General features: G+C 42.4%; 121 protein-coding genes and 1 riboswitch (2 of these 122 running past the window's edge). Of the genes, 92 read left to right on the plus strand and 29 right to left on the minus strand.

Annotated features, from left to right (window positions below; all coding sequences use genetic code 11):
* Window positions 1-98, plus strand: the 3' end of a protein-coding gene (locus ACTJJQ_RS09590) for a helix-turn-helix domain-containing protein (RefSeq protein ID WP_007497964.1). Its footprint begins 358 nt before the window's first position; only the last 98 of its 456 coding nucleotides appear in the window; its start codon lies off the left edge, out of view; it ends in the stop codon at window positions 96-98.
* Between the two features lie 51 nt (window positions 99-149).
* On the opposite strand, the gene ACTJJQ_RS09595 is transcribed toward ACTJJQ_RS09590, so the two are convergent.
* Window positions 150-497, minus strand: coding sequence for a helix-turn-helix domain-containing protein (locus ACTJJQ_RS09595; protein ID WP_017368336.1), 348 nt, complete (start codon window positions 495-497; stop codon window positions 150-152).
* A 206-nt stretch (window positions 498-703) separates the two neighbouring features.
* Between ACTJJQ_RS09595 and ACTJJQ_RS09600 the strand changes: the two genes are divergently transcribed.
* The 6 genes from ACTJJQ_RS09600 to ACTJJQ_RS09625 all read left to right on the plus strand — a co-directional run bounded on the left by ACTJJQ_RS09600 (window position 704) and on the right by ACTJJQ_RS09625 (window position 6428).
* Window positions 704-1693, plus strand: a complete 990-nt coding sequence (locus ACTJJQ_RS09600) for an asparaginase (protein WP_017358664.1) — start codon at window positions 704-706, stop codon at window positions 1691-1693.
* A gap of 28 nt (window positions 1694-1721) precedes the next feature.
* Window positions 1722-3143: an aspartate ammonia-lyase gene (gene aspA, locus ACTJJQ_RS09605; RefSeq protein ID WP_007497957.1), complete on the plus strand. Its 1422-nt coding sequence runs from the start codon at window positions 1722-1724 to the stop codon at window positions 3141-3143.
* A gap of 143 nt (window positions 3144-3286) precedes the next feature.
* Complete coding sequence (gene nhaC / locus ACTJJQ_RS09610) at window positions 3287-4693, plus strand: Na+/H+ antiporter NhaC (protein ID WP_017358666.1); 1407 nt, start codon at window positions 3287-3289, stop codon at window positions 4691-4693.
* Window positions 4694-4988: 295 nt separating this feature from the next.
* Window positions 4989-5414, plus strand: coding sequence for a YwqH-like family protein (locus ACTJJQ_RS09615; protein WP_017358667.1), 426 nt, complete (start codon window positions 4989-4991; stop codon window positions 5412-5414).
* A gap of 37 nt (window positions 5415-5451) precedes the next feature.
* The gene (locus ACTJJQ_RS09620; protein ID WP_008345634.1) at window positions 5452-5718 is read left to right on the plus strand and encodes a YwqI/YxiC family protein; all 267 of its coding nucleotides are present in this window, start codon (window positions 5452-5454) and stop codon (window positions 5716-5718) included.
* Window positions 5719-6002: 284 nt separating this feature from the next.
* On the plus strand, window positions 6003-6428 hold the full coding sequence (locus ACTJJQ_RS09625) for a YwqH-like family protein (protein WP_007497950.1): 426 nt from the start codon (window positions 6003-6005) through the stop codon (window positions 6426-6428).
* A gap of 47 nt (window positions 6429-6475) precedes the next feature.
* Here ACTJJQ_RS09625 and ACTJJQ_RS09630 read toward each other — a convergent pair whose 3' ends face one another.
* Window positions 6476-6673, minus strand: a complete 198-nt coding sequence (locus ACTJJQ_RS09630; RefSeq protein WP_025208222.1) for a hypothetical protein — start codon at window positions 6671-6673, stop codon at window positions 6476-6478.
* Between the two features lie 137 nt (window positions 6674-6810).
* Here ACTJJQ_RS09630 and ACTJJQ_RS09635 point away from each other — a divergent pair, with 137 nt between their 5' ends.
* The 8 genes from ACTJJQ_RS09635 to ACTJJQ_RS09670 all read left to right on the plus strand — a co-directional run bounded on the left by ACTJJQ_RS09635 (window position 6811) and on the right by ACTJJQ_RS09670 (window position 14819).
* Complete coding sequence (locus tag ACTJJQ_RS09635; protein WP_242731277.1) at window positions 6811-8769, plus strand: BglG family transcription antiterminator; 1959 nt, start codon at window positions 6811-6813, stop codon at window positions 8767-8769.
* An 89-nt stretch (window positions 8770-8858) separates the two neighbouring features.
* Window positions 8859-10169 carry a PTS sugar transporter subunit IIC gene (locus tag ACTJJQ_RS09640; RefSeq protein ID WP_024719533.1) on the plus strand — a complete coding sequence of 437 codons (1311 nt, stop codon included), beginning with the start codon at window positions 8859-8861 and terminating at the stop codon, window positions 10167-10169.
* Between the two features lie 14 nt (window positions 10170-10183).
* Entirely contained in the window at window positions 10184-11248 is a 1065-nt protein-coding gene (gene uxuA, locus ACTJJQ_RS09645; protein ID WP_251185135.1) for a mannonate dehydratase, read from the plus strand.
* Window positions 11245-12678, plus strand: a complete 1434-nt coding sequence (locus ACTJJQ_RS09650) for a glycoside hydrolase family 1 protein (protein WP_146270992.1) — start codon at window positions 11245-11247, stop codon at window positions 12676-12678. The genes uxuA and ACTJJQ_RS09650 overlap by 4 nt, the downstream gene beginning before the upstream one ends.
* 12 nt (window positions 12679-12690) lie before the next feature.
* The gene (locus ACTJJQ_RS09655) at window positions 12691-13014 is read left to right on the plus strand and encodes a PTS sugar transporter subunit IIB (RefSeq protein ID WP_146270990.1); all 324 of its coding nucleotides are present in this window, start codon (window positions 12691-12693) and stop codon (window positions 13012-13014) included.
* Window positions 13015-13033: 19 nt separating this feature from the next.
* On the plus strand, window positions 13034-13363 hold the full coding sequence (locus ACTJJQ_RS09660; protein ID WP_008345614.1) for a PTS lactose/cellobiose transporter subunit IIA: 330 nt from the start codon (window positions 13034-13036) through the stop codon (window positions 13361-13363).
* A gap of 65 nt (window positions 13364-13428) precedes the next feature.
* Window positions 13429-14283 (plus strand): polysaccharide deacetylase family protein, encoded by an 855-nt coding sequence (locus ACTJJQ_RS09665; protein ID WP_024719530.1) that lies wholly within the window; start codon window positions 13429-13431, stop codon window positions 14281-14283.
* Between the two features lie 170 nt (window positions 14284-14453).
* Window positions 14454-14819 carry a VOC family protein gene (locus ACTJJQ_RS09670; RefSeq protein ID WP_024719529.1) on the plus strand — a complete coding sequence of 122 codons (366 nt, stop codon included), beginning with the start codon at window positions 14454-14456 and terminating at the stop codon, window positions 14817-14819.
* A 69-nt stretch (window positions 14820-14888) separates the two neighbouring features.
* Here the strand turns inward: ACTJJQ_RS09670 and ribD are convergent, their stop codons facing one another.
* The 3 genes from ribD to ACTJJQ_RS09685 are packed head-to-tail and all read right to left on the minus strand — an operon-like array spanning window position 14889 to window position 17599.
* A complete protein-coding gene (gene ribD / locus ACTJJQ_RS09675) occupies window positions 14889-15980 on the minus strand; it encodes a bifunctional diaminohydroxyphosphoribosylaminopyrimidine deaminase/5-amino-6-(5-phosphoribosylamino)uracil reductase RibD (RefSeq protein ID WP_268361254.1) in 1092 nt (363 codons plus the stop codon).
* Window positions 15967-16728, minus strand: a complete 762-nt coding sequence (locus ACTJJQ_RS09680) for a GTP cyclohydrolase II (protein ID WP_008345606.1) — start codon at window positions 16726-16728, stop codon at window positions 15967-15969. Before ACTJJQ_RS09680 ends, ribD begins: the two co-directional genes overlap by 14 nt.
* Window positions 16706-17599: a VOC family protein gene (locus ACTJJQ_RS09685; protein ID WP_426579097.1), complete on the minus strand. Its 894-nt coding sequence runs from the start codon at window positions 17597-17599 to the stop codon at window positions 16706-16708. Before ACTJJQ_RS09685 ends, ACTJJQ_RS09680 begins: the two co-directional genes overlap by 23 nt.
* A gap of 178 nt (window positions 17600-17777) precedes the next feature.
* Here ACTJJQ_RS09685 and ACTJJQ_RS09690 point away from each other — a divergent pair, with 178 nt between their 5' ends.
* The 15 genes from ACTJJQ_RS09690 to cydC all read left to right on the plus strand — a co-directional run bounded on the left by ACTJJQ_RS09690 (window position 17778) and on the right by cydC (window position 34261).
* Window positions 17778-18110, plus strand: a complete 333-nt coding sequence (locus ACTJJQ_RS09690; RefSeq protein ID WP_007497926.1) for a winged helix-turn-helix transcriptional regulator — start codon at window positions 17778-17780, stop codon at window positions 18108-18110.
* A 370-nt stretch (window positions 18111-18480) separates the two neighbouring features.
* Window positions 18481-18939 (plus strand): NEAT domain-containing protein, encoded by a 459-nt coding sequence (locus ACTJJQ_RS09695; protein ID WP_007497924.1) that lies wholly within the window; start codon window positions 18481-18483, stop codon window positions 18937-18939.
* A 20-nt stretch (window positions 18940-18959) separates the two neighbouring features.
* Window positions 18960-19616, plus strand: a complete 657-nt coding sequence (gene isdC / locus ACTJJQ_RS09700) for a heme uptake protein IsdC (protein ID WP_110487238.1) — start codon at window positions 18960-18962, stop codon at window positions 19614-19616.
* A 19-nt stretch (window positions 19617-19635) separates the two neighbouring features.
* A complete protein-coding gene (locus ACTJJQ_RS09705; protein ID WP_440600151.1) occupies window positions 19636-21444 on the plus strand; it encodes an NEAT domain-containing protein in 1809 nt (602 codons plus the stop codon).
* A gap of 76 nt (window positions 21445-21520) precedes the next feature.
* Window positions 21521-22408, plus strand: coding sequence for a heme ABC transporter substrate-binding protein IsdE (gene isdE / locus ACTJJQ_RS09710; RefSeq protein WP_046344771.1), 888 nt, complete (start codon window positions 21521-21523; stop codon window positions 22406-22408).
* A gap of 33 nt (window positions 22409-22441) precedes the next feature.
* Window positions 22442-23428 (plus strand): FecCD family ABC transporter permease, encoded by a 987-nt coding sequence (locus ACTJJQ_RS09715; protein WP_017368325.1) that lies wholly within the window; start codon window positions 22442-22444, stop codon window positions 23426-23428.
* A complete protein-coding gene (locus ACTJJQ_RS09720) occupies window positions 23415-24185 on the plus strand; it encodes an ABC transporter ATP-binding protein (RefSeq protein ID WP_440600152.1) in 771 nt (256 codons plus the stop codon). Before ACTJJQ_RS09715 ends, ACTJJQ_RS09720 begins: the two co-directional genes overlap by 14 nt.
* A gap of 26 nt (window positions 24186-24211) precedes the next feature.
* Window positions 24212-24961, plus strand: a complete 750-nt coding sequence (gene srtB / locus ACTJJQ_RS09725; protein WP_058213457.1) for a class B sortase — start codon at window positions 24212-24214, stop codon at window positions 24959-24961.
* Window positions 24962-24979: 18 nt separating this feature from the next.
* Window positions 24980-25918 (plus strand): ABC transporter substrate-binding protein, encoded by a 939-nt coding sequence (locus ACTJJQ_RS09730; RefSeq protein WP_017358683.1) that lies wholly within the window; start codon window positions 24980-24982, stop codon window positions 25916-25918.
* The gene (locus ACTJJQ_RS09735; RefSeq protein WP_096882038.1) at window positions 25915-26928 is read left to right on the plus strand and encodes a FecCD family ABC transporter permease; all 1014 of its coding nucleotides are present in this window, start codon (window positions 25915-25917) and stop codon (window positions 26926-26928) included. The genes ACTJJQ_RS09730 and ACTJJQ_RS09735 overlap by 4 nt, the downstream gene beginning before the upstream one ends.
* 1 nt (window position 26929) lies before the next feature.
* Window positions 26930-28051 (plus strand): heme oxygenase, encoded by a 1122-nt coding sequence (gene isdG / locus ACTJJQ_RS09740; protein ID WP_116306471.1) that lies wholly within the window; start codon window positions 26930-26932, stop codon window positions 28049-28051.
* 329 nt (window positions 28052-28380) lie between these two features.
* Window positions 28381-29796 (plus strand): cytochrome ubiquinol oxidase subunit I, encoded by a 1416-nt coding sequence (locus ACTJJQ_RS09745; protein WP_144667542.1) that lies wholly within the window; start codon window positions 28381-28383, stop codon window positions 29794-29796.
* Window positions 29783-30799: a cytochrome d ubiquinol oxidase subunit II gene (gene cydB, locus ACTJJQ_RS09750; protein WP_039963052.1), complete on the plus strand. Its 1017-nt coding sequence runs from the start codon at window positions 29783-29785 to the stop codon at window positions 30797-30799. Before ACTJJQ_RS09745 ends, cydB begins: the two co-directional genes overlap by 14 nt.
* Window positions 30799-32535, plus strand: a complete 1737-nt coding sequence (gene cydD / locus ACTJJQ_RS09755; protein ID WP_035389917.1) for a thiol reductant ABC exporter subunit CydD — start codon at window positions 30799-30801, stop codon at window positions 32533-32535. The genes cydB and cydD overlap by 1 nt, the downstream gene beginning before the upstream one ends.
* Window positions 32525-34261: a thiol reductant ABC exporter subunit CydC gene (cydC, locus tag ACTJJQ_RS09760; protein WP_440600153.1), complete on the plus strand. Its 1737-nt coding sequence runs from the start codon at window positions 32525-32527 to the stop codon at window positions 34259-34261. The genes cydD and cydC overlap by 11 nt, the downstream gene beginning before the upstream one ends.
* A gap of 56 nt (window positions 34262-34317) precedes the next feature.
* Here the strand turns inward: cydC and ACTJJQ_RS09765 are convergent, their stop codons facing one another.
* Window positions 34318-35349 carry a pectate lyase family protein gene (locus ACTJJQ_RS09765; protein WP_138826679.1) on the minus strand — a complete coding sequence of 344 codons (1032 nt, stop codon included), beginning with the start codon at window positions 35347-35349 and terminating at the stop codon, window positions 34318-34320.
* Between the two features lie 489 nt (window positions 35350-35838).
* On the opposite strand from ACTJJQ_RS09765, the gene sigY reads away from it, so the two are divergent.
* From sigY to ACTJJQ_RS09830, 13 genes are all read left to right on the plus strand, one after another.
* The gene (sigY, locus tag ACTJJQ_RS09770; RefSeq protein ID WP_017358688.1) at window positions 35839-36369 is read left to right on the plus strand and encodes an RNA polymerase sigma factor SigY; all 531 of its coding nucleotides are present in this window, start codon (window positions 35839-35841) and stop codon (window positions 36367-36369) included.
* Entirely contained in the window at window positions 36369-36680 is a 312-nt protein-coding gene (locus tag ACTJJQ_RS09775) for a YxlC family protein (RefSeq protein WP_008345570.1), read from the plus strand. The genes sigY and ACTJJQ_RS09775 overlap by 1 nt, the downstream gene beginning before the upstream one ends.
* Complete coding sequence (locus tag ACTJJQ_RS09780) at window positions 36677-36889, plus strand: hypothetical protein (RefSeq protein WP_017368315.1); 213 nt, start codon at window positions 36677-36679, stop codon at window positions 36887-36889. The genes ACTJJQ_RS09775 and ACTJJQ_RS09780 overlap by 4 nt, the downstream gene beginning before the upstream one ends.
* 308 nt (window positions 36890-37197) lie before the next feature.
* The gene (gene gdhA, locus ACTJJQ_RS09785; protein WP_017358690.1) at window positions 37198-38568 is read left to right on the plus strand and encodes an NADP-specific glutamate dehydrogenase; all 1371 of its coding nucleotides are present in this window, start codon (window positions 37198-37200) and stop codon (window positions 38566-38568) included.
* A gap of 83 nt (window positions 38569-38651) precedes the next feature.
* Window positions 38652-38765 carry a hypothetical protein gene (locus ACTJJQ_RS09790; protein WP_008345567.1) on the plus strand — a complete coding sequence of 38 codons (114 nt, stop codon included), beginning with the start codon at window positions 38652-38654 and terminating at the stop codon, window positions 38763-38765.
* Window positions 38766-38876: 111 nt separating this feature from the next.
* A complete protein-coding gene (locus ACTJJQ_RS09795; protein WP_048002463.1) occupies window positions 38877-40259 on the plus strand; it encodes a hypothetical protein in 1383 nt (460 codons plus the stop codon).
* Between the two features lie 68 nt (window positions 40260-40327).
* A complete protein-coding gene (locus ACTJJQ_RS09800; protein ID WP_039963049.1) occupies window positions 40328-40942 on the plus strand; it encodes a class F sortase in 615 nt (204 codons plus the stop codon).
* Window positions 40943-41184: 242 nt separating this feature from the next.
* The gene (locus tag ACTJJQ_RS09805) at window positions 41185-43128 is read left to right on the plus strand and encodes a BglG family transcription antiterminator (RefSeq protein WP_440600154.1); all 1944 of its coding nucleotides are present in this window, start codon (window positions 41185-41187) and stop codon (window positions 43126-43128) included.
* A 121-nt stretch (window positions 43129-43249) separates the two neighbouring features.
* Window positions 43250-43555 carry a PTS sugar transporter subunit IIB gene (locus ACTJJQ_RS09810; protein ID WP_007497889.1) on the plus strand — a complete coding sequence of 102 codons (306 nt, stop codon included), beginning with the start codon at window positions 43250-43252 and terminating at the stop codon, window positions 43553-43555.
* Window positions 43556-43569: 14 nt separating this feature from the next.
* Window positions 43570-44919, plus strand: coding sequence for a PTS cellobiose transporter subunit IIC (celB, locus tag ACTJJQ_RS09815; RefSeq protein ID WP_007497888.1), 1350 nt, complete (start codon window positions 43570-43572; stop codon window positions 44917-44919).
* 26 nt (window positions 44920-44945) lie between these two features.
* Window positions 44946-45272, plus strand: coding sequence for a PTS lactose/cellobiose transporter subunit IIA (locus ACTJJQ_RS09820; RefSeq protein WP_008345561.1), 327 nt, complete (start codon window positions 44946-44948; stop codon window positions 45270-45272).
* Window positions 45269-46597, plus strand: a complete 1329-nt coding sequence (locus ACTJJQ_RS09825; protein WP_007497885.1) for a 6-phospho-beta-glucosidase — start codon at window positions 45269-45271, stop codon at window positions 46595-46597. The genes ACTJJQ_RS09820 and ACTJJQ_RS09825 overlap by 4 nt, the downstream gene beginning before the upstream one ends.
* Before the next feature lie 117 nt (window positions 46598-46714).
* On the plus strand, window positions 46715-47113 hold the full coding sequence (locus ACTJJQ_RS09830; RefSeq protein ID WP_440600155.1) for a hypothetical protein: 399 nt from the start codon (window positions 46715-46717) through the stop codon (window positions 47111-47113).
* A 324-nt stretch (window positions 47114-47437) separates the two neighbouring features.
* Here the strand turns inward: ACTJJQ_RS09830 and ACTJJQ_RS09835 are convergent, their stop codons facing one another.
* Complete coding sequence (locus ACTJJQ_RS09835) at window positions 47438-48529, minus strand: branched-chain amino acid aminotransferase (RefSeq protein WP_008345553.1); 1092 nt, start codon at window positions 48527-48529, stop codon at window positions 47438-47440.
* 359 nt (window positions 48530-48888) lie between these two features.
* Here ACTJJQ_RS09835 and ACTJJQ_RS09840 point away from each other — a divergent pair, with 359 nt between their 5' ends.
* The 5 genes from ACTJJQ_RS09840 to ACTJJQ_RS09860 all read left to right on the plus strand — a co-directional run bounded on the left by ACTJJQ_RS09840 (window position 48889) and on the right by ACTJJQ_RS09860 (window position 55142).
* On the plus strand, window positions 48889-50316 hold the full coding sequence (locus ACTJJQ_RS09840) for a right-handed parallel beta-helix repeat-containing protein (protein WP_440600156.1): 1428 nt from the start codon (window positions 48889-48891) through the stop codon (window positions 50314-50316).
* 117 nt (window positions 50317-50433) lie between these two features.
* Window positions 50434-50543, plus strand: a riboswitch (SAM riboswitch).
* 172 nt (window positions 50544-50715) lie between these two features.
* Window positions 50716-51834 (plus strand): sugar ABC transporter substrate-binding protein, encoded by a 1119-nt coding sequence (locus ACTJJQ_RS09845; RefSeq protein WP_144667562.1) that lies wholly within the window; start codon window positions 50716-50718, stop codon window positions 51832-51834.
* A gap of 71 nt (window positions 51835-51905) precedes the next feature.
* The gene (locus ACTJJQ_RS09850) at window positions 51906-53402 is read left to right on the plus strand and encodes a sugar ABC transporter ATP-binding protein (RefSeq protein ID WP_440600157.1); all 1497 of its coding nucleotides are present in this window, start codon (window positions 51906-51908) and stop codon (window positions 53400-53402) included.
* The gene (locus ACTJJQ_RS09855) at window positions 53399-54415 is read left to right on the plus strand and encodes an ABC transporter permease (RefSeq protein WP_440600158.1); all 1017 of its coding nucleotides are present in this window, start codon (window positions 53399-53401) and stop codon (window positions 54413-54415) included. Before ACTJJQ_RS09850 ends, ACTJJQ_RS09855 begins: the two co-directional genes overlap by 4 nt.
* 94 nt (window positions 54416-54509) lie before the next feature.
* On the plus strand, window positions 54510-55142 hold the full coding sequence (locus tag ACTJJQ_RS09860; protein ID WP_007497867.1) for a GTP pyrophosphokinase: 633 nt from the start codon (window positions 54510-54512) through the stop codon (window positions 55140-55142).
* Between the two features lie 51 nt (window positions 55143-55193).
* On the opposite strand, the gene ACTJJQ_RS09865 is transcribed toward ACTJJQ_RS09860, so the two are convergent.
* Together ACTJJQ_RS09865 and ACTJJQ_RS09870 are read right to left on the minus strand one after the other, a co-directional pair.
* Window positions 55194-55343 carry a hypothetical protein gene (locus ACTJJQ_RS09865; RefSeq protein WP_017368302.1) on the minus strand — a complete coding sequence of 50 codons (150 nt, stop codon included), beginning with the start codon at window positions 55341-55343 and terminating at the stop codon, window positions 55194-55196.
* A gap of 19 nt (window positions 55344-55362) precedes the next feature.
* Window positions 55363-56448, minus strand: coding sequence for a tetratricopeptide repeat protein (locus ACTJJQ_RS09870; RefSeq protein WP_058337081.1), 1086 nt, complete (start codon window positions 56446-56448; stop codon window positions 55363-55365).
* Window positions 56449-56976: 528 nt separating this feature from the next.
* Between ACTJJQ_RS09870 and ACTJJQ_RS09875 the strand changes: the two genes are divergently transcribed.
* The 3 genes from ACTJJQ_RS09875 (at window position 56977) to ACTJJQ_RS09885 (ending at window position 59181) form a co-directional block, all read left to right on the plus strand.
* Entirely contained in the window at window positions 56977-57741 is a 765-nt protein-coding gene (locus ACTJJQ_RS09875) for a transporter substrate-binding domain-containing protein (protein ID WP_007497862.1), read from the plus strand.
* A 70-nt stretch (window positions 57742-57811) separates the two neighbouring features.
* Window positions 57812-58456: an amino acid ABC transporter permease gene (locus ACTJJQ_RS09880; protein WP_007497860.1), complete on the plus strand. Its 645-nt coding sequence runs from the start codon at window positions 57812-57814 to the stop codon at window positions 58454-58456.
* Window positions 58453-59181, plus strand: coding sequence for an amino acid ABC transporter ATP-binding protein (locus ACTJJQ_RS09885; protein WP_025208197.1), 729 nt, complete (start codon window positions 58453-58455; stop codon window positions 59179-59181). Before ACTJJQ_RS09880 ends, ACTJJQ_RS09885 begins: the two co-directional genes overlap by 4 nt.
* 87 nt (window positions 59182-59268) lie before the next feature.
* Here ACTJJQ_RS09885 and ACTJJQ_RS09890 read toward each other — a convergent pair whose 3' ends face one another.
* The gene (locus tag ACTJJQ_RS09890; protein ID WP_008345541.1) at window positions 59269-59652 is read right to left on the minus strand and encodes a VOC family protein; all 384 of its coding nucleotides are present in this window, start codon (window positions 59650-59652) and stop codon (window positions 59269-59271) included.
* A gap of 117 nt (window positions 59653-59769) precedes the next feature.
* Between ACTJJQ_RS09890 and ACTJJQ_RS09895 the strand changes: the two genes are divergently transcribed.
* Window positions 59770-60951: a class I SAM-dependent rRNA methyltransferase gene (locus ACTJJQ_RS09895; protein WP_440600159.1), complete on the plus strand. Its 1182-nt coding sequence runs from the start codon at window positions 59770-59772 to the stop codon at window positions 60949-60951.
* A 37-nt stretch (window positions 60952-60988) separates the two neighbouring features.
* On the opposite strand, the gene ACTJJQ_RS09900 is transcribed toward ACTJJQ_RS09895, so the two are convergent.
* Together ACTJJQ_RS09900 and ACTJJQ_RS09905 are read right to left on the minus strand one after the other, a co-directional pair.
* Window positions 60989-61669 carry a CidB/LrgB family autolysis modulator gene (locus ACTJJQ_RS09900; protein ID WP_440600160.1) on the minus strand — a complete coding sequence of 227 codons (681 nt, stop codon included), beginning with the start codon at window positions 61667-61669 and terminating at the stop codon, window positions 60989-60991.
* Window positions 61663-62046 carry a CidA/LrgA family holin-like protein gene (locus tag ACTJJQ_RS09905; protein WP_008345527.1) on the minus strand — a complete coding sequence of 128 codons (384 nt, stop codon included), beginning with the start codon at window positions 62044-62046 and terminating at the stop codon, window positions 61663-61665. The genes ACTJJQ_RS09900 and ACTJJQ_RS09905 overlap by 7 nt, the downstream gene beginning before the upstream one ends.
* 165 nt (window positions 62047-62211) lie before the next feature.
* Here ACTJJQ_RS09905 and cidR point away from each other — a divergent pair, with 165 nt between their 5' ends.
* The 5 genes from cidR to ACTJJQ_RS09930 all read left to right on the plus strand — a co-directional run bounded on the left by cidR (window position 62212) and on the right by ACTJJQ_RS09930 (window position 65843).
* On the plus strand, window positions 62212-63099 hold the full coding sequence (gene cidR, locus ACTJJQ_RS09910; protein WP_008345526.1) for a cidABC operon transcriptional activator CidR: 888 nt from the start codon (window positions 62212-62214) through the stop codon (window positions 63097-63099).
* Window positions 63100-63116: 17 nt separating this feature from the next.
* Window positions 63117-63941 carry a hydroxyethylthiazole kinase gene (gene thiM, locus ACTJJQ_RS09915; protein WP_440600161.1) on the plus strand — a complete coding sequence of 275 codons (825 nt, stop codon included), beginning with the start codon at window positions 63117-63119 and terminating at the stop codon, window positions 63939-63941.
* Window positions 63928-64617 carry a thiamine phosphate synthase gene (gene thiE, locus ACTJJQ_RS09920; protein WP_277687504.1) on the plus strand — a complete coding sequence of 230 codons (690 nt, stop codon included), beginning with the start codon at window positions 63928-63930 and terminating at the stop codon, window positions 64615-64617. The genes thiM and thiE overlap by 14 nt, the downstream gene beginning before the upstream one ends.
* A gap of 113 nt (window positions 64618-64730) precedes the next feature.
* Window positions 64731-65105, plus strand: coding sequence for a nuclear transport factor 2 family protein (locus ACTJJQ_RS09925; RefSeq protein WP_008345523.1), 375 nt, complete (start codon window positions 64731-64733; stop codon window positions 65103-65105).
* A gap of 630 nt (window positions 65106-65735) precedes the next feature.
* A complete protein-coding gene (locus ACTJJQ_RS09930) occupies window positions 65736-65843 on the plus strand; it encodes an IS3 family transposase (protein ID WP_366966485.1) in 108 nt (35 codons plus the stop codon).
* A 7-nt stretch (window positions 65844-65850) separates the two neighbouring features.
* On the opposite strand, the gene ACTJJQ_RS09935 is transcribed toward ACTJJQ_RS09930, so the two are convergent.
* The 6 genes from ACTJJQ_RS09935 to ACTJJQ_RS09960 all read right to left on the minus strand — a co-directional run bounded on the left by ACTJJQ_RS09935 (window position 65851) and on the right by ACTJJQ_RS09960 (window position 70237).
* Window positions 65851-66189 (minus strand): DUF4288 domain-containing protein, encoded by a 339-nt coding sequence (locus tag ACTJJQ_RS09935; protein WP_017360152.1) that lies wholly within the window; start codon window positions 66187-66189, stop codon window positions 65851-65853.
* Between the two features lie 301 nt (window positions 66190-66490).
* Window positions 66491-68029 (minus strand): solute symporter family protein, encoded by a 1539-nt coding sequence (locus tag ACTJJQ_RS09940; RefSeq protein ID WP_282833292.1) that lies wholly within the window; start codon window positions 68027-68029, stop codon window positions 66491-66493.
* Window positions 68026-68340, minus strand: coding sequence for a DUF485 domain-containing protein (locus tag ACTJJQ_RS09945; protein ID WP_025208191.1), 315 nt, complete (start codon window positions 68338-68340; stop codon window positions 68026-68028). The genes ACTJJQ_RS09940 and ACTJJQ_RS09945 overlap by 4 nt, the downstream gene beginning before the upstream one ends.
* 107 nt (window positions 68341-68447) lie before the next feature.
* Window positions 68448-69116: a glycosyltransferase family protein gene (locus tag ACTJJQ_RS09950; RefSeq protein WP_035702484.1), complete on the minus strand. Its 669-nt coding sequence runs from the start codon at window positions 69114-69116 to the stop codon at window positions 68448-68450.
* Window positions 69109-69798 (minus strand): class I SAM-dependent methyltransferase, encoded by a 690-nt coding sequence (locus ACTJJQ_RS09955; protein WP_017368290.1) that lies wholly within the window; start codon window positions 69796-69798, stop codon window positions 69109-69111. The genes ACTJJQ_RS09950 and ACTJJQ_RS09955 overlap by 8 nt, the downstream gene beginning before the upstream one ends.
* Window positions 69799-70096: 298 nt before the next feature.
* A complete protein-coding gene (locus tag ACTJJQ_RS09960; protein ID WP_008345506.1) occupies window positions 70097-70237 on the minus strand; it encodes an anti-repressor SinI family protein in 141 nt (46 codons plus the stop codon).
* Between the two features lie 458 nt (window positions 70238-70695).
* On the opposite strand from ACTJJQ_RS09960, the gene ACTJJQ_RS09965 reads away from it, so the two are divergent.
* Together ACTJJQ_RS09965 and ACTJJQ_RS09970 are read left to right on the plus strand one after the other, a co-directional pair.
* Complete coding sequence (locus tag ACTJJQ_RS09965; protein WP_024719496.1) at window positions 70696-71079, plus strand: GtrA family protein; 384 nt, start codon at window positions 70696-70698, stop codon at window positions 71077-71079.
* Between the two features lie 26 nt (window positions 71080-71105).
* The gene (locus tag ACTJJQ_RS09970) at window positions 71106-71363 is read left to right on the plus strand and encodes a hypothetical protein (RefSeq protein WP_008345502.1); all 258 of its coding nucleotides are present in this window, start codon (window positions 71106-71108) and stop codon (window positions 71361-71363) included.
* Window positions 71364-71397: 34 nt separating this feature from the next.
* On the opposite strand, the gene ACTJJQ_RS09975 is transcribed toward ACTJJQ_RS09970, so the two are convergent.
* Entirely contained in the window at window positions 71398-72243 is an 846-nt protein-coding gene (locus ACTJJQ_RS09975) for an AraC family transcriptional regulator (RefSeq protein ID WP_008345501.1), read from the minus strand.
* A gap of 181 nt (window positions 72244-72424) precedes the next feature.
* Here ACTJJQ_RS09975 and ACTJJQ_RS09980 point away from each other — a divergent pair, with 181 nt between their 5' ends.
* From ACTJJQ_RS09980 to qoxD, 8 genes are all read left to right on the plus strand, one after another.
* The gene (locus ACTJJQ_RS09980) at window positions 72425-73603 is read left to right on the plus strand and encodes a galactokinase (protein WP_024719495.1); all 1179 of its coding nucleotides are present in this window, start codon (window positions 72425-72427) and stop codon (window positions 73601-73603) included.
* Complete coding sequence (gene galE / locus ACTJJQ_RS09985; RefSeq protein ID WP_024719494.1) at window positions 73603-74595, plus strand: UDP-glucose 4-epimerase GalE; 993 nt, start codon at window positions 73603-73605, stop codon at window positions 74593-74595. The genes ACTJJQ_RS09980 and galE overlap by 1 nt, the downstream gene beginning before the upstream one ends.
* A gap of 31 nt (window positions 74596-74626) precedes the next feature.
* Window positions 74627-76147 carry a UDP-glucose--hexose-1-phosphate uridylyltransferase gene (galT, locus tag ACTJJQ_RS09990; RefSeq protein ID WP_440600162.1) on the plus strand — a complete coding sequence of 507 codons (1521 nt, stop codon included), beginning with the start codon at window positions 74627-74629 and terminating at the stop codon, window positions 76145-76147.
* 7 nt (window positions 76148-76154) lie between these two features.
* Complete coding sequence (locus ACTJJQ_RS09995) at window positions 76155-77237, plus strand: M24 family metallopeptidase (RefSeq protein WP_440600163.1); 1083 nt, start codon at window positions 76155-76157, stop codon at window positions 77235-77237.
* A 513-nt stretch (window positions 77238-77750) separates the two neighbouring features.
* Window positions 77751-78707, plus strand: coding sequence for a cytochrome aa3 quinol oxidase subunit II (gene qoxA, locus ACTJJQ_RS10000; protein WP_089374137.1), 957 nt, complete (start codon window positions 77751-77753; stop codon window positions 78705-78707).
* A gap of 27 nt (window positions 78708-78734) precedes the next feature.
* The gene (qoxB, locus tag ACTJJQ_RS10005; protein ID WP_008345496.1) at window positions 78735-80693 is read left to right on the plus strand and encodes a cytochrome aa3 quinol oxidase subunit I; all 1959 of its coding nucleotides are present in this window, start codon (window positions 78735-78737) and stop codon (window positions 80691-80693) included.
* Window positions 80693-81310, plus strand: a complete 618-nt coding sequence (qoxC, locus tag ACTJJQ_RS10010; RefSeq protein ID WP_007497820.1) for a cytochrome aa3 quinol oxidase subunit III — start codon at window positions 80693-80695, stop codon at window positions 81308-81310. The genes qoxB and qoxC overlap by 1 nt, the downstream gene beginning before the upstream one ends.
* A 1-nt stretch (window position 81311) precedes the next feature.
* Entirely contained in the window at window positions 81312-81692 is a 381-nt protein-coding gene (gene qoxD, locus ACTJJQ_RS10015; protein WP_007497818.1) for a cytochrome aa3 quinol oxidase subunit IV, read from the plus strand.
* 77 nt (window positions 81693-81769) lie between these two features.
* On the opposite strand, the gene ACTJJQ_RS10020 is transcribed toward qoxD, so the two are convergent.
* Window positions 81770-82033: a spore morphogenesis/germination protein YwcE gene (locus ACTJJQ_RS10020; RefSeq protein ID WP_008345491.1), complete on the minus strand. Its 264-nt coding sequence runs from the start codon at window positions 82031-82033 to the stop codon at window positions 81770-81772.
* A gap of 477 nt (window positions 82034-82510) precedes the next feature.
* Here ACTJJQ_RS10020 and ACTJJQ_RS10025 point away from each other — a divergent pair, with 477 nt between their 5' ends.
* The 3 genes from ACTJJQ_RS10025 to ACTJJQ_RS10035 all read left to right on the plus strand — a co-directional run bounded on the left by ACTJJQ_RS10025 (window position 82511) and on the right by ACTJJQ_RS10035 (window position 85641).
* A complete protein-coding gene (locus ACTJJQ_RS10025) occupies window positions 82511-83722 on the plus strand; it encodes an FtsW/RodA/SpoVE family cell cycle protein (protein ID WP_008345489.1) in 1212 nt (403 codons plus the stop codon).
* Window positions 83723-83832: 110 nt separating this feature from the next.
* Window positions 83833-84582, plus strand: coding sequence for an oxygen-insensitive NADPH nitroreductase (gene nfsA / locus ACTJJQ_RS10030; protein ID WP_017368283.1), 750 nt, complete (start codon window positions 83833-83835; stop codon window positions 84580-84582).
* 54 nt (window positions 84583-84636) lie between these two features.
* Window positions 84637-85641 carry an LLM class flavin-dependent oxidoreductase gene (locus ACTJJQ_RS10035; protein ID WP_327872015.1) on the plus strand — a complete coding sequence of 335 codons (1005 nt, stop codon included), beginning with the start codon at window positions 84637-84639 and terminating at the stop codon, window positions 85639-85641.
* Window positions 85642-85652: 11 nt separating this feature from the next.
* Here the strand turns inward: ACTJJQ_RS10035 and ACTJJQ_RS10040 are convergent, their stop codons facing one another.
* Window positions 85653-85880 carry a hypothetical protein gene (locus ACTJJQ_RS10040; RefSeq protein WP_024719490.1) on the minus strand — a complete coding sequence of 76 codons (228 nt, stop codon included), beginning with the start codon at window positions 85878-85880 and terminating at the stop codon, window positions 85653-85655.
* Window positions 85881-85961: 81 nt separating this feature from the next.
* A complete protein-coding gene (locus ACTJJQ_RS10045) occupies window positions 85962-88385 on the minus strand; it encodes a S8 family serine peptidase (protein WP_440600164.1) in 2424 nt (807 codons plus the stop codon).
* A gap of 501 nt (window positions 88386-88886) precedes the next feature.
* On the opposite strand from ACTJJQ_RS10045, the gene ACTJJQ_RS10050 reads away from it, so the two are divergent.
* The 5 genes from ACTJJQ_RS10050 to ACTJJQ_RS10070 all read left to right on the plus strand — a co-directional run bounded on the left by ACTJJQ_RS10050 (window position 88887) and on the right by ACTJJQ_RS10070 (window position 93613).
* Window positions 88887-89165 carry a hypothetical protein gene (locus ACTJJQ_RS10050; protein ID WP_440600165.1) on the plus strand — a complete coding sequence of 93 codons (279 nt, stop codon included), beginning with the start codon at window positions 88887-88889 and terminating at the stop codon, window positions 89163-89165.
* A gap of 51 nt (window positions 89166-89216) precedes the next feature.
* Window positions 89217-90050, plus strand: coding sequence for a PRD domain-containing protein (locus tag ACTJJQ_RS10055; RefSeq protein ID WP_026050173.1), 834 nt, complete (start codon window positions 89217-89219; stop codon window positions 90048-90050).
* A gap of 255 nt (window positions 90051-90305) precedes the next feature.
* Window positions 90306-91694 carry a sucrose-specific PTS transporter subunit IIBC gene (locus ACTJJQ_RS10060; RefSeq protein ID WP_008345474.1) on the plus strand — a complete coding sequence of 463 codons (1389 nt, stop codon included), beginning with the start codon at window positions 90306-90308 and terminating at the stop codon, window positions 91692-91694.
* Window positions 91695-91713: 19 nt separating this feature from the next.
* The gene (locus ACTJJQ_RS10065; RefSeq protein WP_440600187.1) at window positions 91714-93171 is read left to right on the plus strand and encodes a sucrose-6-phosphate hydrolase; all 1458 of its coding nucleotides are present in this window, start codon (window positions 91714-91716) and stop codon (window positions 93169-93171) included.
* A 187-nt stretch (window positions 93172-93358) separates the two neighbouring features.
* Entirely contained in the window at window positions 93359-93613 is a 255-nt protein-coding gene (locus tag ACTJJQ_RS10070) for a hypothetical protein (protein WP_008359596.1), read from the plus strand.
* Between the two features lie 387 nt (window positions 93614-94000).
* Here the strand turns inward: ACTJJQ_RS10070 and ACTJJQ_RS10075 are convergent, their stop codons facing one another.
* The 3 genes from ACTJJQ_RS10075 to ACTJJQ_RS10085 all read right to left on the minus strand — a co-directional run bounded on the left by ACTJJQ_RS10075 (window position 94001) and on the right by ACTJJQ_RS10085 (window position 96980).
* Entirely contained in the window at window positions 94001-94855 is an 855-nt protein-coding gene (locus ACTJJQ_RS10075) for a hypothetical protein (protein ID WP_440600166.1), read from the minus strand.
* An 883-nt stretch (window positions 94856-95738) separates the two neighbouring features.
* Window positions 95739-96548, minus strand: coding sequence for a bifunctional hydroxymethylpyrimidine kinase/phosphomethylpyrimidine kinase (locus ACTJJQ_RS10080; protein WP_008343648.1), 810 nt, complete (start codon window positions 96546-96548; stop codon window positions 95739-95741).
* A 126-nt stretch (window positions 96549-96674) separates the two neighbouring features.
* On the minus strand, window positions 96675-96980 hold the full coding sequence (locus tag ACTJJQ_RS10085) for a general stress protein (RefSeq protein WP_017368274.1): 306 nt from the start codon (window positions 96978-96980) through the stop codon (window positions 96675-96677).
* Between the two features lie 127 nt (window positions 96981-97107).
* Here ACTJJQ_RS10085 and ACTJJQ_RS10090 point away from each other — a divergent pair, with 127 nt between their 5' ends.
* Both ACTJJQ_RS10090 and ACTJJQ_RS10095 read left to right on the plus strand, forming a co-directional pair.
* Window positions 97108-97935: a glycosyltransferase family 2 protein gene (locus ACTJJQ_RS10090; protein WP_007497795.1), complete on the plus strand. Its 828-nt coding sequence runs from the start codon at window positions 97108-97110 to the stop codon at window positions 97933-97935.
* On the plus strand, window positions 97932-98618 hold the full coding sequence (locus ACTJJQ_RS10095; RefSeq protein WP_017360124.1) for a uracil-DNA glycosylase: 687 nt from the start codon (window positions 97932-97934) through the stop codon (window positions 98616-98618). The genes ACTJJQ_RS10090 and ACTJJQ_RS10095 overlap by 4 nt, the downstream gene beginning before the upstream one ends.
* Before the next feature lie 26 nt (window positions 98619-98644).
* On the opposite strand, the gene ACTJJQ_RS10100 is transcribed toward ACTJJQ_RS10095, so the two are convergent.
* A complete protein-coding gene (locus tag ACTJJQ_RS10100; protein ID WP_440600167.1) occupies window positions 98645-100003 on the minus strand; it encodes an aldehyde dehydrogenase in 1359 nt (452 codons plus the stop codon).
* 172 nt (window positions 100004-100175) lie between these two features.
* On the opposite strand from ACTJJQ_RS10100, the gene ACTJJQ_RS10105 reads away from it, so the two are divergent.
* The 3 genes from ACTJJQ_RS10105 to ACTJJQ_RS10115 all read left to right on the plus strand — a co-directional run bounded on the left by ACTJJQ_RS10105 (window position 100176) and on the right by ACTJJQ_RS10115 (window position 102291).
* Window positions 100176-100508, plus strand: a complete 333-nt coding sequence (locus tag ACTJJQ_RS10105; RefSeq protein ID WP_008343634.1) for a YwdI family protein — start codon at window positions 100176-100178, stop codon at window positions 100506-100508.
* Between the two features lie 33 nt (window positions 100509-100541).
* Window positions 100542-101852, plus strand: a complete 1311-nt coding sequence (locus ACTJJQ_RS10110; protein ID WP_007497786.1) for a purine/pyrimidine permease — start codon at window positions 100542-100544, stop codon at window positions 101850-101852.
* A 67-nt stretch (window positions 101853-101919) separates the two neighbouring features.
* A complete protein-coding gene (locus ACTJJQ_RS10115) occupies window positions 101920-102291 on the plus strand; it encodes a DUF423 domain-containing protein (protein WP_003215282.1) in 372 nt (123 codons plus the stop codon).
* A 42-nt stretch (window positions 102292-102333) separates the two neighbouring features.
* Here ACTJJQ_RS10115 and ACTJJQ_RS10120 read toward each other — a convergent pair whose 3' ends face one another.
* The 3 genes from ACTJJQ_RS10120 to ACTJJQ_RS10130 form a co-directional block, all read right to left on the minus strand.
* Window positions 102334-102951, minus strand: a complete 618-nt coding sequence (locus ACTJJQ_RS10120) for a cupin domain-containing protein (protein WP_007497783.1) — start codon at window positions 102949-102951, stop codon at window positions 102334-102336.
* Window positions 102952-103082: 131 nt separating this feature from the next.
* Window positions 103083-103625: a spore coat protein GerQ gene (gene gerQ / locus ACTJJQ_RS10125; RefSeq protein ID WP_007497781.1), complete on the minus strand. Its 543-nt coding sequence runs from the start codon at window positions 103623-103625 to the stop codon at window positions 103083-103085.
* Window positions 103626-103848: 223 nt separating this feature from the next.
* Window positions 103849-104523, minus strand: a complete 675-nt coding sequence (locus ACTJJQ_RS10130) for a YIP1 family protein (protein ID WP_041091354.1) — start codon at window positions 104521-104523, stop codon at window positions 103849-103851.
* A gap of 175 nt (window positions 104524-104698) precedes the next feature.
* On the opposite strand from ACTJJQ_RS10130, the gene ACTJJQ_RS10135 reads away from it, so the two are divergent.
* The 12 genes from ACTJJQ_RS10135 to ACTJJQ_RS10190 form a co-directional block, all read left to right on the plus strand.
* Window positions 104699-105469 carry a glycosyltransferase family 2 protein gene (locus tag ACTJJQ_RS10135; RefSeq protein ID WP_041508123.1) on the plus strand — a complete coding sequence of 257 codons (771 nt, stop codon included), beginning with the start codon at window positions 104699-104701 and terminating at the stop codon, window positions 105467-105469.
* 6 nt (window positions 105470-105475) lie between these two features.
* Window positions 105476-106888, plus strand: coding sequence for a capsular polysaccharide export protein, LipB/KpsS family (locus tag ACTJJQ_RS10140; protein WP_440600168.1), 1413 nt, complete (start codon window positions 105476-105478; stop codon window positions 106886-106888).
* A 21-nt stretch (window positions 106889-106909) separates the two neighbouring features.
* On the plus strand, window positions 106910-108088 hold the full coding sequence (locus ACTJJQ_RS10145) for a DegT/DnrJ/EryC1/StrS family aminotransferase (RefSeq protein ID WP_041091357.1): 1179 nt from the start codon (window positions 106910-106912) through the stop codon (window positions 108086-108088).
* Complete coding sequence (locus tag ACTJJQ_RS10150; protein ID WP_440600169.1) at window positions 108085-108960, plus strand: N-acetyltransferase family protein; 876 nt, start codon at window positions 108085-108087, stop codon at window positions 108958-108960. The genes ACTJJQ_RS10145 and ACTJJQ_RS10150 overlap by 4 nt, the downstream gene beginning before the upstream one ends.
* 1 nt (window position 108961) lies before the next feature.
* Window positions 108962-110086: an N-acetylneuraminate synthase family protein gene (locus tag ACTJJQ_RS10155; protein ID WP_440600170.1), complete on the plus strand. Its 1125-nt coding sequence runs from the start codon at window positions 108962-108964 to the stop codon at window positions 110084-110086.
* The gene (locus ACTJJQ_RS10160) at window positions 110076-110816 is read left to right on the plus strand and encodes a cytidylyltransferase domain-containing protein (protein WP_017360114.1); all 741 of its coding nucleotides are present in this window, start codon (window positions 110076-110078) and stop codon (window positions 110814-110816) included. The genes ACTJJQ_RS10155 and ACTJJQ_RS10160 overlap by 11 nt, the downstream gene beginning before the upstream one ends.
* Window positions 110813-111841, plus strand: a complete 1029-nt coding sequence (locus ACTJJQ_RS10165) for a glycosyltransferase (RefSeq protein ID WP_440600171.1) — start codon at window positions 110813-110815, stop codon at window positions 111839-111841. Before ACTJJQ_RS10160 ends, ACTJJQ_RS10165 begins: the two co-directional genes overlap by 4 nt.
* A 2-nt stretch (window positions 111842-111843) precedes the next feature.
* Entirely contained in the window at window positions 111844-112584 is a 741-nt protein-coding gene (locus ACTJJQ_RS10170) for a sugar phosphate nucleotidyltransferase (protein WP_138279132.1), read from the plus strand.
* Window positions 112581-113546 carry a dTDP-glucose 4,6-dehydratase gene (gene rfbB, locus ACTJJQ_RS10175; protein ID WP_440600172.1) on the plus strand — a complete coding sequence of 322 codons (966 nt, stop codon included), beginning with the start codon at window positions 112581-112583 and terminating at the stop codon, window positions 113544-113546. Before ACTJJQ_RS10170 ends, rfbB begins: the two co-directional genes overlap by 4 nt.
* Window positions 113547-113549: 3 nt before the next feature.
* On the plus strand, window positions 113550-114404 hold the full coding sequence (gene rfbD, locus ACTJJQ_RS10180; protein WP_331832134.1) for a dTDP-4-dehydrorhamnose reductase: 855 nt from the start codon (window positions 113550-113552) through the stop codon (window positions 114402-114404).
* Window positions 114397-114852 (plus strand): dTDP-4-dehydrorhamnose 3,5-epimerase family protein, encoded by a 456-nt coding sequence (locus ACTJJQ_RS10185; RefSeq protein ID WP_301232149.1) that lies wholly within the window; start codon window positions 114397-114399, stop codon window positions 114850-114852. The genes rfbD and ACTJJQ_RS10185 overlap by 8 nt, the downstream gene beginning before the upstream one ends.
* A 92-nt stretch (window positions 114853-114944) precedes the next feature.
* Window positions 114945-115343, plus strand: the 5' portion of a protein-coding gene (locus ACTJJQ_RS10190) for an SDR family oxidoreductase (protein ID WP_286069845.1). 393 nt of this gene lie beyond the right edge of the window; 399 of the gene's 792 nt are visible here — the first part of the coding sequence; its start codon is at window positions 114945-114947; its stop codon lies beyond the right edge, outside the window.

Below are 115343 nucleotides of genomic sequence, written 5' to 3' on the forward strand. Positions count from 1 at the left end.
ATTACCGCATCTTAGATGATGAGAATTATCGCTATTATAGTTCCTTTAATAAAGAAGAAGCGAAGCGGCGGTTAGAGGAATTAAGTGAGCTGTCGTAAGCAGAAAAAGAGAGGTCCCTCTATGACAGGGACCTCTCTTTTTTGTGTTGTTTATACTTTCAGAGTGTTTTTCGCCCGAATAAAGGCAACAAGCTGTTTGATTTCTTCATCTGTTAGTGGAACGCCGTCTACATGGATGGTTCCTTCTTTTGCTTCCGTCAGCTCAATTTTGATATCAGAGATTTTGCGTTGTATCTCTGGCTCGTCCGTTCTACCAAGTAAAAAATCAATGGACGTATCATACAAATCAGCCAGCAGTTTCACTGCTTCAAGCGAAGGTCGTCGGTACCCAGATTCGTAACCGGCATAGGTGCTTTTGGCGATACCTAGGCGATCTGCCGTATGCTGGAGAGACCATTTTTTCTTTTTTCTAAGGGTGGTTAAACGATCGAGTATCATACATGAACGCTCCTTTATATACAACAACAGTATATCATATTTTGACAAAGAGTGTACGCGTTATGCGTAATAATTTCTTGATTAATTCGCGTTATGTGACTATAATGGCAATGAAGGTACGCGTAAAGCGTATATTATAGAATAGCACAAGCTGGCTTATAATATGTGTGACAAACGAAGTAATTTTACTGAAAGAGGTGGACCTGTTGAAGAAATTATTGCTTTTAACCACTGGTGGGACGATTGCATCTGTAGAAAGTGAAAATGGTTTAGCTCCAGGTGTTAAAGCTGAGGACCTTTTAAGCTATTTAAACGAAATTAATGCAGACTACACAATGGACACAAAGTCCCTAATGAGTATAGATAGTACCAATATGCAACCTGAATACTGGGTTGATATCGCAACAGCCATTTATGAAAATTATGACCAATATGACGGATTTGTCGTCACGCATGGAACAGACACAATGGCCTATACATCAGCAGCACTATCGTATATGCTGCAAAATCCTGATAAGCCAATTGTCATTACAGGGTCACAAATTCCAATTACGTTTAAGAAAACAGATGCGAAGAAAAACATTACAGATGCGATTCGTTTTGCATGTGACGGTGTTGGCGGCGTATACGTCGTATTTGATGGCAGAGTCATTCAAGGAACTCGCGCAATCAAACTAAGAACGAAAAGCTACGATGCATTTGAAAGTATTAACTACCCATATATTGCATCGATTGAAAATCATCAAATTGAATACAATAGCAAAGTAAAAAGATCATCAATGAAACCGCTTAAATTAGATGCATCCTTGAACACAGACGTTTGTTTATTAAAACTGCATCCAGGACTGAAGCCTGAGTTTTTAGATTCAATCAAAGGTTTGTACAAAGGGGTCGTCATTGAAAGCTACGGCAGCGGCGGAATTCCTTTCGAAGGAAGAAACCTTTTAGAAAAAATCAACGAATTGCTGGAAGAAGGCATTTCTGTTGTGATCACCACTCAGTGTCTCGAAGAAGGAGAAGACATGAGTGTGTATGAAGTAGGACGTAAAATCAATCAAGAACTGGTTGCTCGTTCAAGAAACATGAACACAGAAGCCATCGTGCCAAAGCTCATGTGGGCATTAGGTAAAACAACAGATCCACGAGAAGTGAAAAAGATTATGGAAACGCCAATCGCAGAAGATTTAGTGATTTAACTATTCTATAGAAAGCAGGTCATACGAGATGGTTCAAGCAACTTATCGTTACGAGAAGGATTTTCTAGGTGAAAAAGAAATTCCCGCAGACGTGTATTATGGTGTTCAAACGCTTCGTGCAAAAGAGAATTTCCCGATTACAGGATATCGCATGCATGAAGAACTCATTCGAGCATTTGCCATTGTCAAAAAAGCAGCAGCTCAAGCCAATATGGAAGTCGGACGTTTATATGAAGGAATTGGAAATGCGATCGTTCAAGCTTCAGATGAAGTGATTGAAGGCAAATTCCATGAATATTTCATCGTAGACCCGATTCAAGGCGGCGCAGGAACGTCTATGAATATGAATGCCAATGAGGTCATTGGAAACAGAGCCCTCGAGATCATGGGACATCAAAAGGGCGAATACATTCATTTAAGTCCAAACACACATGTGAACATGTCACAATCGACAAATGATTCGTTCCCAACGGCGATCCATATTGCAGTGCTCAAGCAGTTAGACATTTTACTTGAGACGATGCAGGCCATGCAGGACGTATTTCAAAAGAAAGCAAAAGAATTCGATCATGTCATCAAAATGGGGCGTACTCATTTACAAGACGCTGTTCCGATCCGTTTAGGACAAGAGTTTGAAGCATACAGCCGTGTGCTCAGCCGTGATATTAAACGAATCAACCAATCAAAACAGCATTTATATGAAGTAAATATGGGTGCGACAGCTGTTGGGACAGGCCTCAATGCAGATCCTCGCTACATCGAAATCGTAGTGAAGAAGCTTGCTGATATTTCTGGACTGCCATTAGTAGGCGCAGAGCACCTCGTCGATGCGACGCAAAATACAGATGCATACACAGAAGTATCTGCTGCCTTAAAAGTATGCATGATGAACATGTCTAAAATTGCGAATGACCTTCGCTTAATGGCATCTGGCCCACGTGCAGGTCTTGCTGAGATTGCATTGCCAGCCCGTCAGCCGGGATCATCCATTATGCCTGGGAAAGTCAATCCAGTCATGGCAGAGCTCATTAACCAAATCGCATTCCAGGTCATTGGGAACGACCACACCATCTGTCTTGCTTCTGAAGCAGGCCAGCTTGAGTTAAATGTGATGGAGCCTGTTCTGGTCTTTAACTTGCTTCAATCTATTAGTATAATGAATAACGGATTCCGCTCATTCACAGATCACTGTTTAGCGGACATCGAAGCAAATGAAAAACGTTTGAAAGAATATGTCGAAAAAAGTGCAGGTGTCATTACTGCGGTAAACCCTCACTTAGGCTATGAAGCCGCGGCTAGAATCGCAAGAGAAGCCATTTTAACAGGACAATCGATCAGAGATCTTTGCCTGCAAAATGATGTGTTAACAGAAGAAGAACTTGATATTATTTTGAATCCTTACGAGATGACAAAGCCTGGCATTGCGGGTGCAGAGCTCCTAGAGCGATGATAATATCAAAAATTTTATTTTATTAATATGTTGAATTGCCTGTGAAAAAGAGAAAAACAGGCAATTCACTTTCTTTCGAATTGACACACTTTTTTCACAATATTTTGAAAACGCTTAACGCACGCACAAAGGGAGGAAACAAAATGAAAACACCACGTCTACCGTCTATTTTAGAAGTCGTGTCTGTACTTGGCTTATTTTTAGCAATTGTTTTATCATTCACTCTTTACTTCAAATTAGATATTCAGCTAGCATTGTTCATCTCATGGTTTATGGTTATTGCTTTAGGAATTCGTTTAGGGCATTCGTACAAAGACCTTCAAAATGCGATCACAAAAGGGATATCGAATGGATTAGAGGCTGTTTTAATCTTAATTGCAGTAGGTGCACTTGTTGGTACATGGATTGCTGGCGGTGTTGTACCCACGTTAATTTATTACGGACTGGAATTTATTCATCCTAATATCTTCTTATTAGCTACACTGATTATCTGTTCTATTATGTCTGTTGCTACTGGTACGTCTTGGGGTACAGTTGGAACGGCAGGTATTGCGATGATTGCGATTGGTGAAGGATTGGGTATCCCATTACCGATCGTAGCTGGGGCTGTTTTATCTGGCGCTTATTTTGGTGATAAATTATCTCCTCTATCTGATAGTACTGTGCTCGCTTCCTCTCTTTCAAAAGTGGACGTGCTGGCGCATGTAAGAGCCATGATGGTTTTATCCATACCGGCCTTTGTTATTACGGCTATTATGTTTACAATTACTGGATTTATGTATGGTGGAAGAAATATTGATCAAGATAAAGTAGAGTTTTTGAAACAAGCATTGCAGGATACATTCACGATTAATATTTGGATGATCATTCCGGCAGTCATTGTTGTCCTATTACTTGTATTGAAAAAACCGTCAATGCCTGTTATCGCAATTGGTGCACTGCTTGGGGCAGTCTGGGCGATGGCATTCCAAGGAATGAACCCAGCTGATGCGCTTGGTACAGCTTATAACGGCTTCTCTATTAATTCAGATGTAGATTTCTTAAATACACTGTTGAACCGTGGCGGTATTGTCAATATGTTAGGATCTCTAGTGGTCATTATTCTTGGACTTGGTTTTGGTGGAGTTCTTGAATACTTAGGCGTGTTAAAAGTGATCGTCGCAACATTCGAGAAAAAATTGCACAATGCAGGAAATGTGACACTGTCTACACTTGTAGTAGCATTCTTTGCGAATATCTTTGGTTGTGCAATGTATGTCTCATTAATTCTTACACCAAAAATCATGGAAAAAAGCTATGACAAATTAAAATTAGACAGACGTGTGTTATCTAGAAACTCTGAGGTTGGTGGAACACTTACGTCTGGTATGGTTCCATGGTCAGATAACGGAATTTACATGGCAGGGATTCTAGGCGTCTCGACATTCTCTTATTTACCATTTATGTGGCTGAGCTTTGTTGCCATTGGTCTTGCCATCATCTACGGATATACAGGGAAATTCATTTGGTACGTGAAAAATCAACAAGACTCAGAAGAATCGGCATCATAAGCCACTGCAAAAGCCGCCCCTCCCCCGGGCGGCTTTTGTTTGTCCTAGGACCGTAAGACTATGTGTGTTTCCAGAAGGGTGGTTGTGTATTTTGACCCCCTATAAAAGAGGGCTTAAGGTGTGGTGTGAAGCAGATTGAAAGCATATTTATACCATAAAAAGGGCACAAATCCCTATTCAAACATGAGTCTTTGAACCTTATAATAACAATATTGGAAAAAGTGCGATTCACCATTACGCTCGTTTAGAGGGACTCTAAGCAGCGTTTTTATTTTTGACAGGAGGAGGAACCCATATGAGCTTATCGGATATGCTGTCTGCCCTTAACGGTGGCATTTCAAATAAAAAGGCAGAGATCGAAGAGAAAATTGCTCGACTCAAAAAGGCAAAAAGTAAGATTGAACGTGAACAAGATGCCGCAGAAACAGACCTAAAACAAATCAAGCAGCCAAAGCTTGGGGCCTCTTGGAAAGGGGAGCGGAGCCAAGATTTCAAATCAGAACGAAATGAAGCGCATGATGCGCTGCAAACGATCGTAAGCGATAAATATCCACGCTACGTGAGCCGAATCGAATTCAAAATCAGTACACTAGAAGCAGAGCAGGCTGCCTTATCCTTTGCCAGCTCTTTAGCTGGAGATGCCGCACGTTTGGCTGAAAAAGGAGAAGACGCAGTAGAAGACGCAAAACGCTTGATCTCAAAAGCATGGAGCAGCTTGTAAGCGAGCTTCATGCTGAACCAATCTGGAGGATATCATAATGGGACAAATTAAGTTAAACTACCAAACAGTGATGGATAAACTAGATGAAGTCTCCCAAGCAGTTGAAGCTTTAACAATGAAAAAAGCAGCAGATAAAGCTGGTGAAAACAGCCTTGAATTTGTAACCAAATGGACGGCACGTGAAGCAGAGGTGGGCGAAATGGTCTCAAGCTTTAAAGAAGCCTTAATCAAAAACGTTCAGGATACACGCTCAAATGTGAAGACGCTAAAAGAACAGGATGAAGCGATTGCGGCAAAATCATAAGCCCCAATCGTTTTATTGATAGCGTAGCTGAGTACGATGTAAAATATAGTCGTAAAGACTCATATATAATTCGGGATTTATGACCTTAGATTATTCCGTTTTTCTTCCAAACACCATGTTAAAAGGACACCTTTTCCCTATTTAAGCCTAAGGCTTTTCACCTTATACTATACTTAATGAAAGCGAACGATAGAAATGTCAGGACTGGAAAAAGCAGATGATCTGCCCGGTTTCAAAAACGCTGACGCCGTGCTTTCTTATGAGGTCTAATAGAGGTGGATGACATGAGTTTATCCGAGATGCTGCACCATCTGCATATGGGGATTGAAAACAAACGTGCAGAATTTGACGAAATGATCTCTCGGTTAAAGACAGCCAAAAGTAATATTCGAACAGAACAAGATCTTGCGCAGTCTGACATAAAGGAAATCAAGAAGCCTGCTCTAGATTCGTCATGGAAAGGTGAGAGAGGAACGGACTTTCACCGTCATCGGAAAGAAGCCTATCACGTGCTGCACGACATTGTGAACAATGAGTATGAAACCTATATTACGGAGATAGACCAAAAAATTATGCACTTTGAGTTAAAAAAAATGGAACTCGCTGTCGCTAGTAATTTTGCAGGAAGAGCCCAAGATGTGATGGAAAAAGGCGAGGATTTTGCAAAGGATGTCAAACATTTAATTGAACGGGGCTGGAAAGCTCTTTAATAAAATAAACGAAACAGCCGGCTGAACAAGCGGCTGTTTTTTTTGGTTTAGTCACATCCGCTGCTACCACCTGAATCACCACCGCAGGAGGCATCAGAAGCGTGATGTGTATACGAATCAGTATAGTTACTGGTTGTTGAACTGTGATGTGCAGAATGCCTAGAAGATGAACGCTTATCTTTTGGTGTAAACATGTGGGCGGTAATGGCGCCTAAAGAAGCTATGATGATGATGATAACAAACATGATGTATCCCTCCTCTTGTTTCATATTCATACGTTTGAGCCATAACAAAGTTCCCGGTCGGAAAGAAAAACTGGGCAAAGAGTTCTATTTTCGTTTATGATGATAGGCAAAAGTAATTGACCAAGGGAGGGGAGTCTATGTTATCTCTACGTCAGGAGGAGCTGTTGAGGCGGTTAATGCAGGCAGAGCAGGAGCTGACAGGTGAAGAAATTGCACGCCTGATAGGCGTCACATCACGAACAGTTCGAACAGATATGAAAGCGCTTAAATCAGTATTAGAAGTACACGGGGCAACACTTCATATGAAACGTGGAGCAGGGTATACATTGACTGTCGAAGATTATGGAGCATTTCGTACTTTTTTGAAAAACTCAATGAGAGAAAGAAATGAAAAAAAGAATCAAGTTATTCCAAATCAGCCGGAGGATCGTATCTCTTATTTATTGAGAAGGCTTTTATTGTCCGAAGACTATATGAAATTAGATGAATTGGCCGAGGAATTATTTGTGAGTGAATCTACTGTGAAAAATGACCTGAAAGCAGTCAAGCATCTATTTTCTTTACATGGACTTTCTGTTGCACACCGACCTAAATATGGACTGAGGCTGACTGGAGATGAAATGAAATTAAGGTATTGTCTAGCTGAGCATGTGTTTCAGCAGGAGCATCCGAACCCTGCCCTTTTACCTGAAGAAACGTATCAATTGATTCAAGATATGGTGCGTTCACGTACAAAGGCAAGCGGCCTTCATGTGTCAGAGATCGGTTTAAGCAACTTAGTGACACATATCGCCATTGCGTGCAAACGAATTGAAGAGAAAAAATTGGTGATGATGCCGGAAGGAGAACTCAAAGACATTCAAACACAGCCCGCTTTTCAAGTGGCGAGGCAAATGGCAGAAGATATGCGTCACGTGCTCGGTATAGATTTTCCATTATCTGAAATGGCCTATATTGCGATTCATTTAATGGGTGCAAAAATGATGGCGTATGGAGAAACGGGCCACACGCTATTTCACATGCTTGATGAAGAGCATTTCCGTTTAACTCACCAATTACTTGGTTATGTCGAAGAGCACATGTCACTTGATATTCAGACGGACAAGGAATTGATTGTGGGACTAAGTCTTCACCTGAGATCAGCGATTCATCGGTTCCGATATGATATGAACATCCGTAACCCCTATTTATCAGACATAAAAAGGCATTATCCGATTGCTTTTGAAGCAGGTGTCTATATGGGAAGATGGCTGAAGGAAAAAGAGAATGTAGAGATTCATGAAGATGAAATCGGATATTTGGCGCTGCATATTGGTGCTGCCATAGAGCGGACAAAAACTCAGACTGTGAGAAAAAAATGCTTGATTGTGTGCGCAACGGGTGTCGCGAGCAGTCAGCTTCTTCTTCATAAGCTGAAGGCCGCCTTTAGCGAAAGGCTAGAGATTGCTGGAACTGCAAGTGTCAGTGACCTTTTGTCGTATGACTTGAGAAGTATCGATTTGATCATTAGTACCATCCCGCTTCAGAACACACTACCTGTGCCAGTGATTGATGTACATACGATCCTCAGTGAAGACGATATGTTGAGGCTGAAACGATTTGTACAGGGGTCACAAGAAATGGGGGTCTTGCGATATATCAGTCCGAAGATGACTTTTTTTCAGCAAGATCTACAAACAAGGGAAGAGGTTCTTCAATTTTTCGTGAATGTATTGCAAGAACAAAACCGAATCCCGGATGATTTTGAACAGCTATTACTGGAAAGAGAGGAAGTGTCACCTACGTCGTTCGGTCATTTGGTCGCAATCCCTCACCCAATCAAACCGGCAACAGATGATACGTTTTGTGCGATCTGTACGTTGAGAAAACCAGTGTTGTGGGGCGACGATCGGGTACAGGTCGTCTGTTTGTTAAGTATACAGAAGACGTATCAGAAAGAATTGCAGTCACTTTATCAATTTCTTGTGCGTTTGACAGAGCAGAAGGAAGTGGTGGAGCAAATCATCAAAGCTGCTTCATTTGAAGAACTGACGGCGGCGCTGCACGTGTTGGAACAGCCAGATGAAAAAAAAGGATACCCATTTCCGCATCTGTGAGGAAAAAGATTGGATGTTAATGAAAGCGCTTTTAAAATAACATCAAAAAGGAGGATGATCACGAGTTTTTGTAAAGGGGGAGACGGATCATGAGCTTTAAAGAGAGAGCGGCCGACGTCATGGGACATGTCGCTTATCGTATTACAAATCAGAAATATATTATGGCGATTAAGCAAGCATTTGTCACATTAATGCCAATTATCATTACGGGGGCATTTGCTGTACTGGTCGCAAATATGATCATGAGCCCGGAAACAGGGCTTGCCCATTTTGAGATATTCAGGTTTTTAGCAGAGCTTCAGCCAATTATGAAGGCAATCAATTATGCCACGCTGAACTTTTTAACGATCGGGGCTGTGTTCCTTATCGGGATTGAGCTCGGGAAAATCAATGGACACAAATCATTGTTCCCAGGATTAATGGCATTGATTTCATTTATATCCGTTATTCCGACGACACTTCTTCTTGAAGTCGATGGATCAATGCGTGAGGTTGTCGATGTGCTGGCGAGGCAATTCTCCGATCCAAAAAGCTTATTTTTGGGTATGATCATTGCCATCGTCTCTGTAGAGATCTTTTGTAAGCTTACCGAGGTGAAGTGGCTGCAAATTAAGATGCCAGATTCTGTTCCATCAAATGTGGCGACATCTTTTTCTTCACTTTTCCCATCAATTATTACGATTACAATCATTAGTTCATTCGGGTTTGCGTTTCACCGTGTGACAGGCATTTATTTGCATGAAGCGGTGTATAACGTCGTGCAGCGTCCGCTTGAAAGTGTTGTGCAGGGACTGCCTGGTATTTTAACGTTAATGTTTGTGGCTCAATTTTTTTGGGTGATCGGTATTCATGGCAACCAAATGATTAAACCGATTCGCGAGCCGCTGTTATTAGGATCAATTGCAGTGAATATGACAGCATTTCAAGAGGGCAAAGAGATTCCAAATATTATCACGATGCCATTTTGGGATGTGTATATGAGCATTGGTGGTTCGGGTGTGACGATTGGTCTGTTGATCGCCATTTTTATAGCGGGTAGAAGGGAAGAGATGCGGAGCATTGCCAAGCTTTCATCAGGACCTGGACTGTTTAACATCAATGAACCAGTTATTTTCGGATTACCTGTCATGTTGAACCCTGTGATGGCAATTCCGTTTATCGTTACACCACTCGTGACAGGTACGATTGGCTATATCGCAACCGCTACAGGTTTTGCCGGGAAAGCGGTGGTGATGGTGCCGTGGACGACACCTCCGATTGTGAATGCTTGGCTGTCTACCGCTGGCAGTATGGGGGCTGTCATCACACAGCTCATCTGTATTGTTGTCGCTGTTTTCATCTATTTACCTTTTGTCCTCTTATCCAACCGGAAGCCAGAAGCAGCACCTGATTCAGAATAGAAGGAGGGCTCTGAATGAACATGCAATTTAGATGGTATGGCAAAGAAGATCCTGTCTCCCTTTCATATATTCGGCAAATTCCCGGCATGAAAGGGATTGTCAGTGCAGTCTATGATGTGCCGGCTGGTGATCTGTGGCCGGAGGAAAGTATTGCTCATTTAAAAGCGGAAATCGAACGTCACGATCTTGCTTTTGAAGTCGTAGAAAGTCTCCCGATCCATGAAGATATTAAGCTGGGAAAGCCTAGCCGGGATGTTTATATCGAGCATTATCAAGAAAATATCCGCAGATTAGCAAGGCATGGTGTGAAGGTCATTTGTTATAACTTCATGCCAGTCCTTGATTGGACACGAACACAGCTCGATTTCCCACTAGCTGATCAATCGACGACCCTTGTTTATTTTCAGCATCAGCTTGAACAGATGGATATAGAAAAAGATCGATTTTCCTTACCAGGATGGGATACGTCTTATACGCAGGAAGAAATGAGAAAGTTGATGGCTGCATACAGGGCATTGGGTGCAGAAGGGTTATTTGAGAACCTAGACTATTTCTTGGGAAATATCCTTCCAGTTGCAGCGGAAGAGAACATGAACATGGCACTGCATCCAGATGACCCTCCTTGGAACATATTTGGTCTGCCCCGCATTGTCAGTTGTGAAGAACAAATAGATCGTATCCTTCAGCTCGATGAACGCTCACAGCATGGACTGACCTTTTGTTCCGGTTCCCTAGGCTGTAATGCGAAAAATGATGTTCCTTCACTTGCGAGAAAGTATGCCAAAAAAGGGCGTATACACTTTGCTCATTTACGCAATGTCAATTTGTATGAAAACGGTGATTTTGAAGAGTCGGCACACCTGTCGTCAGCAGGCAGCCTCGATATGGGAGCGATTGTGAACGCATTGTTTAAGGAAGGATTTGCTGGCTATGTCCGGCCAGATCATGGACGAATGATCTTTGGTGAGACGGGCAGACCTGGCTATGGATTATACGACCGAGCACTTGGAGCTATGTATTTACAAGGGATGTGGGAAGGACTTCAAATTCACACGAAGAAAGGTCAGGTGGCAACATGAACAAAATCGACATACCCAATGACTTTATTCTAGGTGCTGCGGCTTCTGCTTGGCAGACGGAGGGTTGGAAAGGGAAGAAACCGCATCAGGATTCGTATATAGACCTTTGGTATAAGGAGGGGTATCACGTATGGCACGAAGGGTACGGACCAGCAGGAGCAACGAATTTTTACGAGCGCTATCCTGAAGATGTAGCCCTTATGAAGGAAATTGGGTTATCTCATTACCGGACATCGATCAATTGGTCGAGGTTTCTCATAGATTACGAGAATGGAATTGTAGATGAGACCTATGCTCGTTATATTGATGATTTCATCAATGAATTACTTGAAGCAGGTGTAGAGCCGATGTTTTGCTTAGAGCATTATGAGCTTCCTGCCGTTTTGCTTGAAAAGTACGGCGGTTGGTCATCTAAACATGTTGTCGAGCTGTTTGTTCTGTATGCAGAAAAGGTGTTTGAACGCTATGGAGACCGGGTCAAACATTGGTTTACCTTTAATGAACCAATTGTTGTTCAGACTCGTGTGTATCTAGATGCTATTCGTTATCCTTTCGAGCAAAATACGAAGAAATGGATGCAGTGGAACTATCATAAAGCCTTGGCGACATCAAAAGTGGTGAAGCTTTTTCAGGAAATGGGCTTGAAGGAATCAGCCGGTGCAAAAATTGGGGTCATTCTCAATCCAGAAGTGACGTATGCGAGATCGACTGCTCCGCATGATCAAGAAGCGGCCCGCATGTATGATTTGTTTTTTAATCGCGTGTTCTTAGATCCCTCCATTAAAGGCGAGTATCCAGAAGAACTGCTTGATGTGTTGAAAAAGCATGACATTCTTTTCGATGCAACGGAAGAAGAGCTTCAGCTCATTAAAGATCATACAGTCGATGTGGTCGGTCTTAATTTATACTATCCGCATCGCGTTAAGGCACCTAGCAAGGCTTGGAACGAAAATACACCGTTTCATCCATCTTATTATTACGATCTATTTGAGCTCCCAGGGAGAAAAATGAATCCATTCAGAGGCTGGGAAATCTATCCGAATATCGTCTATGATATGGGCATGAGAATAAAAGAAGAATACGGTAATATCGAGTGGTTTGTGGCTGAAAACGGTATGGGGGTCGAGCAGGAAGAGCGGTTTAAAAACGAAGACGGCATCATTGATGATCAGTACCGAATTTCATTTATCAGCCAGCATTTGAAAAAAGCCCTCCAAGCGAAAAAAGAAGGTTCAAACTGCAAGGGATATATGCTCTGGGCTTTTACGGATAATGTCTCGCCGATGAATGCATTCAAGAATCGCTACGGATTAGTAGAGATCCAACTGGAGAATGAACGGAATCGTCAGATGAAAGCGTCAGGGTACTGGTTCAAAACATTAATCCAAACGAGGAAATTAAGGGATGAACCAGATGTCATTTATCAATAGGAGTGATGGGATATGAAGCGAATCATTCTCGCTTGTGCAGCAGGAATGTCGACGTCGATTGTGGTATCTAAAATGAAGGCAGCCGCAGAAGGAAAAGGGCTGGATTATGAAATTTATGCGATACCTGAAGGGGCCATTGCGGATGAATTAGAAGAGCATGGGAACGATGTAAAGGTCATTTTGCTAGGACCGCAAGTTAGCTTTATGAGAAAGGCAGCAGAAAAAACAGCGGCACCTTATCATATACCTGTCGATGTGGTAAATGTAAGATTATATGGAACAGCGAATGGAGAAAAAATTCTAGAACATGCACTGAAACTAGCAAATGAATCTTGAGCAATCGGAGGAGAAGCAGATGACGGTATTAGAGGAAATGCAGGGAGCAGCCTTTCAAATCATTGCCCATGCAGGTGAGGCACGAAGCCATTATGTAGAAGCCATTCGTCTAGCAAGAGCGGATGACTTTGAAGCAGCACAGCAGTTGATTGAAAAAGGGGAGGAAGCGTTTCGAAGCATCCATGACCTGCACTTGTCGCTGATACAAAAAGAGGCGGCAGGGGAACAGCTTCCCTTTTCTTTACTGCTCATACATGCAGAAGACCAAATGCTCACAACAGAGACCATCCATCTGCTTGCCATTGAAATGATCGAAATGTGTAAAAAAATGAATACCCTGTCAAAATAGATATCAGTTATTAACCAATTTCTGTTATAATCATTCGGTAGATAAAGAGAAAGCAGGATTGGTGAATGAAAAAAACATGTATGTGGCTTGCAGTTGGTTTAGTCATGCTGCTCATTTCGGGCTGTATGGGTACGAAACAGCAAACAGAAGGAAACCAGCAAGCCATCAAAGAGGTAAAGGGTCAAGTACAAACGAAAGAAACAACAGAAACGCAGCAAATTGAAGCGGCAGAGATAGACAAACAAAACTGGATTCAGCAAAAGGAACCCGTTGCGCTTCCAATCTTGATGTATCACAGTATTTCCAGCGGTAATTCGTTACGTGTGCCAAAAAGCGAATTTGCGGCTCATATGAAATGGCTGAAAGACAACGGCTATGTCACGCTGTCGCCGAAAGAGGCATATCAAGTTCTCGCGACCAATTCGACACCAAGTGAAAAGTATGTTCTTATCACATTTGACGATGGATATACGGATAACTACACAAAGGCATTTCCGATTTTAAAAGAATATGGAATGAAAGCCACGATTTTTATGATCGAGCAGTCCATTGGCCGTCCGCATCATTTAACCGATGCTCAAATGGATGATATGATGGCGCATGGTATTTCAATAGAGAGTCACACCATTCATCATTTAGAACTCAATCGTTTAACACAGAAGCAGCAGGAAGAAGAATTAAAAGGATCGAAGGTATTCTTTGACCAGCGTTTTTCTCAACAAACAATCATGGTCAGCTATCCGGTCGGTCGCTATAACGAAGACACGCTGAAGCTGGCGAAGGAAGCAGGATATGAAATGGCTGTGACCACTGAACCAGGACATGCGAAAAAGGAACAAGGCATGATGTCCTTACACCGCCTGCGCATTTCACCGGGACTTTCACCCGAAAGCTTTGGCAGGCTGATAGAGGGAAATTGATCAATATTAGATCACAGATGTTTCACATGAAACATTTTACGACACGTTTCGTGGAGATGCTTTGTGGATCGACAACATCATCGGGCTTGAGTACACATCTAGGTATATTCTTCAGACGTGATCGTCACACATAATGTTTTTTAAATGATGTGAAAAGGGAGAGAGCAAAGATGTCAAATTTTCTTGGAATTGATCATGTCCAGTTAGCTGCCCCAAAGGGGAGTGAAGAGAAGGCACGTTTGTTTTTTGGGGAGATTCTAGGAATGAAGGAAATACCTAAGCCTGTTCACCTAGCAAAACGTGGCGGTGTTTGGTTTCAGTGTGGCAATCAACAGCTTCACATTGGCATTGAAGATCAGTTTCAAGCAGCGAAAAAGGCTCATCCAGCTTTTCAAGTAAAAAAATTATCAAATTTAAAAGAGACATTAATGAAACATCATATTCTTATAAAGGAAGATCAGCCGTTAGATGGAGCCATCAGGTTTTATGTAGATGATCCATTTGGAAATCGAATTGAATTTTTAGAGAGACTGTAGAAAATAAATCTTGTGAGAAACAATAAGGATGTCGAGAAAATCTCGACATCCTTATTTTATGAAAGTAGGTTATTGATAAACAGGATAACCCGTTATCTTTATATCTTTTCCGAGTGGTTCAAGAGAGAGTTGATCCAGTTCAATTGCATCACTCATGAGGCGTATGCCTTCGCCTCCGAAAAAAGAAGGAGAGAGTCGACCGCCAATGAGCTTGGGCGCCATGTAGATGACGAGTTTATCGACAAGCTGCTGTTCTAAAAATGAGGCATTGATTTGTCCGCCGCCTTCAATCATCAGGGAGGAGATATTTCTTTCTCCAAGCACTTGAAGTACTTCTTGTAAGGGCACTCGGATATCGCTATCCGTCATGATGACGCTGACGCCAGCTGCTTCTAAAGCGGCTCGTTTTTCTTCATTGGCTTGTTTTGTTGTAAAGATCCATGTTGGCGCCATTTGATCTGTGACCACCTTTGCTGTCAGCGGGATAGACAGCTTAGAGTCTAAGACAATTCGAATTGGATGATGACCGTTTGGAATCCGTGCTGTTAATGAAGGATCGTCGTGAATGACGGTTTGCGCACCGACCAAGATGGCATCGTTGATACTGCGAATGTGATGTGCATCATAACGGGACGTCTCTGATGTAATCCACTTGCTGTCAGACGTAGCAGATGCAATTTTTCCGTCTAACGTAATGCCTGCTTTGAGTGTCACGAAAGGCGTTTTTTTCGTAATAAAGTGATTAAATACTTCATTCATCAGAATGGATTCCTGTTCAAGTACGCCCGTGATAACTTGTATGCCAGCGTCTTGTAAAATGGCAATCCCGCGGCCAGCGACCAGCGGATTCGGATCAAGTGCCGCCACGACAACAGTTTCGACGCCAGCTTTCACAAGTGCTTCAGCGCATGGGCCTGTGCGGCCATGGTGGGAACAAGGCTCTAGTGTCACATAGATCGTGGCACCTTTTGCCTTATCTCCAGCCATTTTGAGCGCATGGATTTCTGCATGTGGTTCGCCGGCCTTCATATGCGCCCCGACCCCAACAATTTCATTTTCTCGCACAATCACAGCCCCGACGAGCGGATTGGGAGATGTCTGACCTTTCATTGCTTCGGCATTTTTAAGGGCTAGTTTCATATATCGCTCATGATGTGGCAATCGTACGCACCTCTTGATCCGCCTTCATATGGCCTGAGCGGTTAATTTTTGTCTGCAAGTATTTTTCATTGAACTCAGAGACATCACCCCAAAGAGGAATCCGTCCAGAAAGAGAAAGGCCTGCATGACTGATAGCATCGGTCTTTTTCGGATTATTGGTAATAAGTCTGACTGGCTTTGTACGCAACGTTTGAAGAACAGCAATCGCTTCTTCATATTGACGTGTATCATCTTCAAAGCCTAGTGCTTCGTTTGCTTCTACTGTATCGTAGCCGTTTTCTTGCAAGATGTAGGCCATGGCTTTACTGAAAAGACCGATCCCGCGTCCTTCATGGTTGGCTAAATAAAACAGTGCGCCTGCTCCATTGTCCTCAATCATCCGCATAGACTGTTTCAATTGGAACCCGCAATCGCAGCGTTTGCTTCCGAAAATATCGCCGGTGTGGCAGATGGAATGCATGCGGATCAGCGCTTCATCAGCATGTTCGAAATCTCCGTAAACAAGGACACTTGATTGCTGGTGATCTGCAAGCTCACGGGAGGAAAGGCTTTCGATTAAAGCTTCATCTGATAATGGTTCTTTCCCGTCATCTTTTAACCATGAATACCAGTTAAACATGACCGTTCTACCGTCTAAATTCACTGGCAGTTTAATAGGTCCAGTGATATATATAAATCCGTCTTCTTGCTGTACTCGTTTGATTTTATCTTTTAAAATGGCTGTTTTAACCTCTGTGTGTTTGTCCATATTCTGCACCTTCTTTTTTGTCTGTTTGTTCAATCTGTAAACGAACGAGAACGCCAAATGGATCAATAAATTCGTTACTTTTTCCTGTCGTGTTCATGTGAACGCCTGCTTTTGTCAGACGTTCGACGACGGATGTTCTATCGTCTTCTTTTGGGAAAACCAGTGTATAGCTTCTAATTCCTGAAAAACGTGGATCAATGGCTCCTTTTCTCCCGCGTCCCCATGCATTAAAGGCAAGGTGGTGATGATAGACGCCACCAGCAACGAATAAGCTGGCTGGGGGAGCCATTCGGATATGAAAACCGAGCGTGTTCACATAAAAGGAATCGGCTTCTTCTGGGTTGAGATGGAAATGCAAGTGTCCCATGACTGTACCAGCCGGGAGTCCTTCCCAGGTGGAATCAGCGGCTTCTTGCAGGAGACCATCTCCATCAAGCGGAGCATTTCCGCCACCTTTCACTTCTCCATGCTCACCTACCCATATGTCCTGAGGACGATCAGCATAAATCTCAACGCCGATGCCATCTGGATCACTTAAATAAATGGCTTCACTGAAAAAGTGATCGCTTGCTCCAATTAAAGGATAGCCTTTTTTGAGCACATGCGCCAGCCATGTGCCCAGGTTTTTTCTGGTAGGTAATAAAACCGCAAAATGATAAAGTCCTGGCTCATGATCCGGCTTCTCTTTCAGCTGCACATCTTCTTTCAGCACAAGGATTGGTTCCTTTGCGTTGCTGCCAAGCGTGACAGTAGAATCCGTCTGTTCTAATAAAGTAAAACCTAAAATGTCTGTATAAAAAGGCAAAGAACGCTCAAAGCTGGACACATGTAATTCTGTTACACCTAATCTTACCTGCTCTATTGTATTCAAAGCTCGGTCATCTCCTTCATGTTATATGCATCTGCATGTTCAATGGTTTATTGAAAATTGATAAAATGATTACCTTGTTACTTTTAGTAACTAAACTATATAATAGTTAGTGACTTATTTCAAGTAATTAATTATGTTATAATGAAAAAAAGTAGAGAAAAGCAGGAGGGAGTAAAGTATGGCTCAAGTAGATGGCTGCCCAATTACAGATGCCATGGAGATTTTAGGGAAGAAGTGGGTGATTCTGATCATCAATCAGCTTTTGACAGGGCCAAAACGTTTTTGTCAGCTAGAAAATGAAATGAACATCAGCGGACGGTTATTATCAGAAAGGCTGAAAGATTTAGAAGCTGAAGGCCTTGTTGAGAAAAAAGTATATCCCGACATTCCCGTGCGGATTGAATATGAACTAACAGAACAAGGAAAGAAAATTGAACCAGTCATACGGGAAATGTATGCTTGGTCTTTAGAGCGCAAAAATAGTGAAAAGGGTGAACATGTCCCTTCTTAATCGATTTCGATCAGTGTCCCTGATCGATTTTTTTTGTGATTTTCCAGAAATCTAAGTCAATAGTATGAAAAATGATGTTGACAATAATTTCATTCATCATATAATATCAAGGAGAAGAGGGTTCTTTTCCCTGTAATGGAATGGGGAGGTTATGCCATGGTATCATGAATGGGACAGATTACCTAAACCGTGTATCACTACATCATGTAGCAACAGACATCTTTGACTTGTCAAAAGCAAAGATTTATTTTTTGGTCTCTATTGATAATGATTATCATAATCATTTATGAGTGTGATTCATACGCTGATAAAGGTTATTTTTTTTATTGTCCATTGAGAATAATTATCAATATCAATTAGGAGGGTATATATGAAATCACTTCGTTCAGCATCACACGTCTTATTATTCTTTAGCTTTGTTCTATTGTTTGCTCTAGCCCCGGTTAGCTCTGCCTCAGCAGCAGGTTTAGCAGATGGTCAATATTCAGCACAATATGTGGTATGGAAAGCAGACAGTGATTCAACGTCAACAGCAAATACGTATTTTGAAAAACCAGCTAAGCTTGTTGTGAAGGACGGAAAAATCAAAGCGCAAGTCACGTTAACGAACAGCTCTTGGATTACAAGCTTTAAAACATTGGATCAAGGTGTCTACAAAGATGCGAAGGTGATCAGTACAAACACAGCTGCTAATAAGAGAACGGTAGAGTTCAATGTCAACAGCCTGACAGATGTTGTACCAGCAAAAGTGAGTGTGACTGTACCGGTCATTGGATATACAGGCAATTACGATATTCGCGTCAAGTTTGATGCAGCAACTGTTCAATAAAAAGGGAGGAAATTCATTTGATGAAAAAATGGATCAGGATGCCAGCCTTCATGGCTGCATTGCTGCTGGCACTTATACTGCCTTTTTCAAATGCACAGGCTGCCTCATTAAATGATGGTACATACTCCGTCAATTACACTGTGATGAAGGCCGAAGGAACTGCCGTTTCGATGGCAAATGATTACTGGCTGAAGCCGGCAAAAGTGATCGTGAAAAATGGCAAGCTGACTGTGCAAATGACCATTAAAAACAGCAGCTGGGTAACGGAATTTAAAGTGCCGGGAAATGGCGGCTATGTCGATACGACGGTTCTATCAACGAATAAGAAAGCCAATACAAGGCTTGTCCAATTCCAAGCACAGAGTTTGTCTAAACCAATCAAGTCAAAAATCCATGTCACAGTCAAATCGGCTGATTATGATCATGACTATACCATCCAACTGAAATTCGATGAAAGCAGCATCAAGTCACTTTCTTCTGACAGTTCAAAAGAAACAGCAGGTGCAGCAAAACATCAAGAATCATCAAAAGAAACAACCAAAACAACTGATTCATCCACCAAAACAAAACAAGAAGAAAATCCTCAAACTGGTGATACAAGCCAGATGGGATGGCTCCTTGTGCTTGTCTTATGTTCAGGCGGGTTTTTAGCGAGAAAGTGGATCATCAAGCATTAACGGAAGGAAGTGTCATCTTTTGAAACGTCTTTTTCATCTACAGACAGCTATTCTGCTCGTTTTATTCAGTTTGTTGACTGCGTTTCAGCTGCCTCAAGGAACGGCTCAGGCGGCATCATTGGTTGATGGTGAATATACGGCCGGATTCACCATTTTAAAAAATGGCAGCACTGAAGCATCCATGATGGATACGTATACAGAAAAGCCAGCTAAGCTCGTCATCGAAAATGGCAAGACGACTGCCTATTTGACGCTGAAGCAAAGCAAAGAAATCACAGATTTCAAGGTCGAACAAAATGGCTCTCTCGTCACCACTGAAACGGTCAGTGAAGATGAGACAGCGAATACGCGTGTGATCAAATTTGATGTAGCCGATGTATCAGCCAAATTAAATGGCTGGGTCAAAATTTACTGGGACTTAGGCGGCTTTATTTATGATGAGGCGTATGACGTACAGATCGCTTTCGACGAGAGCAGTCTCACACTTGTCACGCCTGCGAAGCCAGACGATAGTGAAACAACACCAGATGATCAAAACGGTACGACGCCAGGCGACAGTGAAACAACACCAGATGATCAAAGTGGTACGACACCAGGTGACAGCGAAACAAGGCCGGATGATCAAAACGGCACAACACCAGACGATCAGCCGGAAACGCCAGACAATAACAACGGCACAACACCAGTTGATTCACCGCAGAACCAATTAAAAGATGGTGTGTATCGTATCAACTACAGTGTGCTGAAGGGCGATGAGGATGAGGCATCTCGGATGAGCCAATACTTCTCACATCCAGCATCATTAACCGTTAAAAATGGAACGCAAACCGTTTCCTTTACGGTGAAGGACCATACGTCAGTTGATTCTTTGAAAATAGAGAAAAACGGTTCTTATCAAGAAGTGAAAAACGTGAGCACAGATCAAGCAAAGAACACAAGAGTGGTTTCATTTGAAGTTTCTGATCTGAAAAAAGCAGTTAACGGAAAAGTACACATTGTGGTAGCAGCCGCTCACTATGATCAAACGTACGATATTCGTTTTCAATTTGATTCAAAAAGTATCGTTCCACTGAAGGACGGCCAAATAGAGGAAGAAACACCGGCTACACCAGAAACACCAAAACCAAATAAACCAGCACCAGACACAACGAACGGCGGAACGAATCAAGAGACAGTTCAGTTAAAAGACGGGGTGTACAAGCTTCCTTTTTCAATGAAGAAAGCAGACAAAGATGAGCTTTCTCGCATGAACGATTACGTCGTGAGCCCTGCGACATTGGTGGTGAAAAATGGCCGCCATTTCGTTTCATACACTGTGAAGAACAGCTCAGCCATCACGTCGTTCCAAGTAGGAACCGGCGGTAAATTTGAAGAGACGCTAGTTGCAAAGGCTGATCAAAAAGCAGATACACGAGTGATTCAATATGAAGCAAAAAGTTTAAGCAGTGATCAGGCAGCACGCGTAAAAATTGACATTCCAGCTGCAAATTATCATGAGCAGTATGATGTCAAACTTGTTTATGATACGAAAGGCATCGCAAGTGGTGAAGGAAGCGGAATTGCGACGGTGATCGGAGACGATGAGAGCATCGGATTTGTAAAAAATCCAAATGATCACGATTCTCAACCAAGCCAGCTTGTGAATCTCGCCCCTGAGGAAACGGGTGCAGAGCAGATGACCTTTACACCATCAGATGACCAAACCAAATCTGAGACAGGTCAGCTGAACCCAAAAACAGGAGATACTTCACTTCTTTGGGTGTACATTCTTTTATTCGGCGGGTCACTATTCGTGCTCGTCAGAAAGTATCAAACTCGTACAAGATAAAGAATCTATTTTAAGTGAGGTGTGCCATTCATCTCGGCGCACCCACTCTCTTTTTTCGAAAGGAGGCTTTTGTTTTTTGAAGCATCGAATGTTATATACCCTGATTACTGCTCTATGTGTGTGCGTCCTCCTAGCAGGCTGCTCACAGTCAGCTGAAAGCTCAGCGAAAGGCAAAAAAAGCGCAGCATCAAGTGCCCGCATTGTGGCAACGACTGTAGCTGCTGCTGAGATCATGGATGCGCTAGAGGTGGATCTTGTCGGGGTGCCAACAAGTCAAAAATCCTTGCCGGCTCGATACAAAGGACTCCCAGAAGTCGGTAACCCAATGAGCCCGGACATGGAAATCATCCAATCACTTCAACCGACAGATGTCCTGTCTGTCACGACCCTTCAATATGATTTAGAAACGCCTTTTCAACAAGCTTCTGTCCCTGCGACATACCTTAACCTTGAGAGCCTGGACAAGATGGAGAACGCCATCACAAAGCTTGGAGAAAAATATGATAGAAAGACACAAGCGAAACGCATTGTGGATGATTTTGAACAAAAAAAGAAAGACATACAAGAGAGAACGAAGGGAAAGACGAAGCCATCCGTTCTCATTTTGCTTGGTGTACCAGGCAGTTATTTAGTGGCAACAGAGAATTCCTATATCGGTGATCTTGTGCGTATTGCAGGAGGAAAGAACATCGTAAAAGGTGAGAAAATGGAGTATTTGGCATCCAATACGGAGTATTTACAAAAAGCCAATCCAGATATCATTCTTCGAGCCGCACATGGGATGCCGGATGAAGTCGTCAAAATGTTTGATCAAGAATTTAAAACAAATGACATCTGGAAACATTTCCATGCGGTCAAACAAGACCGGGTGTACGACCTCGAAGAAAGCTTATTCGGGACAACAGGCAACTTAAAGGCAGCAGAGGCATTAGATGAATTGACTCGTATGTTGTACCCGTCATAAGCGGCGAATCTTAATGATAAAAGGACGTTCAAGATGAAAAAAACAGGGATTTTATTTCTGATAGTCAGTCTCTTACTAGCCGGCGTATTTATTTATTCCGCCATTACGGGGAGCATTCATGTTACACCGATTGAATTATTGGAAGGGCTTATGACCGGTCAACATGCACAGGTAGAAATCATTAAAGATTTAAGAATCCCCCGCATGCTCATTGCGATGTTTACAGGGGCGGCTTTATCTGTCTCCGGTGTCCTCTTGCAGTCTGTGATGAGGAATCCATTAGCAGATGCAGGTGTTATTGGTATTTCATCGGGAGCTAGCTTCTTTTCTTTAATGGCAATTACAGCGCTTCCTCAATTTTATTTCTACTCTCCTTTATTTTCAGTTTTAGGCGGGGCAATTGCCTGCTTCCTCGTATACGTGTTGTCTTGGAAAGGCGGCTTAAGCCCGATTCGAATGATTTTGGTGGGGATCGCCATCAATGCCATGTTTACAGGGATGGCAGAAGCGTTTGTGACCATTTGCAGCTATTTCAATATCACCATTAATCAGTCGGGACAGTCGAATCTCACGATGAAAACGTGGGGAGATGTCCGTTTAATCGGTGTCTATGGCCTCATTGGGCTTGTGGTTGCGCTTTTCTTTAGCAGATGGTGTAACTTGCTTGCCCTTCAAGATAAGACGGCGAAAAACTTAGGATTGCGTGTGACCAGAATGCGCCTTTTGATTTCAATCACGGCGGTGTTATTAGCAGCGGTGACTGCTGCGGTAGCGGGCGTGATTGCCTTTGTCGGCTTGCTCATTCCCCATATCTCTAGAAGGCTTGTCGGCTCTGACCACCGGGTACTGATTCCATTTTCTGCGTTAAGCGGGGCCTTGCTCATTTTGACGGCTGATACGCTCGGCAGAACGCTTGTGGCACCAAATGAAATCCCTGCTTCTACAATCATGGCTGTCATTGGCGGGCCGTTTCTGATCTTTTTATTAAGAAGGGGGGATCGTCTGCATGGACATTCGTGAGGTGTCGTTTTCCTATGATCGACATAGGGACATTGTTCAATCGGTCACCACGAAGATCGAAAAAGGGAAAATTACGACCATTATCGGTCCAAATGGCTCGGGCAAATCCACGCTGCTTTCTTTGATGGCACATAACAATTGTCCACATAAAGGACAGATTCATTTAGATGGACAAGAGCTGAATGCGTTCAAGCCAAGGGAACTCGCGAGAAAGCTGGCAGTCGTACATCAGCAAAATGAAGCGCCGCTCGATTTAACGATCGAACGAGTCGTGGCATTTGGGAGAACACCCTACCAGACGATGCGCGGCAGTGACAAGGAAGAGGATGAGAAAGCAATTGAGTGGGCACTGTCCTGTACAAAGCTGACGGATAAGCGAAAGGTGCCTCTCGCCTCATTGTCAGGTGGAGAACGGCAGCGTGTATGGATTGCCATGGCTTTAGCGCAAAAAACACCGATCCTTTTCTTAGATGAACCGACGACTTATTTGGATATGTATTATCAATTTGACATTCTGGAGCTCATTCGAGAGCTCAATGTCGAGCATGGATTAACCATCGTGATGGTCCTGCACGATATGAATCAGGCGATTCGCTATAGTGATGTCATCATCGCCATGAAAGATGGACAAATTATTTGCGAAGGACAGCCAAATGATGTGTTAACAGAAGAGATGGTGCGGCACATTTATCATGTGTCCGTCACAATTAAGCAGGATGCAGAAACAGGGATGTATATCGTGCCTGTAGGCATATAAGTTGTGCAAAAAGCAGGTGAGACAGTGTGAAACGAGGGAAAAGGATCGGGCAGCGAATGCTGACGATCGTCTGTTTAGGTGTTTTTCTATATAGCGGTACTGCCATTGGCTTGGAGCTCTTTGGCTATTATCAAAATCGTCAGGTGCTTGCAAAGGCTCAGACACTTTACACACACGAGGATGGAATGAAACAGCGAAAACCTGGAGAAATCCGTCAGTCATTTGATGATTTGCGAAAGGTGAATCAAGACATTGTCGGTTGGATTGATATGAAGGACACGATGATTCAGTATCCAATTGTTCAGTCAAACGATAATGCATTCTATTTAACTCGTAATTATGTAAAGGATGACACACGGGCAGGCAGTATCTTTATGGATTATCGTAATGACGTCTTGCATGAAAGTCCCAATACAGTGGTGTACGGTCACCGGATGAGGGATGGGTCTATGTTTGCTGGTCTCACAAACTATTTGAAAAAAGATTTCTTCCAAGATCATCGCACATTTCAGTACGATACGCTGTACCAAAGCTATGAAGCAGAGATTTTTGCTGTGTATGAGACGACAGTCGATTTCGATTATATTCAGACTGATTTTCAGGATCTTGGTGAATATGCGCACTACTTGCAAGCTGTGCGTAAGAAGTCCATCTATCAAACGAAAACAGACGTATCCACAGATGACTTGATTCTCACATTATCGACCTGTGATCACGTGCTGGCACCTAAAAACAAGCGTCTCGTGGTACAGGCGAAGCTAAAGAAAGTTTACTAGAAAAGGAGAGACAGACGGTTGAAATGTTTACATGTGATTTGGGCAGGACTCGTCGTCGTGCTTCTCCTCGGCGGATGCAGCCAGGCGGCGCCTGTCGAGAATGAGAGCAAGCAAGGTGCGCTCAACATTCAGGATTTTGCCGGCAGAACATTATCGTTTCATGAATCACCTGAACGGATCGTCTCGTTGTCAACTGGCGACATGAGCATCATTTATGCCTTAGGTGGCCAGGTTGTCGGCCGGCCAACTGCCGAATTGCCAGACAATCTACAAAAGGCAAAGTCCGTACAATCAATTGGCACAACCCATCAATTTGATGTCGAGCTGATCACGAGTTTAAAGCCCGATGTGGTGCTTGGGAATGAATCATTAAACAGCAAGGATATCTCTACTATAGAAGGAATTGGTTCACAGCTTCTTTTGACAAGTGCCAACTCAGTGAAGGATATCCAGCGTCAAGTTACTTTATTTGGTGATTTACTTGGAAAGCAGCAAAAGGCCAAAGCGCTCAATGCTCAAATCGATCAGCGGATCAAGCAAGTGAAGCAGCCTGAGAAAAAAGTAAAGACGCTCGTTGTGTATGGTGCGCCCGGCACATATATGGCGGCACTTCCGCAATCTTTAAGCGGTGATCTGCTGCGGATCGCTGGTGGGGCGAATATTGCTGAAAATGAACCAGCACTCGAAAAGTTTCCGCAATATGCACAAATCAATGCAGAAAAGGTAATCGAGGCCGATCCGGATCTCATTTTGCTGATGACACACAGCAATCCTGAAGATGTCAAAGCAGGCTTTATGAGTGAAATGAAGCAAAATGCGGCGTGGCACGATGTATCAGCTGTCAAAAATGGACACGTTGAGATTCTGCCAAGTGACCTATTTGGGACAAATCCAGGCGCAGAAGTCATCAGAGCGATCGATGAATTAGAGAAGAAATTGAAGCGATTGTCATCATGAAGATGAATGCAGAACTAGATTTTCAAAAAAGGCAGTCAAGACGAAAATGGCTGTTACCAGGATTGTTTTTCTCTTTATGTGTGGGCGTCTGTCTAGGACTTGCGGTAGGTTCTGTCCAATTGTCGCTGACGGATTTAATGGCTGTGTTCACGGGATCAGGTCTGCCTGTTCATGAAAAAATTGTCATGGATTTACGGCTGCCGCGTGTGCTCATTGGTTTTCTCGTTGGGGCCTGTCTCGCGGCATCAGGTGCGATTTTACAAGGAGTTGTCCGAAATCCACTTGCTGACCCTGGGATCATTGGTGTGACTGCGGGCGGCGGGTTAGCTGCTGTACTCAGCATGATTGTTCTCCCGCAATTCACGTATTTGCTTCCGGCAGCTGCTTTTCTGGGCGCCTTATTAGCAGCTCTTGTCGTGTATATGCTGTCATTTGATCAAGGGGTTTCCCCGCTTAAATTGATCTTGGCAGGTGTTGCCGTCAATGCCCTGCTTGGTGCGGTGATGAATGGGTTTATGGTGCTTTATAGTGAGCGTGTGCAGGCTGTTTTGCCTTTTCTATCAGGGGGGTTAAACGGACGGAGCTGGCATCATCTTAGCTTTGTGTCGCCATATGCGCTGGCTGGATTATGTCTTTGTTTTTTCGCCATTAAACCGTCCAATCTCCTTTTACTTGGCGATGAATCGGCTCAGCTATTGGGCCTTCGAGTAGAGCGGACTCGATTTTTTCTCATTGCGCTGGCCGCTCTTTTAGCTGGAGCGGCTGTCAGTGTCAGTGGTTTAATCGGATTTGTCGGGCTTGTTGTACCTCATTTTATCCGTCTTTTAATCGGAGATGATTACCGGTATTTGCTGCCGATTTCAATGCTTGGAGGGGGCGTGCTTGTGGTCTTTGCCGATACAGCAGCACGGGTCTGGTTTACACCGGTTGAATTGCCTGTAGGGATTTTGCTTGCCTGCATCGGTGCACCTTTCTTCCTCTATTTATTAAAAAAGAAAGGGAGGGGTTAAGATGGATGTCATTGCAATGGATGACGTGAGTCTCAGTCAAGGCGGCTTTCGGCTGTCTTCCATTTCAGCAGCTGTTCCTAAAGGGAGTGTAACCGGAATCATTGGCCCGAATGGGTCAGGTAAGTCGACTTTTATCAAAGCGGCTGCACGACTGACCTCAATCGAAAGCGGCATGATTTACATTCACGACATCCCGCAAAAAGAGATGACGGCACAGGAGATCGCCAAGGAGGTGGCGGTTCTCATGCAAACAAGAACCGCCATTCCATCGATGACAGTACGTGAGCTTGTCGCACTTGGACGCAGTCCGCACCGTTCCATCTGGAAAAAAAGCAGTACGTCAGATCATGAAGCGATTGAGTGGGCGCTTGATGTGACGAATAGCCGCACCAATGAAAACAGAATGCTTCATACATTGTCAGGCGGAGAAAGACAAAAGGCATATATTGCAATGGCACTGGCTCAGAAGACAGAAACCATCATTCTCGATGAGCCAACCACTTATTTAGACATTGCGCATCAGCTTGAATTACTGGAGCTACTCAAACAGCTGAATCAAACACATGGCATCACCATTTTAATGGTTCTCCATGACTTGCAGCAGGCCGCAAAATATTGTGACCGTCTCATTGCTATGAAGCGAGGTCAGGTGCATCAAATTGGCTCACCAAAAGAAGTGTTAACAGAAGACTTTTTCAAGGAGGTTTTTGGGATTCAGGCAGAGGTTCACTTAGACGGTGAGCATCCGCTCATTATCCCAATCGCCTCCATTCAACAACAAAAGGGAGATGAACCAAACATGATTATTGTAAACAACCAAGTAAGAGTAGAAAAAGGCAGTGCCGACCACCTTGTTAAACGGTTTAACAAGCAGGGACAAGTAGAATTTATGGAAGGCTTTTTAGGAATGGAAGTATGGGTCACTCAGCAGACAACTGATTACGATGAAGTGACCATTCACACCCGCTGGAATCGAAAAGAAGATTTTGTGAATTGGACAAAATCTCAGGCATTTGGTGATGCGCATGCTCATGGAAAGGCGAAACCTGAAGGCCTGTTAAAAAACAAAATTACGTACTATGAAGTGCAAGTCACAAGACCCGCTTTACAGAAAAAAGCCTAAATATTCAAAAGCGCTGCAGCGAAGAAGCAGCGCTATTTTTTTTGTGATGGTCTCTTTCCGTCACATATTTTTGACAAAGTATTCAAACAACTGACACAATCCTATCCAAATTTTAGGTAAAATTTACTTTATTTTTGAAGCGCATGGGTGTAAAGTACAGGTATAAATAACTAACCGAATGAAAATCAAGAGTAAAATTTCACCGAGTGAACTATATCAAATGGACTTTCGTTTGTGAATCATTGAACAAATAGTGAACTTTTTGTGAAATGATGAGCATAAATATCTCGAATCATTCGGCATGCGAAAGTAAGGGAGGATGTAAGGCTGTGAGTGAGCTGTTTTTAGCAAGATTTCAATTTGCCTCAACGACATTATTTCATTTTATTTTTGTTCCTATGTCTATAGGTTTGGTATTTATCGTTGCTTTGATGCAAACCCTTTATGTGGTGAAGAAAAAAGACATCTATAAAAAGATGGCAAAATTTTGGGGTCACCTTTTCTTAATTAACTTTGCAGTAGGTGTGGTGACAGGGATTCTGCAAGAATTCCAGTTTGGGATGAACTGGTCAGATTATTCAAGGTTTGTCGGTGATGTCTTTGGTGCACCGCTTGCCATTGAAGCGCTATTGGCCTTTTTCCTTGAATCGACCTTTATTGGTCTTTGGATATTCGGCTGGGACCGTCTACCGAAAAAAATTCATTTGTTATGTATTTGGCTCGTTTCTCTTGGTACGATCTTTTCGGCGTTTTGGATTTTACTCGCCAACTCATTTATGCAGGAGCCAGTTGGATTTGTGATTAAAAATGGCCGTGCAGAAATGAATGACTTTGGGGCGCTCGTGACAAATCCGCAACTTTGGGTAGAGTTCCCGCACGTTCTGTTTGGTGCATTGGCAACCGGTGCTTTCTTTATTGCGGGTGTTAGTGCCTATAAAATGATCAAAAAACAAGAAGTGACCTTTTTCAAAAAATCTTTCCAGATTGCCATGGTGCTTGCTTTCATTTCTGGCTTAGGTGTGGCGTTCTCTGGACATGATCAAGCGAAGCACTTAATGGAATCACAGCCGATGAAGATGGCAGCAAGTGAAGCCCTTTGGAAGGATAGTGGAGATCCAGCGGCTTGGACACTATTTGCCAATATTGATACAGATAAAAAAGAAAACTCTGCGGAGGTCAATATTCCGTTTGCTTTAAGTTACTTGGCTTACTCGAAGTTTAGTGGAGATGTGCCAGGCATGCTGACCCTTCAAAAAGAATATGAAGCAAAGTTTGGTCCTGGAGATTACATTCCTCCAGTCAAAACAACCTTCTGGAGCTTTAGAATCATGGTGGGTGCCGGCATGTTGATGATTTTTGCTAGTATGATTGGTTTGTATTTGAGCTTTAGAAAAAAACTAGAATCAAACAAATGGTATTTACGCTTCATGGTATGGATGATTGCGTTCCCGTTTATTGCAAACTCAGCGGGTTGGATCATGACGGAAATTGGGCGTCAGCCGTGGACAGTCTTTGGTATGATGACAACCGCACAATCCATTTCACCAAACGTATCGTACGGCATGTTGCTATTCTCAGTCATTAGCTTTACGACCATTTATCTGATTCTTGCCATCGTGCTTGCCTACTTATTCATTCGAGAAATTAAAAAAGGTGCACATTCTGAAGAGAATACAGATCAAAAGGATGAAACGGACCTGTCTACAGATCCATTTGATGGAGGCGCATATCATGGCATATCTTAACGAGATTTGGTTTATTCTTGTCGCAGTATTGTTTGTTGGATTTTTCTTCTTAGAAGGATTTGATTTTGGTGTCGGGATGTCCATGCAGCTGCTTGGAAAAGATGCACATGAGCGCCGCATTTTAATCAATACGATTGGCCCTTTCTGGGATGCGAATGAGGTCTGGCTGATTACAGCTGGCGGGGCTATTTTCGCCGCTTTTCCTCACTGGTACGCTACGATGTTCAGCGGATACTATATTCCGTTTACGGTTCTTTTATTAGCACTCATTGGGCGGGGGGTCGCCTTTGAATTTAGAGGGAAGGTCGAGAAGGCTTCATGGATCAAAACGTGGGACTGGGTGATCTTCTTTGGCAGCCTGCTTCCGCCATTTTTACTCGGCGTGCTATTCACAAGTATTTTACGAGGAATGCCCATTGATCAAAGCATGAATATGTACGCTGGATTTACAGACTTTGTGAATCTTTATTCAGTGATCGGCGGGGTAGCTGTGACGGTTCTTTGCCTCCTGCATGGATTGATTTTCGTCACACTCCGCACTGAGGGTGATTTAAGAAATCGTGCAAGAAAGCTCGGCCAGCGTGTTTTATTGATTGCACTACCAGTTCTTGTTCTATTTGTTGGTGTGTCTATTCTTGAAACAGACATTTATACCGTACGTCCGATCATCACAATCCCTTTAACTGTACTCATTGTGGTTTGTTATGTAGCGGCTCTATTCTTTATGAGAAAAGAGCGTGATGGCTGGACATTTTTATTCACAGGTGCAGGTATTATGGTGACCGTGACCATGCTTTTCACAGCATTATTCCCGCGTGTCATGATTAGTTCGATCAACCATGCATTCGACCTCACCATTCAAAACGCTGCATCAGGATCTTATTCACTGACGGTCATGACGATTGTTGCCATTTCTTTGCTGCCTTTTGTGCTTGGGTATCAAATCTGGAGCTACTATGTCTTCCGTAAACGTGTAAGCGGTAAGGAGCCAATGACCTACTAATGGATAAACGTTTGCTTCAACTAAAAGGAATGAGGGGGCTTCTTGCCCTCTTAGGTATTGTGTCAATCATCCAAGGAGCAAGTATTATTTTTCAAGCACAGTGGCTGGCACATGCCATAACAACGCTGTTTGACGGGAAGAGCCTCATGCAGGCAACACCTTATGTCTTGCTGTTTCTTGCTGCCTTTCTGGTGCGGCACGGTCTCACCTTGATGCGGGAGAAGGTCATGTTCACCTATTCTTCCCGAATTGGAGCAGACGTCAGAAAGCAGCTGTTGGACCAGCTGTTCCGTTTAGGGCCAGCTTTCACGAAGAAAAAAGGAACAGGAAAGCTTGTGACATTGGCGATGGAGGGCATTGCCCAATATCGTCAGTATTTACAGCTGTTTTTGCCGAAAATGGTGAACATGGCAGTTATTCCGGTGATGGTGCTTGTCTATGTTTGGACATTAGATGAAACATCTGCTGTCATTCTCATTGTCACGCTGCCAATTTTAATTGTTTTTATGATTTTGCTAGGACTTGTCGCTCAGCGTAAAGCGGCCAAACAATGGAGATCGTATGAGAAATTATCCAATCATTTTACTGATTCTCTCCGTGGCCTTGAAACGCTTCGCTACTTAGGGATTAGCAAAAAGCATTCTCGCAATATTGCAGAGGTCTCAAAGCGTTATCGAAAGGCGACGATGAGCACACTGAAAGTCGCCTTTCTTTCATCTTTTGCTCTCGATTTCTTTTCTATGCTGTCCATTGCGACTGTCGCTGTATTTCTCGGCTTGCGCTTAATTGAAGGAGATCTTTTGTTATTGCCCGCTTTGACCGCACTGATGCTTGCGCCAGAATATTTCTTGCCAGTACGTGAAGTAGGTAATGATTATCATGCGACGTTAAACGGTAAAGAAGCGAATGAGGCGATTCAAGTGATTTTAGAGGAAAAGGGCTTCCGAGAGCAGGAGACACAATCCGTGCAGCTGAACGAGTGGAATGAGCAATCTGAGCTCACACTGCAAGATGTCAGTGTCTTGCATGATGAGCATGCACCATATTCGATTCAGGATGTGGACCTCACTGTGAAAGGAAAGAAAAAAATTGGGATCATCGGTGCCAGTGGTTCGGGGAAATCGACGTTAACGGATGTTCTCGGCGGTTTTGTTGAACCGTCTGCAGGTGAAATCATCCTAAACGGAAAGCCGCTTGCTCATTTACAGCTGGCGGCATGGCAAAAAGAAGTTGTTTATATGCCGCAGCATCCTTATTTATTTCACATGACACTGAGAGAAAACATTCGTTTTTATGAACCGAATGCAACCGATGAAGACGTCGAAAGAGCGGTGGAAGAGGCAGGTTTGTCTCAGCTCGTAGCGGATCTCTCCAATGGACTGGATGAGGTCATTGGCGAACAGGGCAGAGGACTGAGCGGTGGACAAGCGCAGCGGATTGCCCTCGCTCGCACAGTGCTCGGCCAGCGATCCATTATGCTGTTAGATGAACCAACGGCTCATCTGGATATTGAGACAGAGTATGAATTGAAGAAAACAATGCTTCCATTGTTTGAAAATAAACTTGTGTTTTTAGCCACACACAGACTTCATTGGATGACGGATATGGATGAAATCATTGTGATGGATCATGGGACGATTGCAGAGATGGGGACTCATGAATCATTAATGAAAAGAAAAGGTGTGTACTATCAATTGGTACAGGAACAAATGGGGGCGGTCACACATGGTCAGTAAAGGCTGGTTTATACCTTATATCAAGGAGAATCAAAAGCTGTTTGCCTTGGTGCTTTTTTTAGGGGCGATTGCGGTGTTTTCTGCTTCTATGCTCATGTATACGTCAGGGTTCCTCATTTCAAAAGCTGCCACAAGACCTGAGAATATCTTGATGGTCTATGTCCCAATCGTGGCAGTACGTACCTTTGGTATTTCACGCTCAGCTGCTCGTTATGCAGAGAGACTGGCGAGCCATCAGCTCATTTTGACGATGATTGAAAAAATGCGGGTACGTCTTTATGACATGGCTGAACGAAGTGCCAAACAGACTAAGCTTGGAACAGGTGAAATGCTTGGGCTGTTATCAGAAGATGTGGAGAGATTACAGGATGCGTATTTAAAAACAATTTTTCCATCCATCGGTGCGCTGCTTTTATATGCCGCTTCGATTGGAGCACTTGGGCTTTTTTCATGGCCTTTTGCCGGATTGATGCTGCTTTATATGGCGCTGCTCGTATTTGTATTCCCATACATCACAGTACTTGTGAACCGGGCACGACAAATTCAAATGAAGAAAGGCAGAAATGAACTGTACAGCCATTTAACAGATGCCGTCATGGGCGTGAGTGACTGGTTGTTTAGCGGCAGACAGAACGATTTTGTTGAAGGCTATGAACGAAAAGAAGCAAAGCTATTAGCGCTCGAATCGGCAAAGCACCGGTTTATCCGTCTGCGCCAATTTTTAGCACAGCTAGTCATTGGAGGAGCAGTCGTCCTTGTCGTGTATTGGAGCGGCTCAGTCGTTCAGGCTGGTTCTATGCCGCACACGCTGATCGCAGCTTTTGTGCTTGTGCTGTTTCCATTAACAGAAGCCTTTCTTCCGCTGTCAGATGCAGCAGGCGATATTCCTGTTTATCAGCATGCCGTCAGCAGATTAAATCATTATGAAGAGCAGTCGTATGAAGGATTAGTGGAGAGGAAGGCAGCAGACGAGACACCCGTCTCTGATGGCGTTGAAGCGGTCTGTTTTGATCAAGTCACCTTCGGATATGAAGTAGATCAACATGTACTAAAGCATTTTTCGTTTTCCATGAAGCAAGGTGAATCGCTCGCTCTTTTAGGAAAAAGCGGTGCAGGCAAATCGACCATTTTAAAATTGTTAGAAGGGGCAGTCGTGCCAAATCAAGGGGTTGTCAGCATTCAGGGGAAACCGGTACAAAGCATTCAAGAGGAGATATCCTCTTATGTGTCTGTGCTCAATCAACAGCCCTATTTATTCGATACGTCTGTTTTAAACAACATTCGCTTAGGTTCTCCAGAAGCGACAGAAGAGCAAGTAAAAGAAGCCGCGCGGCAAGTGCAGCTGCACGATTACATTGAGTCTTTGCCAGAAGGTTATCACACAGGTGTACAAGAGACAGGGGTTCGTTTCTCTGGTGGAGAAAGGCAGCGTATGGCTCTAGCTCGGATTTTGCTGCAAAACACACCGATTGTTGTATTAGATGAGCCAACCGTCGGGCTTGATCCACGCACAGAGCGTGAATTGCTTGAAACGATCTTCCGCGTGTTAAAAGGAAAAACAGTCATTTGGATCACCCATCATCTCACTGGCTGTGAGGCATGTGACCGTATGATGTTTATTGAAGGTGGACGCATTGAGATGCAGGGGCAGCATCATGATTTGATGAAAGAAAACCTGCGTTATCAAAACCTGTATGAGATGGATCGTCCATTTTCGGTCGTGTAAAAAATGAATGACAAGAACGTTCGGACAGTAGATTTCTGCCCGAACGTTTTTTAAACTTAAGGATTTACTTTTCCTACACCCGCATTAGATACAACTTCTGATTTCACATTGTTCACGTTAAGCAAAGAGTAGTTATAAGGAGGGTTGTACGTACCTGTTGAAGACGTTGGCAGGCTACCTGTGCTGTTAATATAAGAGTTGTTGATGACATGCCAAGTACCAACTTTACTGCTGTCCCAGCTGCCGATGGCATTTTTCGTGTTTTCAAATACGTTGTGTTCAATTCTCATTTTCGCGCCCATACGTGAATTAATCGCTGTTGTTAGGATGTTTTTGTAATAGTTGTTATACACATGGCCTTCCCCGAAGCGCATAGACGGTACACGAGAGTTCAAGTTTTCAAAACGGTTGTTGTGGAATGTGATTTTTCTGTTGTAGTTATCGTTATCGGAGCTGCCCATCAGCATTGTTTTCCAGCTGTCATGGACATAGTTCCATGAGAACGTAATGTAATCGGAGTCATTTTTCACATCGAATAACCCATCATAGTCATCTTTCCCAGAGTTCAAAGTGTTGTAGAGTTCATTATGGTCGACCCATACGTTTTTAGAGCCACCTTCGATTCCGATGGCATCTTTATCACCGATTTTGCTGTGATGGATTTTGAGGTTGCGGATGATGACGTTATTGGCGCGCCATACTTTAATACCAATCCCGTTAAATTCGCCGTTTGTCCCTTTACCGACGATGGAGACATTGTTTGTATCTTTCACATCAATTTTATTGGCTGAAGTATTAGAAGGAGTAATCGTTCCGTCTACCACGATTTTCAATTTTTCATTTGTTCCTTTGCTTTTGAGGGCAGCTAATAGTTCATTTCCGGTTTTCACTGTCACCGTTTTACCGCCTTCGCCGCCTGTTGTACCGCCATTTAATGTGGAGAATCCTTGCTGATTAAAATTGGCCATAATCGAAGGGCTTTCTGGATATTTCGTTGCTGCTTTTGCCTCTCCATTTGGCGCAAATAATGAAGTCACGAGACCAACCGCTAACACACCAGCTAACATTGGAACTTTTTTCTTCAACATGAACATCTCCATTCTCTATTTCGTTTTAATGTAAACGTTTCCAAAATAAGCTGCGATTCAATCGCTCCTCCTTCCTTCGCCAGCATCGCCTCTTTCGGAATGTAGGAAGAGCATAGCACGCAAAAAGGTATCATCGGCTAAGAATTGAAACGAAGTATTCCACGATTTTCAAGGAAACTAAGGCAATGATTATTTCAATTTATCTACATGAGACAAGGATCATTGACGATAGGTATTGGGGTAACCTAGTGATTATGAAAAGGACGTTCCCCATTTGAAGGAAAATCAAGATGATTACAAAAGCGTCATTTTGTTAGAGGCAAAGAAATGTCATAATCATTACATAAGAAAAAAATGGATATCAAATAGATCCATGCGCTGAACAGCAGGTAGAAAAGGCTCCAATTTAAAAAAAGAAGGTCTATTTTAAACGATGCGATCACCGGTGTCGTCTAATCAATAAGAGAAAGAGAGGAAGGAGGGACGTGTTTGGAGCAGACCGAGGAGACTTTATGGATTAAGCGGGCAAAACAGGGGGATGATGCCGCATTTACCGCCCTTTATCGGCATCATTATTCGTTTCTTTACCGTTATTTGATGAAATTGACCCTTCAACAAGAGCTGACAGAGGAGATCATGCAAGAAACGATGCTCAAAGCGTACATGAAACTTTCTTCTTTTAGAGGAGATTCATTATTTTCAACATGGCTCATGTCCATTGCATCTAGACAATTTTTAGATCATCAAAAGAAAAGAAAACGTGAACATACGAGAGAAGGAAAGGCGAATCAAGAAGCCATCCGCCGGTTCAAATGGGATGTTCAGCAAAAAGGCCATACTTGGCATGACATGTGGGATGCTTTAAATGAGTTAAAGGCTCAGGAGAGAGCACCGATCCTTCTCCATTATTATTATGGCTTTACTTACCCTGAAATCGCTTCGATGCTCGGGGTGAGAGAAGGTACGGTGAAATCGAGGGTTCATCATGGGATCAAGAAAATTCGAAAGGAGTGGGACTGATGAAAGAAGATCGTTTCGCCGATCGTTTAAAAGAGGAACTGCAGGAGCTCGATGAACAAATCGAAGTAGAAAAGCCGAGTGAACAAGCTTTGATGTTGATGCTAAAGCAGGCAAAGGAAAAAGAGAAAAAACGTTTTAAACAAGAAGTGCTGGCGTACATCATCGTCAGTCTGACCATCATGACACTTTTTGCAGCTGCCATTACTCATTTGCCCATCATCTTCATTCTTCTCCAAGTGGTGAGCGTGCCGCTCTGTGTGGTTGTCGGCATCAAGGAATATCAACAGATTAAAGGAGGGTCTTCCTTATGAGTCAGACAGATATGATCATCTTATTGTGCGTATTGCCGTTACTGTTTGCACAAGGATTTCTCTTATTTATGGATGCCAAGAAAAGAGGACGTTATAAATGGTTCTGGGGCATCATTGGGTTAATCAACTTCCCATCTTCTTCTATTTTATATTGGCTGTGTGTTGTCTTACCTGATCGGAAAAGAGGAGAAAAGCTCAGAAAAGATTGAAAGACGTTGTAAAACTTTTGACCTTTTTTTTGAATGATCATCATCTAGAAAAAGTGAAAGTTTCATGAATGTGTCAAAGAAAGCGGGATGTTGAACGTCCAGTTCGTCATTTCTAGCACGATAGTCATTCTTTGAGCGGGTCATCTTCATGATGAAAGGTGATCCTGCTTGATCTATCTCATTTCGGCATCGTTTTCATCTGTTATCAATATTGATCAGTTTTTACAAATGGTGTTAAATTAATCTCAATATGCGTTAGAAAATCTAACAACCAAAGAGTGAGATATTGACAAGGAGGCAGATGAGACATGTTGACCTTAGATCGAGCAGCACAAACAGCACAAAGCTACATTCACCGTGTGCTAGAGGATGTAGAAAAACGTAATCCAGGCGAGGCGGAATTCCAGCAAGCCGTAAAAGAAATTCTGGAATCCCTCGTCCCGGTTTTTGCAAAACACCCAGAGTATGAAAAACAGGGGATCTTAGAACGCTTAATTGAGCCTGAGCGGCTTGTGATGTTTCGTGTACCGTGGGTAGACGATGAAGGCAAAGTACAGGTGAACAGAGGATTCAGGGTTCAATTTAATAGTGCCATCGGTCCTTATAAGGGGGGCATTCGGTTTCACCCATCGGTCAATGCAAGCATCATCAAGTTTTTAGGGTTTGAACAAATCTTTAAAAACGCACTGACAGGTTTGCCGATCGGCGGAGGAAAAGGTGGATCAGATTTTGACCCTAAAGGGAAATCTGATGGAGAAATCATGCGTTTTGTTCAAAGTTTTATGAGTGAACTCAGTCGTTATATTGGACCTGATCAAGATGTACCGGCAGGAGATATTGGTGTAGGTGCACGCGAAATTGGCTATATGTTCGGCCAGTACAAAAAAATGCGTGGTGCGTATGAAGCAGGTGTCCTGACAGGAAAAAGTCCTGGTTTTGGAGGCAGCTTAGCGAGAAAAGAAGCGACAGGCTATGGACTGGTGTACTTTATGGAAGAAATGTTAAAAGCCCACGGAATGCAATTTGAAGGGCGATCTGTTGTTGTGTCTGGGTCAGGAAATGTATCGATTTATGCGATGGAAAAAGTATTGGAATTAGGCGGAAAGGTTGTGGCTTGTAGTGATTCAAGCGGAGCCATTTACGATCCTCAAGGCATTTCACTTGAGACAGTGAAGCAGCTGAAGGAAGTCGACAACCAGCGAATTGGTGCCTACATAGACATTCACCCGCATGCTGAATTGATTGAAGATTGCGAACAAATTTGGTCTCTCCCTTGTGATATTGCGCTGCCATGTGCGACCCAAAATGAAATTTCAGAGTCGCAAGCACAGCAGCTAGTGGCAAACGGTGTCATCGCTGTAGGAGAAGGGGCCAATATGCCGTCCACACTTGGGGCCGTCAAAGTATTTGAACAACATGATATTTTGTTTGCACCAGCAAAAGCGGCAAATGCTGGCGGAGTGGGTGTTTCGGCGTTAGAAATGGCGCAAAACAGTGCGAGAATGTCTTGGACTTTTGAAGAAGTAGATGGTCAGTTGAAACAAATGATGCAGTCGATTTATCGTCAGTGTACCGAGACTGCTGAAGAATACGGACACTCTGGAAACTTAATGGTAGGCGCAAATATTGCAGGATTTCGCAAAGTGGCAGATGCCATGATCGCACAAGGCGTCATTTAACTCCTGCTCTCCCGCACCTGTTTATTTCATGACAAGATCGGGAATTGTCTTGTAAGAATGACAATAAGGAGGCGCGGGAGAAAATGAAAAAGTGGCTGAAACAAATTGTCAAATGGGCACCAGTGATTTATCCAGTGGTGAGGAAAATATACAAAGAACGAAAAGCATCCAAAAGTCGTAACGTATCAGCCGGGTAATCCGGCTTTTTTTTATGAAATGGATGAAACAAAAAAATATGCTGTGGGAATGATCCATTTCACTTCTCTCTCCGTTAAGTACATAACAAACGGAAAGAGGAGGCAAAACAGATGAAAATGAAAAAAGCATTTTTAACGATCCCGCTTAGTGCAGCATTATTATTACCAACTGCTCAAATGGCAAGTGCACACGAAGGACATATGCATGGGGATGCAAAAAAGTCGTCATCATCACAAGAGGTGTCAAATAAAGCAACGGATCTTCGCGCAGCGCTTGATCAGCTGTTCTCAGAGCATGCTTATTTAGCAGTGATCACGATGCAAAAAGGAATTGATGGCAGTAAAGATTTTGATCAAGCAGCAGCAGCGTTAAATGAAAACACGAATGATCTATCAGATGCGATCGCCTCTGTGTATGGAAAAAAAGCAGGGAAACAATTCAAAGAGATTTGGTCAAGCCATATCGGTTACTTTGTTGATTATGTACAAGCAACAGCGAAAAAAGATGAAGCAGGTAAAAAGAAAGCGGTCAAAGAGCTTGATCAATACCGCATGAAACAAGCTGATATGCTTGATAAAGCAACGGATGGAAGATTGAAAGCAAGTGAACTTGAAGAAGGTTTAAAAATGCACGTCAATGAACTGCTAAAAGCTTTTGACAGTTACACAGAAAAGGATTTTGATACAACCTATGAAACGGTCAGAAAATCCATTCATCATATGTTTGAAGTAGGTAAAGGCGTATCATGGGCGATTACAGATCAATTTCCTGGGAAATTTGATCAAAAATCAGTGGATACTCCAGCCGCAGATCTTCGTGAGGATTTAAACTACTTGTTCTCAGAGCATTTGGCACTCGCGGTAGTGGCTATGCAAAAAGGGAATGATGGCAGCAAGGACTTTGACCAAGCGGCAGCAGCGTTAAATGAAAACACGAATGATCTATCAGATGCGATCGCTTCTGTTTATGGAAAAGATGCAGGAAAACAATTTAAAACGATCTGGTCAAGTCATATCGGATATTTAGTTGATTATGTTAAAGCGGATGCATCAGGAGACGAGCAAGCAAAAGAGAAGGCTGTTAAAGATTTAGATGCTTACCGTATGAAACAAGCAAAATTTTTAGATCAAGCGACAGATGGACGCTTGAAGGCGGCTGACTTAGAAGCCGGGTTGAAAACCCATATTGATGAGCTCATCAAAACGTACACGTCTTATCACAATGGCGAATATGATCAGCTGTACCCGACTGTCAGAGAAGCATACGGCCATATGTTCATGGTTGGTCAAGATGTCGCATCAGCTATTGTCGATCAGCATCCTGAATTATTCAAATCCAACATGCCAAATGAGATGCCGAAAACAGGTATGGGAGGCACAGCCGGTCCATTAGGTATGTCATATGAAGCATTTGCTGGGATGATGGCAAGTCTCATCTTAGCCGGAGGTGCAGTGGGCGCGTTCTTCCTCATTCGCCGTAAACCATCAAATTAAACAATATCAAGACAAGAGGGAACGTGCACAATCGTGCCGTTCCTTTCTTCAAAAGGAGGTCGACTTGCGTGAAAAGATGGCTGTTTGGTATTCTTACGCTTCTCATCATCACGGGCTGCGCATCCCAATCAATAGATGAAAAGTCATCCTCTGAAACTGCATCATCTCCTGAGCCAATGACAGCAAAACAAGCCAAGAATCAATCTCATTCACACGACACGTTAAAAGATGAGCCATCGGGTATTGTTCCCGCTGACATCTCCATTCCAGCGATTGATGTCCAAGCAAAAGTGGAGAAAACGACTTTATCAAAGGATGGCAGTATGGGTGTTCCGCAAAATACAGATCACACAGCTTGGTTTGAAGATGGTCCGAAGCCTGGTGATAAAGGAAATGCTGTCATAAATGGTCATGTTGATAATAAATGGGGTCCAGCTGTTTTTTATCGACTAAAGGAGCTAAAAAAGGGAGACAAAGTCATTGTGACATCCTCGTCAGGGGAAAAGCGAACCTTTGAGGTTCTCAAGGTGAAAAGCTATCCGCGCGAAGAGAAACCAAATGCTTTTTTCGGGTACGCCTTTACACGGAATCTCAATTTCATCACATGTACGGGAACTTTTGATCATGCAGCCGGTACACATGAAAAAAGATTGGTTGTCTTTACACAACTGATTTCCTCATAAGAAAAAGGCGGATACACGGAGGTGTAACGCCTTTTTTTCATGATTTCCACAACAGCATCTTAGAAGAAGATTCATAGGTCATTAGATATGGTTGGATGTATAAATAGGGGCGTTTGTCATATAAATGAGTTGGCAATTTTTATTTCTTTTCAGTAGAATATGAGTAATGAAGAGAACTGTAAGCGTATACAACCTGTCCAAACAAGGCAGATTTTCCACCCTAAATGAAGGAGGCCGACCTAATGCTGAGTAAAAGACTGGCGCACATTTTAAGTCAGCTGATGGCAGCTGAGACTCCTCTCACGAGCGCTGCGCTTTCTGTCAGTTTACAAGTGACAAGCCGCACCATCCGAACAGACATCAAGGAACTGAATGAGCGTCTAGCCCCTTATCAAGCAGCTGTATCAGCTGTTAGGGGCGCTGGCTATGAGCTGTTGATCAACGATGAGAATGCCTTTCGCCGTTTTATGAAGGAAGAAGTCGAACAGGAAGAACCGCTTGCTGTTCTTCCAGAAGAGCGAGTTCGATTTATTTTGAAAAAGCTGCTTCTAGCGGAATCATATGTGAAGCTGGAAGACTTACAGGAGCAGCTGTTTATTAGTAAATCGACGATGAGTAATGACATGAAATGGGTCAAACGTAAGCTCGAACCCTTTGATCTGAAGCTGGAAGCAAAGCCGAATAAAGGCTGCCGGATTAAAGGATCTGAGATGAAAATCCGTTATTGCATGTCAGAATATTTATTCAATGAACGGCGTTCCTATCAAACCATGCTGAACACGGCGGTTACGATTTTGCCGAAACATGAGCTGGAATTGATTCAGAGAACCATGATTGATTATATCAACGAGGAAAAAATGAATCTATCAGACATTTGCATGAATAATTTAATTGTTCATATTGCTATTGCCTGTAAACGGATTAGACACGGAAACTATGTATCTGTGCTGCCTGAAGAAATCAACGAAATCCCAAGGGCAAAAGAATACAAGGTAGCCAAAAAAATGGTTGAGCGTCTTGAAGGGTTGCTGGATGTCTCATTCCCACAAGAGGAAATCGTTTATATCACCATTCATTTGCTAGGAACAGCCAAAATGGTACAGTCTTTTTCAACGGGCGGTCAAAAACAAATTGTGGATGATGACACGAGCCGTCTTGTTCAGCTGATGCTGAAAGCCATTGATCAAAAATTGCAGCTGGATTTAGCGGGAGATGCGGAATTGCTGATTGGCCTCAGTTTGCACTTAAAGCCAGCGATCAATCGGTGTAAGTATGGAATGAATTTAAGAAATCCAATGCTTGATGAGATCAAAGCGGGCTATCCAATTGCCTTTGAAGCAGGGATTGTGGCGAGCAGGGTCATTGAAGAAGAGACAGGTTTGTCCATTCATGAAAATGAGATCGGCTATATGGCACTTCATTTTGGTGCGGCCTTAGAGCGCAGGAAAATGGAGATACCACCGAAGCGATGCCTGATTGTCTGTGCGTCTGGTGCAGGGAGTGCAAGGCTACTTCAAGATCGTTTGCGGTCACAATTTGGGTCGAAGCTGACCATTTTAGGAACAGCAGAGCTTTATTCCCTTCCGCATGTCTCTTTACATGCATTGGATTTAATTATTACAACCATTCCCATTCATATGGATTTACCGATTCCTGTCATTCAAGTGAACACGATTTTAGGAGGCAGTGATTTTTTAAAAATAGAAGAAGCTTTGACAAGTGAAACAAGAGTGACATTAGCCACGCAATATATGAAAAAGGAATTGGTCTTTACAAAATGCGCCTTTCAAACAAAGGAAGAGGTCATACACTTTCTCACGCAAAAGGTCATTGACATGGGCTTAGCGCCAGCAGAACTTACACAATCTGTGATGGAAAGAGAAGAGTCTGCACCGACTTCATTTGGGCATTATACAGCGATTCCGCATCCGATGACCCCGCTGACAGAAGAGACGTTTTGGGCGATCTGTACATTAGAAAAACCGATCATTTGGGGAGAGAAAAAAGTTCAATTTGTGTGCTTGCTTTGTGTCGAAAAGGAGAACGCCAAAGACTTAAAAGGCATGTACCGTCTGCTTGGAGAGCTTGTCCATCATGTGAAATTTATTCAGCACCTCATCACCTGTGACACCTTTGAAGACATGCTGGATGTCATGGATAAAAAAGCGCCTTCGTACAAGAACTAATGGTGTGATATTAACTTTTTCCGCTTCCTAAAGGAAAAAGTATGGGTGTTTATGAAAGCGGTTTCATAATATGATGAATGTGTAAAGAAAAGCTTCATACTTCAAAAAGGGGGCGTTTACAATGAACATTTTATTAGTTTGTGCAGCAGGTATGTCAACAAGCTTACTTGTCACAAAAATGGAGAAAAGTGCACAAGAACAAGGAAAAGACTATCGTATTTGGGCAGTATCTGGAGATGCTGCAAAAAATCATATTGATCAAGCCGATGTGCTTTTATTAGGACCTCAAGTTCGTTATTTATTACCGCAAATGAAAAAACTCGGAGAAGACAAAGGAATTCCAGTAGACGTGATTAATACCGTGCATTATGGCGTATGTAATGGTGCTGAGGTTTTAAAATCTGCTGAACAGTTAGTGAACGGGTAAAGGGGGCGGAAGGGATGAATGGATTCAACCGATTTCTAGAAGAGAAGGTTATGCCGTTTGCAGGAAAGATTGCCGCTCAAAGACATTTACAAGCATTGCGTGACGGAATTGTTTTAACCATGCCTCTCATTATCGTCGGTTCACTGTTTCTCATTTTAGCCAACCTTCCGATTCCGGGATATAGCGATTTTATGGCAAGTGTCTTCGGAGCCGAATGGGCCACGAAACTATCCTATCCTGTGAATGCCACCTTTGACATTATGGCACTTGTTGCGACCTTTGGGATCGCATACAGGTTAGCTGAAAAGTATGCAGTCGATGCACTGTCATCTGGTGCAATTGCTGTCGCAGCTTTCCTCCTAGCCACACCTTATCAAGTACCGTTCACACCTGAAGGATCAACAGAAGCTATCCTAGTGAATGGCGGTATTCCCGTCACACTGATGGGCAGTAAAGGGCTATTCGTTGCCATGATTATTGCCATGCTTTCCACCGAAATTTACCGCTTTATTGTACAGCGGAATATCGTCATCAAAATGCCTGATGGTGTACCGCCAGCAGTTAGTAAATCGTTTATCGCACTTATTCCAGGTTTTGTGGTCATCACGCTGATCTGGGTCGCTAGGCTTCTGATTGAGATGACACCTTTTGAGAGTATTCATAATATCATCACGGTCTTAATCGGCACACCACTATCCATTCTTGGTGGAAGCTTAGGCGGAAGTATCGTTGCCATCGGTGTGCAAATGCTCCTCTGGGCATGTGGTATTCACGGAGCCACCATTGTCGGAGGAGTCATGGGTCCGATTTGGCTCGGTGCGATGGATGAAAACCGTCTTGCCTTCCAAGCAGGAGAAGTGCTGCCGAATATTTTCACAGCGCAGTTCTTTGAAATCTTTATCAATGTCGGCGGAAGCGGCGCAACGCTTGCTTTGGTACTGACCATGATCTTGCGTGCGAGAAGTAAACAAATGAAACAGCTTGGCCGTCTTGCGATTGGGCCAGCCATCTTTAACATCAACGAACCGATCATTTTTGGAATGCCGATTGTGATGAACCCAATGCTTCTCATTCCGTTTATCCTTACGCCAATTATGATGATCATCACCACATATATCGGAATGAGCACAGGACTTGTAGCAAAACCGGCAGGGATCGCTGTCCCGTGGACAATGCCGCCAATCATTTCAGGCTATCTCGCAACAGGCGGGAAAATCTCTGGCGCGGTCATGCAGCTGATTAACCTTGCCTTGTCATTTGCGCTATACTATCCATTCTTTAGAATGTGGGATAAGCAGAAATTGAAAGAAGAAAATGAGCTTGAAGCAAAAGCATCAACAGATGAAAATGTCGTCAGCATGTAATAGAGGGAACAAGGGGGATGCGGCCGATGGAAATGGAACAAATTGTGTTTCAACTCATCCTGCACGGTGGTAATGGCAGAAGCTCGGCCATGGAGGCCATTACATGTGCAAAGCAAGGCAATTTTGATGAGGCGAAGCAAAAATTGCAGGAAGCACAAGACGCGTTAAATGAGGCGCATCACGCACAGACAGAGCTGATCCAGGGAGAAATCAGAGGAGAGAAAACCGACGTCAGTCTCTTGATGATTCATGCACAGGATCATCTGATGAACGCTATGACCGTCAAGGAGCTTGCAGCTGAAATCATTGAGCTCCATGAAAAAATGAAGCAATTCGGAGGTGTCAATTCATGAAAGACGGAATCAAAATTGTCACAATAGGCGGAGGATCAAGCTATACGCCTGAGCTCGTCGAAGGGTTTATTAAACGATATCAAGAATTGCCTGTAAAGGAATTATGGCTTGTGGATATTGAAGCAGGTCAGGAAAAGTTGAACATCGTGGGTGCCCTTGCAAAACGTATGGTCGAAAAAGCGGGTTTGCCGATTGAAGTGCACCTCACCCTTGACCGCCGGGCAGCTCTGAAAGATGCGGACTTTGTCACGACACAATTCCGTGTAGGACTGCTCGAAGCCAGAGCAAAGGATGAGAGAATCCCGCTTAAATATGGCGTCATTGGACAGGAAACGAATGGTCCAGGCGGGTTATTTAAAGGTCTACGCACCATTCCAGTCATTCTAGACATCGTGAAGGATATGGAAGAGCTTTGCCCAGATGCCTGGCTGGTGAACTTTACAAATCCAGCAGGCATGGTCACAGAGGCGGTGTTACGCTACACGAATCTGAAAAAAGTAGTCGGTCTATGCAATGTGCCGATTGGAATCAAAATGGGCATTGCAAAAGCGCTGGATGTCGATGTCGAACGCATTGAAGTACAATTTGCAGGCCTCAATCACATGGTCTATGGCTTAGATGTGTATTTAGACGGGGTCAGCATTATGGATCAAGTACTCGATGAATTAGGAAATCCAAATAGCCAGTGGTCCATGAGGAATATTGAAGCGAAAAACTGGGAGCCTTCTTTCGTCAAAGGCTTAGGGGTCATTCCATGTCCGTATCATCGTTATTACTATAAAACGAAAGATATGCTGGAGGAAGAACAAAAAGCGGCTCAAGAAAAAGGAACAAGAGCAGAGGTTGTGCAGCAAGTCGAGCATGAACTATTTGAGTTATATAAAGACCCAGATTTATCGATTAAACCGCCGCAGCTCGAAAAAAGAGGCGGGGCTTATTACAGCGATGCAGCATGTAATTTGATCAGCTCCATCTATAATGATAAACATGACATTCAACCGGTAAATACAGTGAACAGAGGAGCGATTGCTAGCATTCCGGCCGAATCAGCGGTTGAAGTGAACTGTATCATTACAAAGGACGGACCAAAACCAATCGCGACAGGTGATCTGCCTGTGGCTGTGAGAGGACTCGTTCAACAAATCAAGTCTTTCGAGCGTGTGGCAGCTGAAGCAGCTGTGACAGGAGATTACGAGACAGCTCTTGTCGCCATGACCATCAATCCACTCGTTCCATCTGACGAAATTGCAAAGCAAATCTTAGATGAAATGCTTGAAGCGCACCGTGAATATTTACCGCAGTTCTTCAAATCAGTAAATGCGTAAAATAAAATGGCCCCTTTATGGGGTCATTTTTTATGATTTTTTCATATGGAAACCGGAGAAAGCAGTGTATGATAGAAAAAACAACATGTACTGCTTCAAAGAAAGGACGGTTAGAATATGGTGGCAATTGGTTTAATGCTTTACGGCTTTATCGTTCAACCTCTACTTAGTTACGGCACAGTGGTTTTGTTTTTGTATGGAATCATCGCTTCATTTATTGGCCTGATTCGGCATAGACAGGATGTGTGGATGTATGTTCTCCGCTTGCTCGTTTGTTTTACTATTCCAGTAACCAATCTGTTAATGTATTTCGCAACCATCGGTGGAGATGAAAGAGACTTTGATTTCCAGCCGATGCCGCCAGTTTATCATCTTGTTTTTATCCTAGAACTCATCATCGTCTTTTTACCAGAGATCTTTTTACTGATCGAGAGAAAGCGGAGTATCAAAGGGAAACAGTGGATATATGCAGGGGCCATTGTGGGGATATCGGTCTTGTTTTGGTGCACGATTTGATTGAAGGCAGACTGACATCTAAGTCTTTTTCTCCTTTTTGTTGCGTAACCTCTTTCGCCTCACTTTTACAAAAGTAATGGAAAGAACAAAGATAGAAATTCCGAGAAACTTAAATAGAAAACGGGTGAAGAACGGTGAATCATCGAAACCTGTAGCGATGATGATCGATCCGATGCAAATCCCAAAGAACGCTAGTAAATAAGTAAAAAACATATCATCACTCCTTAAGCGTGGAATAGATCCACATTTTCCATTATGAGGTAGATAAGGAGATAAAGAAACAAAAAAAGAACCCTTCATCAAATGAAAGGTTCTTTCGCTTGCTTATGCCTGCTTGACGACCGAATCGACTTCTACTGTCCAGCCGAAGATATCTGGCTGAGTTCCTTTTTGGATTCCAGTAATCGCTTCGTACAATTTCTTCGATACTTCGCCTGTTTGACCATTTTGAATGACGTATGGCTGATCGTGATAAATTAATTCACCGACAGGAGAAATGACGGCTGCCGTTCCTGTCCCGAAGATTTCTTCAAGTTCACCTGACTGATGTGCTTCGATTAACTCATCAATTGAAATTTTACGTTCTGTCACAGGGATTTCCCAATGCTTTAACAGCTCAAGCACAGAATTCCGTGTGATCCCTTCTAAAATGCTGCCGTTCAGTTCAGGCGTCACGATTTCTCCGTTGATTTTAAAGAAGATATTCATACTACCGACTTCTTCAATATACTTTTTCTCGATGCCATCAAGCCACAGGACTTGTGAAAATCCTTTCGTTTCAGCAACTTGCTGTGCTTTCAGGCTTGATGCATAGTTTCCAGCTGTTTTGGCATTTCCTGTTCCGCCTTTAACAGCGCGGACAAATTCGTTTTCCACCGCAATTTTGACCGGATGAATGCCTTCTTTATAATAAGAACCTACTGGAGATAAAATGATGATCAGCTTATAGGTGCTTGACGGTGCAACACCTAAATAGGGCTCAGTAGAAATAATGAATGGACGAATATACAAAGAAGTGCCCTCTGCATCAGGTACCCAATCCTTATCAATGCGAATGAGTTCATTTAAGCCTTCTAAAACCGTTTCTGTATCAATTTGCGGGATACATAGGCGGTCATTTGATCTGTTTAAGCGTTCCATATTTTTTTCGGGACGGAATAAGAGAATCTTTTGATCCTCAGACACATACGCCTTCAAGCCTTCAAAAACAGATTGGCCATAATGATAAACCATAGAAGCTGGATCCATTGGAATCGCCTGATAAGGGATAATTCTCGGATCATACCAGCCTTTATCAATTGAATAATCCATCACAAACATGTGGTCTGTGAAGATTTTTCCGAATTCAAGTTGATCAGATTGAGGTTTTGGTTTTTTTGTTGAACTAAGTTCAACGCGGATGGGTTGTTTTGGCATCGTAAATCTCCTTGCTGTTTGATTATTTGAAAATTCTAATAATATGAAATAATTATGATTCTATTCTATACCTTCACAAAATATTAGCAATAGGTTTTCTGGAATTCAGACAAGAAAAATCTGTTAAAGCGCTTTCCTCCTCTCTGTCGTGGTTTTACTGAAGTTTCCCCTTAGAAATAAAATCCAATTTCATTATTAACTGATTAATCTGACAATTTAAAAGCAATTTGTTTTCCTGTAAGATATTCTTTCAACCATACACCTTTTGACTAGTACATTGCAAGGGGCATTGCCATATTTTAATCCTCTTTTTTTTAACCGATAAAGGTAGAAGAGAGTGGAAGGGAGCAAACAACGAGATGAAACGAATGATATCAGGCGCCTTATTGATTTTATTGATGACCGCCATTAGTTTTGGCTGTCAAGCGATGACGGAGGAGGCTGGTGCGAAGCAAGGTACTGCCTATTACGTCGCAGCAAATGGGAACGACAAACATCCAGGGACAAAGCAAAAGCCTTTCCGTACGCTGAAAAAAGCGGCAAGTATCGCGAAAGCTGGGACAACAGTTTATATGAGAGGCGGTACATACAAAGAGAAATTGATTGTCCGCCATTCTGGAACAAAGAAAGCACCAGTTGTTTTTCAAGCGTATGAAAAAGAGAAGCCTGTCATAAGCGGAGCATCTCTTAAAGGAAATCAAACAGACGGTGGTCTTGTGAAGATTGATCAAAAAAGCTATATCACCCTGAAAGGTTTGACAGTCGGTCATATTAAAACGAATCAAGAAGATGTGACACCCATCGGTATATTCATCACAGGAAGCGGCAAAGGCGTCAAACTGCTTAACAACCGTGTGTACGACATTCAGACGACACATCAAAATGGGAATGCTCATGGCATTGCGGTCTATGGAACGAAAGCACCAGCAGCCATTGAAGACATCGAAATCAAAGGAAACACTGTGGAAAAGTTAAAGCTAGGTTTTAGTGAAGCCCTTGTGCTAAACGGAAACGTTAAAAAATTCCGTGTGACACATAATACAGTCCGGCATACGGACAATATCGGGATTGATTTAATTGGTTTTGAGAATGTCGCACCTTCTAAAAAGTATGATCAAGTGCGAAATGGTGTCGTATCTAGAAACAAAGTTTATGAGATTACGAGTGTTGGGAATCCAGCGTACGGCAAGGACATCTCCGCAGGAGGAATCTATGTGGATGGCGGGAAAGACATCGTGATTGATCATAACATCAGCCATCATAATGACCTTGGGATTGAGGTCACAAGTGAACATAAAGGGAAGATGGCCGAACGCATTCGCATTGAGCACAATCAAGTATATTTAAATCGTTATACAGGCATCTCCATCGGCGGCTATGACAAGAAGCGGGGCGGAACCACAAACACGACCATCTCCCATAACATTTTGTACAAAAATGACACAGCCGGCTTAGAAGGCGGTCAATTGCTCATGCAATATCAATCGGTGAACAATCGAATCACGAATAATATCATGACAGCCAGTGCTTCGCATTACTTAGTCGTGAATCTTTACGAAGTGAACAAGAAGAATACATTCCAAAAGAATGTCTACGATGACCGCAAAGGTGCAAAAGCCTCACAGTGGGTATGGCACGGGAAATGGCTGGAAGGCTACAAAACGTATCGCTCGAAAAGCGGTCAAGATAAAGGATCAGCACACCTCAATCCCCAATTTGTGAATGAGAAAAAATATGATTTCCGTCTTAAAGCATCATCACCTGCTAAGAAAATCATCGGCAGTTAAACAAGGTATTCGGTGCAAATGATCATTTTAGAAATTTTCAAAAAAGTCATTGACATTGATGAGACATCACATTAAAGTAAAGAAGACATTTCAACTAAAACAAATTTCATAACGGATCTCTTATCAAGAGAGGCAGAGGGACTGGCCCTATGACGCCCAGCAACCGTTTCTATTTAAGAAATTGGTGCTAATTCCTGCAAAGCTGTTACAGCTTTGACAGATAAGAGAGGAAGACTTCCCGATACATGTTTCATGCAACGGTGATCAAGCCTCTCTTTATAAAGAGAGGCTTTTTTGATCTCTTTTTTTAGAATCAAAAGACTGGGTTCACAGGCATATTTCCACTTCTTCACCTAGTTTTCCGATGTGAAAAATAAAACAACTTGAGGAGGAACAGCAATGAAACGTAAATATTGGACATCATCTCTTGTATTATTGACGGTCCTGACCGTGCTATTATCTGGTTGCGGTACGGGATCAAGCGCAGGCTCAAAGGCTAATGCAAATGAAAAGGTCTCCTTTGACAATGTCCCGAAGCGATTTGCAAAAGGACAGGGAGCAAAAATTAAAGTCATCCGTAAAATTGGCGGGGACGATCATACTGCTCAGTTTTTAGCAGGAACGAAGGCAGAAGGTGAAGCGCTAGGCTTTACAGTAGATGTCTACACGGCAAATGGTGATACGGCGAAGTTTCATGATGCCATTTCTCAAGCACTAGAAGAAAACTATGATGGCTTTATCATCTCTCATGGGGATGATGAGGCGACAGTCGCTGATGTGAAGAAGATCACAGCGAAAGGCATTCCAGTTGTGGCGTTTGATTCAAATCCGAAGCTGAAGGACATCAAAGGGGTCACAGTGACGTCTCAAGATGACGAGCAATTAGCGGAAAAATCATTAGATGCACTCGTGGCTGATTTTAAAGGAAAAGCAAATATTGCGTATCTTTGGGTAGACGGATTCCCTCCAATGGTGAGACGAAACAAGGTGTACCAAGAAACGCTCAAACAGCATACAGGAATCAAGGAACTTGACCGATTTGGCGTTGCGGCCTCTGATACATCAGTTCAAACACAAAATGCGGTTGCGGCTATGCTAAATAAATATCCAAAGGGGAAACTGGATGCGATTTTTGCCACGTGGGATGCATTTGCGATTGGTGCCGCAAGAGCTTTAAAAGAAGCAGGAAGAACCGAAGTGAAAATATACGGTATTGATGTGTCTAATGCCGATCTGCAAGAAATGACTGCGAAAGACAGCCCTTGGAAGTACACTGCCGCTGTCGATCCGAAGCTCATTGGCGCAATCGACGTAAGGATTCTTGCGAAGAAACTAGCTGGCGAGAAAACGCCATCTTCCTATGACCTTGAGGCCTCTCTCATTTCACAAAAGCAGCTTCAGGATGCAGGAAAGGCCATCAATATGGTCAATCTTGCAGATGAAGTAAAAGGATTCGGATCATCGACTGCTTTTGAAGAAGACTGGATGAAGACCTTGAAGAAGCATTATGCAAAATAAACAACGTGCACTCTCTTTCATAGAGGGTGTTTCGTTTTTCAATTGACGATCAGGAGAGAAGGAGGACACCTATGACAGCGCCGCTTGTTCATATGAAAAACATTTCGATTGAATTCCCAGGAGTCAAAGCGTTAGATCAAGCAAATTTCACATTAAAAAAAGGCACAGTCCATGCCCTGATTGGGGCGAACGGTGCTGGGAAGTCAACGTTAATGAAAGTTCTCTCTGGTGCTCATTCACATTTTGAAGGAACCATCCACATCAATGGCGAGGCGGCGACCATTCATACACCGAAGGATGCGGCCTCATACGGTGTGCAGACCGTCCATCAAGAAGTGGATACAGCTCTAGTGCCTTATTTAAGTGTTGGCGAAAATATGATGATTCATGAAATGGAGAAAAAAACCTTCGTCCGTTGGAAAGAGATTCACCGCAAGGCAGCACAGCTGTTACAAGAGATGGACATTGACATCTCGACGAAGCGTCTTGTGAGTGATTTGACACTGGCAGAAAAACAAATGGTGCTCATTGCCAAGGCTGTGTCGATCAAATGCAGCATTTTAATTTTAGATGAACCAACCGCTCCACTTAGTCATGCAGAAACAAGCAAGCTATTCTCAATGATTCATCAATTGAAAAAGAACGGCACAGGCATCATTTTTATCTCGCATCGCATGCCAGAAATTTTCAACATCTGTGATGAACTGACTGTGATGAAGAATGGAACCGATGTGGCGGCGCACCTCATTAAAGAAACCGATCCAAAGCAGGTCATTGAAGAAATGCTTGGCGCGCCATTAGAGGATCAATTCCCATCTCGTACAACGCTTGAGGATGCACCGATTGTGCTTGACGTGAAAGAGTTGCATGACCAGCATAAATTAAACAACATTCATCTTCATGTGAAAAAAGGAGAAATTCTCGGGATTGCAGGACTAGTCGGTGCTGGTAAAACAGAATTGTGCAAAGCCCTATTCGGCGCCTCAGAAAAAAAGTCAGGCACTGTGCAGCTGCATGGTCAAACCATTCATATCAAGTCGCCTCATCACGCTGTGAGAGCGGGTATTGCCCTTGTGCCTGAAGAACGGAGAAAAGAAGGGATTCTAACAGAAGAAACTGTTGGATGGAACGTAACAGCTGCAAGTCTACGTTCGTTTACACGGCCGTTCAGCTTCTTACATCGTTCTAAGGAACGGAAGGCAGCAGATGGAATCGTCAAGCGGCTTGGCGTCAAGACACCTTCTCTTGAAGCGAAGGTGAAGCATCTATCTGGTGGAAATCAGCAAAAGATTGCGATTGGAAAATGGTTGTTGGCTGAGGCGGATGTCTATCTCTTTGATGAACCAACCAAAGGTGTAGACGTTGGAGCAAAAAAGGACATTTTCTCTCTCATTGCAGAACTAGCTGAAAGAGGAAAAGCGGTTATTTATGCTTCAAGTGAGCTTTCAGAAATTGCAGGAATCGCCGACCGAGTATACGTCTTATATGATGGCAGCATTGCCCGGGAAATGACGGCACCAATGACTGAAGAAGAGCTTTTATATCATTCAACAGGAGGACAATCATGAGTGAACGACAAGTTTCAGCCCCAGTTCAACAAATCAAGAAACAGCGGCCATCCTTTCATCTGTTTGATTTCTTTTATCAATATGGCACCATCTTAACGATTGTCGTATTGATTGTTGTCTTTGCGGCGGCAGCCAATCCGGCATTTTTACAGTCAGGAAATATCATCAATATTTTACGATCGATCTCGATTGTAACCATCATTGCGGTAGGGCTGACGATCTCACTAGCAGTGAACGGCTTTGATTTATCTGTAGGCTCAGTTGCTACGTTATCAAATGCAATTGTGATCTCCATGTTTGTATGGTTCTCGCAAAACCCACTCATTGCGATCCTTTCTGCGCTGGCGGCTTCTCTTATTGTCGGTTTGCTGAATGCTTGGATGATTGTCAAAATGAAGATTCCAGATATGCTCATGACACTAGCCATGATGTTTATCATTCAAGGGCTGGCACAAACCTATACGAAAGGTGCGACCATTTCTGAAAATATGGTGCTGCCTGATGGCACTTTTTCAACTGGCACCATCCCGGCCTTTTTCAGCAAGATTGGGCAGGTACCCTATATCATTTTGATTATGGCGGCCATTGTGCTTTTTGCACATGTTTTTATGACTTACACAAAGCATGGGCGATTGATGTATATCATTGGTGGAAATAAAGAAGCCGCTCGATTATCTGGTATTCATGTGAACAAATACAAAATCGCAGCATATCTGTTGTCTGCCTTATTTGCGGCGATCGGTGGTATCGTGCTGGCATCAAGGGTGATGACAGCAGAAATTAACGCAGGAACGCCATATTTAATGGATGGGGTAGCTGCTGCTTTTATCGGGTTTTCAGTCATGGGAGCAGGTAAACCAAACGCATTCGGTACGTTTATTGGTGCGGTGCTCATCGGTATTTTGCAAAATGGACTTGTGATGATGTCTGTCCCGTATTATGCAATGGATATCGTGAAAGGATCTGTACTTGCACTGGCACTCGCGCTGACTTATTACAAACAACGGGGCTAAGATGTACTTTTTTAAAACCATTTGCGTTCTCTCTCCGTCTAGTAAACGGAAAGCAGTGTAACAGCTGTTTGCCAAAAGGAGATGACAAAAAGAAATGAATATGTCAGCAACTCATGTAGAAGATTTGAAAAGTGTCATGGAAGACTGGAAAAATGAATTATTAGTATATAAATTTGCATTAGATGAAATGGATACAAAGTTTTCGATTATTAGTCAGGAATATAATTTAATCCATGGACACAACCCAATAGAGCATACAAAATCACGGATCAAATCCTTTGAAAGCATCGTGAATAAACTAGCGAGAAAAGGATGTGACATCACCACACAATGTGCCAAGGAGTACATACATGATATCGCTGGTGTCCGCATCATCTGCTCGTTTATTCAAGATATCTATAACATTATTGATGTTCTGAGGCAAAGAGAGGATTTAAAGATCCTTGAAGTGAAAGATTACATTCAGCATCCGAAACCAAATGGCTATCGAAGTCTTCATTTAATTGTTGAGATTCCTGTTTACCTAACGAATCGTGTGGAGCATGTGAAGGTTGAAATTCAGGTGCGGACCATTGCGATGGATTTCTGGGCGAGTCTCGAACATAAAATCTATTATAAACTGCAAAACGATGTTCCTCATCAGCTCACCGATGAACTAAAGGAAGCGGCAGATATCGCTCACTACTTAGATGAAAAAATGCAAAATATCAAACGAGAAATTGATTAACCAATAAAAAAGAGTAGCTGTTTTGAATGACAGCTACTCTTTTCAGTCTTATTAAGGGTTGGTGCCTCGATCTCTCTTTTGAATGATCGTACCGTCATCTTGCGATTGTGCAGACGGGCTGCCTTTTTGTGTAGAAGTGCCAATCCAAACACCTGTGAACAAGAGCGCAAAAATCGCACTTGAGATCAGCCATTTTTTCATCATACATCACTCCATCTTCTTAACAAGTTTTGAATGACAATGCCTTGTTCTGAAAATACATCGCTTCTTTCGGAAGACCATTTTCAGTTAAGTAGGCGGCTACATCCTGACAGATAGCCTCAAGATCAACAAGGAAATTCATAGATTCTAATTGATCACAATAAGAAATGATCTGCTCAATCATGTTGTCTGGCTGGAGCATCAATGTTTCTAAAATGGATAATTTAAGTGAAATGTTTCGTTGTTTTAAATTTTCTGCTTTTTGAAGTGAAAGCTGTACATAATAGTGGAACAAACCAGGCTTTTTCAGCTTAAACAGCGCTTTCGTGTAGGCATACAAGGCCAGTAAATAGCCGCCTGGAGAAGAAGTTTCGAATGCCTCAATCAATAAAGCCTTTTCTAGGAGCGGTACAGCTTCACTGTATTCATTTCTTAGACTTTTAATAAAGGCTGCATTGCAATACGCGTGACCAAGTAAATCTGGATCCTCCATCTGTTCGAGTGAGTGAATCACCTGTCCAAACAAAGCTTCTGCCTCTTCATATTTCGATTGATCCGCATAATTCAGAGCAAGCATCATTTGACAGCTGATTGATTTTTTCACATAACATGGATCTGCGTCGTAAATAGACGAAGCCTTTTTTAAGTGGTGGATGGAGAGAAGTGTGGATCTTATATTATAGTATAGACATCCTGTTTTATAATGGAATTCTGCCTTTTCAATGTCATCATGTACGAGATCTAATTTATCCTCGGCCAATTTCAAATGGTGAAATGCTGTATCTTGATTCCCTCTGCGCATTTCATACATGCCTTTAAAGAAATAGAAATAGTAGCTGAGCATATCATCTGTACGAATCGCATTTTCATCCACAAAAAGACTGTGATCTAACGAAGCTGTATCTTCGACTAAATCTTTGAAACGATATTCTAAAAGTTGATAGTAGAGTAAGACGTCTTGATTCTCTTCCATTCGATCAAATGCTTGAAGAATCTCTTCTTTTAGCTGTATTGCTTCTTGTATGTCTCTTTTTTTCATCAAGACATACCAGTCATTTAGCATATTTGCTACATCAACGGATGACAAAACACCTGTTTCTGCCAATTGGTATCCTCCTTTCTTCACCTATTCATTTCTGCTGATTCTTATTTGTCTGAATCATCTTTCCATATTAAGTATCTTCTTATATTTTAAGCGGTCTATCTCAATTTGTAAAACATGTTTTTTGATGTAAATTCAACCAGTAGTGAAAAAAATAGGGAGTAACGATCGGATTGTATACGCTTACATTTTTTTAGGTAAAAAGAGGATATTGAAAAAATATATCAGGATATCAATAGAGGAAGAGAGACAGTGAAAGAGGGTTTTTTCATAGGTGAGAAAGAAGTGTTATTTATAAAGGAGTGTTCTCGGTTTTTTGTGAGATTATATCACATGAATATTGTGAAACATGCTTCTTTCAGAATAAAATGAGTTATTCGCAAAAAAGTAAAATTTAAAGAGACTATCGATCTAGAATTGTATGGATCTTTGGTATTGATAAAAAATATCACACAGTATAGCTTTAGCGTGGTATAGTAAGATTGTTGTTGCGAATATTTAGACAAAACTGACAATTGGGGGTCGTGTTTTATGAAGAAATCGATGTTATTGATCATGGGACTAATTGTTGTGCTCGTCATGGCAGCCTGTGGTTCAAAATCAGACAGCGGTTCGGGAGAAGGCAAAGGCACATATAAAATCGGGATAGATGTAACATATCCGCCATTTGAATTTGAAAAAGGCGGCAAAACGGTGGGAATAGACGTTGATTTAATTAACGCCATTGCGAAAGACCAAGACTTCAAAGTGAAGCTTGAAGCAATGGATTTCTCAGGGATTATTCCAGCGATGCAAGCAGGTCAGCTTGATGTTGGAATGGGTGGTATGAGTATTACAGATGAGCGTAAAAAGAAAGTGGATTTCTCAGATCCATACTTCGACGCTGGTCTGACAGTTGTTGTGAAAAAGGACAGCAGCATCAAATCGATTGATGATTTAAAGGGGAAAAAGCTAGCTGTTAAAAATGGGACAACAGGTGCAAAATTTGCAACAGATAACGCAGACAAATATGGGTATGAAGTAGTTCAATTCAATGACAGTCCATCTATGTTCCAAGAAGTATCTAACGGAAATGCAGATGCTTTAATTGAGGATTATCCTGTCATTACGTATGCGATCGCACAGCAAGACTTGAAATTGAAAACAGTTGGAGATCGCTTGAATGGCGACCAATACGGGATCTCAGTGATGAAGGGTAAAAACCAGGACTTATTGAAGAAAATCAATAAAGGGCTGGAAAACCTAAAGAAAAACGGTGAATATGACAAAATTATTGAGAAATATTTGAAGTCATAACACAAGCGAGGCGCGCTCAGAGCGCGCTTTCTTTATGTGTCAACCGTATGTGAATTAGGGAGGGAGAAACATGGATACGATTGTTAATGCATTTCCGTATTTAATGGATGGTTTGCAAACCACTTTATATATCTTTGTTGTTGCTATCATTTTAGGTTTTATCATCGGGTTGATTGTGGCGCTATTCCGCCTGTCACCATTTAAAATCTTGAACTTTATTTCACTCGTTTTTGTCAATGCCATTCGAGGTACGCCATTTATCGTACAGCTATTTTTCATTTATTTTGGGCTAAATACACTTGAATTCATTTCACTTGACCGAGTACCGGCAGGGATTATTACAGTAGCAATTAACGCAGGAGCTTATTTCTCAGAAATTATTCGTGCAGGGATTCAGTCCATTGATAAAGGACAAACAGAAGCCGCACGCTCTTTAGGATTCACAGGTGGACAAAACATGCGTTTTATCGTTCTTCCACAGGCATTCCGCCGTATGCTTCCAGCCATTACGAACCAAGCCATCATCAGTTTGAAGGACACCTCTCTCTTATCGATTATCGGTATTGCTGATATCATGCAGAGGGGACAAGTTCAAGCATCGGCTACATTTGATCCTTTGAATGTCTGGCTCATTGTCGGTGTCATTTATTTCGTGATCATTTATTTACTTTCTCTACTGGCTAGCTACGCAGAAAGGAGATTTGATGTGAAATGAGTATGATTACGGTGAAAAACTTGAAGAAATCCTTTGGTGATAACGAAGTCTTAAAGGATATTAATGCAGTCATCGAGGAAAAAGAGGTTGTATGTGTCATTGGTCCTTCAGGATCAGGGAAAAGCACATTTCTAAGATGTCTCAATAAATTAGAGGATATTACGGCTGGAGAAGTTGTTGTCCACGGACATACGATTACAGACCCAAAAGTGAATATCAATAAAGTACGACAAGAAGTTGGTATGGTGTTTCAGCACTTTAATTTATTTCCTCATAAAACCGTGTTAGAAAATATCACGATCGCACCGGTGAAAGTAAAAGGGATGGAGAAGAAAGCGGCAGTCGATAAAGCATTAGACTTGCTTGAAAAGGTCGGCTTGAAAGACAAGGCCAAAAGTTACCCTAACCAATTATCTGGTGGACAAAAACAGCGTGTTGCCATTGCAAGAGCCTTGGCGATGGACCCGAAAGTGCTCTTATTCGATGAGCCGACATCTGCTCTTGACCCTGAGGTCGTTGGGGATGTTTTAGCTGTTATGAAACAATTAGCAGTCGAAGGAATGACGATGATTGTCGTCACACATGAAATGGGCTTTGCAAGAGAAGTGGGAGACCGCGTGATCTTTATGGATGGCGGATATATCGTCGAAGAAGACAAACCAGAAGCACTCTTTGGAAACCCGCAGCATGAGCGTACCAAATCATTTCTTAGTAAGGTGCTATAAAAAAAGAGTAAGAGCAGGTATGCTCTTACTCTTTTTCTTTTGTGACGAGAATGAATATACCGATTCGCATGCATTTCCTAGGAAATATTATCGTTGGAAGAACTCAATCCACTCTTGGTCTGGCCCTCGGAAAAAGAAGTAGCAATAGCCATTGGGCAATGTTGTGATTTCTTCATCTATTAGCTCAATTTGCAGCTTTTGAATACGGTTGAATTCCGCGTGAATATTATCTGTTGTAAAGGCGAGATGGTGGACCTTTCCTTCAGATGGAAGGTCACTGCTATACCCTTGAATGAGTTCAATTTCCGTTTCTGCTTCGTCTTTAAAGCCAAGAAAGGCAAGTTCAATGACTCCGTTTGTATGAGTGATGCGATCCTTTAATTTCATGCCCACCACTTTTTCATAAAAATCAATGGACTGATCAATATTTGTCACCATAATCCCTGTATGATCTAAGCGTAATGTTGTCAAAAAAGAGCCTCCTCTATGTCGAGTTGATATTTTTCTCCTCATCTTATCATAATAGAAGTAACGTATACATTCATATGGTAGGATAGAGAGAGTCAATTTAGGATAAGGATGACACAAATGAAAAAAATCTCATTAAAACAAACATTTGCAGAACAAGTGAAAAAGGGATATCCGCTTATTTCAAAAGATGCTGTGTCGCGTGTGAACGGTGTACAGGAAGGCGAGCTCATTGAATGGGTAGATGAAAGAGGCTCTTTTTTAGGGAAAGGATATTATGGTGTGCAAAATAAAGGCATCGGTTGGGTACTTTCCTTTGACGCTAACGAAAAAATAGATCAGCCCTTTTTTGTTTCTAAACTTGAACAGGCATCCAAAAGCAGAACGCATCTATTTCGTGATGCACAGACGACAGCTTTCCGTGTGTTCAATGGGGAAGGGGATGGAATTGGTGGAATCACGATTGATTATTATGATGGATTCTATCTCATCCAATGGTATAGCGAAGGTGTTTATACATTAAAAGAAGATGTATTGGCTGCGATTGAGCAGGTGTACCCTGACTATAAAGGCATTTATGAAAAGAAACGATTTGATACGTCTGGACAATATATCGAAGATGACGATTTTGTAAAAGGGGAGAAAGGTGAATTTCCTCTTATCGTCAAAGAAAATGGGATGAACGTGGCGGTTTATCTAAATGATGGTGCGATGACAGGTATTTTCCTTGATCAGCGTCATGTGCGAAAAGCAATTCAAGATCGCTATGCAAAAGGAAAGACCGTCCTTAATACGTTCTCCTATACCGGCGCTTTCTCTGTAGCAGCAGCGCTTGGCGGGGCAAGCCGTACGACAAGTGTAGATGTTGCAAACCGCAGTTTGAAAAAAACATCTGAGCAGTTTGAAGTGAATGGCATTGATGTAGACGGGCAGGATATCAAAGTCATGGATGTCTTTAAATATTTCCCGTTTGCGGCGAAAAAAGGCTGGAGCTATGATGTTGTGATCTTGGACCCACCATCCTTTGCACGAACGAAGAAACACACATTCAGTGCAGCGAAGGATTATAAGAAACTATTAAAAGAAGCCATCCAGATCACAGCTGAGAACGGCGTCATTGTGGCGTCAACCAATAGCAGTGCATTTGGGATGAAAAAGTTTAAAGGATTTATTGCACAGGCCTTTAAAGAATCTGGGAAAACGTATCGTATTCTTGAGGAATATACACTTCCTGAGGACTTCCGTACAACGAAAAATTATCCTGAGGGGAACTATTTAAAGGTTGTCTTCATCCAAGCATAAGAAAAAGCCATTTTCCGATAAGGGGAAATGGCTTTTTCTATAGGGCAAACGACATCAGGATAGGCGCTGCACATAATGTAATAATGGCCGAAATGATCATGGACACACTTGAGATCGTGCCTGAGACCGAGCTCAGTTCAAAGGCCTTCGATGTGCCTGCACCATGTGCTCCTGTACCAAGCAGAACGCCCATTGCAATGTCATTATCAATGCGGAAATAACGGATAACCAATGGCCCAATGATTGAACCCAATAATGCTGTTAAAATGACGAAGACAGCCGTAACGGACGGCATCCCGCCAATCATTTCAGACACACTCATCGCCACGGGTGTTGTGACGGATCTTGGGACGAGGCTCTCGATCAGACTCGTGTCCAAATGAAACAATTTGGCGATAAACGCTGTTGATAAAATTGCAACGATAGAACCGCAAGCCACATTCAAAATAATTTCTACTGCATGCTTCTTCAGAATGTGAAAATACTTATATAAAGGAATGGCAAATGCCACAGTCGCAGGTTGAAGCATATTTGTCAGCCATTTTCCGCCTTGATTGTAAGCATCGTAAGGAATGTTCACGATTAACAGCAAGACCACAAGAACAACCGGTGTCACAAGTAAAGGGGAGACATAGACTTTCGGGTGACGTTTATAAACCGCTTTTGATCCGAGATAGATCAGAATGGTTAAGATCAAAAATAGTCCGCCAACTAACATAGCTTTTTTCGCTCCTTTCTTTTCGCAATCATCTGCGTCATCATGCCAGTCGAGAGCATGACCACAAAGGTACTAAGTAAAACCACAAGGACAATACTTGTGCCAGATTGAGAAAGTAATGTTCCGTAATCAATCACACCTACTGCTGAAGGGATAAAGAAGAGCAGCAGTTCTCCGAGCAGCCATACGGCGCCAAGTTCAATCCATTTTAATTTAATGATGTTAAAATGAAGTAATAAGAAAATGACAAGAATGCCTAAGATCGTGCCCGGAATTCTTAAATGCAAAAAGGCCGCCAGCACATTCATCAATTTCGCAAAAGCAAATAAAGCCATAATCTGAAGGGTAGCAATCAGCGACGTTTTGAGCAATTGCACTTTCTGTTCACTCCTTTTTCTATATAAATTGTTCACTGTTTCACAAAAACAACACAACGTTCTAATCGGTGAGCTTACTTTAAAGTGTACAGCACGTTCTGTTATAGGTAAAATACATATATCGAATAGTTAGTATTCCTTTTGTCTATAGAAAGGGTGAACCATGTGGACATCAGACATTTAACATATTTCTTAGAAGTGGCACGGTTAAAGAGTTTTACGAAAGCATCACAATCGCTCTATGTGTCGCAGCCGACCATTTCCAAGATGGTCAAAAACCTGGAGGATGAGCTGGGGGTGCAGTTGTTTTACCGTAATGGCAGACAGGTTGAAATGACAGATGCTGGACAAACCATGTATACACAGGCGAGTGAAATCACACAATCCTTTCAGAATTTAACGAGTGAATTAAATGATTTAATGAATGTGAAAAAAGGACATATCCGAATAGGACTGCCGCCCATGATTGGATCAAGCTTTTTCCCAAATGTGATGGGGGAATTCCGCCAGCAGTATCCAGATGTCACCTTTCAATTGGTGGAGCACGGCTCCATTAAAGTAGAGGAAGGGGTAGAGGATGGATCATTAGATATTGGTGTCATTGTTCTGCCTGCAAATGATAAAATTTTTCATACATACACCATCATTAAAGAGAATATGAAGCTTGTCACCCATCCATCACATCCGATGGCAGGACGTGATGAGGTTCATTTGGCTGATTTAAAGGAAGAGTCTTTTATTTTCTTTCGAGAAGATTTCGTTCTGCACAGCCGAATCTTAAATGAATGTATGAATGCGGGATTCAGGCCGAACGTTATTTATGAAACGTCACAATGGGATTTCATCAGTGAAATGGTTGCTGAGAACCTTGGAATCGGGCTTCTGCCTGAACGGATTTGCCGTGATCTAGATCCTGATAAAGTGAGGATCATATCCTTAAATCCGTCTATTCCGTGGCATTTGGGTGTCATTTGGCGAAAGGACCGCTACTTGTCCTTTGCTGCAAGAGAATGGTTAAAGCATACAAAATCCTATGTGTGGGATGCAGAGTAAAAGGGAGGACGATACAGATGAAATTAAGCTGCGTGTCTCATCTTTTGGAAAAGGTTCGAGCGGAAAATCCGCTTGTCCATAATATCACCAACCAAGTTGTGACGAACTTTACAGCGAATGGACTGCTCGCTTTAGGTGCTTCTCCAGTCATGGCAAATGCCAAAGAAGAAGTGGCAGAAATGGCGCAATTAGCGGATGCACTTGTGCTGAATATCGGCACACTAACAAAGGATACAGTGGAGGCAATGGTCATTGCTGGACAAGCGGCCAATGAAAAAGGTGTACCGGTTCTATTGGATCCTGTTGGTGTTGGTGCGACAATGTTTCGGACGAGTGCGGCGAAACAGCTGTTACAGCAAGTGGACATCACTGTTGTCAGAGGGAATGCTGCTGAAATAGCTCATTTAATTGGAGTGAATGGCTGGCAGTCAAAAGGGGTTGATGCAAAAGGGGCAAATGGAGATGTATCGTCTTTAGCAAAGCAGGCAGCAAAAGCCCTTCAAACCGTTGTGGCGATTACGGGAAAAGTGGATGTCGTGTCAGATGGAGAAGAGGTTCTATCTATTCATAATGGACACGAATGGTTAACCAAGGTGACAGGGACTGGCTGTTTACTCACCTCTGTCATAGGGGCATTTTGTGCAACAGGGGAACGGCCCATTCATACGTCGGCATCAGCTCTGCTGTTTTATGGTGTCGCTGCAGAAAAGGCAGCTCAGCAGACAGAAGAGAAAGGGCCAGGCACCTTTCAAATCGAATTGTTAAACGCGCTATCCAATACAAATGGTCAAGATGTGATCACGTTAGGGAAAATAGGGGGAGTTTTGCATGACGAAGGTTGATCAGCAGCTAATCAAACAGCAATTATCGGTTTATTTTATTATGGGAACAGCGAATACAAGCCGGCATCCGCTTGATGTGGTGAAAGAGGCCATTCAAGGCGGGATCACGATGTTTCAGTTTCGTGAAAAGGGTGAAGGTGCTCTGCAAGGTGAAGAAAAGAAAAAAATCGCTGAGCAGATTCAAGCACTTTGCCAAGAAGCGAATATTCCCTTTATCGTAAATGATGATGTACAGCTTGCAATAGATCTTGATGCAGATGGTGTCCATGTTGGGCAGGAAGATACACTTGCACAAGATGTACGGCAAAGAATCGGTAATAAAATATTAGGCGTGTCCACGCACAATCTAGATGAAGTGAGGCAAGCGATGAAGGACGGGGCAGACTACGTAGGGATGGGTCCAGTCTATCCTACAGAAACAAAAAAGGATGCACGCAGTGTCCAAGGTGTTTCTTTAATCAACGAAGTACGTCAACACGGTCTTCACATTCCTATTGTGGGCATCGGAGGGATCACGTATGAAAATGCGGCACCAGTCATCCAAGCGGGAGCCGATGGCATTAGCATCATCAGCGCCATTAGCCAAAGCGCTGATCCGAAAAAAGCTGCGGAAGAACTAACATCTCTTGTCGAGTCAGAGAAAGCAGCTCTTTCATCTGTAAAAGACATGGATTGACTCATCCATGTCTTTTCTTATCTGCGTGAAAAATAGACAGTAGAGATACAATTGTGTACAATCTAATTGTTCGATTGTTTTCGAAATGACAGGTAAATAAAGGAGAATGAATGATGGAAGTGCTCGATACGTATTTTCGCCGATATGATGAAGCGGGAAAAGGGCAAGAGCAAATGAACGAATTGCTGGCATTGTTTTCAGATGATGTCATGATTGTCTTAAATGGTGCTGAAAAGCCTGGCATCCAAGCGTTCACACAGTTTTTGAACACATTTTTCCACGTACATGAAGACATTAAGCATATGTGGGATGGCTGGGTGAAACGTGAAGATGGGAAGTATGAAACAAACTGGGCTGTTTGCGGAAAGTTAACAGACGGTCGTGTATATACAGCAGAAGGCATTGATATTGCGGAGCTGGATGATCAAGGAAAGATCGTTTATTTAGAAAACGTCCCGAAAAACCCAGAGTTATTCCAGCGATATTAAGAAGCCGGCAGAGCGGATATTATCCCCTCTAATTAGACAGTATGAGATAATAAGCAAGCATGAGGCTTGCTTATTATTAGATTTATTTATCCGTAAATAGCTTATCAATCAAACTTATAGCAACAAAACAAAATGGAAATGCAATGAAAATGTACAGAACATTTTTAGGTACAAACATATTGTAATAATAGAAAAATACACTCATAAATAAAATCATCACTGCATACTTGATCATACTCTTCACAACATTCCTCCTAATATATATCTACCAACCATTATTATCGCGCTTATCCCTCTTATCTAACTGTTTAGCAATTTGAGTTCCGATATCCAAATCATTTAATGAAATTGCGACAGCAACACCAATAGAGATTACTAATTTTTTAGCTTCCGCTTTACTTTTTTAATAATAAATGATTGTATAACACCTACACCACCCCTACAGCAAAACCAATCACTGCATTGAAAACTGCACCTGCAAACTTAACAGGCACACCGACCTTTATCTCTAATGATAGCAGCTTGAATTTCTTTCACTTCAAAAGAAGAAACAAATACATCTTTAGCAAATACAAAATCATCATTCTCTTCTAGTGTTGGCATCATTTATTCCCTCCACTATCTCTTTTTGTGCTGCTGTCAATTAATCATTCCATTCAATTCTATAATCACGATCGATTCCAGAAAAAATTAAACCAGTGTGCTCCGATAGAATACCGTCACACACTGGTAGCTTAGACTTCTTTTATTTGTCTAACGAATAAGCGTCAATCGCTTCTTTAGCAGATGTTTCTTGATCAAAAAGAAGATATCGGCTGTACACTTCGCTTAAATGCAGGGGACCTTCGTCTAAGTTTTCAACTAGCTCAAAGATATCTAGTACGGCTACTAGTTTTGTGGTTGTTTGTCCATGATCCCCATTTTCAAATGTCTCATCTGGAAAATGGTCTTTGACGATTTGTTTCACTTTTCGATTGTTTTTTGCTCTCACTAAAATGATTCGTTCCTCAAAGATTTTATCCGGTCTCACCTTTGGTGAGGAGCTAGATTCAAATAATAATTTTGCTGAGTACAATTTATGCATATGTTTCACTTCTTCCTTGTGGGGTGAATTTCCAGTATGTGTTTAAAATGATAACATAAGAATAACAAGAGAATTGAAGTCTATGGGGGTAATAGGGTTGAAAAGAATCATTGATAACAGAGGAGAAGTTCATGAAATTCTGCTGATCATCATCACATGCTGTTCGTTGATCACGTTGAGGAAATGTGACAAGTTAGAAAGATATAAAGAGAGATTAAAAGGCCAATTTATCCCATATTGAGTACAGTTTTGAAATAGCAAGAACACTGAAAAAGCCGGCAGAGCAGCCGGCTTTTTCTCATCAATCTGTATCCATATGCATGCCTGTGTGTGCTTTTACTTGAATTTCTGTAAAGGTGTCTTCATCTGCTTTTTCAGAGGAGAAAATGGTGCCTAAGTAAGCTGCAAGGAATCCGAGCGGGATCGAGATAATCCCAGGGTTCGATAGTGGGATAAGCGGCTCTCCTGTGAAAATTGCTGCCCCTGATGGGTCCCAGACGCTTGGGCTGAGTGACACGATCAGGAGTGCGCTCAGAAGACCTGTTAAGCTTCCTGCGATAGCACCTGTTGAGTTAAATCGTTTCCAAAAGACAGTGAAGATAATCAACGGTAAATTCGCACTTGCTGCCACTGCGAAGGCAAGAGATACAAGAAAAGCGACGTTTAAAGATTGCGCAAATAATGCAAGAATGATGGAAAGGATGGCCACGCCGATGGAAGCAAAGCGTGCCGCCTTCACCTGTTCACGTTCACTCGCTTTTCCTTTGCGGATAATCTGGCTATAAAAATCATGGGCAAAGGCAGACGCGGCGGATAAAACAAGACCGGTCACCACTGCCAAAATGGTCGCAAAGGCAATAGCGGAAACAAAGGCAAATAAAAAATCTCCCCCTAGGGCCTGTGCAAGCAGTGGTGCTGCCATGTTTCCTGCTGCATCGGCTGCCGTAATTGCATCTGTTCCGACAAAAGCAGCGGCACCGAAGCCGAGGAAAACCGTCATTAAATAAAAAATCCCGATAATCCACGTAGCGGATAGAACAGATTTACGCGCAGAAATGGCATCCTTTACTGTATAAAAACGGATCAAAATGTGCGGCAAACCTGCTGTTCCTAGCACAAGGGCAAGGTTCAGAGACAGGGTCTCTAAAGGCACATCATATTTATTTCCCGGGTGAAGAAAAGCTTCACCAAGCGGGGTCGCTGTTTTCATCTGCTCAAACATCTTCAGCAGGCTAAAATCAAACTTGGCAAACACAAGCAGCGAAATAATCAGCGTGCCCAGCATGAGAAGCACAGCTTTCGTGATCTGTACCCAGCTGGTTGCGATCATGCCGCCAAACACGACATAAATAGTCATCAAGACACCTACGATCAGCACCGCAATCCAGTAATCAATGCCAAGAAGCAGTTTGATTAATGCACCTGCCCCAACAAGCTGTGCAATCATATAAAAAGTTGAGACTGTGATTGTGTTAAATGCGGCTACCCCTCGAATGGCAGGACGCTTAAATCGTGCAGCAATCATATCAGCCATCGTATATTTTCCTAGATTTCGCAGTGGTTCAGCCACGACATAAAGGACGACAAGATACGCTACAAGAAAGCCAATACTATAGAAAAAGCCGTCAAATCCATTTAAGGCGATCATGCCGGCGATCCCTAAAAATGAAGCAGCAGACATATAGTCCCCGGCAATGGCAAGGCCGTTCTGAAACCCAGTCAGTCCGCCGCCTGCGGTGTAAAAATCACTCGCATTGCTTGTTTTTTTCGCAGCAAAATACGTGATGACCAATGTGAGACCTACGATCGCTATGAATAAAATAAAAGCGGTCATACTCATTCGTCATCACCTCTAGATTCAGTTTTTAAAGCGCTTACATATTTGTCGAACTGAGCTGCTTTTTTTGCATAAAGCCCACATAAAACCCATGTCATCACAAATTGCGTGAGGGCAAATAACCAAGCCCACGTGATCGCTCCAATTGCTGGCGTGTTCAAAAAGGTGAAGTAGGATGTAGCAACCGGAAGTGAAAAGTAAAAGAGAAAAAAGAAAATCGTCATCGGTACGATAAATCTGCGTTTTTCCTCAAGAAGTTTTCGAAAATCCTTTGAAGCGGCAACCTTCTTATAATGAACGTTTTTGTCTGCCATTGTTTCCTCCTTTGTACGAATTAGGGACAAGGTACTCCAATGCATATGAGACGATCTGGTTGTTTATGACAGTATATCATAAAAAAGGCACCCGAAAAGGGTGCTTTCTATCGATAATTTGCAAGAAATGTTTGTCTTGCTTTTTCATATGCTTCTGCATCAAAATGATCTCCGCATTTGTGAATACACCAGGGCTCTTCTTGCCTTGCAATACCGATCTCATATCCTTGCTGAGCGAATTCAAAAGACTGTGACACATCATAAAAATGAAACCCGTCTAAGAGGTCCTCACGCCACTTGATATCATATTGTGTTGCCATAAAAAGACCGTCAATAGCAGAAGCTTTGATATAACCTTGGGGCTCTGTCTGTGGATGACCAGATTCAAACGTCAGTAGCTGATAGGTGTCGTGCCGATATTCAATGACTTTCCCTCTGCAATCATGGCTCTCCCACCAGATTCCATTGTCTGGCACACTTTCTGCACCTATTACCCCAAGCATGCCAAGTGACGGATTCTGCAAGAAAAGTGGGATCAGCTCGAGAAGCATATGCTGTTTGACGATGAGTGTATCTTGATGAAGATAAATTTTAAACTGTGCAGGATGAGTGAGAGCTTCATTGTATCCAGAGGCCATACTTGATGCATGTCTAATAGGCAAAACCTCTACATGATACCCGTGCGGAGCAGGAAGTGAAGCGAGCTGCCGGAAGCAAGCTTGAAACATCGACTCATCATTTACACATAAAACAAATAAGATGGTGGGGCTACTCATTGAGTTGAACCGCCTCAACCACGTATTGATAGGCAGTCGCTGCCTCGTTAAAATCAAAACGGATGCCATGTTTTACGAGTAATTCATGTAGATCATTCATGACGCCCGTATAGGAAGGGTGTTGTACACGAATGGTTTCAAGCTCACGAACATGAAACCCGGCTGACTGAAAGAGGGCATGAATTTCGTGAAGGGTAAAGAAACGTAAATGTGTTTGATCCATTAATCCTGCATCTGTATAAGAAAATCTCCCAGCCAGTAATTCTAAAACCGTTGAAATATGACCAATATTCGGAATGGAAGACAAGATGACCCCTTCCTTTTTCAGAAAAGGTTTGACCTTTTTTAAAACGGCCCAAGGGTCCAATAGATGTTCAAGGACGTCTCCGAAAATGATGCAGTCAAATTGTTCATGTTGATAAGGCAGCGCCATCTGTTCAATATTGCCGCATAAAACATGATCCAGCGCTTTCTCAGCTTGCTTTGCCGCATCTTCAAAAGATTCAATTCCATATATGGTACGGTCTTGTTGTTTTAGGACTTTGCCAAGCTGGCCTGTGCCGCATCCGATATCCAAGATAGACGTCCATTCCTTACGAATACGATGGACAATCACAGGGTTCACACCGTGATAATATTGATCCTTCTTTTGATGATAATAAGATAGGGAATCTGAACTCACGCGCCACCCACCTTTCTTCTTTCTTGTGTCTCATGCTTAATATATGGGTGGGGAGCTTGGTTTTATAACGAAAATGGGCAATTTCCATGAATGACAGCTAAAAAGGGGTCATATAAAGAACAGGGAACGGACTGTCCTCCTAAAAATAGAAAGACAGAACCCCATTGAGTGGAAGGGATTGGTATGATGAGGTGTTCAATTATTGTAGCGTATCGTCATGAAAGGATGTTTAAAAGGTCAATTGACAGGTTAGAACTTTAGCCAAAGCAATCTGAAAGACAAAGGATAACGGCGTTGATTACGGTTTGTTTATCATCTTCTGATCACCGTTGGATGTTAAAAAAGCTTGTATTTCCTCGATGCCTAGTCCAATTTTTTTCGCTTCTTGAATCAAATAAACCCACTCTTCGTCAACTCTTCTTTTCACTTGCGTATCCATAATATCCTCCAGTTCAATAAGACATATTCATCTGCAACCAATGACTTGAACAAACCGTCTAGTAACTGTACGTGTATGTGAATGGAGTACAAAAATAGATTTTTGTCGAAAAATGATGACATTTAACCTATTTTGTAAAATCTATCACCTACCACGTTCCTAAAAAAATGACTAAAAAACCCATAAATATTGAATTCTTACTTCTCATAATAAACAATTGTAAAGTCAGTTAAAAGATTATAAATTAAAATAATGATAAAGACCTAAATCATTTGACTCATATAAACCAATAAGGTTGACATATGCCATCAGCGTGAACAAATTTCATCTTTGCAGGACGCACATATTGTGCGTTTGGGAAGTTCTTCTTAAGATGGTATTCTAAAAGAAACAGAATTCACCAAGAAGGAATGAAGAAAGACATGTATAGCCTTTTTCAAAAGTATCAAGAAGTTGTCATGTATCTGATCATGGGTGTGTGTACAACCATTGTCAACATAGTCAGCTTCTATTTATTCGTTGAGATGTTTTCTATGGATTACAAAACAGCAACGGTTGTTTCATGGGTGTTTGCTGTGCTCTTTGCTTATATCACCAATAAGAAGTATGTCTTCAAGCAAAAGGCTCGTGACACAAAAAGCCTGATGCGTGAGCTTTCTTCATTTTTTAGTGTCCGTCTCATGTCTCTAGGTGTAGATCTGGGGCTGATGATTTTATTTGTGAGCCAAATGGCGCTCAACGAAACCGTCGCAAAAATTCTTGTTAACTTTGTGATTGTCGTGGTCAATTATGTCGCCAGTAAATGGTTCGTCTTCAAGAAAACAAAAGAAGATGCGATTTAACACATGAAAAAGATAGGTGATGTGAAATGAGCAGCAGGCCAGACGAATTATATGATGCCATATATCAACAAACAGAAAAGCAGCATGAACAAGTGTTGAGGCTAGTCAAAGAAATGACCGCACATCCAGAAGCATTTTCTGAACAAGAAAAGGAAAAGATCAACCGAATGGACATTGCGCTTCAAACAGCGACGGACATTTTAGAAAATTTAATGACCCCTGATACGCAAATGACCATTGTTTTAAGACAAGGGAGAATTCGTGTTGACCTGACGAAAGCGTAAAAGAAGCAGCCAATTGAAAAGCGGCTGCTTTTTATTATGCATCGCTTGTTTCCCGGAGTTGCTTTGGAGACATGCCGATTTTCTTTCGAAAGACTTTATTCAAGTAATTCGCGTTTCGGTAGCCGCACTGTGTGGCGATTTCTTCAATCGAGTATTTCGTTGTTTTCAGTAACGTTTCCGCCTTTTCTAAACGAATATTGGTTAAATAATGAATCGGTGTGAAGCCAGTTGCCTTTTTGAATTCCCTCGTAAAATGACTTTTGGATAAACGTGCCGCAGCTGCCATATCGTCAGGCCCAATCTCCTCGTGAAAATGGTGGCTTGCAAATAAGGCCGCTTGGACGATGGGCTCAGGCCATTTCTCCATTTGTCCCTCAAGCTTTGGCAAATATGAATACAGTTCCATGACAAATTGATAAGCAAGGCTAGACCCCTCAAATGGATTGGTAATCCGTCTTTCACTGGCTTCATCATAAATCTTCTTTAGCAGGCGGATCGGTTTGGAATTCGGATGAAAACGCATGACCTGCTTTCCTTGATCGATAAATTGATCAAAGCAAAGGTCACAGGCTTCCCCATAAAGTGTTAAATAGAGAAATTCCCAATGTTCACTGTCTTCTGGAAAATAGTATTGATAAGCACTGGGGCTTTTCACCAGAAAGGCCTGTCCAGGCAATACTTTGAATCGTTTCTGTCCGATTTCAATCATGCCGTGTCCAGACAGTGTGAGCTGAAAGATGCACTTGCCCTGATCCTTCCGCTCTACGCCATTCCAGCTGTATAACGAAGATGATTGAACTTCCCAGCCAACAGACCAGATTTGGGCCGGCAATGTCACATCAGAATGGTGAAAACGAAATGCAAATGCTTCCTTCTTCAAATTGGAAACCCTCCTTCACAGCAAAAAACAACCTTTTTCTATTTTGAATCATGGTACACCTCATATCACATCGTACCATTCACAGCAAAAAAAGGGTATTTTTTAACGATTTTTTTACCATTGAACTTCAGCTGACGGGGCAACTAAAATAAGATTATCAGAAGAGAAAAGGGGAATGGATATGATCGACACATTACGAGCAGCATTTCACCAGCAATTTGGAGATCAGGAAGAACTCCGCTATTTTTTCGCCCCAGGCAGAGTCAATCTGATTGGTGAACACACAGATTATAATGGGGGCCATGTCTTTCCATGTGCACTCACCCTTGGTACATATGCTGCGGGAGCAAGACGATCAGATGGACGCGTCAGAATGTATTCCTTGAATTTTGAAGAAGAAGGTGTGAAAGAGTTCGACCTTTTTGAAATCGCTTTCTCAGAATCGGACGGCTGGGCGAACTATCCGAAGGGAGTATTCCAACAGTTTATCGAAGCAGGCATGGATGTGAAAGAAGGCTTTGATATTGTGTATGCCGGCAATATCCCAAATGGCGCAGGCCTGTCATCCTCTGCCTCTATTGAGCTCGTCACGGCTGTCTTGATCAATGAATGGTCGTCATTCGGTGTAACGCAAATCGACCTAGCCCTTCTTGCGCAGCGTGCTGAAAATGAGTTTATTGGCGTGAACTGCGGCATTATGGATCAATTTTCAATTAGTCTTGGAAAAGAAGGTCACGCTATTTTGCTCAATTGTGACACGCTTTCCTTTGAATACAGCCCATTTCGGCAAGAGGGTCTGGCACTTGTCATTGCCAATACAAATAAAAAACGAACACTTGCAGATTCCAAATACAATGAACGCCGTTCAGAATGTCAATCTGCTTTAAACGATCTTAGAAAAGAACGAGATATTGCGCATTTATGTGAGCTCACGGTGGATGAATTCGCTAAGCATGAACATTTGATACAAGATGAAACGTGTAGAAGACGTGCAAGACATGCCATTACGGAAAATGAGAGGACCATGAAAGCAGTAAATTTTCTGAAAGATGATAAAATGGAAGAACTAGGTGCACTCATGAAGGCATCTCACCTTTCTTTAAAGAATGATTATGAAGTCACTGGGCTTGAGCTAGATGCACTGGCTGAAGCCGCATGGCAACATCCAGGGGCGATTGGTTCTCGTATGACAGGTGCTGGCTTTGGGGGCTGTACCGTCAGCATTGTGAAAGAAGAGCTGCTGGACTCATTTATAGAAGAAACAGGTGCGATTTATCAAGAAAAAACAGGCATTCAAGCCTCTTTTTACACAGCTGGAATTGGAGGCGGCGCTAGAGAATTAACGAAGGAGGACATTTGATGGCAATTTTAGTATGTGGAGGAGCAGGTTTTATTGGCAGTCATGCGGTAGCGGCTCTTTTGGCTAAAGGAGAACAAGTGGTGATTGTGGATAATTTGCAGACAGGTCATAAAGAGGCAGTCGTAAAGGGTGCCGTATTAGAAGAGGGAGATTTAAGGGATCACGCTTTTTTAAGACGTGTTTTTCAAACACATGACATTGAAGCGGTCATGCACTTTGCGGCAGATTCACTTGTTGGAGAAAGTGTAACAGACCCGCTGAAGTACTATGACAACAACGTCGGAGGGGCAACGGCTTTACTTCAGGTGATGAATGAATTTGATGTGAAACGTATTGTATTCTCTTCAACTGCTGCGACATATGGTGAACCAAAGCGTGTACCGATCGTTGAAACGGATGAGACGAACCCAACAAATCCTTATGGGGAAACAAAGCTCGCGATTGAAAAAATGTTGAAGTGGTCTGAGCAGGCATATGGTATCGAATACGTTGTGCTTCGCTATTTTAATGTAGCCGGTGCTCATACAGAAGGGATTGTCGGTGAAGATCATCAGCCAGAAACGCATTTAATCCCAATTATTCTGCAAGTGGCATTAGGAAAACGTGATCAAATCATGATTTACGGTGATGATTATGAAACAGAGGATGGCACATGTATTAGAGACTACATTCATGTCATGGATTTAGTAGAGGCGCACATTCTGGCGGTTGAGCGTCTGCGTGAAGGAAAAGGAAGCGCGACGTACAACTTAGGGAACGGCACAGGCTTCTCTGTGAAGCAGGTCGTAGAAGCCGCAAGAGAAGTGACAGGTCATGCCATTCCAGCACAGGTGGCAGAAAGACGTGCGGGTGATCCAGCTAAGCTGATTGCTTCATCAGAAAAAGCGCTGAAAGAACTAGGATGGAAGCCGCAATATGCAGATCTCCACACCATCATTCAAAGTGCATGGGATTGGTTTCAGAAACATCCAGATGGCTATCAAAGTGAGTAACGTGTAGCAGGCAGGGGAGGAGACAAAGGGAATGGCGATTGATATTTTTGAAAAGCTAGAACAGCTGATTCAATATGGGGTTAATAAAGAGCTGATCTCACCACTAGATATGGATTATACAAGGAACCGGCTGCTAGAGGTGCTTGGTCTCGATGATGCTGAGGCAAGAACAGTCTCAGGAGACAGCGACCTTGAAGACATCTTAATGCCAATGCTCGATTGGGCAGTTGAAACAGGTCTTATTCCTGACGGGACAGATACGTATCGTGATTTATTAGATGCCAAAATCATGGGCTGCTTGGTGGCGCCTCCGAGTGTCATCTATGCGAAGTTTGAAGAGAAACGCAAGCATTACGGACCAAAGGCAGCGACAAGCTGGTTTTATGAAATGCAGCAGCATGCCCACTATATTCATACAGGCAGAATCGCCAAAAATGTGCAGTGGTTTACACCGACAGAAGATGGTGAGCTTGAGATCACGATTAATCTATCGAAACCGGAAAAGGACCCAAAAGCGATCGCTGAAGCCAAAAAGCTTAGTCAAAAGCAATATCCTCTTTGTCTCCTTTGTAAAGAAAACGTTGGGTTTGGGGGACGCATCAATCATCCAGCAAGACAGAATCACCGGATTATTCCGGTGACACTTACAAATGAGTCGTGGTTTATGCAATTCTCGCCGTATGTGTATTACAACGAACATTGTATTGTGTTCAAGGGCGAGCATGAACCAATGCAGATATCTAAAAAGACCTTCGAGCGTCTGCTTTCCTTCATATCTATATATCCGCACTATTTCATAGGATCAAATGCTGATCTTCCCATTGTTGGAGGCAGCATATTAAGTCATGACCACTTTCAAGGTGGTGCTCATGAATTTCCGATGGCGAAAGCAAAGATGGAAGAAGTGTTTTCTCTCGAAAAGTTTCCGAGGGTGAAGGCGGGTATTGTGAAATGGCCGATGTCAGTGATCAGGCTTCAAAGTAGCGACCAGCAGACGCTTGCGGAGGCAGCGGATTTTATATTACATGAGTGGAAAATGTATTCAGATCCAGAAGCGGGGCTGTTCTCTCATACAGGAGAGACCCCGCACAATACCATTACACCAATTGCACGCCGTCAAGGGGATGAGTACGAATTAGATCTCGTGCTACGAAATAACCGTACAGACAAGCAGCACCCCGACGGAATCTTCCACCCGCACAAAGAAGTTCATCATATTAAAAAAGAGAATATCGGATTAATTGAGGTTATGGGTCTCGCCGTCCTTCCTGGAAGATTAGCAGAGGAATTAAGCCAGCTAAAAGCGGCGCTGCTATCCAAACACCCTCTTGAAGAAATCAAAGCCTGCCCGTCTATCATGAAGCACGAGTCATGGGCAGCGCGTTTGATCGAAGAGAATACCTTTACGAAGGACAACGTAGAAGCCATTTTACAAAAAGAAATCGGCCTCATTTTTTCCCGTATACTCGCGCAGGCGGGTGTGTTTAAAAGAACAGAGCAAGGGAAAACAGCATTTAAACGTTTCATTCAAACACTCCATACAGGCAGGTGATGAGTTGATGATTGAACAGGTAAGAACTTTAATGGAAGAAAAACAACTCGACGGTGTTCTGATTCAAAAGCGGAATAACTTTTCTTGGCTTACAGGAGGAAGAAGAAACCACATTGTGTTAAATACGCCAGAGGGCGTTTGTCAGCTCCTTGTGTTGAAAGACGATATTGTTCTAGTTGTGAATCAAATGGAAGAAAAACGAATCATTGAAGAAGAAATGGCGTATTTTGACCATCCCTTTCAAGTCGTCACAATGGATTGGTTTGAGGATGAGACTCCTTACATTCAAACACTCATAAAAGACAAACGAATTGGTGCGGACATTCAAATGGAAGGAGTGGAATGGATCGAACCCGATTTGTCTCGTGTTCGATCGATCCTTTCAGCGCCACAGCTCAGCCAATATGAAACCCTTTGTCATGAAACAGCTGTTATTGTAGAAAGTGTCTGTCGAGAAATCGTTCCAGGACAGACGGAGCATGAAATTGCTTCGCTTGTTGCTCAAAGAGCGATCGGGCAGGGGATGACGATAGAAGTGCTGCTTGTGGCAACAGATGACCGGATTCATCAATATCGCCATCCGATCCCAACAGAAAAAGCACTTCAAAAGCATGCACTGGTTGTCCTTTGTGCTGAACGGCATGGACTCGTGGCAAATGTCACAAGATCCGTTTACTTTGGACAGCTACCAAAGGAGCTTGAAGAAAACAAGGAAAGGCTTGCGCGAATCGACACGGTCATGAATGCGGCTACTCGTCCAGGGAACACCATTGGAGATGTATTGAAGGCCGGCATTGCTCAATATGAAAAAGAAGGATTTCCTGATAGCTGGAAAAAGCTTCACCAAGGAGGCAAGACTGGATTTGTGTCTAGAGAGATCATTGCAGTTCCTACATCGGTGGAAGAGATCCAGCTTCATCAAGTATTCACTTGGAATCCTTCCTTACCAGGATTGAAATCAGAAGATACGATGGTCGTCGAGAAAGAAGGAAATCGCTTTTTAACCTATACAGGCAAGTGGACGTATATAGACATAGAACATGAAGGAAGCATCTATAGACGACCAGACATTTTGGTGAGAGACGAATAATGAGAAGCCGGCGATGAGCCGGTTTTTTGCTGGAAGTCTTTAGTGAGTTTCCACTCATTTATCACCATTACCAATCATTACAGCGCATAGGCGGAGGATCGATACTTTCTTTTCTTGTCGACTTGCGTTAAAATGAGTAAGGTTTTTGTTAAATATGGGGATACCTATTTCAGAATTGTTTACCTAGATAAAATTTCATAAAGTTAAATTGAAATTTGACCAAACTTTTTTATTGTGGTAAACCTAAATTTGACAAAGTTCTTGATTGTATGTCCTTTGCCTTCAACTCTCAACTTTTCAAAATCCTAGAAATTTATTGTGTGTGCAATAATATAAATTTATGGCGAATTTATGACATTTCAATAGAAATCTGTTGAAAAATAAATGAACTTTTGAAAAAAGGGGAGCTAACTCCAACAGATTTTGATAGCATTACAAAGGGAAGAAAAGTTTTCGAAGGCAGATGGCTTTTCACAATTATTCAGCAATTTATACATTATTTAAGGAAGGATGGTGATCTTCTTGTTCAGAGCCATTAAACCTATGCTTTTATTAGCGATGCTCGTGAGTGTTTTTGTATTAGGAGGTTGCAGCAATATCGCTGTTTTAGATCCTAAAGGACCAGTCGCAGCACAACAAAAAGACTTAATCCTATTATCTATTGGATTCATGCTCTTTATCGTTGGTGCGGTATTTGTACTGTTTACCATCATTTTGGTTAAATACCGTGAGCGTAAGGACGTTGGAAACGCCTCTTATAACCCAGAACTACACGGGAATACGCTTCTAGAAGTTGTCTGGACAGTGATCCCAATATTAATCGTTGCTGCCCTTTCAGTTCCAACTGTAAAAACAATTTACTCTTTGGAAGAGGCGCCTCAAGCAACAAGTCATAAAGATCCACTTGTCGTTTATGCTACAGCAGTTGATTGGAAATGGATCTTCAGCTATCCAGAGGAAAATATTGAAACAGTGAACTACTTAAACATTCCAAAAGATCAGCCGGTTTTATTTAAAATCACTTCTGCTGATACAATGGCATCACTATGGATTCCTCAGCTAGGCGGGGAGAAGTATGCGATGGCTGGAATGGAAATGGAACAATATCTTCAAGCTGATGAAGTAGGCACATATGAAGGAAGAAACGCCAACTTCACAGGCGAAGGCTTTGCTCAGCAAAAATTCAAAGTCAATGCGATGACGCAGTCTGACTATGATAAATGGGTAAATAAAACGAAAAAAGAAGCACCAAAGTTAACGAAGAAAACGTATGACTACTTGATGCTTCCTGATGCTGCAGATGTGCAGACATTCTCATCAACACATTTATCTTTTGCGAAGCACGGAGAGGATTCTGAATATGCACTCCAAGCACGCAAACGTTTAGGTTACCAATCAGTTTCTCCGCATTCCAAGACAGATCCTTTCGAGAATGTGAAGAACTATAAAAGAAAACTAGAAAACGAATAAACTGACTAAGGAAAGGAGGAGGCCGTTATGCATTTAAAATGGGATGAGTTTTTTGTAACTGGAGACCCATTAATTCTTGGTGCGCAAATTTCTATCGCTCTTACTTCCATTGCCATTGTGTTTGTTTTAACCTACTTCAAAAAGTGGAAATGGCTCTGGAAAGAATGGCTGACATCAGTTGATCATAAAAAGCTTGGAATCATGTATATCCTTGCTGCTGTGATTATGTTCTTCCGCGGTGGGGTAGACGGACTGATGATGCGCGCGCAGCTGGCGCTTCCTAATAATACGTTTTTAGATTCAAACCACTATAATGAAATTTTCACAACGCATGGTACGATCATGATTTTATTCATGGCGATGCCATTCTTAATTGGTTTAATCAACGTCGTGGTTCCTCTTCAAATTGGTGCACGTGACGTTGCATTCCCGTATTTGAACAACTTGAGCTTCTGGACATTTATGGTCGGAGCAATGCTGTTCAACATTTCCTTCGTTATTGGAGGATCACCAAGTGCAGGCTGGACGAGTTACATGCCGCTCGCCGGAAATGATTTCTCACCAGGACCTGGACAGAACTACTACTTGCTCGGGCTCCAAATTGCAGGTATTGGTACACTAATGACAGGTATTAACTTCATGGTGACCATCTTAAAAATGCGTACAAAAGGTATGACGCTTATGCGTATGCCGATGTTTACATGGACAACATTGATCACGTCTGTCATTATCGTTTTCGCATTCCCTGTTTTAACAGTTGCTTTAGCACTTATGACATTCGATCGTTTATTCGGTTCAGCATTCTTTACACTCGAAGCGGGCGGTATGCCAATGCTTTGGGCGAACCTTTTCTGGATTTGGGGACATCCTGAGGTATATATCGTTATCCTGCCAGCTTTCGGTATTTTCTCAGAAATCTTTGCGACGTTCTCAAGAAAGCAGTTGTTTGGTTACAAAGCGATGGTTGTATCGATTGTGGCAATCTCTGTTCTTAGTTTCCTTGTGTGGGTTCACCACTTCTTTACAATGGGGAACAGTGCAGCGGTTAACTCATTCTTCTCGATCACAACAATGGCGATTTCTGTACCAACAGGTGTGAAAATCTTTAACTGGCTCTTTACAATGTATCGAGGCCGTATCAGTTTTACATCCCCAATGCTTTGGGCACTTGGTTTCATCCCGAACTTCGTAATCGGTGGTGTGACTGGGGTTATGCTTGCGATGGCAGCTGCGGATTACCAGTACCATAACACGTACTTCTTAGTATCCCACTTCCACTATGTATTAATCGCAGGTACTGTATTTGCTTGTTTTGCAGGTCTTGTTTTCTGGTATCCGAAAATGTTTGGTTACAAGTTAAACGAACGAATCGGCAAATGGTTCTTCTGGGTATTCATGATCGGATTTAACATCTGTTTCTTCCCGCAGTACTTCTTAGGACTGCAAGGAATGCCAAGACGTATTTATACGTATGGACCAGAAGATGGCTGGACTGCACTAAACTTTATTTCAACAATTGGTGCGTTCATGATGGGTATCGGATTCATCATCCTTTGCTATAACATTTACTACAGCTGGAGACATGCGAAACGTGAAGTGTCTGGAGACAGCTGGGGAGAAGGACGTACGCTTGACTGGGCGACATCTTCTGCAATTCCGCCGCATTATAACTTTGCAGCACTTCCAGAAGTGACGTCACCAGATGCATTCCATCATTGGAAGCAAAACAATGTAGACGTTCATCCTGAAAAAGAATTCAAGAAAATTCACATGCCGCACAATTCAGGCAGACCGCTGATCATGTCTGCATTCTTCGGACTTGGTGCATTCGGTCTTGTATTTGAATGGTACTGGATTGGCGTTATCGGCTTAATTGGTGTATTCGCAACAATGATTTTACGTTCATTTGAATATGACGATGGCTACTATATTCCTGTTGAAGAAGTGATTGAAACAGAGAAAAAGAATAAGGAGGCGCAGAAGTAATGGGACATAATGATAGCAGCTATGCAAATGCACCGCTTGAATATCAGTCTGAAACAGGACGTTTAAACATCCTTGGTTTCTGGATATTCCTTGGCGCGGAAATCGTGTTATTCTCAACACTTTTTGCGACCTACTTTGTTCTTCATGGCAGAACAGCTGGCGGCGTTTTGCCAGCTGAGCTATTTGATATGAAGCTTGTACTGATCATGACATTCCTGCTATTGGTGAGTTCATTTACATGCGGAATTGCCGTTCATGAAATGCGCCGTGGAAGTACAAAAGGGGTTGTCATTTGGACGATTCTGACACTGCTTCTAGGTGCAGGCTTCGTTGGTTTTGAGATTTTCGAATTCTTCCATTATGTACATGAGGGTGCGAGCATCCATACAAGTGCATACTGGTCTGCATTCTTTGTTCTTTTAGGAACTCACGGATTACACGTATCCATCGGTATCTTCTGGATTACAGGTGTCTTGTTCCAAATTAAAAAACGTGGATTAACACCACAAACAGCAGCGAAGATCTTTATCTCAAGTCTATACTGGCATTTCCTTGATGTTGTATGGATTTTCATCTTCACAGCTGTGTACTTGATCGGATTAGGGGGGCTTTTGTGATATGGCTGGAAAAACACATTCCTCAGCAGAGCACGAACACTTCCCTTGGAAACACGTAGTCGGCTTCATTCTCTCCATTGTGCTAACCATCTTAGCATTCTGGATTGCCATCGGAGCTGAAATTGGCAGTTCCGCAAAACTATGGATTATCTTTGGTTTTGCCTTCATTCAAGCATTCTTGCAGCTGTTCATGTTCATGCACATGACAGAGAGTGAGAACGGGACTGTTCAAGTCGGAAATACTTTGTTTGGTCTGTTCTGTGCGATCATTTTCGTCATCGGGTCTGTTTGGATCTTCGCGGCTCACTACAGCCACGGAGAGAACAGCAAAGACGGTTATTCACCATCTGCGCCAAAGCAGTCTGAGCATTCAGAGAAATAATAAAAAACCACTCATCTTTCATAGATGAGTGGTTTTTATGCTGATTGTGATAACGCTTCCAATTGATGATGCAATATCTATCTGCTACTGAATCTTTTGCGAATGAATGGAAGTCCATAGATGAGGAAAGCTGCAATATGAGCCAGAATCACGTTAATGGCAAAGAATGCGATCATGAAGGTATGTCCTGCTGGAGATAAACTGCTTGTCATGTAAAGACCGAAGAAAATCCACATAATCATGATGGGTGGAATAGATGCTAATGCAATCTTTCTGTTTTCTAACCATAAAAACAGGGGTGTAGCTGTTGCAATACATAGGTACGCAAAGAACATATCCATCGTATCCAACTCCTTTGTAAGTTGATGTCCAAATTCAAATGAGAGGTCAGGATGCAATTGTGTCTGTTTTTAGGAGATATTGTGAACATTTTGTTACAAATATTATACCACAATTGACTTTGAAGTAAACTCAATAATTGGAAAATGGGCCTTATTCCGCAGAAATTGTTTTTTTTCTTATACCTCAGTTAAGCTTATGTTGGCAAGATGTTCACCTTTCATATCGCCACATAAGTCATTGAATTTTCCCCTTAAAATCTGTAAAATAATCTTTTTAAAGGACTTATGATCGGTTGTCATGATAGAGTGGAAAGGAATTTTTTCCTATTGTTAGGATGAAAAGTATTTCATTTTTTGAAAATAGAATGGAACCTTTCAGGTGTCACTTCCGTCATATTTAAGGTGAGTTGCTTTTGTGAAAATTTCAATCTAATATAAATAAGGGCTTTTATGTTTTGTAATAAGGGTGGTTAGTTCATGAACAAGCAGAATACATCTCCTTACTATCAGGGAGATTTGATTTTTATATTTTTAGCCTTCTTTGCCATCAGTGTCATCGCTATTTATGCTGCGGGACAGTTTGGGCAATATGGATCTAATGCATGGACCAGACAGATCATTTACTACATGGTCGGGGTCATATGTATTGTGGCTATTAATTACTTCGATCTGGAACAATTAGAAAAGTTGAGCTTATATATTTTTATAGGCGGCATTATGCTCTTAATTCTTTTGAAAATTGCCCCTGCACAAATTGCAGGTCATGATTTTGCTCCAATTAAAAATGGTGCAAAAAGTTGGTTTGTGTTACCTGGAATTGGAACATTTCAGCCTTCAGAGTTCATGAAAATTGGTTTGATTATGATGCTCGCCTCTGTCATTGGGAAGGCAACCCCAAGAGGAAAACGAACATTAGAAGATGATATTTTCCTACTATTAAAAATTGCCGGCGTGGCTGCTGTACCAGTCGGACTCATCTTTTTGCAAGATGCAGGTACGGCTGCGGTATGTATGTTTATTGTCGTTGTCATGGTCTTTTTATCAGGGGTCAACTGGAAATTGATCTCTCTCATCGGTTCAGTGGTTGTGCTCTTAGTTGCCGCTGTGTTAGCCGTGATTATTCTATTCCCTGATTTCGCACAAAAGATCGGGATTCAGCAGTATCAGATCAACCGGATTACCGCTTGGCTGCCTGATAGTTCTTCGACAGCCAACCAAGCCCAGACACAGGATGCATCTGGATCTGATAAATATCAAGTCGAGCAGGCCATTATGGCAATTGGGGCAGGACAAATATTCGGGAACGGTGTTAAAAACTTAAAAGTTTATGTTCCAGAAGCACAGACAGATATGATTTTCTCTATCATAGGGGAAGCCTTTGGTTTTGTCGGCTGCGCATTTGTGGTGATCATGTTCTTCTTCCTGATTTACAGGCTTGTTGTGTTGATTGACCGTATCCATCCTTATAGCCGGTTTGCGTCATTTTTCTGTGTAGGATATACAGCATTGATTGTCATCCATACATTCCAGAACATTGGCATGAACATAGGCGTCATGCCTGTAACGGGGATACCACTCTTATTCATCAGCTTCGGGGGAAGCTCTGTTTTATCAGTTCTTATTGGATTTGGTATCGCCTATAATGCAAGTGTTCAGTTAACGAAATATCAAAGTTATTTATTTAAATAAAACGGGTAAAGGGCAGTCTAAGCGTAGGCTGCCTTTTTGTCGTGAGTTCTAACTTTTGAAAAGCAATGTTCATTTGACTTATGATAGTAGGAGTGAAGGAGGTCTTCGAATTGAATAAAACGATAGAAACCATCTTAAATCATCGGTCCATCCGTTCGTTTACAGATGAGCGTCTGACAGAGGAAGAAGTGCTGACACTTATCAAAAGTGCGCAGGCTGCTTCGACATCAAGCTATGTACAGGCGTATAGTATCATTGGTGTAACAGATCAGGAGAAGAAGGCGAAACTTGCTGAACTGGCTGGAAATCAGCCATACGTTGAGAAGAATGGGCATTTTTTTGTTTTCTGTGCAGACTTGAAACGCCACGACTATATCGCAAAAAAAGCAGGAAAGAACCATCAAGAAGCGCTTGAGAATACTGAAGCCTTTCTTATCAGTGTGATTGATGCGGCGCTCGCTGCGCAAAATGTCAGTGTCGCCGCAGAATCTATGGGACTTGGCATCTGCTATATCGGTGGACTGCGTAATCAGCTGAAGGAAGTATCCGAACTACTTGAAACACCTTCCTATGTGCTGCCGCTATTCGGTCTGGCCATAGGACATCCTGCCAATCCATCATCTCAAAAGGAACGGCTGCCCGTTGAGCTGATCTATCATGAAAACACATATCAGCAAGACGAAGCTCATGTGGATCGTTATTTAAAAGAATACGATGATCGTATTTCATCATATTATGAAGAACGAACAAACGGTGAGAGAAAAGATACATGGTCTGAGCAAATGCTTCGAGGCTTTAGCCAGCCAAAACGTGCTTTCCTCGGAGATTTTGTGAAAGAGAAGGGCTTTAATCGAAAATAAATCAGGAAATCCCCCTTTCGAGTGAGAGAGGGGGATTTGTGTAAGAGGTGCGACATCATGAAATTAAGTATACTCGATCAATCTCCTTTGATTGGAGATGCGACGCCTGCTGAGGCACTGAAGCAAACCGTCGAGCTGGCGAAGCAGGCAGAGAAATGGGGCTATCATCGTTTTTGGGTATCAGAGCATCACTTTTCAAACCGGCTCGCAGGATCGAGTCCAGAGGTGCTTCTCGGTCATTTATCAGCTGTGACGTCACATATCCGTATTGGTTCAGGCGGTGTCATGCTGCCCCACTACAGTGCCTATAAAGTAGCAGAGAACTTCAGAGTGCTCGAAGCCTTGGCTCCGGGAAGAATTGATCTTGGCATTGGACGTGCTCCTGGAGGTATGCCGATCTCCTCCATTGCCCTTCATCATGGAGAACGGAAGCGACTGGGTGATCAATACCCTGAGCAGGTAGAAGAATTAAGGGTGTATTTACATGATTTAGCCGATGAATTTTATCCGCTGCCTCACCTGACTGCTTCTCCTAAGGTAGAAACTGCCCCAGAGGTATGGATGTTAGGTTCTTCTGGAGGAAGTGCACGGCTTGCCGCAAAAGCAGGTGCAGGCTATACGTTTGCTCTTTTCATTAATGGAGAAGGCGGAGAAGACTCTGTGTCGCAGTATATCAGCCGATTTGAACCTTCAGAATTTGGTGATGAGCCGCGTGTCAGTCTTGCGGTCTTCGTTTTATGTGCAGAAACAGAGGAACAGGCAGAAAAATTGGCTGTTAGCTTAGATTTATCATTATTAGCTAACGAACAAGGACAGAACCTTGGCGGCTTTCCTTCATTTGAACAGGCAAAGGCCTATTCCTACAGTCCATATGAACAAAAACGAGTAGCAGCCAATCGACAGAGAATGGTTGTTGGCACGCCGTCCTCTGTGAAGCAACAGCTGACAGCACTCGCAAAGGCGTATCGTACAGATGAAGTGATTGCTGTGACCATCACACATCACATGCAAGACCGTCTCACATCGTATCGTTTATTAAAAGAAGCTTTTGATGCATAACGTATGTCATTTTACCATTTGCGCAGCCAATAAAAGGGATAGAGGAGCATCATGGTGAGAATAAAGGCGGCTGTCACCGCCAAGCTAAGCGGATAAATGCAGGTGGTATAGACAGTCAGTTCACATGCTTGATGAAAAGGACGAGGCTGTTTTGCATGTAAAAAGGTAAAAAAATAAACCAAGGTGATCGTGAGAAAAAAAGCCGTCATAAAAGAAACGATCCATAGCCATATCAACATGAATTTCTCTTTCCTCCATACATGATAGAAAAGCCTTGTTGAGCTGATGGGCTCATACAAGGCTTTTTATGTGATTCTTGTTTATTCAGGATAAATATCGAATGGTTCTTTCGTTTGAACCGTATCTGATTTACCTTTCAGGCTCGCATACGCAAGCATTGTATACTCACCTGCTTCTAACTTCTGTCCTTTATTGATCGTGCCATTCCATTTCACACGATGCTCTCCTTTATCAACATGTTGATAAACTCCTGCTTCACCTAAATACTCTCCATCTGTCGAGTAGACGAGGAATGCAAGGTTCTCAGCACCGCCTGGGAGATAGCTGCTAATAACATAGCTTCCAGCACGGTTATCCGGCTCTACAGAAACCGAAGTGACGCGCGGGTAATCAGGCTCTTTTACAATCAATAAAGTAGGGATTTCAGTGACCTTTCTGCCATTTTCGCGAATGGTGATACTGCCTTGGTACGTTCCTTTTTTCGTTTTCCCATAATTCACTTGTACTGCGGAAGTAAAGGACCCTGTGGAATTCCCTTTCACTGTGATTTTTTTCGTGCCGTTTGTGCTAATGCCGTTGCCATCGAACTTGTAATCAATGGTATAGGTTTTCGGCGCTTTTGACAGGTTTTCTACCTTGAACTTCTTCGTTTTGATTTGAACGCCCTTTTCTTTTAAGAAAGTGCCGTACGAATAGCTTGCATCAGACACAATAGAAGACGCTTGAAGTGATTCGATGATTCGAACGCTGCCTGTGCCCTGCGTATTGTGAGGGAACGGGCTGCCATTTGGGTCATACAATGTTTCTGCTGTATTCATCATCAGCGCTTTAATTTGCTCTGTAGAATACGATGGTTTTGCTTGTTTAATAATCGTTGCTACTCCGGCTACATGAGGAGATGCCATGCTTGTTCCTTGCTTAGATCCATAGCCGTATGGCTGAGATGGATCGTGTGTCGGAATGGTGCTGACAATACTCACGCCAGGTGCTGAAAGATCTGGTTTGATCATCCACGTATCGACAACAGGTCCACGAGATGAGAAGTCAGCGACTTGTTCACTTAACTCTTTTACAAATTGAATCGAGAAAGTCGTTGTATTGTTACCAGCCTCAATGGCTTTAACAAGCGCTGTTCCTTCCGCTTTTGACAGCTTAATCGTCGGAAGGGCTAGACCTGGTACATCCACAGGGATTTCTCCATCGGTATTGTTGTACATGACAACGCCGATCGCACCAGCAGCCTTCGCATTGTCCACTTTATCAACAAAGGCAATGGCTCCACGTTCAATCACTGCCACCTTTCCTTTGACATCGATGTTTTCAAAAGCTTTTTCGTCACCGATGCCTGCTTGGACGAGTGTGACTTGTTTTTGGTCAAGTGCTTTTAAATCATTTTCTTGATAGTAGCCCATCACTTTTGCTGTTGAATAGTTCGGGAATTTCACGTTGTATAGACTGTACGGAAGCTGAGTGGCTCCGACAGAAATAGCATCTCTTGATGTCCCAGGAGATCCAACGGTCCAGCTGTTCGGCCCACTGTTTCCATTTGATGTCACAGCGACAACCCCTTCAGACATGGCCCAATCCAGCGCGATGCTTGTTGCATAATCAGGGTTATTCACACTGTTTCCAAGAGAAAGGTTCATGACATCGGCTCCGTCAGTGACAGCCCGGTCGATGCCTGCAAGGACATTTTCAGTTGTTCCTGATCCGCCTGGTCCAAGGACACGGTAGGCAAGAAGGGTAGCATCTTTTGCGACACCTTTAATTTGTCCATTTGCCGCAATTGTTCCTGCGACGTGTGTACCATGATCTGTCGATTCGCCTCTAGGATCTCCTTTTGGTGTTTCTTGTGGAGAATAGTCATTATCAACAAAGTCATAGCCTTTGTATAATCCGAAGTTTCCTTTTAAATCAGGGTGGGTATAGTCTACGCCAGTATCAATGACAGCGACTTTTACTCCTTTTCCAGAGTAGCCGGCATCCCAAGCTTTTGGGGCACCGATAAATGGAGCACTTTTATCCATGAGTGGAGAGACATCCTCATTAGGAAGCTGGACGCTTTTCTTTTTCACTTCATCTGTTTGATATGTAACATCCGGATAAACGGCTTTTACTCCGTCAACTGCGAGCAGTTTCGGGATTTCGTTTGCAGGAAGTTTCATAGAGAAACCAGAGAAGACTTTTTCATATTCTTGACGAACACTTGCTTTATCTAACTTTTTGAGTGCTGCATTCTTTACTTTCGTTCGAGATTTTTTGAGAGAGGCTTTTGTTTGTGCTTCGCCTTCTTGCTTGGCTTCAACTAAGGATTTTTCCTTTAATTCAACAATGACAGTGGTGTGTTTTCTAGACTTAACATTGATTTCGCCGAAGATTTCTGCTTTTTCCAGTTCCACCTGTTTGTTCGATGGAGCGGCAGCAGCCTGACCTGAAAAGAATGTGGATAAGGTAAAAATAGTGGAGAACAATAGAACAGAAGAACGAGAGATTACTTTTTTCAATTAATTTTCCCCTTTCTAGCTGTGTATTTAGGGAGATAGCCTTTCTTTTTGTGGATAAATAGGAAAGATTCACTGCCCGTTATTAAGTATTCCATACGATGAAACCAATTCCTTTACTAAAATGGTCTTATTTTACATAGTCATAAAGAACTATTTTGTTTATAAAGTCACACTTATGCACAATAATCTGTTGATAACTCGATTATTCAGATATATATATGGAAAATAAAAAAATCTCATACACAAAATCTAGTAAGAGGGTGTTGATATGTGGATAAACTCTGTTGATAAGATGTGCTTATCTTTGGGATAGTGTGTGTATAAAATTTTCATAGAAACATTGTGGAACATGATCATCTTCTGCACTTTTCAACAAAACTTCTGAAAACTAGTTCGTTTTTTCACCCAGATTGTGACAAACCTCTCTTTTTTCTCGGGATATGATAGGAACAGTTAATTTGCTAGAACTGCTAGATTCTAAGGAAATCGGAGGGATGTTCAGTGAAGAAATGGAAGAACTGGTTGAGTGTATGGTTTGGTTTTGTGATGAATGTGCTTGTGAATCCTGGTGAGCTGCTGAAGAAGCAAGGGGTGAAAGTGACAGCAGTGGATGGAGTATTCTTTCTTGCGGTGAATGAGAGAAAGCTAGAGAAACTGGCAGATGAAAAGAAGAAAAAGCGCAGGACAGAAAAGCCGTTTCAAGAAAGTCTGATGATGCTTTATGAAAAGACAACGAGAGAGGCGCGTGCCGGTCCGTTCTTATCTTTACAGAAAAGTTGAAACAGGGTAAAATCCCACATAAGACACGTTATCTGTGGGAGAGGATGCCCCTTGAAGATATATAAAATATTGAATAACAATGCAGTGGTTGTAAAGGAGGGTGATCAGGAGAAAATTGTGATGGGGCCCGGAATTGCTTTTCAGAAGGGGAAAAATGACGTCGTTCCCGTTCAAAAAATAGAGAAGATTTTTGTTGTGCGTGAAGAAAATGAGAAATTCAAACAAATTCTTGCGACATTGCCAGAAGCGCATATTGAGGTGGCAGAGCATATTATTAGTTATGCAGAGGGTGAACTCATGATGCCGCTCAGTGATCATATCCACATCTCACTGACAGATCATTTATCCTTTGCCATTGAACGCGTTCAAAAAGGCATTGTGCTATATAATAAATTGCTTGGTGAGATCAAAGTCTTATATAAGCAGGAATATGATATTGGAAAGTATGCCATTCGTTATGTAAAGGAGCGGCTTGGGGTTGACCTGCCGGACGATGAGGCAGGGTATGTGGCGCTTCATATTCATACGGCCAAAATGAATACGGAGTCCATGAAGAAGACGGTCAAATACACAACGATGATCAAAGAAATGATCGAGCATATCGAAAGCGTTTTTGAGCGCTCGATTGATGAGGATAGTATTTCATATCAGCGGCTTGTGACACATTTGAGGTATGCATTAGGCAGGTTGGAATCGAATGAAGCATTTCAAATCATGGACGATGACATGCTGACTTTTATCCAAACAAAGTATGATTCGGCTTACCGGTGTGCACTTGGACTGGCTGATTTGCTGAAAAAAGAATATGGACTTCATCTCCCTGAATCGGAGATCGGCTACATCACGCTGCATGTCCAGCGTCTGCAGGATGCCGAATTGGTGTAAAGGTTGTGCCTGTCCGCAGGCTTTTTTTTATGCACACTACTCTAATTAGTGTATATGGGTCATTTGATTCGAAAAAATAGGTTGACGCAGGTCACGCTCTTATACTATGATGAAAGCGTAATCAAAAACCAATATCGTGGGATTGTGACTGTCAGGCAGGCAAGACCTAAAATTTGCGTAACGAGGGGACGTGTATGTCCTTTAATCGTTAGTGAATTTTAGGTCTTTTTTGTTTTAAAAAAAGGGGGAGACAACATGGATTATCAAAAAACAGCCAAAGAATTAACAACATTATTAGGCGGCAAAGAAAATGTCATTAGCGCAACACATTGTGCCACACGACTCCGATTGGTGATGAAAGATGAGGCGTTGATTGACAAAGATGCCATTGAAGAACTTGAGGGTGTGAAGGGTGCCTTCTCAAGCTCGGGTCAATTCCAGATCATATTTGGAACAGGTTCTGTCAACAAAGTATATGAGCCTTTTGCTCGTGAGGCGGGTCTTGAGGCAGACGACGAGAATCAAAAACCTGCCAGCCATGATGAAGCCGTGAAGCAAAAAATGAATCCACTTGCACGTTTTGCTAAGACGCTATCGAATATTTTTGTACCAATCATTCCAGCGATTGTAGCAAGCGGTTTATTAATGGGCCTATTAGGTATGATGAAAGCCTTCAAATGGGCTGATCCAAGCTCTGCCATCTTCCAAATGCTAGATATGTTCTCAAGTGCTGCCTTTATCATTTTACCGATTTTAATTGGGGTTAGTGCAGCCAAAGAGTTTGGTGGAAATCCATATTTAGGAGCTGTCATTGGGGGCATTATGATTCACCCGAGCTTGCTGAATCCATGGGGACTGACAGACGCAAAACCAGAATATATGCATCTATTCAACTTTGATATTGCGCTTCTTGGTTACCAAGGAACGGTCATTCCCGTGTTATTGACTGTGTATATCATGTGCGTGATTGAAAAGAATTTAAGAAAAGTTGTGCCGAACAGTATTGATTTACTTGTGACGCCGTTTGTGACGGTGATTGTGACTGGATTTGTGACGTTTATTGCTGTAGGACCTCTAGGGAGAATGCTTGGTACAGGAATCTCAAATGCACTCACTTATGTTTATGACCATGCAGGATTCTTAGCTGGACTTATTTTTGGAGGCGCTTATTCTTTAATTGTACTGACAGGTGTTCATCACAGCTTCCATGCGATTGAGGCAGGACTTCTAAATGATATTGGACGGAATTATTTGCTGCCGATCTGGGCCATGTCAAACGTCGCTCAAGGCGGAGCTGGGCTAGCGGTCTTTTTCTTAGCAAAGCGTGCAAAAACAAAAGAAATTGCATTACCAGCAGCATTTTCTGCTTTCTTAGGTATTACAGAGCCGGTCATATTCGGTGTGAATCTTCGTTATCGTAAGCCATTTATTGCTGCAATGATCGGAGGCGCATTAGGCGGGGCGTTTGTCGTCTTCACGAAGGTAGCCGCCAACGCTTATGGTTTAACAGGGATTCCGATGATTGCCATTGCAGCCCCATTCGGTTTACAAAATGTGGTAAATTATGTTATTGGTATGTTAATAGCTGTTGCTGTTTCATTTATTCTTACCATCATCTTTAAAGTCAAAGAAGTCGAAAAATAATCAAGGAGTGGTCACAGTGATGACAACAACGGACGCAGCACTTCGTCAAAAGGTAACAGATCGTATTCGAAACTATGAGCATTTGGTGAAAAAAGATGTGTACCGTCAGAACTTCCATTTAATGCCCCCAGTTGGTCTTTTAAATGACCCGAATGGATTGATTCAGTGGAAGGGAGTCTATCATGTATTTTATCAGTGGCAGCCATTTAAAACTGGACATGGGGCAAAATTCTGGGGTCACTACACATCAACCGATCTAGTGAATTGGCAGCATGAAGAGGCTGCCCTCACGCCAAGTGATTGGTTTGATCAAAATGGCTGTTATTCTGGCAGTGCAGTCATTGACGATGGTCGTATGTACGTGATGTATACCGGAAATGTCCGTGATGAGCAAGGGAACCGTGAGACATATCAATGTTTAGCTGTGTCAGAGGATGGGGTTCATTTTGAGAAAAAAGGTGTCGTGGCGACTTTGCCAGCGGGATTCACTGCACATTTTCGTGACCCGAAGGTGTGGAAGCGGAATGGAAAGTGGTACATGGTCCTTGGAGCACAAAGTGAAGATCTCAAAGGACATCTTGTCTTATTTACATCTGATACATTAGACAATTGGACGTTTCAAGGTATTATTGCAGGCAGTGGAAAGAATGGATTAGATCATTTCGGATACATGTGGGAATGTCCAGATCTGTTTGAATTAGATGGTCAGGATATATTGATCGTGTCACCACAGGGGCTGAAGCCTGATGGATTCAAATACAACAATACACATCAATCTGGTTATTTTGTTGGTACATTGGATGATCGTACCTACCAATATACGCATGGAGCGTTTGATGAGCTGGATCGTGGCTTTGACTTTTATGCACAGCAGACTTTCCAAGATGAATCGGGCAGACGCATTTTAATGGGATGGATGGGTGTACCAGATCAAGGAGAAGAGCATCACCCAACTGTCTCTTATCAATGGATCCATTGTTTGACGATTCCGAGAGAGCTTCGTTTAGATGATGAAGGACGTCTTATTCAACAGCCGGTAAGTGAACTTCGATCTATGCGGACAAATGAGCAGGAGCATGTTTTTCACGTTAAACGATCTGTTCATTCCATTCCTGTTGAAGATATGACGAGCGCAGAGGTATTCATTGATCAAATTGAAACACAAAAAGGGTTTGAATGCTGTATCCGTGCTGCTGCTCGTATCATTTATGATAAAGATGAAGGCAAACTAACGTTAGAGCGAGATCGATTTGAAGATCGAACAAAGGAAGTTCGTGCAGTAGAAATTGAGGAATTACAGGATCTGCATATCTTTATTGATGCATCATCGATTGAGATTTTTGTCAACGGAGGCCGGGAAGTATTTACTGCACGTTACTTTCCTTCCCCGGGAAATAAATCAATCTCCATCAGTGGTAGAAATGAAACGAAGCTTAAATTGAAGACGTGGCATTTGCAAAAAGAAGCAGATCATTGATCTGCTTTTTCTAGTGAGATCAGCCTGTATCTTAAAGCCTATATCATGTATATACAAGGTTGGCCTGAAGCGGTTTGATGACGTTTTACATATATGATAACAGGTTCAATTATGGTATCATTTTAAAATATATACAGCTGAGGCTGACGTTTATCCAAATGCGGTAGGACAAAAAGGGGTTGTTTACTTGAATTCAAAACAGCAGCCGACGACTAGAAAACGCTTGGAGACAATGGCAGATCATGTTGAAGATAAACGTGAAGAATATAAAGAATTGCTAATTCAAGTCCAATCTATTCTCGGTGAACCTTCTCTAGAGCAGGAAGAATTAAAAGAGAAGCTGTCAGATACGTATAAACAAATGAAAGAATATGCCTTATTTGTTGAATCCATTGAAGCCTTTATTCGAAAAATGGCGAAGGAATCCGATCAGCAAAAGTAGGTAAAAAATTATGGTGAAAGAGTGTACCTGGGTGCGGGTATGCTTTTTTTATTTAAAGATTATCTATGTCAGTTTTATTCTAAATCTTAATGTATGATGATAAATAGAAATTTGTAGATAGAATATTTAATGTATATGAGTTTTAAAAGTGCAAGAAACATTACAATGCGGAAGGATAACCATTCTTCTCAAAACGAATGTAGAGAGAACTGATATCCATATTTTATTTAATATATGAGTAGATAGTAAAAATAATCCTAAGGTCTGTCTTAGGATTATTTTTTGAGATTCTTTTATGTATTTCTTGAACCCACTTTCAATCCAGTAAAGTGAGATCAATTATTGTATTTTGTATCTTATTGAATTGTGGAATTTATTTTTATGGCTTTAATAATAGTTTTTGATCTCCGTATATAACATTTCTTCTAGTTTTTTTTCCTCTAGTATACTAAGGACTGTTACAGCTTTTTCAGTATACTCTTCAGGTGAAGCCATATTTAAGTTTTTTAGACATATCCCTTTACGACCATAGCAGATGGCCATCTCCCTGTATGCACCATGTTTTTTACAGAGAGGGATTGCTTCTTCTAATACAACTAATGCCGACTTAAATTTATTGTATTTTATTAAAAGAAGCGAAAAATTAACTCGAATATTAATTTCAATTTTATAAGTATCTTGAAAATTCTTATATATATTAAGTCTTTTCAATGCATTCTTTGCTATATGTATAGCCGTTTCTATAGGAAATATAAAAAGTATAGAGTTTATCAGTCTAATATCAATCAGGTACCAATTTTCATGCTTAGAAAGACGTTCCCAAACAGTATCTACGTGATTGCGTGCTTGTTCAATACTACCCGTTTCATGAAGCACTATTAAAGCTGTACAAATACATTGAATATCACTGACCAATTGGTCCTCCGAATCTGATAGCAACCTTTCAGATTCTGTTATCAATTGTCTTAATTTGTTTGGATGATTGAAAGTCGTACGAAAAAAATCGTTAATAAACTTTTGCCTTCGAGTATATTGAAAATCGTTCATAATATAGTGAAACTCATCTAAAGAAACGTCTACTTTTTCCAGTAAAGCCATAAAAGATGACGCAAGTATGTCGATTCGATGTAGTTCAAACTTTGAATAAGCACTTTGTGATAGTAAACCACTAGAAACATAATGCTGAGTATATCCTTTGTTCTTTCTAATTGATCGCATAGTCCGTCCTATATTGTTAAGCAATTTTAATGTCCCCTTTCAGTCTTATTTGACTAAAATGTTATGAATGGTTCACACCATAATATAATAAATGCTGGAAATTGAAAAAAGCGTAGAGAACTATTTATAAACAGCATTACAAATATAGAGGAGGGTTGACTAAATGATAATTTGGGCTTTAATCACTACAATAGTATCTTTTATTTTAATTTTTTATTTTTGGAATGAAGATAGAAAAACATCATATGTATTCATAATGGCGACTATTTTTCTTATTTTCCTTGACCTTGGTTTAATATTTATTTGAGTATTAAAATTGTGTTCATTTTGCAGGTTGAAATAAGAATATTTGTCGTGATGATGATTTCTCGCCTAATATTAATAATTGCTTCTATAAACTTTAAAGAATACTTAGGTAATAGAGAAGTAATCGTCGATGTTGTTGTACCGAAATAAAAAATTTCTTTTGATATCAAATCAGGAGAAGTTCGACTTAAAGAGTACCAAAAATTGTCGCTTTATGTGACCTCTATGTTCTACGGAAGATATGGAAAGGTATCTTTGGTAAAGATAGTATCAAAACGAATTAAGATTGATTAAATCAAATGAATGGAACATTCGGAGTTTATAAAAATAGGAAAATTCAGGAAATATCTAAGTGGAAGAACTCTTATAATGACTGAGCGGAAGGCTTGTAATACTGAAATAAGTTGAACCCCCAAAATTGACTTATTACATATAGAATGCAACAAATATAAAAAGGGAGTTCAACTGTTGATGAATTGTGCAATATTAAAGGAATGACTAGTTTACACATCAATACGCTCTGTAAGTTTTATAAATTACTTTGAAATTTATTTATACATATGGTTTATTGCGTTGCTTCTGTATCCTTTGAGTTTTCAACTTATTTGTCCAAACGATGTGCGGAATGTTTCGTTGGTCCGATGTATTCGTTTAGTTGGAAAGAGCCTTTAATGGCAGCTGTGATGAATTCTTTTGCTGCATAAATGGCTTCTTTCACGTCTGAGCCGTTGGCTAGTTCAGCTGTGACTGCGGCTGAGAATGTGCAGCCTGCGCCGTGTGTGTATTCTGTGTCGATCTTATCTGTTTCAAGGCGTTCGAAGGTTTGTCCATCATAAAGCAAGTCAATCGCTTTATCTGGGCTTAGCTTGCCGCCGCCAGTGATGACAACATATTTTGCACCAAGTTCATGGATGCGTTTTGCGGCTTCTTCCATTTGTTCCATCGTTTTGATTTCGCCAATGCCGCTTAATTGACCTGCTTCGAAAAGGTTAGGTGTGATAACTGTTGCCAGTGGTGTGAGCTTTTCGCGCAATGCTTCAGCGTGCTCTGGGTAAAGGACTTCGTTCGCACCTTTACATACCATAACAGGATCAATGACGACATTTTTCAGCTCATATGTTTTGATCGTTTCAGCTGCGAGTTCAATGACGTCAACTGTTGGCAGCATACCTGTTTTTAACGCATCTACACCGATGCCTTCAACGATCGTCGAAAGCTGTGCGCGGATGGTTGATGTATCGATTGGAAACACTTGATGATCCCAGTTGTTATGAGGATCCATTGCAACGACAACGGTTAAAGCTGTCATCCCGTAGACGTTTTTTTCTTGAAACGTTTTTAAATCTGCTTGGATACCTGCACCGCCGCTTGAATCCGAACCTGCGATGGTGAGTGCTTTATTCATAGACATAGTTGCTGAACCTCCAATGTGATGTGTAACAGTTACTGTTCTATCCCTTATTATAATCAGCTTTTCCATTTATCACAATGAAACGGCATAAAAAAGCGTTCCACTCTTCATGGAACGCCTCATTCTTTATCTTTTACAAATCACCAATTTCCCTTTTTTCAGCTCCTCTAAAAGCGTTAAGGCTAATTCTTGATCGGCGCCGGTCGACATGATTTTGGCCATCAGTTCATCATCCCTGGTGCGAATGACATTGGCGATTTGATCTAAAATCCCTTGATCGACAGCTGTCATGCTCTTTGCTTCCGTGTACTCAGTAACGGTATCAGAGCGTTCGGGGTCATACGCAAAAACAAATACATCGTCCTTTGCTGACTGTATCTGTTCGATCGTCTGTTTGGCTTCTTTACTATTCTCAACTGTGAAAAATTCCATCATCATCACTCCTTTTCATCAAAAATTCCCATTTTCTCGATCGATCAAACCGTCTTTTATATCATGAGAAGAAAGCCGATTTATGTTTTAATGAAAAAGACGAATCTATTAAAGGAGTTAGGCCGATATGAAGATTTCTTTATTAATTGTGACACATAACCGGCTGAGCGCATTGTGTGAACTGCTTGAATCCATCTCGAGACAAAGCGTACAGCCTTTTGAAATTGTGGTCGTAAATGATGCAGGAGAGCGAGTGGACGTGATTCAGGAACTCTATCCAGAGCTGCCAATCCGCTTGATTCATTTAGATGAGAATGTCCAGCATGTGAACGCAAGAAATGTTGGGGTGCGGGAGCTGACAGGTGACGTCATTATGCTGAGTGATGACGATGATTATTTTACACCTTGTCATATTGAACGTATGAGCAAGGCGCTGGAAGACGCTGATTTTGTCTTTTCGGATGCGGAAATTGTTTCGTTTGAAGAACGAGGTGCGACTCGTTTTCCAGTATCAAGACGTTTGTTTGCTTATACAGCGGACATTGAGGACATGCGTGTTTTTTCTACATATGTTCCTTCTGGCAGTATGTACAAACGCCGCATACATGATGAGATTGGCTATTTTGATCCAGCGATGCATCACTACTGGGACTGGGACTTTTTCCTGCGTGTTACGCAGCATGCACGAGCCAAACGAGTGCCAGCTGCCAGTGTGATCTATGCGTTCTTTGATGGTGGGGGCAATCAGTCGAGTGATCTTGGTGAAACAAGGAAGAACTATTTAGATGATCTGAGTGAAAAGCATGGGCTCGGTGATTTGCCGACAGCGAACTTTGCTGTCCTATTAGAAGAACCAGCGATGAAAAAACGAGAATCAGAGAGTGAGATTGTATGGGATGGAAAACCGATGATCTCAAGATTGGCACAGCAGACAGAAGGAGGACAACCGCAATGAAGCCATTTTTAAATGATAGCTGGTGGGCTGTGATGAAAAGTGAATTTGAACAGCCGTATTATCAGGAATTACGTGAGTGGGTAAAGGAAGAATATCGTACGCAGATCGTGTTTCCAAAGCCAGATGACATTTATCGTGCCCTGCATTTGACGTCGTATGAAGATGTGAAGGTCGTGATTTTGGGACAAGACCCTTATCATGGCCCAGGACAGGCACACGGATTAAGCTTTTCTGTTCAGCCTGGTGTCAAACATCCGCCATCTTTGAGAAATATTTTTCAGGAGCTAAAGGATGACCTCGGCTGTCCGGTCCCTAACCATGGCTCGCTTGTCAGCTGGGCAGAGCAGGGTGTCTTGCTGTTAAACACCGTGCTCACTGTAAGAAAAGGGGAAGCGAACTCGCATAAAGGCAAAGGCTGGGAACGTGTGACAGACCGCGTCATCGACGTCCTGAATGACCGAGATCAGCCAGTCGTTTTTGTGCTTTGGGGCAGACATGCGCAAAATAAAAAAGAACGTATTGATCAAAGCAAGCATTACATCATTGAATCACCCCATCCAAGTCCTTTTTCTGCAAGAAACGGCTTTTTTGGCAGCCGTCCGTTCTCAAAAGTAAACGCCTATTTAAAGCAAATGGGGATCGATGAAATCAACTGGTGTATCAAGGACATCGAATCAAAATAGGACGAGGGGAAATCCCTTCGTCCTGTTTATTTTAAAAATTTACGGACAATGTCGAGTCCGTTTTTCGCATTTGGATAGCGGAAAGAAAAATCAAAGCGATTGGTCTGGCGTAGGACGCTTTTTTCATGGGTAAAGGTGAAAAAGCTTTCTTTTCCATGATATCGTCCGATACCGCTTTCGCCAACGCCACCAAATGGTAAGTATGGAGTGGCGACATGCATCAGCGTATCATTAATGCAGCCCCCGCCAAATGAGAGGTTGTCTAGAATATAAGCTTCTGTTTCATTATTTGTTGTAAATAAGTAAAGAGCGAGGGGCTTCGGTCTTGCCTTAATCATGTCAGCTGCCTCTTGAAGAGAGTCAAATGTGATGACAGGCAAAATAGGTCCGAAAATTTCCTCCTGCATCACAGGATCTTCCCATGTAATGTGATCTAGAATGGTCGGTGCGATTTTGAGCTCTTGTTCATTACGCTGTCCACCTGTCACAATCGTGCCATTTGAGAGAAATTGTGAAAGCCGATCAAAATGACGCTGGCTGACATTTTTTCCGAAATGCGGATTTGTTTCAGGCTGGTTCCCGTAAAAGTCACGGATACAGGTCGTCATTTCACGCAATAGGTCCTCTTTGATCGATTCATGAACAAGTAAATAGTCTGGTGCAATGCATGTTTGACCAGCATTCGTGAATTTACCAAAGGTGATTCGCTTCGCAGCGAGTTTGATGTCTGCATCAGGCATGACAATGCATGGACTTTTTCCGCCGAGCTCAAGTGTGACAGGTGTGAGGTGTTTTGCGGCCGCTTCCATGACGACTTTGCCGACGGCTACACTTCCAGTAAAGAAAATATAATCAAAAGGCAGTTTCAGAAGCTCTGTGCTGACATCCACACCGCCTTCAACGACCGCTGCAAGATCTTCTTGAAACACGCTTTCCACAATCGTACCAATCACGTTTGAGACATGCGGCGTTAATTCTGACGGTTTTAAAGTAACGGCATTTCCGGCAGAAATGGCTCCAACTAATGGCGAAAGGGCCAATTGGAAAGGATAGTTCCAAGGGGCAATAATCAGAACACTTCCGTACGGTTCCTTAATGATCATACTTTTCGATCCGATATGGGTCAGAGGTGTTTTCGCGCGAGATGGTTTGGCCCATTTGTGAAGATGTTTGACGGTATGATTGATCTCTTCATATACCATGCCAATTTCTGTTGTATAAGCTTCCTGTTCGGATTTATGTAAATCATGGGCTAAGGCTTGTAATATGTCCTTTTCATGATGTTTAATGGCTTTTTTCAAATCGTTAAGAAGACGGATTCGTTCTTGAACCACTGGTGTTTGCACGTTTTTTTGTTTGTGAATGAGTTCAGTGAGTTTGCTCATCTTTCAGTCCTTTCAAAGACGATATTGTTTCTTTTTTATTATGTGTGAATCTTGGGTAAGGGTCAAATAAGAGGATCAGAAGCACACAGCTTTGAAAAAATGAACCCATTCGGTTTGTTCATTTGGTAAAATAATGTTGGAAAACGAATTTTTTAGATTGGAGGGTCTACCCTTGAATATTCATATATCAAGTCTGCTTCAAAAAATGGAGGAAGCCATTCAAAAAGCAAAACAAAGTGGAAATGATGAAGAGGTGAAACGTCAAGCGGCGGTCATCTCTTCACTATGTGATGTCATTCTCGACACATCATCACAGGTGCAAATGCCACAGTCTTCGGTCATTTCACCACCTCCATCTATACAGACACCATCTGCACCGGCTGTGTCTACGGATCAAGCCATGCTAGAGAAATTGATGGGCACTAGCGGTGCAAAGAAATTTCAGCATAAAGAAGAGGGTCAACAAGAGAAAGATGGCAACGGTGACTCTATTTTTGATTTTTAATGGTCTTGTCACGACAAAGGGAAGGTGATCGGGTTGAAACTATTTTTGGGCGCCATTCAGTGGATGGCATTTTTTATCGCAGCTTCTATTGCTGTGCCGATTGCGATTGCACAAGCATTTGAATTAAATCAAGTGCAGTCGGCGGAACTGATTCAGAGTACATTCTTTTCACTTGGACTTGTGGCGATGGTGCAGTGTTTATGCGGTCATATGCTGCCGATCAATGAAAGTCCAGCAGGGCTGTGGTGGGGGGTATATACCCTTTATGCAGGCATGACAGGGACGATTTTTGCTACATATCCTGAAACCTTGCAAGCGTTACAAGGGGCGTTAATTTTTAGTGCTGCGTTCTTTTTTATTTTTAGTCTTTTTAAAATCATTAATTGGCTTGCGTCTTTATTTACGCCGGTTGTCACAGGTATTTATTTGCTGCTGCTTGTTGTGCAGTTAAGTCAGCCAATCATGAAAGGGCTGATGGGGATCGGCTATCGGGGAAATCAGGTAGATGGGCTTGTCTTTTGTCTATCGATCTTGATTATTGTCATCACCTTCATGATCAGCCGCTCAAAATGGCATTATTTAAGACAGTTTTCTGTGTTATTTGCACTTGCAGGCGGCTGGCTGTTATTTGCTTTACTCGGACTAGCGAAGCCTGTTCGCATTCCTGAGCAGATCATTGAGTTTCCAAAACTGTTTCCGTTTGGCATGCCGGTCTTTGACAGTGGACTGCTTGTCACGTCCTTTTTTATTACGATCTTACTCATTGTGAATATGTTGGCAAGTATTCGAATTGTGGAAAGTTCCGTCAAGGCATTTGGTGAACTGCGTGAGCGGAAACGAGCCAGACCGGCTGGTTTTGTCGCCGCATTTGGTCATTTGCTGAGCGGACTGATTGGTGCGATTGCGCCTGTTCCTATTTCAGGGGCAGCGGGTTTTATACAAACAACCAAAATTCCATCGAGAAAGCCATTTTTCCTTGGCAGTCTGCTCATTGTCCTCATTAGTTTATTTCCATTATTGATGAGCTTTTTCTCTGCATTGCCTTCACCTGTGGGGCTGGCTGTGAACTTTGTGGTGTTCTCTTCTATGATTGGGATTGCCATGTCTGAATTCGATCAGTATGAAAAAGAAGACATCCCGCGCATTCGATTTGTGCTTGGCATCGCTGTTTTAGCAGGCGTGGGCGCAATGTTTGTGCCGCAGGGGGCATTGAAAGGCATGCATCCTGTGCTGATTTCTTTATTGAGCAATGGTCTTGTGCTTGGCACGCTGATTGCAATTGTGGTCGATCAAGTGCTGCTGCGAAAGAAGAAGAAATCCGACAATCTCGTGTCAGCATCATAGGAAAGTTGAATGTTGGATAAGACCCGCGCTATGATAAACATAATTGACGAGATAAGGAGAATGACGAATGAAACTATTTTTCATATTAGGTGCCATTAACGCCATGCTTGCGGTTGGTCTTGGAGCCTTCGGTGCACATGGACTGGAAGGGAAAATTCCTGAAAAGTATATTGAGATATGGAATAAAGGGGTTCAATATCAGATGTTCCATGCCATTGGCCTGTTTATTGTCGCCTTTCTGGCAGATAAGCTGTCAGGTGTTTCCCTAGTGCCGACCGCTGGCTGGGTGATGCTGGCAGGCATTCTTTTCTTCTCAGGAAGCCTTTATGTGCTTGCCTTGACTCAGGTGAAGATATTAGGTGCCATTACACCAATTGGCGGAGTGGCATTTATCGCTTCTTGGATCATGCTAGTGATTGCAGCAGCAAAAAATTTATAAGCTAGGAAAACCGATGCTCTCATAGGGGCATCGGTTTTTTTCTTAACTCCAATAAGGAGAATAGTTCGGAGGTGCTTGATAATAAGGTACATAGTGGGAAGGGGGGACAGGGTGAGTTTGTGCCTCTTCCTCCCGGTGGCAGAAAGGTCCGATAAACACACCAGGCTTCACAGGCTGCGTCGCCTGTTTCCACTGCGTTTCGTTCATGCAATAAGTATGTGCCATGATGTGAGAAGGCGTGAGGGTTAGAAGGTCTGAACCTAAGATGACTTCTGGTGTCGATGCGTTAAAAATGGCTAACAAATGGGTTTTGTCCTGTAAGGCGACTTCGTAATGCCACCAGCCTTGTGGCACATTGGCTACCTGCCCGGGGGTAATGGTGTAGGTGGACAGCTTTTTTGTAAAAGGGTTCAGCATGGATACAGCAGCAGAGCCGGCGATACAATAAACAAGCTCGGCAGCATTTTGATGATAATGAGGCTCTACTACTTTGCTTTTACTCAAATATATATCCAGCAGAGATACTTGATCGAGCGAATTTAATTGTTTTTTTCCTAAAACATTAATCAGGTTGTGTTGGTCATATTTCACAAGGGGGCTTTGATTCAAATCAAATGAATATTTGACATTCGGCGATGTATAATCCAGCTCAACAGTCATTGATGTCACCTCTAGGCGTTTAATAAAAACTACTAGGCATCTTATGAGCCTTCCCCCGAAGGTGTGTCAAAAACCTAGACAAAAGAAAAAAGCAAGGGCGTCTGCACCTTGCTGTTGATATGAACTTGAGGTTATCTCGGAGAATACGTAGACATCGAGTATGGATAGTCATATTGAATTTCCCCATCAAACGTAATGTAATCAAGATAGATCGTTAACAATAAGTATCGTGTCCCTGTTTTGTTATCACTGATGATAATGTGATCACGTCCTGCGGCCTCAATGACCCCTCTAAAAATCTTAGAGTTCCATTCTTTACTTGCCTCAAACGTCATATAGATCGTGGCTACTTTGCCGCGGTTTAATCGTAAAATATTTTCAATATAGGACTGCTCAAGCGGCAGCTGACCGGTGACGTTCTGCTGATAAATCGGTCCAGAAGGAATTTGATAGGGCTGCCCGCCACTTTGCCCACCTTGGCCTCCTTGTGAAGTACCAGTAGACGGCATTGGCGAATACCCCTGCTGCATTTGACCTTGCATTTGACCCTGCGTTTGGGGAGGGACTGAATAACCCATCTGCTGCGCAGGATACGGATTTGCTCCATATTGTTGCTGGCGAAAATCTTGACCTTCGAAACCCGAACCTTGCCCAAATTGATTTTTCAATTTCATAACGTTCCTCCTCTTTCCTCATGGTGTTCTAAACAGAAGGCAGAAAAGCGCCTGTTGTTTCCATAGCATTCTTTTTCTCTTTCACACTATGAGACAGGAAGAGAGAATATGTACATTGAACGAAAAAAAGGAACTGCTTTGTGCAGTTCCTCAGTATTCAGACAAACCCCGTATTCGTACTGCCTAGACTGCAAAGGTTTCCAACAATCTAAGGAATGCCTGTTTACATCAACCAATTCATAGCCCGCTGGACGTCATAGAGAAGGGTCATGATGAGGAAAAATAAGGCGATCGGTGTGATGGCAATGATAAAGGCCTGCCATATTCTCAGCTTCATCACAGCGACAAGGCCTAAAACAGCCATCCCAAATATCCATGTCTTGGTATACGCATCAACCAGTGGTAAAACACTGAGATAATACCATACTTCATAGTGCTGGTCTAAATAGGGTGAGATTTTCACAAATGTATACGGACCAAGCAACCCCACAGTAAAAATCCAAGTAAGAGCAAATAAGGTGGAAGGAAAAATGACCGTCAGTGTGCAAGCTTTGAGCACAGCTCGATACGGCGCTTTACTGCCAAAAAACAGTCGCCCTAACCACTGTAAAATGAATGAACCGAAAAATAGAAGAAAATTGCCTACTAAAATACCAAAACCTGCTCCGTGTAACAGAATAAAAGGATATGGAATATGATTGCCCATATACTCACTAAAATACCCTTCGTACATCCAGCTAGTACCAGCGATACTTGCAAGGAGTATCATCAGCCACATGGGAATAGAGGTATGTTCATATGAGCGAATAATCGTTTTTGTCGCGACAAAAATTTTAAAGAATCGAAAAAAACCTTTTGCTTCCTCTTCTTGGGAGAGATCACTCTTCATATACTCCAATGTTCTTTACTCCTTTAATACACATAAATGATTACTTATATTACCAAAATTTTTACGTTTTTCAAAGATAGATCATGAAAAAAATCCAATTTTATAAAAAATAGGTCACTCTACAGTCTCTTTAAGAGGAGACACATATGATAACCATAGTTTAAAAGAGACCGAGGTGAAAACATTGACGAAAGTAACGGTCATTATGACGAGCTACAACAAAGCGGCCTACGTTGGCAGATCAATTGAAGCGGTGCTGCAGCAGACCTTGTCAGACTTTGAACTTTTTATCATGGATGATGGATCAAACGAACAAACTCTTGCTGCTATTGAGCCTTTCCGTAAAGATCCACGCATCCATTTTATTCAAAGCGGGGTGAAAACGCTGGAGGAAAGAACGGCGAAAACACGCTATGCCGTCCTCATTAATCAAGCATTAGAACAGGCAAAGGGCGAGTATATTTCCTATGCCACAGATGACAATGTCTATGCACCAGACCGTTTAGAGAAGCTCACGAATTATTTAGATGCTCGTCCAAATGAACATATTGTCTATTCTAGTTCAAAAGTTATCTATTTAAATAGCGAAAAAGAGCCAGTAAAGGAAACGATTCGACCTGCGCAAACAGTGCAGTGGAATGCACCTTGTGCTATTGATCACTGTTCAGTTGTACATCGTGCATCCATTTTAACAAAGATTCGAGCTGAGTTTGGATCCTACTGGGACGAGAGTCCGCATTTTTATCGAATAGGGGATGCGCGGTTCTTTTTTAGATTAAATCACTTTTATCCGTTCTACCCTTTTGATGAGGTATTGGATACAAACTACATCACAGAACAGTCTATTCATTATCAGTTGGCAGAAGATGAGAAAAGCGATTTTATTCAAGCACTTCCTCCGCAGTCTACCTGCAGGGAGCTCCGTCATATATTAAAACAAAGACATGGGAGGTGACCTTAAGTGTCGCATTATATTCATCATTATTGGCAGGTGTACTTTGAGTATGTGAATCTGATGAAAGACTTAACCTATCGCCACATCCCCCTTGGATTAATCAGTAATTTTTATCAATACATCAGCCCTGAAGTGAGGGAACGTATGGAAGATGAGGCGTTTGGTGAAGAGCTGACAACGACTTGTCCAAAGCCGCAAGACATTCAGCCCTTTTTTGATCAGCATAAACAGCAGATCAAGCGTATCCCTTATCGTCCGAGTCATGGAAAGGTGCTGCTTCACTTTGAACACCTGCGTTTTACTGAACAAAATTACACGCGGTTCCATCCGAACCAAACAGTTGTGCTCGCGCGCTGGAAGAAGGCTGATTATTTCGGATTACCGGTGATCAGCAAGCCGGAATTAGCCGGAGAGGTTAATAAAGAAGCCCATGTTGAATATATTGAAAAAGCAAATGCTCTATTGAAACCTTACGCCCAGCATCCTGTCTTTGGCAATGTCTTTTTTAGAGAAAAGCTTCAGAAGGACATTGTGCAATTTATTGATGTGATTGACCAAATAGAAACGCTATTTGAGATGCAGCCTATTGCAGCTGTTGTTGTTGGTACGACGGAGGATGCTTATAGCCGTGTGCTCGCCTTGCAAACCGTGAAGCGCCATCTCACAAGTATTTGTCTTCAGCACGGTGCGCTCATGGGAGACGAAGCCTTTTTGCCGATTTTCACCACCTGCCACGGAGTGTTTGGAAAATATGAAAAGGACTGGTATGTAGACAAAGGCTGTCAGCCTGAGCAGGTGGAGGTCACAGGTCACCCGAGATTTGATTTGGTGCAGGAGCGAACACCGCTTCAACAGGAAATGGTCTTTCGTAAATTGAACTTCAATCCTGCCAAAAAGACTGTGCTCGTGGCAACACAGCCGTTTTCAGAAGCCTTTTACGGCGATGTTCTTAAAACGATTGCAAAACGGAAAGATATTCAGCTGATTATGAAGCCGCATCCGTGGGAAATCGCTCGAAATCGATTAAATGACTACACAGCGATTGAACGTGCGGGGAACCATGTGAGATTAATTAAAAAAGAGATCGACTTGTATGACCTCCTGCCGTATATGGATATGGTCATTACGCTCACATCAACAGTTGGTCTGGAAGCAATGCTCTTTAAAAAGAGTGTACTGATTGGAAAAATGACAGAAGGCAGAAGATACCCTTATTACGAGTCGCTTGGCAGCTGCCACATGGAAAACCCTATTGAGTTGGCCGAGAAAGCGATCCGTATTTTATCGGATGAACAAGAAATGAAGCTGGCGAAACAGCAAGGTGCTCGTTTCATTCAAGAGCATTATCCGCATGCACAATCGACCGATGTTCTGCTTTCTCTGCTCAAAACAAAAACAGGCGTGGATTTTCAGAGATGAAGATAGGGGTGTGCAAGCGATATGGGACAAAAGAGAGCACAATTTCTTCCTTATGCACTGCCTTTTATTGAACAGGAAGAAATTGATGAAGTCATTGGAACATTAAAGTCCGGCTGGTTGTCCACCGGACCAAAAGTTAGACAGTTTGAAGAAGAGTTTAGGCAGCTGACTGGAGCGAAGCACGCAATAGCAGTCAATTCATGTACAGCTGCTCTATTTTTAGCGTTAAAGGCGAGAGGCATTGGAGCTGGTGATGAGGTCATCACAACGCCTCTGACGTTCTGCGCAACAGCCAATACGATCATCCATACGGGGGCAGCCCCTATTTTCGTGGATATTGATCCGGCGACACTCAATCTAGATGCGAAAAAATTAGAAGCGGCCATTACACCACATACGAAAGCGGTTGTCCCTGTACATTTTGCTGGTCAATCGTGTGATATGGACCAAATTTTAGCGATTGCCAAAAAATATGATTTGTTCGTGTTGGAGGATGCTGCTCATGCCCTCTATACGACCTATCATGATCAACCGATTGGATCAATTGGTGATGCGACCGCTTTTAGCTTCTATGCAACGAAAAACATAGCGACTGGTGAAGGCGGCATGCTGACGACAAATGATGATGCACTTGCGGCTAGAATCAGAAGGCTGGCGCTTCACGGGATGAGCAAGGGAGCGTGGAATCGTTATGGAGAAAAGGGAACATGGTATTACGAGGTCGAGGAACCGGGCTATAAAATGAACATGTTTGACGTGCAAGCATCGTTAGGGCTCGTTCAGCTAAGCCGGTTGAAGGAGATGCAGACACGCAGAGAACAGATTGCGAAGACATACAATCAGGCATTTCAACATGAAGCTGGTCTCATCTTGCCGCCTGTACATGATGAGGGAAGACATGCGTGGCATTTATATGTGCTGCAAGTTGATCCAAAAGAAGCACTGATCACACGCGATGACATGATTGATCAGCTGCAAAAGGAATATAAAATCGGCACGAGTGTTCATTTTATTCCCGTTCACTTGCATCCATATTATCAAGAGACCTACAACCATTCACCAGAGGATTTCCCTGAGGCACTCACTTATTACAAACGAACGCTTTCGCTCCCGCTCTATCCAAGTATGACAGATGAAGATGTGCAGGATGTCATCACCGCAGTCGTGTCAATTTTAAAAGACAAGAAGGCCTCTTCATGAAAGTCGTTCATGCAATAGATGATCAGGTGCTGGCAGCTTGGCTCAAAACATATGGGCATGAAGCGGAACGCATGACAGGATTCAAGCAGTTTGCTCTTGTCAGCGGCGCTAAGCTCAAAGCAGTGCTGTTATACGAATGGTCCAAATGGGAGAGCGGCATTTTTGATAAGCATATTTTTCATGTGAAGTTTGTGGAAGCTGAATCAGCGCTGCTCTTTAAAGAATTGATGGAGAGATTCATCAATTGGATGAGAACAGAAAAATGTGATTTTTTCTTTTTACGTCTTGAGGCGGCTGATCTTGAAAAAAACCGCATTGTTCAAAAACTATCTCATGTGTATTATGTCGGTGGTCTCACTAGGCTTGAGGCACCGCCTGCCCTCATGGAGATGCCATCATCAGATCAAGATGTGGTGATGGGTGTGCCAGATGAAAAGGATTACGATGAGGCGGTCTTACTAGGTGATCAGGCTTTTGTGAAAAGCCGTTATGCCCTTGATCCATATTTAGACCAGCGGGTTGTTCAGCATTTTTATCAGGAGTGGATGAGAAACAACCTATTCGGACGCGCAGATATCAACCTCGTTGCTAAGGTGAATGATGAAGTGGTTGGCTTGATTCAAGGTATGACAAAGGGGCATGAGATGGGGCTTGAGCTTTTTGCGATTAGACCGGATGTTCAAGGAAAAGGGATCGGAAAAAAGCTGTTTATTGAGATGATGAAAGTGTCTCATCACAGAGGGCATCACTTCATTTCTGCGGGGACACAGCTTCATAATACGACAGCCATCCAGCTGTACGAAAAGATGGGGTTTAGGACAACAAATGCCTTTTTGTATTACCATGTGTGGCCGAAAAAAGGAGAGAGGTAAGATGGCGCATTTCTATATCGGAGATCGCAAAGTGGGAGATGATGCGCCTGTCTTTATCATTGCAGAGGCAGGCATTAACCATGATGGAAAGCTGGATCAGGCACTTGCTTTAATTGATGTGGCAAAAGAAGCAGGGGCTGATGCGGTGAAGTTTCAAATGTTTCAAGCGGATCGGATGTATCAAAAGGAACCGGGGTTATACGAAACGGCCAAAGGAGAAGAATTGTCTATTTTTTCTTTAGTGGAACAAATGGAGCTGCCGCCGGAATGGCTGCCTGTCTTATTGAGGCGTTGTAAGGAAAAAGGATTGATGTTTTTAAGCACCGTGTGTGATGAAGAATCGGCTGATTTATTGAATCAAACGAATCCACCTGCTTTTAAACTGGCATCCTATGAAATCAACCATTTGCCTCTTTTGCGTCATACGGCTTCTTTTCAAAAGCCGATCATTTTTTCAACAGCTGGGGCCACCATTGCTGATGTTCATGAAGCATACGAAACGATTACGAGCCAGCAAAATAAGCAAGTCGCCATCATGCATTGTGTGGCAAAGTATCCAGCACCTAGAGCATATACGAACCTGCGGGTGATTCAAACCTTAAGATCCGCTTTCCCTGAAGCAGTCATTGGCTTTTCAGATCATAGTGAACACCCGACGGAAGCGCCAGTAGCCGCTGTGAAGCTCGGGGCAGCAATGATTGAAAAACATTTTACAATAGATAAAACATTACCCGGAGCGGATCATTCATTTGCTCTTAATCCTGAAGAATTAAAGGAAATGGTTCAGCACATTCGAGCAGCAGAAAAGCAGCGGAATCAAGCGGAAATAGACGTTCATTCATTACCAGAGGAGCTTCTTGGCAGTTCTTATAAAACGACAACAGCCATTGAAGGGCAGATTCGAGAATTTGCGTATCGAGGAATTTTTACGACAAAAGGCATTGCAAAGGGAGAGACCCTCACGTCAGAAAATGTAGCTGTGCTGCGCCCTGGCCAAAAAAATCAGGGGTTGCATCCGCGATATATGCCGATTTTACTTGGCACAAAGGCTGTGAGAGACATCCCAGCCCATACAGGTGTTTCGTGGAAAGACGTACTCATGCAGGAGTCTCGAGATGATGCATGATGTACTTTTTGTCATTCAGGCTAGGATGGGATCAACAAGACTGCCCAAAAAAGTGATGAAACCGATCGGCGGAATGGCGCTGATTGATTTGATTGTGGAGCGGGTGAAGCAATCAGATGATTACCATCACAACATGCAAAACCTTATGATTGCCACAACGGTCGAGCCAGAGGATGACTATTTGGCTCAATATTGTATGTCAAAGGGCTATAAGGTGTTTCGAGGCAGTGAGGCAGATGTGCTTGAGCGGTTTGCGCAGATTGTCCGCCAATTTGAACCTAAAACGGTCGTACGTTTAACGGGAGACAATCCATTTATAGATCCTTCGCTTTTGTCGAAAATGCTTGAAAAACATAGACAGGAAAAGGCTGATTACACATATACGAACGGAACACCACTCGGTATTTCCGGGGAAATGATTGAAGCATCTATTTTATGTGAAATCGACAAATTTCCCCTCACTTATTCAGAACGTGAGCATGTCACGCTGTATATCAGAAAGCATCCCGAGCAATTTTCCCTTCAATTATTCACACCGCCCAAAGAACTTGCATATCCTGCTTATCGATTCACGATTGATACAGAAGAAGATTATGTGTTTGCTACCCGTTTACTAGAGAAAGCTGGTGGTTCTATTGCTGTGCCGACAGCTGAGCTCATTTCCATCTGTGAACAACATCCAGACATTGTTCGTTTGAATCAATCTGTGAGACAGAAGGATGCTGAATGAACAAAAAAATCATGATTGTTGTTTATGGGGGTTTTTTAAGAGGAATGGGTCATGTCGTCAGAATGAAACGTTTGGCAAAAGAACTGCTTCAGGAAGGGAACAACTTATATTTCTATACAAATGATCAGATTTGTGTAGAAATGCTTTCGCACCCAGAGTGGCACGTTCAGATGGTGCATGAGTCGAATGCGCTTCTCCAGGTCCAACAAGACATCAAAAAGCTAAAGCCTGACCTTTTAGTCATAGATGTTCTTGATTGTGATCTTCAGTTTCTTCAAACGATCAAAGACTCCTGTGGCAGTGCGAGATTGGTCTTATTTGAGGAAAAAAGAGAGGAAGCCTGTCAGCTTGCAGACACGGTCATAAACGGCATTTATGGCGGTCTGGACGGGAAGCACGAGCAGGTTAATGGCACGGCTTATTATCATGGAACGCCCTATTTATTGTTAGATCACGAGATTAATCGATTCAAAGACACATATGAGGTTCGGAAAGAATGTAAAAAGGTGGTCATCAGCCTTGGCGGCAGTGATCCGTGCGGCCTGTTATCAAAGGCTGTATCGGCGCTTCTTCAAACAAATCACCTAGACATTTTAGCGGTCGCAGGAAAAGCCTCTCACATCAAAGAGCAAGTAGAGGCGGAACATATCCAATTCATTCAACATACAGATCAACTACCGGTTCTTTTATCAGAAGCTGATGTGGCTATCGTAGCAGGCGGTATGACGTTATATGAGGTAATTTGTATCGGGGTGCCCAGCATTGTCCTATCGCAAGTAGACCACCAAGCAGTGACAGCGAGCATGTTTGCGCAAAAGGGCGCTTGTTTTCACCTTGGATTAGGTGACCTTGTGGAAGAAAAAGACCTGTTGCAAGCTGTTCAAAAACTGTCTGACAGCTATTTTCTCCGCAGAAGCATTCATCTTAATGGATGTTCACTCATTGATGGAAAAGGAATCGAACGAGTGAAAAACATTCTTATACACCTCATGAATTCACACCAAAAAGAACATAAGGATGTGTAGATGTGAAGGGAGTTATTTTAGCAGGAGGAAAGGGATCACGGCTGGCACCATTAACGAAGATTTTCAACAAACACTTGCTGCCGGTTGGTCCATACCCGATGATTTATTGGTCATTATTCAAACTGAAAGAAGCAGGAATTGTAGATGTGATGCTGATTTCACAGGAAGAACAAATTCCGTTGTTTCAAAAGTTACTGGAAGATGATCGTGAACTTGGGATGAATATTGTGTATCAAGTACAGCCAGAAGCGTCTGGTATTTCCGATGGTTTATCCTATGCAAAGCCCTTTGTTAAAGGGGAAAAATTTGTGCTGATGCTTGGTGATAATGTTTTTGAAGATTCATTACGCCCTTTTGTCGACGCCTTTAGGCAACAAGAAAGCGGAGCCAAGGTTTTATTGAAAGAGGTGGCAGATCCAAAACGGTTTGGCATTGCAGAAATTGATCCTGCTCATCACCGAATTTTATCAATAGAAGAAAAGCCAGAGCACCCGAGGTCATCTTACTGCGTCACGGGCATCTATTTTTATGATCAAGACGTCTTTCAATATATCGAGGAAATCTCGCCGTCAGATCGAGGTGAACTAGAGATTACTGATGTGAATAATCTCTACATCTCAAATAGCCAGCTGACCTATGATATGTTAAAAGGGTGGTGGATTGATGCAGGAACACATGAATCTCTCCACGAAGCATCTACAAAAATGTTTGAAACGATGAAGGAAAAAGAGGGATACGAATGACGAAGTCTTATTTAATTACAGGTGGAGCAGGGTTTATTGGACTGAATTTTGTGAAGCTGCTGCTTCAAGAATCCGATGTCCGGCTTACCGTATTTGATAAATTAACATATGCCAGTCATCCAGAGGAGATGGAATATTTATCAAAGCTACCTCATTTCCGTTTTGTTCAGGGAGATATTACGCTGCAAGACGAACTAGATCAAGTATTTGATGAAGCCTATGATGCCATCATTCATTTCGCAGCAGAATCACATGTTGATCGCAGTATTGAGTCAGCAGAACCCTTTATCCAAACAAATGTCCTTGGTACCTATCGTATGCTTGAAGCTGTTTTAAAGGGAAAGGCGAAAAAACTCATTCATATTTCGACAGATGAAGTATATGGAGATTTGGAGCCGGATGATCCTGCTTTCACAGAACAAACACCACTTTCACCGAATAATCCTTATTCAGCAAGCAAGGCAAGTTCAGACCTGCTTGTGAAATCTTATATCCACACCCACCAACTACCCGCAATGATCACAAGATGCAGCAACAACTACGGGCCTTATCAGCATGAAGAAAAATTAATCCCAACCATTATTAGAAAAGCGGTCAATGGTGAAAAGATTCCGATATACGGAGACGGCCAGCAGATTCGCGATTGGCTGTATGTAGAGGATCATGCGAGAGCCGTAAAACAAGTAGTAGAAAACGGAACAGCCGGTCAGGTGTACAATATTGGCGGCGGCAACGAGAAAACAAATCTTGATTTAACCAAAACCATTCTCACACATCTAGGCATCTCTCATGACCAAATCGTGTTTATTCAAGACCGGAAAGGGCATGACAGGCGGTATGCCATTGATGCCAGTAAGCTAAAAGAAGAGCTTGGCTGGGTGCAGGCAACTTCATTCGAAAAAGGTATCGAAAAAACGATCGATTGGTATCGTGCCAAATATGATCAAAGTGAAGAAGGGTGACCGATGAAAGTTTTAATCACCGGTGCAGGCGGCCAATTAGGGAAAGAATTGACGAAACAGCTGAAAGAAAAAGACATCACAGTCATTGCTTTAACAAGGAGTATGCTGAATATCACAGATCAACAGGCAGTCAGACATGCAATGAGACATTTCCGTCCGGATATTGTTGTCAGTGCGGCTGCTTATACGTCTGTGGATCAATGCGAAACAGAAACGGAAAAAGCCTATCTTGTGAATGGGATTGGCGCCTACTATACAGCGCTTGAAGCTAAAAACGTAGGGGCTGATGTATTACATGTCAGCACAGATTATGTGTTTGATGGGCAAGCGGATACCCCTTACCAAGTTGATGCACAAGCAGATCCGCAAACCATTTATGGGAAAAGTAAAAAACTTGGAGAAGAATTGATTCATCTTGTGTCAGATGAAGTGAAGATCATTCGTACATCGTGGCTTTATGGACATGAGGGACATAACTTTGTGAATACCATTCTTCGGCTGGCTGAAACGAAGGATCATTTGCGCATCGTCAATGATCAGTTAGGGTCTCCTACTTATACAAAGGATGCCGCAGAAGCTTTGATTCACTTGTTTGACCAGAAAGCAGGTATTTATCATGTCAGTAACCGAGCAAGCTGTTCATGGTTTGACTTTGCGACAGAAATTGTGGCAGCAAGCGGTCTGTCTACGATAATTGAGCCCATTTCCACTGAAGAGTATGGCTTCCAAACACCTCGGCCCGCCTACTCTGTTTTAGACCTGCAAGCGATTGAAGCGACAGGCTGGAAGCCAAGACATTGGAAGGATGCACTTCACGAATACTTGCAGAAAGAAGGGAGATTCGAGCAGCATGATTGATGGTGTACAAACGAAAAAACTCATGAAACATTGTGATGATCGCGGCTTTTTCGCAGAGCTTATTCGAGATGACGAACCGATGCTGAAGCGATTTGGGCAGGCGTCGTGGTCGAAAAGTTTCCCAGGAGTGATCAAAGCCTTTCATTATCATGAAAAACAAGACGATGTTTGGTTTTTCCCAGCAGGTCATGCACAGGTCGTTTTATACGATTTGAGAGAAGATTCCCCGACAAAGGGTCAAACCGATGTGTATTATATGGGAGAAGATAATCCGATGCTGCTCCTCATCCCAAAGGGAGTTGCCCATGGCTACCGCGTATTAGGGGAGACGCCGCTGCAGATTGTGTATTTTACAACAGAATCGTACGACCCAAAAAAACCAGATGAGAAGAGAATTGCGTGGAATGATGAGGGAATCGGATTTAATTGGGAAACGACATTTAAATAGAGAAGAGAGGCCTTTCGCAGGAGAAAGGTCTTTTTTTGTTGAAATACATTCTGTATGTGTCATTTTATGTATATTGATGAAAAGGGATGTGGATGAGTTTGTCTAAAAGAATTGCATTTGTCACAGGGGCAAGTACAGGCATTGGAAAGGCAATCGCAATAAAACTTGCCGCCCAGAGCGATATGAAGGTGATCATCAACTCTAGAAATATGGCCTCACTTGAACAGACGAAACAGCACATTCAAGATATGACAGAAACAAAGGAACCGCTGTCTCTATTCTGTGGAGATATGTCGGTTGAAGCGGTGAGGTCGGAAGCCTTTGAAGAAATAGAAAAGGAGTTTGGCAGACTCGATGTGCTGATCAATAACATTCCAGGAGGAAAACCAGATACATTTGATTCATGTGAAACTGACCAGATGCTGGCTGCTTTCTCTCAAAAAGCCATCGCCTACGTAGATACAATGAAGCGTGCAGTAGCATTGATGAAA

Origin of the sequence: Bacillus sp. 22483 (genome assembly GCF_052044605.1) — a bacterium.
Lineage (GTDB): Bacteria > Bacillota > Bacilli > Bacillales > Bacillaceae > Bacillus > Bacillus altitudinis.

Excerpts from the sequence above, each read along its gene's own strand:
- aspA (WP_007497957.1), top strand. The coding sequence starts at position 1,722 with ATGGTTCAAGCAACTTATCGTTACGAGAAGGATTTTCTAGGTGAAAAA.
- ACTJJQ_RS09850 (WP_440600157.1), top strand. The coding sequence starts at position 51,906 with ATGACAGCGCCGCTTGTTCATATGAAAAACATTTCGATTGAATTCCCA.
- ACTJJQ_RS09965 (WP_024719496.1), top strand. The coding sequence starts at position 70,696 with ATGTATCTGATCATGGGTGTGTGTACAACCATTGTCAACATAGTCAGC.
- ACTJJQ_RS10080 (WP_008343648.1), bottom strand. The coding sequence starts at position 96,548 with ATGTCTATGAATAAAGCACTCACCATCGCAGGTTCGGATTCAAGCGGC.
- cydC (WP_440600153.1), top strand. The coding sequence starts at position 32,525 with ATGGTCAGTAAAGGCTGGTTTATACCTTATATCAAGGAGAATCAAAAG.
- ACTJJQ_RS10120 (WP_007497783.1), bottom strand. The coding sequence starts at position 102,951 with ATGACTGTTGAGCTGGATTATACATCGCCGAATGTCAAATATTCATTT.
- ACTJJQ_RS09655 (WP_146270990.1), top strand. The coding sequence starts at position 12,691 with ATGAAGCGAATCATTCTCGCTTGTGCAGCAGGAATGTCGACGTCGATT.
- ACTJJQ_RS09805 (WP_440600154.1), top strand. The coding sequence starts at position 41,185 with ATGCTGAGTAAAAGACTGGCGCACATTTTAAGTCAGCTGATGGCAGCT.
- ACTJJQ_RS10065 (WP_440600187.1), top strand. The coding sequence starts at position 91,714 with ATGACAACAACGGACGCAGCACTTCGTCAAAAGGTAACAGATCGTATT.
- ACTJJQ_RS09720 (WP_440600152.1), top strand. The coding sequence starts at position 23,415 with ATGGACATTCGTGAGGTGTCGTTTTCCTATGATCGACATAGGGACATT.
- ACTJJQ_RS10020 (WP_008345491.1), bottom strand. The coding sequence starts at position 82,033 with ATGGATATGTTCTTTGCGTACCTATGTATTGCAACAGCTACACCCCTG.
- qoxD (WP_007497818.1), top strand. The coding sequence starts at position 81,312 with ATGGCTGGAAAAACACATTCCTCAGCAGAGCACGAACACTTCCCTTGG.
- ACTJJQ_RS09810 (WP_007497889.1), top strand. The coding sequence starts at position 43,250 with ATGAACATTTTATTAGTTTGTGCAGCAGGTATGTCAACAAGCTTACTT.
- nhaC (WP_017358666.1), top strand. The coding sequence starts at position 3,287 with ATGAAAACACCACGTCTACCGTCTATTTTAGAAGTCGTGTCTGTACTT.
- ACTJJQ_RS10160 (WP_017360114.1), top strand. The coding sequence starts at position 110,076 with ATGATGCATGATGTACTTTTTGTCATTCAGGCTAGGATGGGATCAACA.
- ACTJJQ_RS09780 (WP_017368315.1), top strand. The coding sequence starts at position 36,677 with ATGAGTCAGACAGATATGATCATCTTATTGTGCGTATTGCCGTTACTG.
- ACTJJQ_RS09680 (WP_008345606.1), bottom strand. The coding sequence starts at position 16,728 with ATGGACAAACACACAGAGGTTAAAACAGCCATTTTAAAAGATAAAATC.
- ACTJJQ_RS09665 (WP_024719530.1), top strand. The coding sequence starts at position 13,429 with ATGAAAAAAACATGTATGTGGCTTGCAGTTGGTTTAGTCATGCTGCTC.
- ACTJJQ_RS09940 (WP_282833292.1), bottom strand. The coding sequence starts at position 68,029 with ATGAGTATGACCGCTTTTATTTTATTCATAGCGATCGTAGGTCTCACA.
- ACTJJQ_RS10085 (WP_017368274.1), bottom strand. The coding sequence starts at position 96,980 with ATGGAATTTTTCACAGTTGAGAATAGTAAAGAAGCCAAACAGACGATC.
- thiE (WP_277687504.1), top strand. The coding sequence starts at position 63,928 with ATGACGAAGGTTGATCAGCAGCTAATCAAACAGCAATTATCGGTTTAT.
- ACTJJQ_RS09835 (WP_008345553.1), bottom strand. The coding sequence starts at position 48,529 with ATGCCAAAACAACCCATCCGCGTTGAACTTAGTTCAACAAAAAAACCA.
- ACTJJQ_RS09945 (WP_025208191.1), bottom strand. The coding sequence starts at position 68,340 with ATGGCAGACAAAAACGTTCATTATAAGAAGGTTGCCGCTTCAAAGGAT.
- rfbD (WP_331832134.1), top strand. The coding sequence starts at position 113,550 with ATGAAAGTTTTAATCACCGGTGCAGGCGGCCAATTAGGGAAAGAATTG.
- ACTJJQ_RS09845 (WP_144667562.1), top strand. The coding sequence starts at position 50,716 with ATGAAACGTAAATATTGGACATCATCTCTTGTATTATTGACGGTCCTG.
- ACTJJQ_RS09595 (WP_017368336.1), bottom strand. The coding sequence starts at position 497 with ATGATACTCGATCGTTTAACCACCCTTAGAAAAAAGAAAAAATGGTCT.
- ACTJJQ_RS10150 (WP_440600169.1), top strand. The coding sequence starts at position 108,085 with ATGAAAGTCGTTCATGCAATAGATGATCAGGTGCTGGCAGCTTGGCTC.
- ACTJJQ_RS10155 (WP_440600170.1), top strand. The coding sequence starts at position 108,962 with ATGGCGCATTTCTATATCGGAGATCGCAAAGTGGGAGATGATGCGCCT.
- ACTJJQ_RS09765 (WP_138826679.1), bottom strand. The coding sequence starts at position 35,349 with ATGTTGAAGAAAAAAGTTCCAATGTTAGCTGGTGTGTTAGCGGTTGGT.
- ACTJJQ_RS09885 (WP_025208197.1), top strand. The coding sequence starts at position 58,453 with ATGAGTATGATTACGGTGAAAAACTTGAAGAAATCCTTTGGTGATAAC.
- ACTJJQ_RS10060 (WP_008345474.1), top strand. The coding sequence starts at position 90,306 with ATGGATTATCAAAAAACAGCCAAAGAATTAACAACATTATTAGGCGGC.
- ACTJJQ_RS09635 (WP_242731277.1), top strand. The coding sequence starts at position 6,811 with ATGTTATCTCTACGTCAGGAGGAGCTGTTGAGGCGGTTAATGCAGGCA.
- ACTJJQ_RS09640 (WP_024719533.1), top strand. The coding sequence starts at position 8,859 with ATGAGCTTTAAAGAGAGAGCGGCCGACGTCATGGGACATGTCGCTTAT.
- ACTJJQ_RS10185 (WP_301232149.1), top strand. The coding sequence starts at position 114,397 with ATGATTGATGGTGTACAAACGAAAAAACTCATGAAACATTGTGATGAT.
- ACTJJQ_RS10165 (WP_440600171.1), top strand. The coding sequence starts at position 110,813 with ATGAACAAAAAAATCATGATTGTTGTTTATGGGGGTTTTTTAAGAGGA.
- ACTJJQ_RS09690 (WP_007497926.1), top strand. The coding sequence starts at position 17,778 with ATGGCTCAAGTAGATGGCTGCCCAATTACAGATGCCATGGAGATTTTA.
- ACTJJQ_RS09900 (WP_440600160.1), bottom strand. The coding sequence starts at position 61,669 with ATGTTAGTTGGCGGACTATTTTTGATCTTAACCATTCTGATCTATCTC.
- ACTJJQ_RS09695 (WP_007497924.1), top strand. The coding sequence starts at position 18,481 with ATGAAATCACTTCGTTCAGCATCACACGTCTTATTATTCTTTAGCTTT.
- ACTJJQ_RS10025 (WP_008345489.1), top strand. The coding sequence starts at position 82,511 with ATGAACAAGCAGAATACATCTCCTTACTATCAGGGAGATTTGATTTTT.
- ACTJJQ_RS10040 (WP_024719490.1), bottom strand. The coding sequence starts at position 85,880 with ATGTTGATATGGCTATGGATCGTTTCTTTTATGACGGCTTTTTTTCTC.
- ACTJJQ_RS09995 (WP_440600163.1), top strand. The coding sequence starts at position 76,155 with ATGATTGAACAGGTAAGAACTTTAATGGAAGAAAAACAACTCGACGGT.
- ACTJJQ_RS09620 (WP_008345634.1), top strand. The coding sequence starts at position 5,452 with ATGGGACAAATTAAGTTAAACTACCAAACAGTGATGGATAAACTAGAT.
- ACTJJQ_RS09895 (WP_440600159.1), top strand. The coding sequence starts at position 59,770 with ATGAAAAAAATCTCATTAAAACAAACATTTGCAGAACAAGTGAAAAAG.
- ACTJJQ_RS10115 (WP_003215282.1), top strand. The coding sequence starts at position 101,920 with ATGAAACTATTTTTCATATTAGGTGCCATTAACGCCATGCTTGCGGTT.
- uxuA (WP_251185135.1), top strand. The coding sequence starts at position 10,184 with ATGAACATGCAATTTAGATGGTATGGCAAAGAAGATCCTGTCTCCCTT.
- ACTJJQ_RS09830 (WP_440600155.1), top strand. The coding sequence starts at position 46,715 with ATGGTGGCAATTGGTTTAATGCTTTACGGCTTTATCGTTCAACCTCTA.
- ACTJJQ_RS09925 (WP_008345523.1), top strand. The coding sequence starts at position 64,731 with ATGGAAGTGCTCGATACGTATTTTCGCCGATATGATGAAGCGGGAAAA.
- ACTJJQ_RS10095 (WP_017360124.1), top strand. The coding sequence starts at position 97,932 with ATGAAGCCATTTTTAAATGATAGCTGGTGGGCTGTGATGAAAAGTGAA.
- ACTJJQ_RS09775 (WP_008345570.1), top strand. The coding sequence starts at position 36,369 with ATGAAAGAAGATCGTTTCGCCGATCGTTTAAAAGAGGAACTGCAGGAG.
- ACTJJQ_RS09855 (WP_440600158.1), top strand. The coding sequence starts at position 53,399 with ATGAGTGAACGACAAGTTTCAGCCCCAGTTCAACAAATCAAGAAACAG.
- ACTJJQ_RS09960 (WP_008345506.1), bottom strand. The coding sequence starts at position 70,237 with ATGGATACGCAAGTGAAAAGAAGAGTTGACGAAGAGTGGGTTTATTTG.
- ACTJJQ_RS09875 (WP_007497862.1), top strand. The coding sequence starts at position 56,977 with ATGAAGAAATCGATGTTATTGATCATGGGACTAATTGTTGTGCTCGTC.
- ACTJJQ_RS09820 (WP_008345561.1), top strand. The coding sequence starts at position 44,946 with ATGGAAATGGAACAAATTGTGTTTCAACTCATCCTGCACGGTGGTAAT.
- galE (WP_024719494.1), top strand. The coding sequence starts at position 73,603 with ATGGCAATTTTAGTATGTGGAGGAGCAGGTTTTATTGGCAGTCATGCG.
- ACTJJQ_RS09840 (WP_440600156.1), top strand. The coding sequence starts at position 48,889 with ATGAAACGAATGATATCAGGCGCCTTATTGATTTTATTGATGACCGCC.
- ACTJJQ_RS09860 (WP_007497867.1), top strand. The coding sequence starts at position 54,510 with ATGAATATGTCAGCAACTCATGTAGAAGATTTGAAAAGTGTCATGGAA.
- ACTJJQ_RS09625 (WP_007497950.1), top strand. The coding sequence starts at position 6,003 with ATGAGTTTATCCGAGATGCTGCACCATCTGCATATGGGGATTGAAAAC.
- ACTJJQ_RS09950 (WP_035702484.1), bottom strand. The coding sequence starts at position 69,116 with ATGAGTAGCCCCACCATCTTATTTGTTTTATGTGTAAATGATGAGTCG.
- ACTJJQ_RS09865 (WP_017368302.1), bottom strand. The coding sequence starts at position 55,343 with ATGAAAAAATGGCTGATCTCAAGTGCGATTTTTGCGCTCTTGTTCACA.
- ACTJJQ_RS09825 (WP_007497885.1), top strand. The coding sequence starts at position 45,269 with ATGAAAGACGGAATCAAAATTGTCACAATAGGCGGAGGATCAAGCTAT.
- ACTJJQ_RS09670 (WP_024719529.1), top strand. The coding sequence starts at position 14,454 with ATGTCAAATTTTCTTGGAATTGATCATGTCCAGTTAGCTGCCCCAAAG.
- ACTJJQ_RS09735 (WP_096882038.1), top strand. The coding sequence starts at position 25,915 with ATGAAGATGAATGCAGAACTAGATTTTCAAAAAAGGCAGTCAAGACGA.
- ACTJJQ_RS09970 (WP_008345502.1), top strand. The coding sequence starts at position 71,106 with ATGAGCAGCAGGCCAGACGAATTATATGATGCCATATATCAACAAACA.
- ACTJJQ_RS09615 (WP_017358667.1), top strand. The coding sequence starts at position 4,989 with ATGAGCTTATCGGATATGCTGTCTGCCCTTAACGGTGGCATTTCAAAT.
- rfbB (WP_440600172.1), top strand. The coding sequence starts at position 112,581 with ATGACGAAGTCTTATTTAATTACAGGTGGAGCAGGGTTTATTGGACTG.
- gerQ (WP_007497781.1), bottom strand. The coding sequence starts at position 103,625 with ATGAAATTGAAAAATCAATTTGGGCAAGGTTCGGGTTTCGAAGGTCAA.
- cydB (WP_039963052.1), top strand. The coding sequence starts at position 29,783 with ATGGCATATCTTAACGAGATTTGGTTTATTCTTGTCGCAGTATTGTTT.
- ACTJJQ_RS09650 (WP_146270992.1), top strand. The coding sequence starts at position 11,245 with ATGAACAAAATCGACATACCCAATGACTTTATTCTAGGTGCTGCGGCT.
- cydD (WP_035389917.1), top strand. The coding sequence starts at position 30,799 with ATGGATAAACGTTTGCTTCAACTAAAAGGAATGAGGGGGCTTCTTGCC.
- ACTJJQ_RS10090 (WP_007497795.1), top strand. The coding sequence starts at position 97,108 with ATGAAGATTTCTTTATTAATTGTGACACATAACCGGCTGAGCGCATTG.
- galT (WP_440600162.1), top strand. The coding sequence starts at position 74,627 with ATGGCGATTGATATTTTTGAAAAGCTAGAACAGCTGATTCAATATGGG.
- qoxB (WP_008345496.1), top strand. The coding sequence starts at position 78,735 with ATGCATTTAAAATGGGATGAGTTTTTTGTAACTGGAGACCCATTAATT.
- ACTJJQ_RS09630 (WP_025208222.1), bottom strand. The coding sequence starts at position 6,673 with ATGTTTGTTATCATCATCATCATAGCTTCTTTAGGCGCCATTACCGCC.
- ACTJJQ_RS09715 (WP_017368325.1), top strand. The coding sequence starts at position 22,442 with ATGAAAAAAACAGGGATTTTATTTCTGATAGTCAGTCTCTTACTAGCC.
- ACTJJQ_RS09660 (WP_008345614.1), top strand. The coding sequence starts at position 13,034 with ATGACGGTATTAGAGGAAATGCAGGGAGCAGCCTTTCAAATCATTGCC.
- ACTJJQ_RS09790 (WP_008345567.1), top strand. The coding sequence starts at position 38,652 with ATGAAAAAGTGGCTGAAACAAATTGTCAAATGGGCACCAGTGATTTAT.
- thiM (WP_440600161.1), top strand. The coding sequence starts at position 63,117 with ATGAAATTAAGCTGCGTGTCTCATCTTTTGGAAAAGGTTCGAGCGGAA.
- qoxC (WP_007497820.1), top strand. The coding sequence starts at position 80,693 with ATGGGACATAATGATAGCAGCTATGCAAATGCACCGCTTGAATATCAG.
- ACTJJQ_RS10145 (WP_041091357.1), top strand. The coding sequence starts at position 106,910 with ATGGGACAAAAGAGAGCACAATTTCTTCCTTATGCACTGCCTTTTATT.
- isdG (WP_116306471.1), top strand. The coding sequence starts at position 26,930 with ATGGATGTCATTGCAATGGATGACGTGAGTCTCAGTCAAGGCGGCTTT.
- ACTJJQ_RS09795 (WP_048002463.1), top strand. The coding sequence starts at position 38,877 with ATGAAAATGAAAAAAGCATTTTTAACGATCCCGCTTAGTGCAGCATTA.
- isdC (WP_110487238.1), top strand. The coding sequence starts at position 18,960 with ATGAAAAAATGGATCAGGATGCCAGCCTTCATGGCTGCATTGCTGCTG.
- gdhA (WP_017358690.1), top strand. The coding sequence starts at position 37,198 with ATGTTGACCTTAGATCGAGCAGCACAAACAGCACAAAGCTACATTCAC.
- ACTJJQ_RS10100 (WP_440600167.1), bottom strand. The coding sequence starts at position 100,003 with ATGAGCAAACTCACTGAACTCATTCACAAACAAAAAAACGTGCAAACA.
- ACTJJQ_RS09980 (WP_024719495.1), top strand. The coding sequence starts at position 72,425 with ATGATCGACACATTACGAGCAGCATTTCACCAGCAATTTGGAGATCAG.
- ACTJJQ_RS09935 (WP_017360152.1), bottom strand. The coding sequence starts at position 66,189 with ATGCATAAATTGTACTCAGCAAAATTATTATTTGAATCTAGCTCCTCA.
- ACTJJQ_RS09880 (WP_007497860.1), top strand. The coding sequence starts at position 57,812 with ATGGATACGATTGTTAATGCATTTCCGTATTTAATGGATGGTTTGCAA.
- celB (WP_007497888.1), top strand. The coding sequence starts at position 43,570 with ATGAATGGATTCAACCGATTTCTAGAAGAGAAGGTTATGCCGTTTGCA.